Origin of the sequence: Thiothrix lacustris DSM 21227, from assembly GCF_000621325.1 — a bacterium.
Classification (GTDB): domain Bacteria; phylum Pseudomonadota; class Gammaproteobacteria; order Thiotrichales; family Thiotrichaceae; genus Thiothrix; species Thiothrix lacustris.
Genome location: NZ_JHYQ01000017.1, coordinates 1 through 99,775, shown reverse-complemented (window position 1 = coordinate 99,775; position 99,775 = coordinate 1). Strand labels below are relative to the sequence as shown.

The 99,775-nt window shown below is 52.6% G+C and carries 107 protein-coding genes and 1 tRNA gene; 43 read left to right on the top strand and 65 right to left on the bottom strand.

Annotation, left to right across the window (positions count from 1 at the left end; translation table 11 throughout):
- The 6 genes from Q394_RS21915 to Q394_RS0109515 all read left to right on the top strand — a co-directional run.
- Window positions 1-339: RNA-guided endonuclease InsQ/TnpB family protein (locus tag Q394_RS21915; RefSeq protein ID WP_028489090.1), on the top strand; the 339-nt coding region annotated here is incomplete at its 5' end.
- The gene (locus Q394_RS0109535; protein WP_245606767.1) at window positions 275-1,081 is read left to right on the top strand and encodes a class I SAM-dependent methyltransferase; all 807 of its coding nucleotides are present in this window, start codon (window positions 275-277) and stop codon (window positions 1,079-1,081) included. The genes Q394_RS21915 and Q394_RS0109535, both read left to right, overlap by 65 nt.
- Window positions 1,082-1,132: 51 nt before the next feature.
- Window positions 1,133-2,620, top strand: coding sequence for a leucyl aminopeptidase (locus Q394_RS0109530; RefSeq protein ID WP_028489088.1), 1,488 nt, complete (start codon window positions 1,133-1,135; stop codon window positions 2,618-2,620).
- Between the two features lie 8 nt (window positions 2,621-2,628).
- Complete coding sequence (locus tag Q394_RS0109525) at window positions 2,629-3,057, top strand: DNA polymerase III subunit chi (RefSeq protein ID WP_028489087.1); 429 nt, start codon at window positions 2,629-2,631, stop codon at window positions 3,055-3,057.
- A 12-nt stretch (window positions 3,058-3,069) separates the two neighbouring features.
- Window positions 3,070-3,420 carry a hypothetical protein gene (locus Q394_RS0109520; protein ID WP_245606766.1) on the top strand — a complete coding sequence of 117 codons (351 nt, stop codon included), beginning with the start codon at window positions 3,070-3,072 and terminating at the stop codon, window positions 3,418-3,420.
- 48 nt (window positions 3,421-3,468) lie between these two features.
- A complete protein-coding gene (locus Q394_RS0109515) occupies window positions 3,469-6,294 on the top strand; it encodes a valine--tRNA ligase (protein WP_028489085.1) in 2,826 nt (941 codons plus the stop codon).
- 81 nt (window positions 6,295-6,375) lie between these two features.
- Here Q394_RS0109515 and Q394_RS0109510 read toward each other — a convergent pair whose 3' ends face one another.
- The 6 genes from Q394_RS0109510 to Q394_RS19750 form a co-directional block, all read right to left on the bottom strand.
- Window positions 6,376-6,867, bottom strand: a complete 492-nt coding sequence (locus Q394_RS0109510) for a hypothetical protein (protein WP_028489084.1) — start codon at window positions 6,865-6,867, stop codon at window positions 6,376-6,378.
- Window positions 6,868-6,915: 48 nt separating this feature from the next.
- The gene (locus Q394_RS0109505) at window positions 6,916-7,890 is read right to left on the bottom strand and encodes a hypothetical protein (RefSeq protein ID WP_156946804.1); all 975 of its coding nucleotides are present in this window, start codon (window positions 7,888-7,890) and stop codon (window positions 6,916-6,918) included.
- A gap of 25 nt (window positions 7,891-7,915) precedes the next feature.
- Window positions 7,916-8,251, bottom strand: a complete 336-nt coding sequence (locus Q394_RS0109500) for a XisI protein (protein WP_028489082.1) — start codon at window positions 8,249-8,251, stop codon at window positions 7,916-7,918.
- 90 nt (window positions 8,252-8,341) lie between these two features.
- Window positions 8,342-8,992 (bottom strand): two-component system response regulator NarL, encoded by a 651-nt coding sequence (narL, locus tag Q394_RS0109495; protein ID WP_028489081.1) that lies wholly within the window; start codon window positions 8,990-8,992, stop codon window positions 8,342-8,344.
- Complete coding sequence (locus Q394_RS0109490; RefSeq protein ID WP_245606765.1) at window positions 8,982-10,838, bottom strand: type IV pili methyl-accepting chemotaxis transducer N-terminal domain-containing protein; 1,857 nt, start codon at window positions 10,836-10,838, stop codon at window positions 8,982-8,984. The genes narL and Q394_RS0109490 overlap by 11 nt, the downstream gene beginning before the upstream one ends.
- Window positions 10,839-10,874: 36 nt before the next feature.
- Window positions 10,875-11,912: a tellurite resistance/C4-dicarboxylate transporter family protein gene (locus Q394_RS19750; RefSeq protein WP_038141077.1), complete on the bottom strand. Its 1,038-nt coding sequence runs from the start codon at window positions 11,910-11,912 to the stop codon at window positions 10,875-10,877.
- 311 nt (window positions 11,913-12,223) lie between these two features.
- Between Q394_RS19750 and Q394_RS0109480 the strand changes: the two genes are divergently transcribed.
- Genes Q394_RS0109480 through Q394_RS19740 form a run of 8 tightly spaced genes read left to right on the top strand, consistent with a single transcriptional unit; the run spans window position 12,224 to window position 22,882 of the window.
- Window positions 12,224-13,501 carry an MFS transporter gene (locus tag Q394_RS0109480; RefSeq protein WP_028489079.1) on the top strand — a complete coding sequence of 426 codons (1,278 nt, stop codon included), beginning with the start codon at window positions 12,224-12,226 and terminating at the stop codon, window positions 13,499-13,501.
- Between the two features lie 15 nt (window positions 13,502-13,516).
- Window positions 13,517-15,124, top strand: coding sequence for an MFS transporter (locus Q394_RS0109475; RefSeq protein ID WP_028489078.1), 1,608 nt, complete (start codon window positions 13,517-13,519; stop codon window positions 15,122-15,124).
- Window positions 15,125-15,146: 22 nt separating this feature from the next.
- Complete coding sequence (locus Q394_RS0109470; RefSeq protein WP_210222672.1) at window positions 15,147-15,446, top strand: TusE/DsrC/DsvC family sulfur relay protein; 300 nt, start codon at window positions 15,147-15,149, stop codon at window positions 15,444-15,446.
- 5 nt (window positions 15,447-15,451) lie between these two features.
- Window positions 15,452-19,204, top strand: coding sequence for a nitrate reductase subunit alpha (locus Q394_RS0109465; protein WP_028489076.1), 3,753 nt, complete (start codon window positions 15,452-15,454; stop codon window positions 19,202-19,204).
- Window positions 19,201-20,754: a nitrate reductase subunit beta gene (gene narH, locus Q394_RS0109460; RefSeq protein WP_028489075.1), complete on the top strand. Its 1,554-nt coding sequence runs from the start codon at window positions 19,201-19,203 to the stop codon at window positions 20,752-20,754. Before Q394_RS0109465 ends, narH begins: the two co-directional genes overlap by 4 nt.
- Window positions 20,751-21,434: a nitrate reductase molybdenum cofactor assembly chaperone gene (narJ, locus tag Q394_RS19745; protein ID WP_156946802.1), complete on the top strand. Its 684-nt coding sequence runs from the start codon at window positions 20,751-20,753 to the stop codon at window positions 21,432-21,434. Before narH ends, narJ begins: the two co-directional genes overlap by 4 nt.
- A 1-nt stretch (window position 21,435) precedes the next feature.
- Window positions 21,436-22,113, top strand: coding sequence for a respiratory nitrate reductase subunit gamma (narI, locus tag Q394_RS0109450; RefSeq protein ID WP_028489074.1), 678 nt, complete (start codon window positions 21,436-21,438; stop codon window positions 22,111-22,113).
- 10 nt (window positions 22,114-22,123) lie between these two features.
- Window positions 22,124-22,882 carry a peptidylprolyl isomerase gene (locus Q394_RS19740; RefSeq protein ID WP_051543222.1) on the top strand — a complete coding sequence of 253 codons (759 nt, stop codon included), beginning with the start codon at window positions 22,124-22,126 and terminating at the stop codon, window positions 22,880-22,882.
- Window positions 22,883-23,000: 118 nt separating this feature from the next.
- On the opposite strand, the gene Q394_RS19735 is transcribed toward Q394_RS19740, so the two are convergent.
- From Q394_RS19735 to dnaG, 8 genes are all read right to left on the bottom strand, one after another.
- Window positions 23,001-23,267 carry a group I truncated hemoglobin gene (locus tag Q394_RS19735; protein ID WP_051543219.1) on the bottom strand — a complete coding sequence of 89 codons (267 nt, stop codon included), beginning with the start codon at window positions 23,265-23,267 and terminating at the stop codon, window positions 23,001-23,003.
- A 91-nt stretch (window positions 23,268-23,358) separates the two neighbouring features.
- Complete coding sequence (locus Q394_RS0109435) at window positions 23,359-24,072, bottom strand: ABC transporter ATP-binding protein (protein ID WP_028489073.1); 714 nt, start codon at window positions 24,070-24,072, stop codon at window positions 23,359-23,361.
- 2 nt (window positions 24,073-24,074) lie between these two features.
- Window positions 24,075-25,268, bottom strand: coding sequence for an ABC transporter permease (locus Q394_RS0109430; RefSeq protein ID WP_028489072.1), 1,194 nt, complete (start codon window positions 25,266-25,268; stop codon window positions 24,075-24,077).
- Window positions 25,269-25,288: 20 nt separating this feature from the next.
- Entirely contained in the window at window positions 25,289-26,452 is a 1,164-nt protein-coding gene (locus tag Q394_RS0109425; protein WP_028489071.1) for an efflux RND transporter periplasmic adaptor subunit, read from the bottom strand.
- Entirely contained in the window at window positions 26,449-27,069 is a 621-nt protein-coding gene (locus Q394_RS0109420) for a TetR/AcrR family transcriptional regulator (RefSeq protein WP_028489070.1), read from the bottom strand. Before Q394_RS0109420 ends, Q394_RS0109425 begins: the two co-directional genes overlap by 4 nt.
- A 179-nt stretch (window positions 27,070-27,248) precedes the next feature.
- Window positions 27,249-27,325: transfer RNA gene (locus Q394_RS0109415), tRNA-Ile, on the bottom strand.
- Window positions 27,326-27,339: 14 nt separating this feature from the next.
- The gene (gene rpoD / locus Q394_RS0109410) at window positions 27,340-29,202 is read right to left on the bottom strand and encodes an RNA polymerase sigma factor RpoD (protein ID WP_028489069.1); all 1,863 of its coding nucleotides are present in this window, start codon (window positions 29,200-29,202) and stop codon (window positions 27,340-27,342) included.
- Between the two features lie 71 nt (window positions 29,203-29,273).
- Window positions 29,274-31,037: a DNA primase gene (gene dnaG / locus Q394_RS0109405; protein ID WP_028489068.1), complete on the bottom strand. Its 1,764-nt coding sequence runs from the start codon at window positions 31,035-31,037 to the stop codon at window positions 29,274-29,276.
- Window positions 31,038-31,194: 157 nt separating this feature from the next.
- Here dnaG and gltB point away from each other — a divergent pair, with 157 nt between their 5' ends.
- The 3 genes from gltB (at window position 31,195) to Q394_RS0109390 (ending at window position 37,936) form a co-directional block, all read left to right on the top strand.
- Window positions 31,195-35,790, top strand: a complete 4,596-nt coding sequence (gene gltB / locus Q394_RS0109400; RefSeq protein WP_028489067.1) for a glutamate synthase large subunit — start codon at window positions 31,195-31,197, stop codon at window positions 35,788-35,790.
- A 16-nt stretch (window positions 35,791-35,806) separates the two neighbouring features.
- Window positions 35,807-37,297 carry a glutamate synthase subunit beta gene (locus Q394_RS0109395; protein ID WP_028489066.1) on the top strand — a complete coding sequence of 497 codons (1,491 nt, stop codon included), beginning with the start codon at window positions 35,807-35,809 and terminating at the stop codon, window positions 37,295-37,297.
- Window positions 37,298-37,375: 78 nt separating this feature from the next.
- Window positions 37,376-37,936 carry a YqiA/YcfP family alpha/beta fold hydrolase gene (locus Q394_RS0109390; protein WP_028489065.1) on the top strand — a complete coding sequence of 187 codons (561 nt, stop codon included), beginning with the start codon at window positions 37,376-37,378 and terminating at the stop codon, window positions 37,934-37,936.
- Here Q394_RS0109390 and Q394_RS0109385 read toward each other — a convergent pair.
- Window positions 37,933-40,242, bottom strand: a complete 2,310-nt coding sequence (locus tag Q394_RS0109385) for a GumC family protein (protein WP_028489064.1) — start codon at window positions 40,240-40,242, stop codon at window positions 37,933-37,935. The two genes, Q394_RS0109390 and Q394_RS0109385, sit on opposite strands and share 4 nt — an antisense overlap.
- Window positions 40,243-40,497: 255 nt before the next feature.
- Between Q394_RS0109385 and Q394_RS0109380 the strand changes: the two genes are divergently transcribed.
- From Q394_RS0109380 to Q394_RS19730, 3 genes are read left to right on the top strand one after another with little or no spacing between them, the layout of a single operon-like run.
- Window positions 40,498-41,484 carry a GNAT family N-acetyltransferase gene (locus Q394_RS0109380; protein ID WP_084260412.1) on the top strand — a complete coding sequence of 329 codons (987 nt, stop codon included), beginning with the start codon at window positions 40,498-40,500 and terminating at the stop codon, window positions 41,482-41,484.
- A gap of 17 nt (window positions 41,485-41,501) precedes the next feature.
- Window positions 41,502-42,650, top strand: coding sequence for a glycosyltransferase family 4 protein (locus Q394_RS0109375; RefSeq protein WP_028489062.1), 1,149 nt, complete (start codon window positions 41,502-41,504; stop codon window positions 42,648-42,650).
- Window positions 42,647-43,486, top strand: coding sequence for a polysaccharide deacetylase family protein (locus Q394_RS19730; RefSeq protein WP_051543217.1), 840 nt, complete (start codon window positions 42,647-42,649; stop codon window positions 43,484-43,486). Before Q394_RS0109375 ends, Q394_RS19730 begins: the two co-directional genes overlap by 4 nt.
- Here the strand turns inward: Q394_RS19730 and Q394_RS0109365 are convergent.
- From Q394_RS0109365 to alaC, 4 genes are read right to left on the bottom strand one after another with little or no spacing between them, the layout of a single operon-like run.
- Complete coding sequence (locus Q394_RS0109365; protein ID WP_028489061.1) at window positions 43,461-44,153, bottom strand: metal-dependent hydrolase; 693 nt, start codon at window positions 44,151-44,153, stop codon at window positions 43,461-43,463. The two genes, Q394_RS19730 and Q394_RS0109365, sit on opposite strands and share 26 nt — an antisense overlap.
- A 47-nt stretch (window positions 44,154-44,200) precedes the next feature.
- A complete protein-coding gene (thrC, locus tag Q394_RS0109360; protein ID WP_028489060.1) occupies window positions 44,201-45,646 on the bottom strand; it encodes a threonine synthase in 1,446 nt (481 codons plus the stop codon).
- A 4-nt stretch (window positions 45,647-45,650) separates the two neighbouring features.
- Window positions 45,651-46,961 carry a homoserine dehydrogenase gene (locus Q394_RS0109355; protein WP_028489059.1) on the bottom strand — a complete coding sequence of 437 codons (1,311 nt, stop codon included), beginning with the start codon at window positions 46,959-46,961 and terminating at the stop codon, window positions 45,651-45,653.
- 2 nt (window positions 46,962-46,963) lie between these two features.
- The gene (gene alaC / locus Q394_RS0109350) at window positions 46,964-48,157 is read right to left on the bottom strand and encodes an alanine transaminase (RefSeq protein WP_028489058.1); all 1,194 of its coding nucleotides are present in this window, start codon (window positions 48,155-48,157) and stop codon (window positions 46,964-46,966) included.
- Window positions 48,158-48,244: 87 nt separating this feature from the next.
- Between alaC and Q394_RS0109345 the strand changes: the two genes are divergently transcribed.
- Window positions 48,245-48,616, top strand: a complete 372-nt coding sequence (locus Q394_RS0109345) for an Mth938-like domain-containing protein (protein ID WP_028489057.1) — start codon at window positions 48,245-48,247, stop codon at window positions 48,614-48,616.
- Here the strand turns inward: Q394_RS0109345 and rpoS are convergent.
- The 5 genes from rpoS to Q394_RS0109320 form a co-directional block, all read right to left on the bottom strand.
- Complete coding sequence (rpoS, locus tag Q394_RS0109340) at window positions 48,613-49,695, bottom strand: RNA polymerase sigma factor RpoS (RefSeq protein ID WP_245606763.1); 1,083 nt, start codon at window positions 49,693-49,695, stop codon at window positions 48,613-48,615. The two genes, Q394_RS0109345 and rpoS, sit on opposite strands and share 4 nt — an antisense overlap.
- A 268-nt stretch (window positions 49,696-49,963) precedes the next feature.
- Window positions 49,964-50,446: a DUF3106 domain-containing protein gene (locus Q394_RS0109335; protein WP_028489055.1), complete on the bottom strand. Its 483-nt coding sequence runs from the start codon at window positions 50,444-50,446 to the stop codon at window positions 49,964-49,966.
- Window positions 50,427-50,660 carry a hypothetical protein gene (locus tag Q394_RS22605; protein WP_028489054.1) on the bottom strand — a complete coding sequence of 78 codons (234 nt, stop codon included), beginning with the start codon at window positions 50,658-50,660 and terminating at the stop codon, window positions 50,427-50,429. Before Q394_RS22605 ends, Q394_RS0109335 begins: the two co-directional genes overlap by 20 nt.
- Before the next feature lie 24 nt (window positions 50,661-50,684).
- A complete protein-coding gene (locus tag Q394_RS0109325; protein ID WP_028489053.1) occupies window positions 50,685-51,092 on the bottom strand; it encodes a hypothetical protein in 408 nt (135 codons plus the stop codon).
- Entirely contained in the window at window positions 51,092-51,685 is a 594-nt protein-coding gene (locus tag Q394_RS0109320) for an RNA polymerase sigma factor (protein WP_245606762.1), read from the bottom strand. Before Q394_RS0109320 ends, Q394_RS0109325 begins: the two co-directional genes overlap by 1 nt.
- A gap of 162 nt (window positions 51,686-51,847) precedes the next feature.
- On the opposite strand from Q394_RS0109320, the gene ypfJ reads away from it, so the two are divergent.
- Window positions 51,848-52,714: a KPN_02809 family neutral zinc metallopeptidase gene (ypfJ, locus tag Q394_RS0109315; RefSeq protein ID WP_028489051.1), complete on the top strand. Its 867-nt coding sequence runs from the start codon at window positions 51,848-51,850 to the stop codon at window positions 52,712-52,714.
- A gap of 1 nt (window position 52,715) precedes the next feature.
- On the opposite strand, the gene Q394_RS0109310 is transcribed toward ypfJ, so the two are convergent.
- Complete coding sequence (locus tag Q394_RS0109310) at window positions 52,716-53,885, bottom strand: pyridoxal phosphate-dependent aminotransferase (protein WP_028489050.1); 1,170 nt, start codon at window positions 53,883-53,885, stop codon at window positions 52,716-52,718.
- A gap of 36 nt (window positions 53,886-53,921) precedes the next feature.
- On the opposite strand from Q394_RS0109310, the gene Q394_RS22995 reads away from it, so the two are divergent.
- The 5 genes from Q394_RS22995 to Q394_RS0109285 all read left to right on the top strand — a co-directional run bounded on the left by Q394_RS22995 (window position 53,922) and on the right by Q394_RS0109285 (window position 59,741).
- A complete protein-coding gene (locus tag Q394_RS22995; protein WP_028489049.1) occupies window positions 53,922-54,722 on the top strand; it encodes a M23 family metallopeptidase in 801 nt (266 codons plus the stop codon).
- 632 nt (window positions 54,723-55,354) lie between these two features.
- Window positions 55,355-56,221: a 5-bromo-4-chloroindolyl phosphate hydrolysis family protein gene (locus Q394_RS0109300; protein ID WP_028489048.1), complete on the top strand. Its 867-nt coding sequence runs from the start codon at window positions 55,355-55,357 to the stop codon at window positions 56,219-56,221.
- A gap of 29 nt (window positions 56,222-56,250) precedes the next feature.
- Complete coding sequence (locus Q394_RS0109295) at window positions 56,251-57,420, top strand: toxic anion resistance protein (protein WP_028489047.1); 1,170 nt, start codon at window positions 56,251-56,253, stop codon at window positions 57,418-57,420.
- Between the two features lie 3 nt (window positions 57,421-57,423).
- Window positions 57,424-58,518: an SPFH domain-containing protein gene (locus Q394_RS0109290; RefSeq protein ID WP_028489046.1), complete on the top strand. Its 1,095-nt coding sequence runs from the start codon at window positions 57,424-57,426 to the stop codon at window positions 58,516-58,518.
- A gap of 14 nt (window positions 58,519-58,532) precedes the next feature.
- Window positions 58,533-59,741 (top strand): TFIIB-type zinc ribbon-containing protein, encoded by a 1,209-nt coding sequence (locus tag Q394_RS0109285; protein WP_028489045.1) that lies wholly within the window; start codon window positions 58,533-58,535, stop codon window positions 59,739-59,741.
- Window positions 59,742-59,753: 12 nt separating this feature from the next.
- On the opposite strand, the gene Q394_RS21435 is transcribed toward Q394_RS0109285, so the two are convergent.
- Window positions 59,754-60,362, bottom strand: a complete 609-nt coding sequence (locus Q394_RS21435) for a hypothetical protein (protein WP_051543212.1) — start codon at window positions 60,360-60,362, stop codon at window positions 59,754-59,756.
- A 202-nt stretch (window positions 60,363-60,564) separates the two neighbouring features.
- On the opposite strand from Q394_RS21435, the gene Q394_RS0109275 reads away from it, so the two are divergent.
- The 6 genes from Q394_RS0109275 (at window position 60,565) to Q394_RS0109250 (ending at window position 65,183) form a co-directional block, all read left to right on the top strand.
- The gene (locus Q394_RS0109275) at window positions 60,565-60,936 is read left to right on the top strand and encodes a TusE/DsrC/DsvC family sulfur relay protein (RefSeq protein ID WP_028489044.1); all 372 of its coding nucleotides are present in this window, start codon (window positions 60,565-60,567) and stop codon (window positions 60,934-60,936) included.
- Window positions 60,937-61,066: 130 nt separating this feature from the next.
- On the top strand, window positions 61,067-61,684 hold the full coding sequence (locus Q394_RS19720; RefSeq protein WP_051543208.1) for a C40 family peptidase: 618 nt from the start codon (window positions 61,067-61,069) through the stop codon (window positions 61,682-61,684).
- A 131-nt stretch (window positions 61,685-61,815) separates the two neighbouring features.
- A complete protein-coding gene (gene lysM / locus Q394_RS0109265; RefSeq protein WP_028489043.1) occupies window positions 61,816-62,259 on the top strand; it encodes a peptidoglycan-binding protein LysM in 444 nt (147 codons plus the stop codon).
- 18 nt (window positions 62,260-62,277) lie between these two features.
- Window positions 62,278-62,748: a YidB family protein gene (locus Q394_RS0109260; RefSeq protein ID WP_028489042.1), complete on the top strand. Its 471-nt coding sequence runs from the start codon at window positions 62,278-62,280 to the stop codon at window positions 62,746-62,748.
- Window positions 62,749-62,889: 141 nt separating this feature from the next.
- Window positions 62,890-63,822: a MerR family transcriptional regulator gene (locus tag Q394_RS21430; protein ID WP_051543205.1), complete on the top strand. Its 933-nt coding sequence runs from the start codon at window positions 62,890-62,892 to the stop codon at window positions 63,820-63,822.
- Complete coding sequence (locus Q394_RS0109250; RefSeq protein ID WP_028489041.1) at window positions 63,819-65,183, top strand: cryptochrome/photolyase family protein; 1,365 nt, start codon at window positions 63,819-63,821, stop codon at window positions 65,181-65,183. The genes Q394_RS21430 and Q394_RS0109250 overlap by 4 nt, the downstream gene beginning before the upstream one ends.
- Window positions 65,184-65,239: 56 nt before the next feature.
- Here the strand turns inward: Q394_RS0109250 and Q394_RS0109245 are convergent, their stop codons facing one another.
- The 5 genes from Q394_RS0109245 to trpD are packed head-to-tail and all read right to left on the bottom strand — an operon-like array spanning window position 65,240 to window position 72,201.
- Entirely contained in the window at window positions 65,240-68,749 is a 3,510-nt protein-coding gene (locus Q394_RS0109245) for a pyruvate carboxylase (RefSeq protein WP_245606761.1), read from the bottom strand.
- Between the two features lie 40 nt (window positions 68,750-68,789).
- Complete coding sequence (locus tag Q394_RS0109240) at window positions 68,790-69,584, bottom strand: thymidylate synthase (protein WP_028489039.1); 795 nt, start codon at window positions 69,582-69,584, stop codon at window positions 68,790-68,792.
- Entirely contained in the window at window positions 69,581-70,366 is a 786-nt protein-coding gene (lgt, locus tag Q394_RS0109235; protein ID WP_028489038.1) for a prolipoprotein diacylglyceryl transferase, read from the bottom strand. Before lgt ends, Q394_RS0109240 begins: the two co-directional genes overlap by 4 nt.
- Window positions 70,367-70,384: 18 nt before the next feature.
- Window positions 70,385-71,179, bottom strand: a complete 795-nt coding sequence (gene trpC / locus Q394_RS0109230; RefSeq protein WP_028489037.1) for an indole-3-glycerol phosphate synthase TrpC — start codon at window positions 71,177-71,179, stop codon at window positions 70,385-70,387.
- Complete coding sequence (gene trpD, locus Q394_RS0109225) at window positions 71,179-72,201, bottom strand: anthranilate phosphoribosyltransferase (protein ID WP_028489036.1); 1,023 nt, start codon at window positions 72,199-72,201, stop codon at window positions 71,179-71,181. The genes trpC and trpD overlap by 1 nt, the downstream gene beginning before the upstream one ends.
- Window positions 72,202-72,295: 94 nt before the next feature.
- Here trpD and Q394_RS0109220 point away from each other — a divergent pair, with 94 nt between their 5' ends.
- Window positions 72,296-72,484, top strand: coding sequence for a YgaP family membrane protein (locus tag Q394_RS0109220; RefSeq protein ID WP_028489035.1), 189 nt, complete (start codon window positions 72,296-72,298; stop codon window positions 72,482-72,484).
- 98 nt (window positions 72,485-72,582) lie between these two features.
- Complete coding sequence (locus tag Q394_RS0109215) at window positions 72,583-73,260, top strand: hypothetical protein (protein ID WP_028489034.1); 678 nt, start codon at window positions 72,583-72,585, stop codon at window positions 73,258-73,260.
- 19 nt (window positions 73,261-73,279) lie between these two features.
- Here the strand turns inward: Q394_RS0109215 and Q394_RS0109210 are convergent, their stop codons facing one another.
- The 28 genes from Q394_RS0109210 to Q394_RS0109080 form a co-directional block, all read right to left on the bottom strand.
- The gene (locus tag Q394_RS0109210) at window positions 73,280-74,233 is read right to left on the bottom strand and encodes a helix-turn-helix domain-containing protein (RefSeq protein WP_028489033.1); all 954 of its coding nucleotides are present in this window, start codon (window positions 74,231-74,233) and stop codon (window positions 73,280-73,282) included.
- A gap of 26 nt (window positions 74,234-74,259) precedes the next feature.
- Window positions 74,260-74,988 carry an SDR family oxidoreductase gene (locus Q394_RS0109205; RefSeq protein WP_028489032.1) on the bottom strand — a complete coding sequence of 243 codons (729 nt, stop codon included), beginning with the start codon at window positions 74,986-74,988 and terminating at the stop codon, window positions 74,260-74,262.
- Window positions 74,985-76,382: a D-arabinitol 4-dehydrogenase gene (gene dalD, locus Q394_RS0109200; protein ID WP_028489031.1), complete on the bottom strand. Its 1,398-nt coding sequence runs from the start codon at window positions 76,380-76,382 to the stop codon at window positions 74,985-74,987. Before dalD ends, Q394_RS0109205 begins: the two co-directional genes overlap by 4 nt.
- On the bottom strand, window positions 76,379-77,425 hold the full coding sequence (locus tag Q394_RS0109195) for an ABC transporter ATP-binding protein (protein ID WP_028489030.1): 1,047 nt from the start codon (window positions 77,423-77,425) through the stop codon (window positions 76,379-76,381). Before Q394_RS0109195 ends, dalD begins: the two co-directional genes overlap by 4 nt.
- A 149-nt stretch (window positions 77,426-77,574) precedes the next feature.
- Window positions 77,575-77,886, bottom strand: coding sequence for a hypothetical protein (locus tag Q394_RS0109190; RefSeq protein WP_028489029.1), 312 nt, complete (start codon window positions 77,884-77,886; stop codon window positions 77,575-77,577).
- Window positions 77,886-79,289 carry a phage head morphogenesis protein gene (locus Q394_RS21425; protein ID WP_051543202.1) on the bottom strand — a complete coding sequence of 468 codons (1,404 nt, stop codon included), beginning with the start codon at window positions 79,287-79,289 and terminating at the stop codon, window positions 77,886-77,888. Before Q394_RS21425 ends, Q394_RS0109190 begins: the two co-directional genes overlap by 1 nt.
- Window positions 79,276-80,865 (bottom strand): DUF935 domain-containing protein, encoded by a 1,590-nt coding sequence (locus tag Q394_RS0109180; RefSeq protein ID WP_169735889.1) that lies wholly within the window; start codon window positions 80,863-80,865, stop codon window positions 79,276-79,278. Before Q394_RS0109180 ends, Q394_RS21425 begins: the two co-directional genes overlap by 14 nt.
- Complete coding sequence (locus Q394_RS19705) at window positions 80,862-82,370, bottom strand: hypothetical protein (protein ID WP_084260407.1); 1,509 nt, start codon at window positions 82,368-82,370, stop codon at window positions 80,862-80,864. Before Q394_RS19705 ends, Q394_RS0109180 begins: the two co-directional genes overlap by 4 nt.
- Window positions 82,367-82,909 carry a DUF3486 family protein gene (locus Q394_RS0109170; protein ID WP_028489027.1) on the bottom strand — a complete coding sequence of 181 codons (543 nt, stop codon included), beginning with the start codon at window positions 82,907-82,909 and terminating at the stop codon, window positions 82,367-82,369. Before Q394_RS0109170 ends, Q394_RS19705 begins: the two co-directional genes overlap by 4 nt.
- The gene (locus Q394_RS0109165) at window positions 82,909-83,229 is read right to left on the bottom strand and encodes a hypothetical protein (protein WP_028489026.1); all 321 of its coding nucleotides are present in this window, start codon (window positions 83,227-83,229) and stop codon (window positions 82,909-82,911) included. The genes Q394_RS0109170 and Q394_RS0109165 overlap by 1 nt, the downstream gene beginning before the upstream one ends.
- Window positions 83,226-83,543, bottom strand: a complete 318-nt coding sequence (locus Q394_RS0109160) for a hypothetical protein (RefSeq protein WP_028489025.1) — start codon at window positions 83,541-83,543, stop codon at window positions 83,226-83,228. The genes Q394_RS0109165 and Q394_RS0109160 overlap by 4 nt, the downstream gene beginning before the upstream one ends.
- Window positions 83,527-83,778 carry a TraR/DksA C4-type zinc finger protein gene (locus Q394_RS22395; RefSeq protein ID WP_051543196.1) on the bottom strand — a complete coding sequence of 84 codons (252 nt, stop codon included), beginning with the start codon at window positions 83,776-83,778 and terminating at the stop codon, window positions 83,527-83,529. The genes Q394_RS0109160 and Q394_RS22395 overlap by 17 nt, the downstream gene beginning before the upstream one ends.
- Complete coding sequence (locus Q394_RS22390) at window positions 83,747-83,962, bottom strand: hypothetical protein (RefSeq protein ID WP_156946798.1); 216 nt, start codon at window positions 83,960-83,962, stop codon at window positions 83,747-83,749. Before Q394_RS22390 ends, Q394_RS22395 begins: the two co-directional genes overlap by 32 nt.
- A 19-nt stretch (window positions 83,963-83,981) precedes the next feature.
- Window positions 83,982-84,320, bottom strand: coding sequence for a M15 family metallopeptidase (locus tag Q394_RS0109150; RefSeq protein ID WP_038141024.1), 339 nt, complete (start codon window positions 84,318-84,320; stop codon window positions 83,982-83,984).
- A gap of 9 nt (window positions 84,321-84,329) precedes the next feature.
- Complete coding sequence (locus tag Q394_RS0109145; RefSeq protein ID WP_028489023.1) at window positions 84,330-84,689, bottom strand: hypothetical protein; 360 nt, start codon at window positions 84,687-84,689, stop codon at window positions 84,330-84,332.
- A 93-nt stretch (window positions 84,690-84,782) separates the two neighbouring features.
- The gene (locus Q394_RS0109140) at window positions 84,783-85,151 is read right to left on the bottom strand and encodes a Mor transcription activator family protein (protein WP_028489022.1); all 369 of its coding nucleotides are present in this window, start codon (window positions 85,149-85,151) and stop codon (window positions 84,783-84,785) included.
- A 76-nt stretch (window positions 85,152-85,227) separates the two neighbouring features.
- Window positions 85,228-85,830 carry a KilA-N domain-containing protein gene (locus Q394_RS19695; RefSeq protein WP_051543192.1) on the bottom strand — a complete coding sequence of 201 codons (603 nt, stop codon included), beginning with the start codon at window positions 85,828-85,830 and terminating at the stop codon, window positions 85,228-85,230.
- A complete protein-coding gene (locus Q394_RS0109130) occupies window positions 85,827-86,054 on the bottom strand; it encodes a hypothetical protein (protein ID WP_038141020.1) in 228 nt (75 codons plus the stop codon). Before Q394_RS0109130 ends, Q394_RS19695 begins: the two co-directional genes overlap by 4 nt.
- Before the next feature lie 268 nt (window positions 86,055-86,322).
- The gene (locus tag Q394_RS0109125; protein ID WP_028489020.1) at window positions 86,323-86,931 is read right to left on the bottom strand and encodes a hypothetical protein; all 609 of its coding nucleotides are present in this window, start codon (window positions 86,929-86,931) and stop codon (window positions 86,323-86,325) included.
- On the bottom strand, window positions 86,928-87,347 hold the full coding sequence (locus Q394_RS19685) for a gp16 family protein (RefSeq protein WP_084260405.1): 420 nt from the start codon (window positions 87,345-87,347) through the stop codon (window positions 86,928-86,930). Before Q394_RS19685 ends, Q394_RS0109125 begins: the two co-directional genes overlap by 4 nt.
- Window positions 87,344-87,574, bottom strand: a complete 231-nt coding sequence (locus tag Q394_RS0109115; protein ID WP_028489019.1) for a hypothetical protein — start codon at window positions 87,572-87,574, stop codon at window positions 87,344-87,346. The genes Q394_RS19685 and Q394_RS0109115 overlap by 4 nt, the downstream gene beginning before the upstream one ends.
- Window positions 87,571-88,215 (bottom strand): DUF3164 family protein, encoded by a 645-nt coding sequence (locus Q394_RS0109110; protein ID WP_028489018.1) that lies wholly within the window; start codon window positions 88,213-88,215, stop codon window positions 87,571-87,573. Before Q394_RS0109110 ends, Q394_RS0109115 begins: the two co-directional genes overlap by 4 nt.
- A gap of 2 nt (window positions 88,216-88,217) precedes the next feature.
- A complete protein-coding gene (locus Q394_RS0109105) occupies window positions 88,218-88,502 on the bottom strand; it encodes a hypothetical protein (protein ID WP_028489017.1) in 285 nt (94 codons plus the stop codon).
- A gap of 103 nt (window positions 88,503-88,605) precedes the next feature.
- On the bottom strand, window positions 88,606-88,905 hold the full coding sequence (locus tag Q394_RS0109100; RefSeq protein WP_028489016.1) for a hypothetical protein: 300 nt from the start codon (window positions 88,903-88,905) through the stop codon (window positions 88,606-88,608).
- A 1-nt stretch (window position 88,906) separates the two neighbouring features.
- The gene (locus tag Q394_RS0109095) at window positions 88,907-90,085 is read right to left on the bottom strand and encodes an ExeA family protein (protein ID WP_028489015.1); all 1,179 of its coding nucleotides are present in this window, start codon (window positions 90,083-90,085) and stop codon (window positions 88,907-88,909) included.
- A gap of 1 nt (window position 90,086) precedes the next feature.
- Window positions 90,087-91,871 (bottom strand): DDE-type integrase/transposase/recombinase, encoded by a 1,785-nt coding sequence (locus Q394_RS19680; protein WP_051543187.1) that lies wholly within the window; start codon window positions 91,869-91,871, stop codon window positions 90,087-90,089.
- Window positions 91,852-92,808, bottom strand: a complete 957-nt coding sequence (locus Q394_RS19675) for a DUF3102 domain-containing protein (RefSeq protein ID WP_051543184.1) — start codon at window positions 92,806-92,808, stop codon at window positions 91,852-91,854. The genes Q394_RS19680 and Q394_RS19675 overlap by 20 nt, the downstream gene beginning before the upstream one ends.
- Entirely contained in the window at window positions 92,805-93,077 is a 273-nt protein-coding gene (locus Q394_RS0109080) for a hypothetical protein (RefSeq protein ID WP_028489014.1), read from the bottom strand. Before Q394_RS0109080 ends, Q394_RS19675 begins: the two co-directional genes overlap by 4 nt.
- A gap of 14 nt (window positions 93,078-93,091) precedes the next feature.
- Here Q394_RS0109080 and Q394_RS0109075 point away from each other — a divergent pair, with 14 nt between their 5' ends.
- Window positions 93,092-93,346: a hypothetical protein gene (locus tag Q394_RS0109075; protein WP_028489013.1), complete on the top strand. Its 255-nt coding sequence runs from the start codon at window positions 93,092-93,094 to the stop codon at window positions 93,344-93,346.
- 5 nt (window positions 93,347-93,351) lie between these two features.
- On the opposite strand, the gene Q394_RS22385 is transcribed toward Q394_RS0109075, so the two are convergent.
- The 5 genes from Q394_RS22385 to Q394_RS0109050 all read right to left on the bottom strand — a co-directional run bounded on the left by Q394_RS22385 (window position 93,352) and on the right by Q394_RS0109050 (window position 95,224).
- Window positions 93,352-93,510: a hypothetical protein gene (locus tag Q394_RS22385; protein ID WP_156946795.1), complete on the bottom strand. Its 159-nt coding sequence runs from the start codon at window positions 93,508-93,510 to the stop codon at window positions 93,352-93,354.
- Window positions 93,507-94,133 (bottom strand): LytTR family DNA-binding domain-containing protein, encoded by a 627-nt coding sequence (locus tag Q394_RS0109065; protein WP_028489012.1) that lies wholly within the window; start codon window positions 94,131-94,133, stop codon window positions 93,507-93,509. Before Q394_RS0109065 ends, Q394_RS22385 begins: the two co-directional genes overlap by 4 nt.
- A 10-nt stretch (window positions 94,134-94,143) precedes the next feature.
- The gene (locus tag Q394_RS0109060; protein WP_028489011.1) at window positions 94,144-94,473 is read right to left on the bottom strand and encodes a helix-turn-helix domain-containing protein; all 330 of its coding nucleotides are present in this window, start codon (window positions 94,471-94,473) and stop codon (window positions 94,144-94,146) included.
- Window positions 94,474-94,535: 62 nt separating this feature from the next.
- On the bottom strand, window positions 94,536-94,733 hold the full coding sequence (locus tag Q394_RS19670) for a helix-turn-helix domain-containing protein (RefSeq protein ID WP_038141012.1): 198 nt from the start codon (window positions 94,731-94,733) through the stop codon (window positions 94,536-94,538).
- A 116-nt stretch (window positions 94,734-94,849) separates the two neighbouring features.
- Window positions 94,850-95,224 (bottom strand): hypothetical protein, encoded by a 375-nt coding sequence (locus Q394_RS0109050; RefSeq protein WP_028489010.1) that lies wholly within the window; start codon window positions 95,222-95,224, stop codon window positions 94,850-94,852.
- 126 nt (window positions 95,225-95,350) lie between these two features.
- Between Q394_RS0109050 and Q394_RS22720 the strand changes: the two genes are divergently transcribed.
- From Q394_RS22720 to Q394_RS19660, 7 genes are all read left to right on the top strand, one after another.
- Window positions 95,351-95,761, top strand: coding sequence for a helix-turn-helix domain-containing protein (locus Q394_RS22720; RefSeq protein WP_028489009.1), 411 nt, complete (start codon window positions 95,351-95,353; stop codon window positions 95,759-95,761).
- A 105-nt stretch (window positions 95,762-95,866) separates the two neighbouring features.
- Window positions 95,867-96,040, top strand: a complete 174-nt coding sequence (locus tag Q394_RS22375; RefSeq protein ID WP_156946793.1) for a hypothetical protein — start codon at window positions 95,867-95,869, stop codon at window positions 96,038-96,040.
- Window positions 96,040-96,513 (top strand): hypothetical protein, encoded by a 474-nt coding sequence (locus Q394_RS0109035; RefSeq protein WP_028489008.1) that lies wholly within the window; start codon window positions 96,040-96,042, stop codon window positions 96,511-96,513. Before Q394_RS22375 ends, Q394_RS0109035 begins: the two co-directional genes overlap by 1 nt.
- On the top strand, window positions 96,494-97,033 hold the full coding sequence (locus Q394_RS0109030) for a phage virion morphogenesis protein (RefSeq protein WP_051543181.1): 540 nt from the start codon (window positions 96,494-96,496) through the stop codon (window positions 97,031-97,033). The genes Q394_RS0109035 and Q394_RS0109030 overlap by 20 nt, the downstream gene beginning before the upstream one ends.
- 222 nt (window positions 97,034-97,255) lie before the next feature.
- Window positions 97,256-98,284 (top strand): phage protease, encoded by a 1,029-nt coding sequence (locus tag Q394_RS19665; RefSeq protein WP_051543178.1) that lies wholly within the window; start codon window positions 97,256-97,258, stop codon window positions 98,282-98,284.
- Entirely contained in the window at window positions 98,284-99,186 is a 903-nt protein-coding gene (locus Q394_RS0109020) for a Mu-like prophage major head subunit gpT family protein (protein WP_028489006.1), read from the top strand. The genes Q394_RS19665 and Q394_RS0109020 overlap by 1 nt, the downstream gene beginning before the upstream one ends.
- Window positions 99,187-99,191: 5 nt before the next feature.
- Entirely contained in the window at window positions 99,192-99,569 is a 378-nt protein-coding gene (locus Q394_RS19660; RefSeq protein ID WP_084260401.1) for a gp436 family protein, read from the top strand.
- On the opposite strand, the gene Q394_RS19655 is transcribed toward Q394_RS19660, so the two are convergent.
- The coding region (locus tag Q394_RS19655; RefSeq protein ID WP_038141010.1) for a zinc ribbon domain-containing protein at window positions 99,566-99,775 on the bottom strand (210 nt) is incomplete at its 5' end. The genes Q394_RS19660 and Q394_RS19655 overlap by 4 nt on opposite strands.

Sequence of the window (99,775 nt, the reverse complement as noted above, 5' to 3'; positions counted from 1 at the left end):
TTAATCGTTGTCGGCAACGTCAGCAGCAAGGCGCTCGTCAAAACCAATATGGCTAAGTCTGTATTGGATGCAGGGTGGTCAATGCTGAAAACACAACTTGATGCAAAATCGAAAGCGATGCAAGGCGTGTTTCTCGAAGTCAACGAAGCGTACAGTACCCAAGCCTGTTCGTGTTGCGGAAGTATTTCTGTCAACAGTCCGAAAGGTAGAGCAGGACTTGGAATAAGAGAATGGACATGCCCCGACTGTGGGGAGCTGCACGACAGAGATGTCAATGCAGCCCGGAACATTCTCACGGCAGGACATTGCCGTCTCGCAGGAGGAATCCCCCGGCTTTAGCCGTGGGGAGGATGTCAACGACATGCAAATCCACAATCCAACCACCACTACCCGCTGCAACGAACTCGACCTGATTGCTACCCACTTGCCGCTGGAAAATGCCACCGTGCTGGAACTCGGCTGCGGCAAGGCTCAGATGACACACCGCATCGCCGAACGCTTCCCAAGCGCCCACATCATCGCCACTGAAGTCGACCAGATCCAGCACGCCCACAACCTTACCAGTGAACACCCGACCAGCATCAAATTCAAAGCTGGCGGCGCACAAGCCATCGACGCACCCGACAACAGCATGGACGTAGTATTCATGTTCAAATCGCTGCACCACGTTCCCCGCGAACTGATGGCGCAAGCCATGCAGGAAATTGCCCGTGTCCTCAAGCCCGGCGGGCTGGCGTGGATTTCTGAACCCGTGTATGCAGGCGAATTCAACGAGATACTGCGCCTATTCCATGACGAAAAAGTGGTGCGCGAACTGGCCTTCCAAGCCGTATGCGACGCGGTAAACGCGGGTACGCTGGCACTGGTGGAACAAATTTTCTGTCACACCGAATCACGTTTTGCCGATTTCAACGAATTCGACCAGCGCATTATTCAAGTAACGCACACCAACCACCAACTCGATGACGCGCTCTACCAGACCGTTAAAGCCCGTTTCGAGGCACATATTGGCGCAGAAGGCGCACGTTTTGAGAACCCAGCCCGTTTCGATGTGTTACGTAAGCCTTATTGTGCTTTGTAAAGTGTCGTGTAAAACTGTTTGCAACGGCCAAAACCATCATAAGGATACCGCATGAATTACCATTTTGACTCTTCTGCCAATGCCGCAGAGCTGCACACGGACTGCGTGGTAGTAGGTGTTTACAAAAATGCCAAACTCTCCGCAGCCGCCACACAGATCGACACTGCCAGCCAAGGCGCTATACTAGCTCATCTGGATTTTGGCGATTTCACCGGCGAAAAAGGGCGCACCAGCCTGTTGTACAAACTGCCCGGTGTCACCGCCAAACGGGTGCTGCTGGTCGGCATGGGTGAAAAAGACAAATTAACGCAAGAAACCCTGATAACCCTGACTCAGGCAGCCGTCAACGCATTAAAAACCTCCAAAGCTAGCAATGCAGTAAGCTTTCTCACTGATGAAACGGCTTCAGAATTCATCACTGCCGCTGTACGCCAATCCGTCATCGCCGTTGCCGATGCGCTTTACACCTTCGACATCCATAAAAGTAAGAAAGACGAAACACCACGTCCTGCCTTGGAAAGCTGGACAATTGCGCACACCATAGCAGGCGAGTTCAGCACTGCATTGGCACAAGGTAACGCCATTGCCGAAGGCATATGCGTTAGCCGTGACCTTGCCAACAGCCCCGGCAATGTCTGCACTCCCACATATCTGGCCGATATAGCCCAAGAACTGGCTAACTCCTCCAATAAAGTTGATATCAACGTCCTCGAAGAAGCCGATATGGAAGCGCTCGGCATGGGTTCATTCCTATCCGTTTCCAAGGGCAGTGCCGAAGACGGCAAGATGATCATCCTTCAATACCACGGCGGCACAGCAGGCGAAGCCCCGTTTGTACTGGTCGGCAAAGGCATCACCTTCGACACCGGCGGCATCTCGCTCAAGCCCGGTAACGCGATGGATGAGATGAAATACGACATGTGCGGCGCTGCCAGTGTCATGGGCACACTCACGGCTTGCGTTGCCATGCAATTACCGATGAACGTGATTGGCGTGATTGCCGCTGCGGAAAACATGCCCAGCAGCAATGCCAGCAAACCCGGCGACATCGTCACCACCATGTCCGGCAAGACCATCGAAATCCTCAACACCGATGCCGAAGGCCGCTTGGTATTGTGTGACGCGCTCACCTATGTGGAACGCTTCAACCCTGTCGCGGTAGTGGATATTGCCACCCTCACAGGTGCGTGTATCACCGCGCTGGGGCATCACATCTGCGGCTTATTGAGCAACAATGATGCATTAGCAGACGAAGTACTGACCGCAGGCAAACAAGCTACCGATGAAGCTTGGCGTTTACCGATGGGTGAAAAATACCATGATCAGCTCAAAAGCAACTTTGCGGATATGGCAAACATTGGTGGGCCACCGGGTGGCACCATTACCGCTGCTTGCTTCCTGTCACGCTTTACCGAAAGCTATCCGTGGGCGCATCTGGATATCGCGGGGACAGCTTGGAAAAGCGGTGCTGCCAAAGGTGCTACCGGACGTCCTGTGCCCTTGCTGTGCCAAATCCTGATGAATCGCGCAGGTGTTTAAACCCCGTAATGACCAAGATTGATTTTTACGTCGGAAAAACCAACAGCTTGCAGGCGCGTTTATTACTCGCCTGCAAGGTCATCATGAAAGCACACCAGCAGCAGATGCACACTTACATCCACACCGATACCGCTACAACAAGCGCGAAACTGGATGATTTACTATGGACATTCAACGAGCTGGCTTTCATTCCTCACGCACTTGCCCCTACTACTGAGCAAAACAACCGCATCTTGATTGGTCATGACCACGAACCCATGGAAAACTGTGGGTTACTTATTAATTTATCCAATGAAATACCGTCTTTCTTCTCACGTTTTGAGCGATTAGCCGAGATTCTCGATCAGGATGAACCCGTACTGCACGCTGGTCGCAAACGCTACCAGTTTTACCGTGACCGGGGCTATAATCTGGACTACCATCAACTCAAGATTTAAATAAGTTGGAAAATGATGCGCCAAGATCAAGACTTCGACAAAACCATTCGTATCCCCATCGTCACTGACGTGGTACGTGCCGGTGATCCTGCTGTCGTTGAGCAGGTCAAAAATCCTCAAGGCCGTCAAAAGCGTCGTGAAGTGTTTGAACGTCACCTCAAGGAACGTATCGAAGAGCTGCAAGCGGCCACCAGACAAGATGGTTACTCAGGCTTAGCACGTGCACATGCTATCCGCTCGGAAAACAATCACCAGACCAAATCCTCCTCAGAGCACTCACAGATCGACCCTTCCGTAGAGAAGCACATTGACCAAGCACGCGAAGAACTCGTCCGCGAACTTTCCGGGATGTTGAAGCGCTAAAAACCCGCTATAATGCCGCTCTTTTCCGACTTCAAAAAGTAGCGGCATATGGACAAGACCTACCAACCTCAAGACATCGAACAACGCTGGTATCAGCATTGGGAAAAAAGCGGCTATTTCGCGCCACAAGGCGACGGCAAGCCGTATTGCATCATGATCCCGCCGCCGAATGTCACCGGCACACTGCACATGGGGCACGGTTTCAACCAGATGGTGATCGACACCCTGATCCGCTACCACCGCATGAAGGGCGACAAAACCCTCTACCAACCTGGCACTGACCACGCAGGCATCGCCACGCAAATGGTGGTCGAACGCCAATTACTCGCGCAAGGTGTGACCCGCCACGACTTAGGCCGTGAAAAATTCCTCGAAAAAGTCTGGGAATGGAAAGGCCAATCCGGCGATACCATCTGCAACCAATTGCGCCGTTTGGGGACAACCCCGGACTGGACACGCGAACGCTTCACGATGGACGAAGGCTTGTCGGAAGCGGTACGCGAAGTATTCGTGCGCCTGCATGAAGAAGGTTTGATCTATCGCGGCAAGCGTTTGGTGAACTGGGATACCGTGCTGCACACCGCCGTTTCCGACCTTGAAGTCGTTTCTGAAGAAGAAAACGGCAATATGTGGCACTTCCGCTACCCGCTGGCGGATACTTGGGGGCAACCAACCAACGAATTCCTTACTGTTGCCACTACCCGCCCGGAAACCATGTTGGGCGACTCAGCGGTGGCCGTTAACCCGAACGATGAACGTTACCAGCATTTGATCGGTAAAAATGTGCTGTTACCGCTAGTGAATCGTTTGATCCCTGTGGTCGGCGACGATTACGCTGACCCAGAGAAAGGTACGGGTTGCGTTAAAATCACCCCAGCACACGATTTCAACGATTACCAAGTAGGCAAACGCCATCACTTGCCCTTAATTAATATTTTCACCATTGATGCCTGCATCAACGAGATTGCACCGGAAAAATATCAGGGTCTGGAACGCTTTGCGGCGCGTAAGCAAATCGTCGCGGATATGGATGCGCTCGGCCTGCTGGACAAAATCGAAGACCACAAGCTAATGGTTCCGCGTGGCGACCGTTCTGGCACAGTGATCGAACCTTACCTCACCGACCAGTGGTATGTGGATTTGACCCGCGAAACGCTGGATGACGGACGCCCCGGCGGCAAAACCGCGATTGCGCAACCCGCGATTGACGTGGTAGCAAACGGCGAAGTGCGCTTCATTCCGGGCAACTGGGTGAACACGTACAACCACTGGATGAACAACCTCGACGACTGGTGTATTTCACGCCAGTTGTGGTGGGGACATCGCATCCCGGCGTGGTATGACGACGCGGGCAATATTTACGTGGCGCGAAATGAGGCCGAAGTACGCAGCAAATACACGCTGGCGGCTGACCTCGTGTTGCGTCAGGATGAGGACGTGCTGGATACGTGGTTCTCCTCCGCGCTGTGGCCGTTTTCTACGCTCGGCTGGCCGAATGTGGACGATGCAGCACTAAAAGCCTTCTACCCGACGCAAATGCTGATGACGGGCTTCGACATCATCTTCTTCTGGGTGGCGCGAATGATCATGTTCGGCAAGAAATTCATGGGCGACGTGCCGTTCCGCGACGTGTACATCCACGGGCTGGTGAAGGATGCGGACGGGCAGAAAATGTCCAAATCCAAGGGCAATGTGCTTGACCCACTCGACATTATCGACGGCATCGACCTCGAAGCACTGGTTGCCAAACGCACCAGCGGCATGATGCAGCCGCAACTCGCCGCGAAAATCGACAAAGCCACCCGCAAGCAATTCCCCGACGGCATTACCCCGCACGGCACGGATGCGCTGCGCATGACCTTCGCCTCCTTCGCCACCGCTGGGCGCGACATCCGTTTCGACATGCAACGGCTGGAAGGCTACCGCAATTTCTGCAACAAACTGTGGAACGCGGCGCGTTACGTGCTGATGCAGTGCGAAGAGCAGGATACCGGACTGGATGATGCTTTGCCTGTGGAATTGTCAGCGGCGGATCGCTGGATCATTTCCTTGCTGCAACAGACCGAGGCTGAAGTCGCCGACCACATCGACAACTACCGCTTCGACCTTGCCGCCAAAGCGATGTACGAATTTGCTTGGCACGAATACTGCGACTGGTATCTGGAGCTGACCAAGCCGATTTTGGGCAAAGCCAACGACAACCAGGCAGCGAAACGCGGCACACGCCAAACCTTGGTGCGCGTGCTGGAAGCGGCGTTGCGCCTGATGCACCCGATCATGCCGTTCATTACCGAAGAAATCTGGCAAAGTATCAAGGGCTTGGCGGGTGTTTCTGGCGATTCCATCATGCTGCAACCCTACCCCGTCGCCGACACTGCGCTGATTGATCAGGCAGCGCTGGCGGAAATCGAATGGGTGAAAGCCTTCATCATGGGCATCCGCCGCATCCGCTCCGAAATGGACATCAAGCCGGGGCAAGTGCTGGATGTGCTGCTGCAAAACTGGAGCGACACCGACAAGGCGATGTACGCCACCAGCGAAGCGTTTGCGCGGACGCTGGCCAAAGTCGGCAACGTGACGTGGCTGGAAGCCGGTGCGGATGCGCCGGAATCGGCCACCGCACTGGTGGGCGAGATGCAAATCCTCATCCCGCTGGCGGGGCTGATCGACAAAGACGCGGAAATTGCGCGTCTGAGCAAGGAAATCGAAAAGCTGCAAAAGAACCTCGGCGGGCTGGAAGGTCGGCTAAATAATCCGGCGTTTGCGGACAAAGCGCCAGCAGCCGTGCTGGAACAGACGCGCAAGCAGGCGGATGAACAGCGGGCAGCGTTGGCGCAGTTGCAGGGGCAGTTGGAGAAGATTAAAGCCTTGTGATTGACATCTATCATGGGGTAAACATGCGTGTTTACCCCTGCTTCCACAAGAACAATAAGTATGTAGACTCGGCAAATTTAACTATTTACTATTTTCCGCATCCTGATTCAATCGACGAGCTAAACGTATAGCAGCAGCTTTTTCTCTTCTACGTCTCTCACGTTCACGACGCTTATTTGTTCGCGCAATACTTGCTTGTTCACGCTCAAGACGTAATTTTTCTTTAGCCAAAGCTCGTTCTTGTTCCATTACACGTAATTTTTCTTTAGCCAAAATCAGTTCTTGCTCTCCAATTTCATATGTGCCATTTTTTATTGCCTCTGCTTTAGCAAGTCGTGCAATCTTTCTTTTTTCATTTAAAGCTAATTTTCTTTCTTGCTTTATAATCTCAATCTTTCTTCTTTCTTCTGCTTTTTTCAATCTTATTAGCTCTTTCTCTCCAATTTCATATGTGCCATTTTTTATTGCCTCTGCTTTAGCAAGTCGTGCAATCTTTCTTTTTTCTTTCAAGGCTTCTTTCTTTGCCAATTCTATTGCACGCAAAGCTTCCTGTTCAACCTGAACCTTCTTCAACTCCTCTAATTTCTTTAGACGATCTTTCTCAATAAACCCAATAAATTCTTATCTTGCTTTTACAATTGAATTAAGACTTGGCAGAGCTTTTTTAACCACACTATCTAGAGATAAGTATCGGAACGAACCAGATCGCGAATGATAAATACCTATATCAGTGAATTTAAAACTATCTAACTCTTCATTATAAAGAAGAGCATAACCAATAATTTGTCGCAAATATTCCAGCTTTAATGGTTTTATTGTTGTTTTTACATCTGTTAAAATTAATTTTCCTTTACATTTAAAAATACAATCAAAATCAGCACCACCAACCAATCTAGAATTACGAAGAACCGTATTACCAACAGTTAACTCTGCACCAAAGAAATCACCATTTACATCATTTCTATAACTTAAAAAAATATCAACCAAAGATAAAACGTCTTGTATATATGCTTCTCCACCTAAACTTTCAATATATTGATCAAGAACCAACCCTGTCATTATCTCAACTTGATCTTCAACCGCATGATTATCTTTAAAAAATAAATCTTTATTATCATCAAAGTAGAAAGTGGCAAATAATTTTGGCAGAAAACCCGAGCGCAAAACACCATCCATAACTGACAATGCTGTTGCAGCATATACCACCTTGCAATCAGTAGCCGCTCTACCATCCAAATACTTTTTCCCGATTCGAAATAAACCTCTCAAGTATTGCGAAAGAGAAAGGCTATCCAGATTATCATAATAATCCTCATGCAGATGATCATAACCTCTACGATGCAATATATTACCAGCAATGGTTTTATCAAAATCCAGACTATTATTACAACCCATATAGCGAATCAAATAATCCATTGTTGTTCCGACATAAGCGTAAGACGACACAGATGCTGACACGGGAAGTAATGATGGATTTATAGGCAATGCACTCTGTAATAAAGAGAGACACTCTTTTGCACCATTAATATCCTCAAACTCCGAAAAAAATCTGCGAACGGGACTATTCTTATCTTTGAGTTGACTAGTTAGTGACACAAAACCGCCTTAAACTTTGAGAACTTCATATATTAGCAAACCCCGTGTATTGCCGCACCGAAGGATGTCTAAACCCCAATAAAATATCCGCAGTAGGAATTCCCGCATCCACTAGCTCATTGGCAACTCCATATTCTGTGCCGTCGTACTGCACCCAAATCTTACTATCAATCAACTGGATATGGATAACCGCGCCTTGCAGATAATCATCCCCACGCCAACCCGCTTGCAATAAAACGTAATTGCCGTGTTCATCATCAAAACTCACACTGGATTTGATGACATCATCTGCGGAATCGTATTTGAGGTATTCCAGCAGGATTTTTTTGATGATTTCAGGGTAATTCAATTCGGTAGCCATTGTGTGATGACCTCGCTTTCAGGATCAAATACCAGAACTTTAATAACCTTACCATCTAGTAATATCTGACCAATTTCAACAGAGAAAATATTATTCGCCACTCTCCACATACCACACAGCAGCCTCGACCCGCGAGCGCAGATTGAGTTTGCGTAGCAAATGTTTGACGTGCACTTTGACCGTGCCCTCGGCAATATTCAGCTCCCGTGCCACCAGCTTGTTGCTTTTACCGGTGGCAACCAATTCAAGGATACGCTGCTCCTGATCGGTCAAGCCTGCTTCATGACTGGTTTTGGGGTGAATCGCATCATGGCGCATCGCGTGCGCCAACAGGTTGATCAGACGTTCGGTCAGGGTAATGCGTCCCGCAGCGGCTTCGGCAAGCTTTGCTACCAAATCTTCCGGCTCCATTTCTTTGAGCAAGTAGCCATCTGCCCCAGCGCGTAACGCGGCCACCAAATCGCTGGCTTGGTCTGAAACCGTCAACATCACTACCCGTGCATCACTCCCGGAAGCCTTGATCACTTTCAACACCTCAATACCGCTCATGTCCTTCATATTGAGGTCGAGCAGGATCATATCGGGCGCAAGCTCCAGCGCCATGTCGATGCCTTCTTGACCACACGAAGCCTCACCGACGATAACAAAATCAGGCACCATATTGACCAGATAACGCACGCCCTTGCGGAATAAGGGGTGATCGTCGACGATGAGCAGGCTTTGCGGGGTATCATGCAGCATGGGAAGTCCTTATGGTAAATTCAAGTTGTACACGGGTTCCACCCTCAGCGCGGGGCAAGTATTCCAGCGTACCGTGCAAGGCGCGAGCGCGTTCGGCCATGATTGTCATGCCGTAATGGTGCAGCGTTGCACTTTTCTGGATGCCCACCCCATCATCATCAACCCAAAGCTGGACACGACCGTCAGTTTGGCTTTGCAGCGTTACCCAGGCATGACTGGCGTGGGCGTGCTTGAGAATGTTGGACAAAGCTTCGCGCACGATTTGCAGCAAGTGGATTTCTTCATTAGGGCCAAGGTTGAGATTACCCAAATTCACTGTCAGTTCAATCGGCAAATTACCGCGTTCGGTAAATTCCGTAGTGGTTTGTGCCAGTGCCATGCCCAGATCGTCATCTTCCATACGTAAACGGAACGTAGACAGCAATTCACGCAATTGTTGGTAGGAGCTGCTGAGGCCATCACGAAGTTCTTCCAACGCCGCCGTAATTTCCTCCCCCTCTTCAGGGTGCTTGAGGGCATTACGCAAGCGGCTGACCTGAATTTTCATGTAAGCCAGCGATTGTGCGAGTGAATCGTGCAGTTCACGGGCAATGACGGCGCGTTCTTCCAGCAATGACACGCGGCGGTGCTGTTCGCTACGCTGTTCTGAGGCAATGGTGACACCAATATGGCGCGACAAGGCTTCCAGCAATTGCACTTGCCAACGCTCGGCTGTGGTATTGGCAGGCACATCAATGGCCAACATGCCGTAACGTTTTTCGGCATCGGTCAGTGGCATTCGCAGGATTTGCCGTCCATCGGCAAGGGTATCCATGCGCACGGCTTGCGAGTCATGGCATTCCCCGCAACTGTTGGCGCGTTGACACAGGGGGCTACGGTTATTCAAGGCCGTAGTAGCAACGACTTGCCCGTGGGTATCGTTTTCGCCCTTCAAACAAATCGTGCCATTACCCAGACCGAGTACCGCCTCAGCATCGGTGAGCACATGATGAAAAACGGCATTATCGGGGGCAATGCCGTGCAAACGGGTGATGGAGCGGTATAGCAAATCCAGCGAGCGATTGCTGCGGGTCAGTTCGGCGGTTTTCTGTTCCACCCGTGCTTCGAGATCCTGATAGAGCTTGGAAAGGTCTTCCGCCATCAGGTTGAAGGCTTGCGCGAGTTGCCCGATTTCATCATCGCCCGCCAATTCGGTACGCACAGCAAGGTTGCCTTGGCGAATTTGGTCGGTTAACCCCAACAGCGCCTTGAGTGGAATAACCAGAATGCTGTTGACCAAATAAATCGACAGGATGACAGCAAGGATAGTACCAATAATAGCGACACCCAAAATGACACGCAGCACGAAAATCTTGGCTTCGGTAGCCTCTTCAATCTGCTTAACTAAGTCATTGATGTGCTTAACGAATAATGGAATCTCATCCAATACCACAGCATTTTGAGCCGTGCTAGACTGGAGCACCAAGGCGGGCTTAATGCGTTGCTGCCAATCGATTTCTACCTGACGGTACACTTGTTTGAGCGGTGTTGTGTTATCTTCTGGTAACACAGAGAGAATCGAACCTGCCTCCAAGTCCTGTTCAAAACGTTCGATCGCTTGTTGCAGAGTTTCACGGTATTCGGGCTTATCGGTTTGCAACAAACGCTGGTAGAAGGAGGCCATACGCCAGCTTTGCATCCGCAAACTGCCCGCGACGTTGATGGCTTCACCGTTGCCCTGAGTCGTTTCCGCCACCATCCAGGACGTCGACATGCCCACCACCGCCAAAATCGTAATGGCCGCAATCATGCCTCCTACTCGCAACAGTAGTGAGTTTTGCAATTTGTTCCAGAGAAGACGGTTCAAGCGGATACTCCCTCGCGTGGATATACCCATACTATCTCAACGGTATTGCTTAAACCACGAATACCCCCACCCCAACAGCGTCAAACACCACACCGCGAAGGCCACCCACACCATCAGATACGAAATCCACCCCAGTGGCGGAAACTCGGCTGCCAGCCCCAAGCGGAAGCTCGCTACGGCATACATACCCAGCGGGAACACCATGCTCCACATGGCAGGCTCATAAGCTATGGGATAGCGCCGCACAAAGTGCTTCCAGATGCCAAAAATAATCAACATGGGAATCCACCAAGTAGCCCAAGCCCACATCAGCATGGCCATGCCATCAATAAAGGGGTGTAACGCCAGCAAAAAGGTCAAATGCACATCGCCGTTCAGCAACCCTGTCCCCGCATTTGTCCCCACCGCTGCTGCCCCGGTAATGACCCACAACAGCGGTGAAGTATCCTCCGGCTGGAAGCGCTTGAAAAAGATCCGGTAGCAAAACAAGGTAATGAAAATACCGTAAAAAATTAGCCCCAGCATCCACAACAAATGCACTTCAACCAGCATGTAATCAGCATATTCCCCCAGATCCGGGGCAATGATAAGCCCCAACAACACCAGCGATTGCGTACCAGTAATCGAGGAAAGCCAATCGCCATGCACCACATTCACCGTATGCGGATGCGTCAAAAAAGTCAGCACACTAAAACTCAGGTACAACAAGGCTGACCATGACAAAAAGGCCATCACCCAACACGCCATCGCCAACTGTGGATAGCCATGCTGGTGAAATAATATCCCCACAATATTGGTCGCCACCACCAACGTAAAAAAGGCAAAAACCCGGCGGATATTCAGCAAATCGATTTTCACCGCATGGGGAAAACGCAGCAGCCGCCACGCACTTAACAGCAATAATACCACCCAGAAAATCCCGGTGAGTACCGACATCGCCTCATACAACCACAACTGCCCAATCATCTGAAAGCCAATCGCCAGAATGCCCGTCGCCATGACCAGCGCAAAATACCCCGGTGCTAAGCCTTCCAGCCAACGCAAGGATTGATCACGTGATGCATCATCCAGCATGAATACTTCCCGAAAAAACCAAAACGGCATTGTCGCACGCAACCCGCATCACCCACAGCTTACCTGAATGTATAGGCATACCCCCCACCCGTATTAGCGGGTAAGAAGGTGTACCACCTTTGTACCACCTCACTGGGGTAGCAAATCAATAACGAAAAAATACCCTTTATTAACATAAAGTTAATGAATAACACCACTACCACTAAAGTGGTATTTCAACCCATTTTTCAGCCATTACCCCCACTGAAATCAGGCGTTTATCGGCATAGAATCGACTTGAAACCACTTAAGGTTCCGTCACGAGGTGAGTTATGGCAACGCAACAATACAAGGCATGGTCGGTCGTCATCATGAGCACACTGGCATTTACCGTGTGCTTCATGATCTGGATGATGTTTGCCGTGATCGGCATTCCCATTAAAGCAACCTTGGGTTTGAACGAAACCCAGTTCGGCATTTTGATCGCGACGCCCGTCCTGACTGGCTCATTAGCGCGTCTGCCACTCGGTATGTGGACAGATAAGTTCGGCGGGCGGCTGGTCTTTTTTATCCTGATGCTCTGCACCGTCATTCCCATCTGGCTCATCTCGTATGCAACCCAATTCTGGCAGTTCCTCTTGATCGGTCTGTTTGTGGGGATTGCGGGCGGCTCGTTCACCGTTGGTATTGCCTATTGCGCCCGCTGGTTCCCTAGGGAACGTCAAGGGACGGCAATGGGTATTTTCGGCGCAGGCAATACCGGCGCGGCCATTACTAAACTGCTTGCTCCCATCATTGTTGTCGGCTATGGCTGGACAATGGTTCCAAAAGTCTACGCGGTGCTGATGCTGGTGACGGCCATCCTGTTCTGGTTTTTCACCTTCACGGATACCAGCCATAAGGTTGGAAAATCCGTCAGCGTCAAGGAGCAGCTCGCGGCTCTCAAAGACCCCAGAGTTTGGCGTTACAGCCAATATTATTCGATCGTGTTCGGCGGTTATGTGGCGCTGGCCTTGTGGATGACCAAGTATTACGTCAGCGAATACGGCTTTGATCTGAAAACTGCCGCCTTCCTTGCGGCTGCGTTCAGTATCCCCGGTGGCCTGTTGCGGGCGGTTGGTGGTTACTTCTCTGACAAATTCGGCGCACATACCATGACTTGGTGGGTGTTGTGGGTTTCGCTGGTTTGCCTGTTCTTCCTGTCTTACCCACAGAGTGACATCACCATCCAGACCATTAGTGGCCCGACTACTTTCCATTTTGGCCTGACCCCCACGGTATTCACCATCCTGCTGTTCACACTGGGCGTTTTCTTTGCCATCGGCAAAGCCTCGGTCTTCAAGTACATCTCGGATGATTACCCAGACAATATCGGCGTGGTTTCCGGCGTGGTTGGCCTCGCGGGCGGCATGGGTGGCTTCCTGATGCCAATCATGTTCGGGGCACTGGTTGACCTGACTGGCATTCGCTCTTCCGCATTCATGCTGATGTTCGGGGTGGTATGGGTATCACTGATGTGGATGTATTTCACCGAAGTCAGACCTGTCCATGCCGAGAAAGAACTGACACGTGCACAAAATTCAGATTCACCGCTCACCACAACTGTTTAATGCGAGGAACTTTTTATGACAGACATCAAGAACTGGGACGTGGAAGACACCACGTTCTGGGAAAGCACCGGCAAGAAGATTGCCAACCGTAATTTGTGGATTTCGATCCCCAGCCTGTTGATGGGTTTCGCCGTCTGGCTAATGTGGGGAATTATCACGGTACAAATGTCCAACCTTGGCTTCCCGTTCAAGGATGATGAATTGTTCACCCTGACAGCCATTGCCGGGTTAGCAGGTGCAACCTTGCGGATTCCAGCCTCTTTCTTCATCCGGCTGGCAGGCGGACGTAACACCATCTTCCTGACCACCGCACTGTTGATGATTCCGGCGATTGGCACCGGGATTGCGCTGCAAAGCAAGGAAACCCCACTGCTGACCTTCCAGATTCTGGCACTGTTGTCCGGGATTGGTGGCGGTAACTTCGCTTGTTCCATGTCCAATATCAGCACCTTCTTCCCTAAACGCTTGCAGGGTACTGCACTCGGCTTGAATGCTGGTTTGGGTAACTTCGGTGTGACCACCATGCAAGTGCTGATCCCATTGGCCATGACCATGGGCGTGTTTGGTGCATTGGGTGGCGATTCCATGCCGCTGATCAAAGACTCTGGCTGGATTCTCGGCAAGATTCTGGCAGGTACGGAAACATGGATTCAAAACGCGGGCTTTATCTGGCTGGTGTTCTTGGTTCCGCTGGCTTTCCTCGGCTTCTTTGGCATGAATAACCTGTTGCCGATTTCCCCTAGCATTGGCGGCACGTTGGCTGCTTTCGTCAAAATCCTGTGGCTGTATGGCTTGGCATTCTTCGTTACGGCAGTTGGTTTGTACCTGTACCTGCCAGCACCTACCGGCTTGGGCGTGCTGAACATGTGGATAGCCTTGCCCCTGATCATTGTGGCGATGTTGATGATCATGAAAGTAACCGCCTTTGGTGAAATGAAAGTCGGCATCAACAAGCAATTCGCGATTTTCAGCAACAAGCACACGTGGTCAATGACCGTGCTGTATGTACTGACCTTCGGCTCTTTCATTGGCTTCTCCATGGCGCTGCCCCTGGCTATCAAGGTCATTTTTGGCAATACCCACGTGTTTGATACAGCTACCCAACTGTGGGTACATGCGAAAAACCCGAATGGCCCTTCAGCCCTGACCTATGCATGGATTGGCCCCTTCGTCGGCGCGTTGATTCGCCCGGTCGGTGGCTGGATTTCTGACAAGGTGGGCGGCTCGATTGTGACGCAAATCATTTCCGTGGTCATGGTTGGTGCTTCCGCTTATGCGGGTTACTTGATGATGCAGGCTTACCAATCTGCTACCCCTGAAGTGTTCTTCCAACCATTCCTGTGGACGTTCGTGGTGCTGTTTGCGGCATCGGGTTTGGGCAATGGCTCTACCTTCCGCACCGTTGGGGTGATCTTTGACCGTTTGCAAGCGGGGCCGGTATTGGGTTGGACATCTGCTGTCGCGGCTTACGGTGCGTTCATTGCCCCGGTCGTGATTGGTGCACAAGTGAAAGCGGGTACGCCGGAAAACGCCATGTACGGCTTTGCGATTTTCTACGCGCTGTGCCTGATTCTGAACTGGTGGTTCTACCTGCGTAGTGGCAGCGACATCAAGAACCCTTAAGAACCCTGACAGGAGATAAGTTATGGCTGTTCAACAATACGACGACAACCTGCAAACCAACCCTTACGCGATTTATACCGTGGCGTTGGATGTGGATGGCAAGCAAGTCCTCACCGATCAGGAAGGTTACATCCAGAACATGGATGAGTGGAGCGAAAGTTTCGTGGAAGCCCCGGTGCGTGACATGCTCAAGCATTTCAAAAAAGCCTGGGGCGAAGAGTTCGCCACCAACCATTACTTGCATGAAATTTTCCCCAAAGGCGGCCCACAAAAGCAGGGTAATCGCTTGGCGGGAATCCGTAGAACCAAAGGGGAGCATTGATTGCCATGAGCCACTTTATTGACAGACTGAATTTCTTTAAACGCAGCACCACCCCATTTTCCAATGGGCATGGCGCAAGCACTGACGAAAGTCGTGCCTGGGAAGACGGCTACCGCCAACGCTGGCAGCACGACAAAGTAGTACGTTCCACCCACGGCGTGAACTGCACCGGCTCGTGTAGCTGGAAAATTTACGTGAAAAACGGGCTAGTCACGTGGGAAACCCAACAGACCGATTACCCACGCACCCGCCCTGACCTGCCGAACCATGAGCCGCGTGGCTGCCCGCGTGGGGCGAGTTTTTCGTGGTACATGTACAGTGCCAACCGCCTCAAATACCCGCTGATGCGCAAGCAATTGCTGCAAATGTGGCGTGAAGTCAAAGCCAAAAACCCTGATCCGGTCGAAGCATGGGCATTCATCGTTGAAAACCCGGACATGGCAAAGGCATACAAAACCCGCCGGGGCTTGGGTGGTTTCATCCGCTCTAGCTGGGATGAGGTGAATGAATTAATCGCTGCTGCCAACGTCTACACCGCCAAGCAATACGGCCCTGACCGCGTAATCGGTTTCTCACCGATCCCGGCGATGTCGATGGTGTCGTATGCCGCCGGTAGCCGTTACCTGTCACTGGTTGGCGGCGTGTGCTTGAGCTTCTACGACTGGTATTGCGACTTGCCACCTGCCTCGCCGATGGTATGGGGCGAGCAAACTGACGTACCGGAATCTGCCGACTGGTACAACAGCAGCTACATTATTGCGTGGGGTTCCAACGTTCCGCAAACCCGTACCCCGGATGCGCATTTCTTCACCGAAGTACGTTACAAAGGCACGAAAACCGTCGCAATTACCCCGGACTATGCGGAAGTTGCCAAACACGCCGACCAATGGCTGAACCCGAAACAGGGTACGGATGCGGCGCTGGCCATGGCGTTCGGTCACGTTATCCTCACCGAGTTCCACCGTGACAAGCCCAGCGTGTATTTCACCGATTACGTGCGGCGTTACACCGACTGGCCGAATCTGGTCTTACTGGAAGCGCGTGACGATGGCAGTTACCAAGCCGGGCGCTTTGCGCGTGCCAGTGACTTCGTAGCAGGCTTGGGTGAAGATAAAAATCCTGACTGGAAAACCGTCGCCATTGACGATGCCAGCGGCGAAATCATCTCCCCCAACGGCTCCATCGGCTACCGCTGGGATGGCAGCAGCCAGTGGAACCTGCAACAAAAAGATGGCAAGACCCACGAAGACACCGTGCTGTCCCTGTCCTTGAAAGAGCGCCATGACGCAGTTGTGGAAGTATCATTGCCGTATTTCGGTGGGGTACAAAGCGACTACTTCAAGGGCAATACCCTGAAGGACATCCTCAAGCACAAATTGCCAGCCCGCAAAGTGACGCTGGCAGACGGCAGCGAAGGCGTGCTGGTCTCCGTTTACGACCTGAACATGGCGAACTACGGCGTCAGCAATGGCTTGGGCGACGATGACAGCGCCAAGGACTTTGACGATGCCAATGCACCGTATACCCCGGCATGGCAGGAAGCGATTACCGGCGTACCGCGTGACAAAGTGATCCGCATTGCGCGTGAATTTGCCGATACTGCTGACAAAACCAAGGGTAAGTCGATGATCATCGTCGGCGCGGGCATGAACCACTGGTATCACATGGACATGAACTACCGTGGCCTGATCAATATGCTCGCCATGTGTGGCTGCGTCGGGCAATCCGGTGGTGGCTGGGCGCATTACGTCGGGCAGGAAAAGCTGCGTCCGCAACCGGGCTGGTTGCCTTTGGCCTTCGGTCTGGACTGGAGCCGCCCACCGCGTCAAATGAACGGTACATCCTTCTTCTACAACCACTCCAACCAGTGGCGTTACGAGAAGCTGGAAATCAAGGAAATTCTCTCGCCGCTAGCCGACCCGGCCAAATACCCCGGCAGCCTGATCGACTACAACGTGCGGGCAGAACGCATGGGTTGGTTGCCTTCAGCACCGCAGCTCAACACCAACCCGCTACGCATTGCCAAGGCCGCCAAGGATGCAGGCATGTCCCCGGCGGATTACACCGTAGCCAGCCTCAAATCCGGCAAAATTGCCTTTGCGGCAGAAGACCCGGATTCCCCGCAAAACTTCCCGCGCAACCTGTTTGTGTGGCGTTCCAACTTGCTGGGTTCCTCCGGCAAGGGGCATGAATACCTACTCAAATATTTACTGGGAACCAAGCACGGCGTGCAAGGCAAAGACCTTGGCGAAATGGGCGGCGCAAAACCGCAGGAAGTGAAATGGCGCGAAGAAATGCAGGAAGGCAAGCTCGACTTGCTGGTGACGCTCGACTTCCGTATGTCCACCACCTGTTTGTATTCCGACATCGTACTGCCTACCGCGACATGGTATGAAAAGGACGACCTGAATACTTCCGACATGCACCCCTTCATCCACCCGCTGACCGCCGCCGTAGACCCCGCATGGGAAGCGCGTAGCGACTGGGAAATCTACAAAGGCATTGCCAAGGAATACTCACGGGTCTGCGTTGGGCACCTCGGTGTCGAAACCGACGTGGTAACACTTCCGCTGTTACACGACGCCCCCGCCGAACTGGGGCAAGCGATGGGCGTGAAGGACTGGAAAAACGGCGATTGCGAACTGATTCCCGGCAAAACCGCTCCAAGCCTGATTGCGGTGGAACGCAATTACCCCGAAACCTACGCCCGCTTCACCTCCATTGGCCCCTTGATGGAAAAGCTCGGCAATGCCAACAAGGGCATCAGTTGGAATACTGAATCTGAAATTGACTTGCTCGGCAAGCTCAACCATCAGCAAACCAGTGGAACCAGCGAAGGCCGCCCTTGCCTGAATACCGCGATTGATGCGGCAGAGATGATCCTCACCCTTGCGCCTGAAACCAATGGGCAAGTCGCCGTGAAAGCCTGGGCAGCCTTGTCGAAAATCACCGGCATCGACCATACCCATCTGGCACTGCCCAAGGAAGACGAGAAAATCCGCTTCCGTGACATCGTGGCGCAACCGCGCAAGATCATTTCCAGCCCTACGTGGTCGGGCTTGGAAGACGAGCATGTGTCATACAACGCCGGTTACACCAACGTTCACGAGCTGATTCCGTGGCGTACCTTGACCGGGCGGCAACAGTTCTACCTCGACCATGACTGGATGCGTGATTTCGGTGAAAGCCTGTTGGTGTATCGCCCGCCGATCAACACCAAAACCATCAAGCCAATGCTCAACCAGAAGTCCAACGGCAACCCGGAACTGGCACTGAACTGGATTACCCCGCACCAAAAATGGGGCATCCATTCCACTTACACCGACAACCTGCTGATGCTTACCCTGTCACGCGGCGGCCCCATTGTGTGGATGAGTGAAGACGATGCCAAAACACTGGGCATTGAAGACAACGACTGGATCGACCTGTTCAACGCCAATGGCGCGATTGCAGCACGGGCAGTCGTCAGCCAGCGCGTCATGCCGGGCATGGTGATGATGTACCACGCGCAAGAACGCATTGTGAACGTACCGGGTTCTGCCATTACCGGCACACGCGGCGGCATCCACAACTCCGTCACCCGTGTTTGCCCAAAACCAACCCACATGATTGGCGGCTATGCGCAACAGGCTTACGGCTTCAACTACTACGGCACGGTCGGTTCTAACCGCGATGAATTCGTCATTGTGCGCAAGATGACCAACGTCGATTGGCTGGACGGCGAAGGCAATGACACCATTCAGGAGGCAGTCAAATGAAAATACGTTCCCAAGTCGGCATGGTGCTGAATTTAGACAAATGCATCGGCTGCCACACCTGTTCCATTACCTGCAAAAACGTGTGGACGTCACGCGAAGGCATGGAATACGCGTGGTTCAATAACGTCGAAACCAAACCCGGTGTCGGTTATCCCAAAGAGTGGGAAAATCAGGAAAAGTGGAAAGGCGGCTGGTTACGCCGTGCGGATGGCAAGATTGAGCCACGCATTGGCGGGCGTTTCCGGGTACTGGCGAATATCTTTGCCAACCCGGATTTGCCGGAAATTGACGATTATTACGAGCCGTTCGATTTCGATTACCAACACCTGCACAACGCACCGGATAGCAAACATCAGCCGGTCGCCCGCCCGCGCTCGCTGATTTCCGGGCAGCGCATGGACAAGATCGAGTGGGGGCCCAACTGGGAAGAAATCCTCGGCACGGAATTTTCCAAACGCCGTAAGGATAAAAACTTCGACCAGATTCAGGCGGACATTTACGGTGAATTTGAAAACACCTTCATGTTTACCCTGCCGCGTTTGTGTGAGCATTGCTTGAATCCGGCGTGTGTCGCGTCTTGCCCCAGTGGGGCGATTTACAAGCGTGACGAAGACGGCATTGTATTGATTGACCAAGACAAATGCCGAGGCTGGCGCATGTGCGTCAGCGGCTGCCCTTACAAAAAGATTTACTACAACTGGAAGTCTGGTAAATCCGAGAAGTGCATTTTCTGCTACCCACGCATCGAATCCGGGATGCCGACCGTGTGCTCCGAAACCTGTGTCGGGCGTATCCGTTACCTTGGCGTCTTGCTGTATGACGCGGATCAGATTGAAGCCGCCGCCAGCACCCCGAACGAAAAGGATTTGTACCAAAAGCAGTTGGACGTTTTCCTCGACCCGTTTGACCCGAAAGTGATTGAACAGGCGAAGCAAGACGGTATCCCCGACAATGTGCTGAAAGCCGCGCAAGAATCACCGGTCTACAAACTGGCGATGGATTGGAAACTGGCGCTGCCGTTGCACCCGGAATACCGTACCTTGCCCATGGTGTGGTACGTGCCACCGCTTTCCCCAATCCAATCGGCGGCGGATGCAGGCAAGATCGGCTACGACGGCGTATTGCCGGACGTGGACAGCTTGCGGATTCCGGTACGTTACCTCGCCAACTTGCTGACGGCAGGCGATGAAGAGCCGGTCAAACTGGCACTCAAACGCCTGATGGCGATGCGCCAATACAAGCGCGCGGAAACCGTGGAAGGTATTCACGACATCCGCGCCTTGGAGCAAGTCGGCCTGACGGAAGCGCAAGCCAAGGAAATGTACCGTTACCTCGCCATTGCCAATTACGAAGACCGCTATGTAATTCCGACCAGCCACCGCGAATTGGCGCGTGAAGCCTTCCCGGAAAAAGGGGGTTGTGGTTTCAGCTTTGGGGACGGTTGTGGCAACAGCACTGGCACGAATGAGACCAACCTGTTCGGTGGGCGCAAGCAAACCGTGACTATGGTGAAAAAGATCGAGTTCGTGAAACAGGAGGGTCAATCATGATCAAGAGTCTTGCCGTTATCGCCCGCTTGCTGGATTACCCCAGCGCGGAGCTAGTGGAAGCCCGTAGCGCCCTGATCGACGTGATCCGTGAGGAAACCCGTTTCCCGGCAGCGCTGCGTGGTTCGCTGACAAACTTTGTGCAGCAACTGTGTACCGCTGAGTTGATGGATAGTCAGGAAGACTACGTTGCCCTGTTTGACCGGGGACGCACCCTTTCCCTGCTGTTGTTTGAACACGTCCACGGTGAATCACGGGCGCGGGGGCAGGCCATGGTGGATCTGCTCCAGCAATACCGTGATGCGGGGCTGGAGCTGAGCGCCAAGGAATTGCCGGATTACATTCCGCTGTTCCTCGAATACCTGTCGACCCGCGAGGAAGACGAGGCCGCGCAAGGCTTGGGGGATGTTCACCCCATCCTCGCGCTATTGTCGGCACGTTTGCAGGAACGCGAAAGTGCTTACCACCTGCTGTTTGATGCGCTGTTGGCGATGATCAATATCCAGCCGGATATGGTCGTGTTACGCGAGAAAGCCGCTGCTGAACCGCGTGACGATACTGCCGCTGCGATGGATAAGGTCTGGGAAGAAGAAATGGTCAACTTTGTGGAAGACAAAGGGGCTTCTTGCCGACCTACCCAATCCACCAGCCAAACCCATACGCTGCATTTTCGGGAGAACTGATATGTCATACTTTGATTCACTTTTCTTTGGGCTGTACCCCTATGTCGCGGGTGCGGTGTTTCTGATCGGTAGCTGGTTGCGTTACGACCAAGCGCAATATACGTGGCGGGCAGGTTCCAGCCAGATGTTGCGCAAGAACGGGATGCAACTGGCGAGCAATTTGTTCCATGTGGGCATTTTGGTGATCTTTTTCGGGCATTTGGTCGGCTTGCTGACCCCGCATTGGCTGTATGAACCGTTCATGTCACCGGGTACGAAACAGGTACTGGCGATTCTGGTCGGTGGTATTGCCGGGGCTGCTTGTTGGTATGGTGCATTCCTGCTGTTCATGCGCCGCAAGAATGACGCACGGGTACGTGCTACCGGTTCGACAATGGATCTGGCCGTGATTGGTATCTTGCTGGTGCAAGTTACCTTGGGTCTGTTGACCATCATCCCGACACTGGGGCATCTGGATGGCAGCAATATGTTGCTGTTGGCAGAATGGGCGCAATCCATCGTGTTCTTCAAAGGTGGCGCGGCGGAACATCTGGCGACTGTCGGCTTTATTTTCAAGCTGCATATTTTCCTCGGCCTGACCATCTTCCTGCTGTTCCCGTTCACCCGTCTGGTGCACATCTGGAGCGTGCCGGTGCAATACGTGAGCCGTCAATACCAGATCGTGCGTCAGCGCGGCTAAGGAGTTCATCATGGAAAACATTCAAGTGGGTAAGCACGAAGTAACAGCGGAAGCGATTGCCCGTGAGTTGCAATACCACCCCGCCGAGCAGATGGAAGCAGCGTGGCAGGCGGCCGCCACTAGCTTGGTCATCAAAACCTTGCTGGAACAACGCGCCACCGAACGGGGCATTACCGCTGCAACGGAAGAAGAACGCACTGCCTTGCTGTTGGAACAGGAGCTGATTGTTCCTGAGCCGACAGAAGAGCAATGCCAACATTACTTCCATAGCAACCGGGCGCGTTTCCATACGCCCGTATTGCTGGCGGTCAGCCATATCCTGCTGCCCGCTGCACCGGATGATATGCCGCAACGTGACCAGCAGCGCATTCTGGCAGCGCAATTGTTACGGCAATTGCAAGCTGACCCTGGCAGTTTTGCCGCACTGGCGCAGCAATATTCTGCCTGCCCCTCTTCCGGGCAAGGCGGCAGTCTGGGGCAGTTATCCAAAGGGCAAACCGTGGCAGAATTTGAACGGCAAGTGTGGCTGCTCCCGGTAGGGCTGTGCGCGAACCCGGTGGAAACCCGCTTTGGTTTTCATCTGGTTCGGGTAGACCAGCGCGTCGAAGGTGAGCCATTGGAGTATCAGCACGTTGCGACCCGTATCCGCCAGTATTTGCATGAGCAAGTTACCCGGCGGGCATTAAGCCAGTACCTGCAAGTGTTGGGTGCCGAGATTGGCGTAGAAGGGATTGCCTTTAATGCGGCGGGTTCACCACTGATGCAGTAACGTTTTCAAGACCCTCCGAAACTGGTCGGAAGTAAGCCACTGACCAGGGGTTGTGGGCGGTAGCAATACCGCCCGTTTTAACGGGCGTTACGGGGTGATGGCAATGGGCAGGCTGGACTCAACGGCAGAGCACGTCGGTACGGGTACTTTCCACAATGGCACCAGCCTCGGCCTGGTGGGCGGCACGCATGTCTTTACCCGCATAGCCACCTTCTGCACCCAAGGCGAAGCCGATGAAATCCTTCTGGTGCTGGCGCTGTTTTTCCATATTGATATTGGCGAAGAAGTGTTTTACACGGTCATCTTCCAACATGTAAACGTAAAAACGGTCTACCGCCGCGTCAACAGCGGCTTTGCCACCAATGCGTTTGAATACGTCTCTCATCTGGGGCTTTTCTTGTTACAAAAAAATGGAATGTGCATCTTAAACTAACGGATAGTGCACGGCATTGAAGTTGATCAAATTGATAAGGTATTTATCCTACGCTTTCTTCATATGTCTTGCCGTCGCGGATGTGGTAAATCCGCTTGAACAGGGGGATGATTTTTTCGTCGTGTGTCACCACGATAATAGCGGTCTGGTGCTGTTGCGCCATCGCGTTAAGAATACCCATTACCCCCAAGGCACGTTCGCTGTCCAGCGGTGCGGTGGGTTCGTCGGCAAGAATAATCGGCGGGTTATTCGCCAAAGCACGCGCAATCGACACGCGCTGCTGTTCACCGCCGGAAAGCTGCGACGGGTTGGCTTTGGCACGATGCCCCATGTCCAGGGCTTCCAGCAATTCCAGCGCCCGGCGGCGGGCTTCGCGATTAGATTTGCCCGCTAGCATCGGCAACAGCGCCACATTGTCGGTCACGTCCAGAAACGGGATCAGGTACGGGGCTTGGAATACAAAGCCAATCCGGTCACGGCGCAAGGTGCGTAAATCGTTGACCTTCCATACCCCATCGAAGATGGCTTCCCCGCCCAGAAACATCTGCCCCGCCGTCGGGTCAATCACTGCGCCCAAACTTTTCAGCAAGGTGCTTTTGCCTGAACCGCTGGGGCCGACCAGACCGACCACTTCGCCGGGGGCAATGCGCATGTCCACGCCTTTGAGCGCATCCACTGCGGTGTCGCCGCTGCCGTAACGCTTGCACAGGCCGCGCAGTTCAATCGCCGGGATATCGTTAGAACGGGTATCGCTCATGATCAGCCTCCTATCGCTTCGGCGGGGTCTACTTTCAAAGCCGCACGGATTGCCATCACGCTGGCCAGCGTACACACCAGCACAATCACCAACAGCCCCAGCACCGCATCCAGCGGCAGCAACAATACATACTTGGGGAAGACAGGTGCCCACAAGGTCGCCACGGTCTTGCCGATAATGAATCCAACCAACCCTAGCCCGATGGATTCCTGCAAAATCATCCACGCAATCGTGCTATTGCGCGTACCGATCAGCTTGAGGACGGCAATTTCACGGATTTTCCCCAGCGTCATGGTGTAGATGATGAAGGACACAATCGCGGTACTGACAAGGGTGAGAATGACCAGAAATAAACCAATCTGTTTGGCGGAGGTAGCAATCAGCTTTTGGACAGCAATCTCCTCCATGTTGGCGTAGGTGTAGGCTTGCAAGTGTTTCCAGCGCTGGATGTCGGCAGCCACTTGCGCCGCATCCCAGCCGGGGCGTACCCGCACCAGTACCGCATTGACGTTGTGGCTGGTGATCTGGCTGGCTTGCACTGCTTCCAGCAAGCCCGGCACGCTGGGGCGGTTGAAAGCGGGGTTCGCAGCGGTACGTTCGCGCCCGCTGACAATCGCATCGTTATCTTTCTGGAATTGTGCCGCCTGTGCATCAGCCAGCGGGATGAACACCATCGGGTCGCCCCCCGTCGATACGGTGCGCTGGCTCAAGCCGACAATGGTGTAATCGTTGCGGCGGATGCGGATTTTTTCGCCCAGCTTAAAACCCGCTTTCACGTCAGCCACCGCTTCGTAATGGGAACGGGTTACGTGGCGACCGGCTACCAGTGAAGGTGGCGCACCCGGTTGCCCCGGTTCAAAGCCGACCACCATCACACGAGTGTCTTTGCCCTGGTGCTGCACTTGCATGGTGAAATAGGTGACGTTGGCGGCCTGTTCCACGCCGGGCATTCCCAGCACACCCCGGTATATATCATCGGGTAGGCTGGAGGATTCGGCATAGGGGCCTTGGGTGTCTTTTTGAACTACCCACACATCGGCATGGCTGTTGCGCAATAACACTTGTGCATCATCCACCATGCCGCGATAAATGCCCGCCATCGACAAGGTGACGCCGATCAGCAAACCCAAGCCAACCCCGGTGAACACGTATTTTGACCACGAATGCGCAATATCGCGGGCGGCGAGGCTGATCATGGCTTGACCCCTGCCAGTTGCTACACCACCTTGATTTTGCTGGTAGCGCTGAGGGTTTTGCTGGTGTACACCACGATGTTTTCATCCGCCTGTAAGCCGCCGAGAATTTCCACCTGACCATCGAGTGACTGGATGCCGGTTTGCACGGGGGTGAACTGCAAGGTGTTGTCGCCATTGAGTTTCCACACCCCGGTTTGCCCGTCATGTTGCTGGAGGGCGGCATTGGGGATGACCAGTGCATCAGACTTTTGCCCGGTTTGCAGGGTGACTTCTGCCAGTTCGCCGGACGATAAAGCCGCTGGAACCGGGGTGAAAGCAATGCCGACAATGCGTTCTTCGGTGATGCTGTCGCTGACGGGTTCGATCCGCGTCAGCTTGCCTGCGAGTGCTTGCTGTGGGGCGGAACGTAGGGTAATGCTGGCGGCCTGCCCTGCTTGCAAACCGAGCGCTTGGCTTTGGTCAATGCGGGCTTTTACCCAGTAGCTTTGCGGGTCGGCAAGGGTGAGGACAGGCTGGCCTGCCACCAGCGTTGTGCCTGCTTCGGCATCACGGGTGGTGATCATGCCCGCCACCGGGGCGGTTAGTACGAGGTTGGCTTGTTGTTGGCGTAAGACTTGCTGTTCGGCTTGCAGGCGTTGCTGTTCCTTATTGGCAACCTCAAGCGCGGCTTTGCTGGCTTCGACAGCGGCCGTCGTAACCGCAAGGTCTTGCTGGCGGGTATCGCTGCTGCTTTGGCTGACCAAGGCTTTGGCAGCGAGTTCGCGCTGGCGTTGAGCTTCACGCTGGGCAAGACTCAGGCGGGCGGCGGCTTCCTTGGTTTGCGCGGTGGCACTGGCAATGCTGGCGGTGGCACGTTCGGCGGCCAAACCGGCGGCCTGAATGCGGGCATCAAGGTCAACACCCTCCATAATCGCCAGCGTTTGTCCGGCTTTTACGCTGTCGCCGACATCGACCAACACTTGCTTGACGCGCCCGGCAGTCGTGGGGCCGATGCGGTAGCTGTAACGCGCTTCGACCGTGCCAATGCCGAAGACACTGGCAGCAATCGCTTGACGGGTCACAGGGGCAACGGTCACTTGCGTCGGAGCCATCGGCCCTTGTTGGGTCACAACCCAGCCAAAGCCCCCCAGAATGACCAAAACAATCAGCGGTAATATAATCTTTTTGAGTAGCGGGCTTTTCATGCGTTTGGCTCCTCGCGGATAGCACGACAATACAAGTTCCAGACACCGGGGATCAGCGGCTGGATCGCTGCGCAAGAGCCGATCAGCATCGCCTGCATCACTAATCCCTGAATCGAACCGATAAACAACGTGGCAGCGCTGCGTTCATCCAGTGTCGGTAATACCAGCCCCTGCGCTTTGGCTTGTTGCAGTACCCGGATCAGGATACCGCTGTAAACTTGCAGCATCCCCGCCACTTGCTGCTTGACCGGGGAGTCGGCGGGTTGCTGCAATTCGTGGAAAATAAAACGCGGCACGCCGGGATTTTCCTGCACAAATTGCAAATGGGCGCGGAAGATATTGCTGAGGTTTTCCAGCGGGTCAGACGAAGATTTGGCGGCGGTTTGAACCAACGGTAATAAGGTTGCTTCCAGCCATTCCGCCACATTCAGCCAAATCGCCTGTTTGTTGGGGAAGTGGCGGAAGACTGCGCCTTGGCTCAAACCGACTTCATGGGCAATGTGAGTGGTGGTGATGCTGGCTGGCTCTTGGCGTGCCGCCAGCGCCAACACCGCTTGCACCATTTCGGCTTGGCGAGCTTCAGTGGATTGGCGTAGAGAAACGGTGGCAGCTTTCATAGCAGGATATTCCATTGGTTTATGTTAGTAAGCAATTACTAATATAGTACGACGAGCCAATACGTAATACAAGCCTCAAAAGCCCACCACGAGCGGACTTTTTTCATGATTCATTTCAAGAAAGCCAGACACAAAAAAGGCTCACATTGCTGTAAGCCTTTGATGTTTTAATGGATATTTGGTGGGCCCACTAGGACTCGAACCTAGGACCAAGGGATTATGAGTCCCCTGCTCTAACCAACTGAGCTATAGGCCCGGAAAACGTTACGGTTAGTTCGTCGGCAAGACGCCCGGTTCGTATTCAAGGAAGCTGCGTAGCATATCCGAACGGCTCGGATGACGCAACTTGCGCAAGGCTTTCGCTTCAATTTGACGGATACGCTCACGGGTTACGTCGAACTGCTTGCCTACTTCTTCCAGCGTATGGTCGGTATTCATGTCGATACCGAAACGCATCCGCAGAACTTTGGCTTCACGCGACGTCAGGCTGGAAAGCACTTCACGGGTGATTTCCGACAAGCTAGACGTGGTAGCAGATTCAATCGGCGACAGAATATTACCGTCTTCGATAAAATCACCCAGATGCGAATCTTCATCGTCACCAATCGGGGTTTCCATCGAAATCGGTTCCTTAGCGATTTTCAGGACTTTGCGGATTTTGTCTTCCGGCATATCCATCGCTTCGGCCAATTCTTCTGGGGTCGCCTCACGGCCTTTTTCCTGCAACAGCTTGCGCGAAATGCGGTTGAGCTTGTTGATGGTTTCGATCATGTGCACCGGAATACGGATGGTACGTGCCTGATCCGCAATCGAACGGGTAATCGCCTGACGAATCCACCAGGTCGCGTAAGTCGAGAATTTATAACCACGACGATATTCAAACTTGTCGACCGCTTTCATCAGGCCAATATTGCCTTCCTGAATCAGGTCGAGGAATTGCAGGCCACGGTTAGTGTATTTCTTCGCAATGGAGATAACCAAACGCAAGTTGGCTTCGACCATCTCTTTTTTGGCACGGCGGGCTTTGGCTTCGCCGACTGACATGCTGCGGTTGATGTCTTTGATTTGCGAGATAGACAAGTTGCATTCGCGCTCAATATCCAGCAATTCTTTTTGGGCTTCCTGCGTTTTTGGCAAGAATGTCAGCAAACGGCTGTTATCCCCACGCTTGGTAGAACAGTAATTACTCAACCATTCCAGATCGGTGGAACTGTTCGGGAAACTGTCGATGAAATCCTGACGCGCCATGCCGCCTTTTTGCACGCACAACTTCATAATGTGACGTTCGTTCTGGCGAATACGGTCAACGATTTCATTCAGTTGTACGGTCAACTGCTCAATGATCGGCTGAGCCAGACGGAATTCCATGAATTTGGTCGCGACGGCATCACGGGTAGCGGTGTAAGCTAATGAATCATTACCCAAGCTCGCGGCTTTCGATGCTTCATACAGTTCACGCAATTCGGCGAACTTGATCCGAGCTTCTTCAGGATCTGGTCCTGTATCAATCGGATCGTCAACGTCATCGTCTTCCTCTTCGACCTCGTTCTCATCCTCTTCTTCCAACGGAGTCGTGTCTTCCACAACCGCGACCGGGAAAGCACTCAAGTCTTCATCTGGATTAACGAAACCGTTGATGATGTCAGTTAGACGCATCTCTTCCGAGTCAATGAGCGCAGCTTTATCCAGCAACAGTTCAGTCGATGCGGGGTATTGAGCCAATGCTCGCAAAATTTCGTTCAAACCTTCTTCAATACGAATAGCGATTTGAATTTCACCCTCACGGGTCAGCAATTCCACTGTACCCATTTCACGCATGTACATACGCACGGGGTCAGTGGTACGCCCGAAATCACCGTCAACATTCGCCAATGCTGCTGCGGCTTCTTCAGCAGCTTCATCATCTGCTTGAGGTGCATCATCATTCAGCAATAAGGAATCCGCATCCGGGGCATGTTCAAACACCGTAATGCCCATATCGTTGATCATCGCAACGATATCTTCAATCTGCTCGGGGTCAACGATAGTATCTGGCAGATGGTCGTTGACCTCAGCATAGGTGAGGTAGCCCTGCTCCTTACCTTTGGCAATTAACTCTTTCAAGCTTGACTGCTGCTGCTCTTCTTGACTCATGCCCTAAAACTCTCTGGAAAAAAGGTCGGTAAGTATATCACATTTTTATAAAATGCAACCACGGTGGGTTATCATGCCCCCGGACTTTTATAGTCCTGGAGCAGTAGATAAGCCAAATCACTACGCTCTTGCTCAGTCAACACTTGAGTTTGACCACGGTGTAATAGTATCTCTAACTGTTTTTGGCGAGACTGCCGTCTGATTTGTTGCAGACAGTCGGCAAACTCAAGCCGTATCACAGCTTCATCATCCGTTTCAGGTCGCCAGTTGGATAAACGCCGCACAACACCCTCATGTTCTGTCTGGCGAAATCGCTCCAGCAAACCTGCCAGATGTATATGGGGATTCTCCTCGATATTTTCAATGATAGCGGCCAGTAAACCCGTACCCGGCAAATCATAACCGAGAATTTGCTCAGCACTATCAGCCACTTCTACCAATATCGGATTGTGTAACAACAGCGCAATGGCATGACGTATTGGTGTACGGCGTACATCCTGATCACCCTGTCGCGCTTGATTATAGGTCGAGATTATACCGTCCGCTGAATTTTTTTTCAGATGACGCTGTACCACTTCCAAGGGCGTGTCAGTGAGTGTAGACAATTCTCCAAGAATTTGCTCCCGGAACAAAATAACCGGCATCGTACTAAGTAATTTCAAGCCATCATTTAGCAGACGCGCCTTACCCTCTTTGGTGCTGATATTGAAACGCTCTTTCAAACCAGCCAATAAATAGCCGCTCAAAGTCAGAGCAGTGGCTACTTGCCCCTCAAAAGCCTCTTTCCCAATACTGCGCACTTGTGTATCTGGATCTTCGCCCTGAGGCAGAAACAGAAAGCGAATTTCCTTGTCATCACGTAATTCTGGCAACGCATTTTCCAACGCACGCCAAGCGGCATCGCGCCCTGCCCTGTCCCCATCGAAACAGAACACCACTTCTGGCACCAAACGTAACAACTGGCGAATATGCTCAGGTGTCGTCGCAGTCCCTAACGTTGCCACCGCGTAAGTGATGCCATACTGCGCTAGGGCGATCACATCCATATAACCTTCCACCACCAGCAAACGCTCTAGCTTGCGGGTATCGTTACGCGCCTCAAACAAGCCGTAAAGTTCAGCGCCTTTGTGGAATACATCCGTTTCGGGGGAATTCAAATATTTGGGCGTACCCTCACCAATAATCCGCCCACCAAACCCGATAACCCGCCCACGCCGGTCACGGATAGGAAACATAATGCGTTCACGAAAACGGTCATACACCCGCCCGGCATCATTGCGAATAGACATGCCACTCGCTACCAGCTTATCTTCACCGTACTGGCGCAGTTCACGCCCCAGATTACTGTTGGCTGGGGCGTAGCCCAAACCAAAACGGGCAGAAATCTTTCCACTCAAACCACGCTGCTGTAAATACCCAATGGCATCAGGGTTTTGTTTCAATTGTGACTGGAACCAGACAGCAGCATCCTCCAGCAAAGTATACAGATTGGGATCTTTACGTTTACGTTTTGGTGCATCTTCTGCACCTTCACGGGGCACGGGTACTCCAATAGTGCGAGCTAATGCCTCAATTGCCTCTGGATACTCTAAATGTTCGTACTCCATCAAAAAAGAAATAGCAGAACCGTGTACCCCACAGCCAAAACAATGGTAGAACTGTTTCGTCGGACTGACCGTAAACGAAGGAGTTTTTTCATTATGGAAAGGACAACAAGCCATGTACTCGCGCCCTGCCTTTTTCAGCGGAACGCGCGAACCCACGACATCAATGATGTCGACACGGGCAAGAAGCTGGTCAATAAACTCTCGAGGGATGCGGCCTGCTGTACTCATAAAGTAGGAATGCTAGTGTTCTGTTATCCTGGCAAGGTAGTATACGCCATTTCATGATGAAGCCTTCTGTTCATATCAGCAAAAACGCGCTAATGTGTCTAGCTCTAAACGGACATTTTAGTCCATAATACTCACCCTTTTATCGCCTGAGATTACGATGAGATACACTGAACTTCCCCCATCGCAAGGGCTTTACGACCCTGACTTTGAACACGATGCATGTGGCATGGGCTTTGTGGCTCACCTGAAAGGTGTTAAGTCGCATCAAATTGTCCAACAGGCGTTAAAAGTACTGACCCACATGGAACACCGAGGCGCTTGTGGCTGCGAAGAAAATACTGGCGATGGCGCTGGCATTTTAATTCAGCTTCCACACACCTTTCTTGCAGCCGAGTGCAAATCACTCAACATCAAGTTGCCAGAACCCGGCCACTACGCTGCTGGCATGGTTTTCCTGCCACAGGATGCCGATGCACGCGCAGACGTTGCCACTCTCTTCGCTCGCATTGTCGAAGAAGAAGGCCAAACCCTGCTAGGCTGGCGTGATGTACCGACGAATCCAACGCCGATTGGTAAAACTGCACTGAAGGCCATGCCCTTCATCCGTATGGCATTTATCGCCAAAGCTGATGACATTGCTACAGGCATTGAGTTCGAACGCAAACTATATGTCATCCGCAAGCGTACCGAAAACCTGATTAGCAACCAGGATGTCACCGGCCATATTTATTTCCCCAGCCTGTCTTCACGCACGCTGGTCTACAAAGGAATGCTCACCACCGAACAGGTTGGGCAGTTCTACCGTGACTTATCCAACCCGCGCATGGAAACTGCTATTGCGATGGTTCACTCGCGGTTTTCCACCAACACCTTCCCCAGCTGGGAACGTGCGCATCCCAACCGTTACTTGATCCACAATGGTGAAATCAACACCATGCGTGGCAATGTCAACTGGATGAACGCACGTCAAGGTGTCATCAAAACCGAAGTCTTTAACACCGGCCTCGACAATATCTTCCCTGTTATCAATCCCAACGGCAGTGACTCAGCGATGTTTGATAACACGCTGGAATTCATGTACCTATCAGGCTACTCCCTGCCCCATGCCATGATGATGATGGTTCCCGAACCGTGGTCAAACCATGAAAGCATGAGTCCTGAAAAGAAAGCCTTCTACCAATACCATAGCTGCCTGATGGAGCCGTGGGATGGTCCTGCGGCGATGGGCTTCACCGATGGCACGATTGTCGGCGCAACGCTTGACCGTAACGGCTTACGGCCTTCACGCTATTATGTAACCAACGATGACATGATCATCTTGGCCTCCGAAGTTGGCGTGTTAGATGACCTTGACCAAAGTACCATCGTGTCCAAGCAACGCCTGCAACCAGGACGCATGTTGCTGGTGGATACCGCCCAAGGACGCATCATCGCTGACGAAGAAATCAAGCTGGAAATGGCAGCCGCTAAGCCATATCAAGATTGGCTGGCCAGCAACCTGATTGAACTCAGCGATCTCCCAGAAGCACCCCACAGAGCCTTGCCAGAACACGAAACGCTGGTACAACGCCAGAAAATGTTCGGCTACACCTATGAAGACGTGCGTAAAGTGCTCGTGCCAATGGCACTGACCGGCATTGATCCGCTGGGTGCAATGGGTATCGACTCACCGATTGCAGTGCTATCGAATCAGGCACAACCGCTGTTCAACTATTTCAAGCAGTTGTTCGCGCAAGTCACCAACCCGCCGATTGACTCAATCCGTGAAGAAATCGTCACCTCGTCTTACACCACCTTGGGTTCTGAGGGCGATGTTACCGCACCGACAGCGGCCAGTTGCCAACAAATCCAACTGCAAACCCCGATTCTGGGCAATGCTGAACTGGACAAGCTGACCCATATTCAGCGCGAAGGCTTCAAGTGCATCACCCTGCCGATTACGTTCCGTGCTGCCGATGGCGAAGCGGGACTGAATGCGGCAATGGAACACTTGTTTGCAATGGCCGATCATGAAATCGACAATGGTGCAAACCTGATCGTGCTGTCCGACCGGCTGGCGGATTCTGACAATGCACCGATTCCATCATTACTGGCAGTTGCGGGCTTACACCATCACCTGATACGTGATGGCAAACGTACTCGTGTCAGCTTGATCCTCGAATCCGGCGAACCGCGTGAAGTACATCACTTTGCGGTCTTGTTGGGTTACGGTGCACAAGCCATCAACCCGTATCTGGCGTTTGAATCACTGGATGACTTAGGCCGTGAAGGTCTGTTACCCAACCTCAAGTACGATTACGCAGTACAGAAATACATCAAGGCTGTTACCAAAGGCGTGGTCAAGGTTATGTCGAAAATCGGCATTTCCACCATTCAATCTTACCGTGGTGCGCAAATCTTTGAAGCGCTCGGCATTAATAGCACTGTCATTGATAAGTATTTCACCGCGACAGCTTCCCGTATCGGCGGCATAGATCTCGGTGTCATTGCTAAGGAAACGCTTATCCGTCACCAAATGGCGTATGACCACCACGATGCTGAACAACGCTCATTAAAAGCGGGCAACGTGTTCCAATGGCGCAATGAAGAAGAAGAGCACCAGTACAACCCATCCACCATTTACACCTTGCAAAAGGCCGTGCGGATGGGTGACTACAAGCTGTATAAAGAGTACAGCAAGCTGATGCACGAAGATGCTGAGGTTAAGTTCAACCTGCGTAACCTGCTCGACTTCAACTACGCTGACCAAGCCATTCCGTTAAGTGAAGTCGAACCCGCCAACGCTATCGTCAAACGCTTCAAGTCTGGCGCAATGTCGTTCGGCTCGATCAGTCAAGAAGCACACGAGGCATTGGCCATCGCCATGAACCGCTTAGGCGGACGTTCCAACTCTGGCGAAGGTGGCGAAGATCCGGCACGTTTTACCCCGGATGCTAACGGCGATTCCCGCAACAGTGCTATCAAACAAGTCGCTTCTGGGCGTTTCGGCGTGACCAGTTATTACCTGAACAATGCGCAAGAAATCCAGATCAAACTGGCACAAGGCGCAAAACCGGGGGAAGGCGGTCAGTTACCGGGCAAAAAAGTTTACCCTTGGGTAGCACGAGTGCGTGGCACAACACCGGGCGTTGGCCTGATTTCACCACCGCCGCACCATGACATTTACTCAATCGAAGACTTGTCACAGCTCATCCATGACCTGAAAAACGCCAACAAACGGGCGCGGATCAACGTCAAACTGGTTTCCGAAGTCGGCGTCGGCACGATTGCTGCCGGGGTTGCCAAGGGCAAGGCTGATGTCATCCTGATTTCGGGTTATGACGGCGGCACGGGCGCTTCCCCGAAAACCAGCGTACAACACGCCGGTTTACCGTGGGAACTGGGTCTGGCAGAAACACACCAAACCTTGTTGCTCAACAACCTGCGTAGCCGCGTGCGTCTGGAAACCGATGGCAAGCTGATGACTGGCCGTGACGTAGCCATTGCTGCCTTGCTGGGTGCGGAAGAATACGGTTTCGCAACACTGCCACTGGTCGCGCTGGGTTGTGTCATGATGCGCGTTTGCCATCTGGACACCTGCCCGGTAGGCATTGCCACCCAGAACCCGGAACTGCGCAAGAAATACGCTGGCGACCCACAATACGTGGTCAATCTGCTGATGTTCATTGCCGAAGAGTTGCGTGAATACATGGCGAAACTCGGCTTCCGTACCATTGATGAAATGGTAGGTCGTGTCGACAAATTGCGTCAGGATCCGGCACAAGGCCACTGGAAAGCCAGCATGGTCGACATGAGCAAAATCCTGTTCACACCTAAATTGGAAGAGTGCGACGGCGTATTCTGCACCCGCGAACAGGATCACGGCATTGCTAACTCACTGGATGAGCAACATATCCTCAAGGCTTGCCAGCCTGCCATCGACAACGGTACACCTGTTACCGCCGAATTTGCGATCAAGAACATTGACCGCGTAGCAGGCACGATTACTGGCTCGGAAGTTACCCGCAAATACGGCGCAGCAGGCTTGCCGGAAGACACCATCCGCCTGAAATTCAACGGTTCGGCGGGTCAAAGTTTCGGTGGATTTGTCCCTAAAGGCATGACACTGGAGCTGGAAGGTGATTCCAACGACTACATCGGCAAAGGTTTGTCGGGTGGTAAGATCATCGTTTACCCACGTAAAGATGCGCAATTCGCCGCTGAGGATAATATCCTGATCGGTAACGTCGCGTTCTTCGGGGCGAGTGACGGTGAAGCCTATATCCGTGGTGTCGCGGGCGAACGTTTCTGTGTGCGTAACTCCGGTGTGCGCGTCGTTGTCGAAGGCACTGGCGACCACGGCTGCGAATACATGACCGGCGGGCGCGTGGTCGTGCTCGGCAAGGTTGGGCGTAACTTCGGCGCGGGCATGTCCGGCGGCGTGGCTTACGTTTACGACCCGACAGGCATCCTCGCGATCAGCGGCAATACCGAAATGGTCGCCTACAGCCCGTTGAGCGATGCGGCAGAAATGGCAGAAGTCAAAGCCATGATCGAAAAGCATTTGCTGCATACCGGCAGTACTCGCGCCAGCATGATTCTGGCCGATTGGGACAAGCTGGCGGGCAGTTTCGTGCGCGTCATGCCCAATGACTACCAACGGATGCTGGAAGCGATCCGTTCCTTCGAGGAACAGGGGCTTTCCGGTGAAGAAGCGCTGATGGCAGCCTTTACAGCAAACAATAGTGATGCGTCGCGCGTCAGCGGCAACTAAGGAGAACGAGTAAGTCATGGGAAAACCTACAGGATTCCTCGAATACCAACGCGAGTTGCCAGCCGACCGCGCCCCGATGGAACGCATCAAGGACTGGCGTGAATTTCACCTGCATTTCGAGCGCGAAGTCGAAAGCCGTGAACAAGGCGCACGTTGCATGGAATGCGGCATCCCCTTCTGCCAAACCGGGAAAATCTTACCCGGTGGCGCAAGTGGTTGCCCGGTACACAACCTGATCCCCGAATGGAACGACATGATCTTCCGGGGCTTGTGGAAGGAAGCCTACGAACGCCTGCGCATGACCAACAACTTCCCGGAATTCACCGGGCGGGTGTGTCCAGCGCCGTGCGAAGGCTCTTGCACCCTCGGCATCAGCGAACCACCTGTCACCATCAAGCTGAACGAAGTCAGCATTATTGACAAGGCGTTTGAAGAAGGCTGGGTCAAGCCAGAGCCACCCACTGAACGCACCGGCAAAAAAGTTGCCGTGGTCGGCTCCGGCCCTGCGGGCATGGCGTGTGCCGACCAGTTGAACAAAGCAGGCCACGAAGTCACTGTGTACGAACGCGCTGACCGTATCGGTGGCTTGCTGATGTACGGCATCCCCAATATGAAGCTGGACAAGCAAGAAGTGGTGCAACGCCGCGTCGACCTGATGGCAGCCGAAGGCGTGAACTTCGTGACCGGCGTGGAAGTGGGCAAAGACATTGCCGCTGACACCTTGCGCAACGATTTTGATGCCGTGGTGCTGTGTGCAGGCGCAACCCAGCCACGTGACCTGCCGGTTGAAGGGCGTAACCTCAAGGGCGTGCATTACGCGATGGAGTTCCTCACTGCCAATACCAAGAGCCTGCTGGACTCCAATCTGGAAAATGGCAACTACATTTCGGCTAAAGGCTTGGATGTTATCGTGATTGGTGGTGGCGATACTGGCACTGACTGCGTGGGCACTTCCGTGCGCCACGGCTGCAAGTCCGTCAATCAACTGGAAATCATGCCGCGTGCGCCGGATGCGCGGGCGGCGGATAACCCTTGGCCAGAATGGCCACGTGTCCACAAAATCGACTACGGTCAGGAAGAAGCAGCGGCGGTGTTCGGGCGTGACCCGCGTGATTACCTCATTTCCACCAAGAAACTGGTGGGTGATGAGAATGGTCATGTGACAGCCATCCATACCGTTGGGGTACGCTGGGAACAAGGTTCAGGCGGACGCATGAACTTGGTCGAAGTTGAAGGCACGGAAGAAGTGTTGCCTGCCCAACTGGTGTTGCTGGCCATGGGCTTTACTGGGCCTGAAAAAACCCTGATTGATGCGCTGACGCTAGCAACTGACCCGCGTGGCAATGTGCAAGCCGACTATGGCAAGTACACCACCAACCTGCCGGGCGTATTTGCCGCTGGGGATATGCGTCGTGGTCAAAGCCTGATCGTTTGGGCGATTAACGAAGGCCGCGAAGCCGCCCGTGAATGTGACCGCTTTTTGATGGGCAAGACTTACTTGCCGTAATACGCCTCAAACTCCCCCCGTTCCCTGAGCGAAATCGAAGGGAACGGGAGAGAGCACTTAATTCTACAAAGCCATATTATGTTTCTGTATATCCACGGCTTCAATTCCTCTTCACAAGCTGGCAAAGCGCAAGAACTCAAGCGCTGGCTGGAAGCACGCCATCGTGGACACGAATGGATTGCCCCCGACCTGCCTGATCGTCCGGCACAAGCCATTGCCCTGCTCTCGGAACTGATCGAACGTGCGGAAACCCCACCCAAATTGATTGGTAGTTCCCTCGGTGGTTTCTATGCGACCCATCTGGTTGCCCAATACAAACTGAAAGCAGCACTGATCAACCCCGCCGTGCATCCGGGGCTGTTGTTACGGCCAGTGGTGGGGACTGTGCAAAAAAACTGGCATGATGAAAGCCAGACCTATACCTTCACCCAGGATCATCTGGATGAATTAATCGCGCTGGATCAACTTTCCCCCCAGCACCCGCAAAACATGCTGCTCATGCTGGAAAATGGTGACAAGACATTGGACTGGCGGGACGCTACCGGCTATTACCGTGATGCCCACCAACTGATCTTTCAGGGTGGCAACCACGGTTTTACCCGCTTCAGAGATATAATCGACCTGATCGATCGCTTTTAAAGCGCTGGCGAAAGATTCAAACCTTTACGCTTACCCTTTCCCTTTGCCTTAGCATCAGACTTACTGGGCATACATGTCTGGTAGCGGTCACGATAACGGTAATCGATGGTTTCTTCCTGCGACTTGACCATTAGGAAACCCACTACATTCTGTCTTACCCGGCGCAGTTGCTCGATTGCGGTCACTAAACGCTTGCGGTTAATACGATCTTCATCCGCCACAATCACTGTGGCTTCTGCCATAGAAGAGAGGTAAATAGCGTCTGCGAACCCAGCAGTCGGTGGCCCATCAATAATAATGCTATCAAAGTGCTTGGTCGCGAGGTTAAGCAATTGCGCCATCGCAGGGCTAGACACCATCCGCACCGGATCCGATGAAAGCAAAGTGCCCGCTGTAATCAAGTACAAGCCTTTGGCCTCGCGAGAAGGATGCGTAACACTGGCAATATCGACTTCACCACTAAGAAAGTTACTTAAGCCGCGTGCATTGGGCAAACCCAATTTGGTATGCACGGATGGGCGACGTAAATCAGCATCTATGAGCAATACCTTCAAACCTTGTTGTGACTGACTGACGGCGATATTCACTGCAGAAGTAGACTTCCCCTCCGCCGGATTAACGCTGGTAATCAAGGTAACACGCGGCGCAAGCCCACCGGGTAACACAAAACGTAAGTTGGCTGTCATCACTCGATAAGATTCAGCCAGTAACGAACCAGCATCACGCACGGTTGCCAACGCCAAGTTACTCTCGGATAAGTGGCGCACATGCGGAATAGTCCCCAACACAGGCAAACCACTCAGCGCCTGTAACTCCGTCATCGAACTAATGCTTTGGCTCAGGGTTTCACGTAACAATGCAGCACCAACGCCCAACATCAAGCCTACCAAACCACCAAGAATCAGATTAAGTGCTTTTTTGGGACGGAAAATATTATCGTCAGGAGCAGCTGCATCCACCACGCGAATATTGCTACTGGTGACATTCGAAGCGACACTCACCTCCTTCATGCGCTGTAACAAACCATCATAAAGGTTACGGCTAGTTTCTACTTCACGCTTGAGCGCATTATATTCAATACTGCTATCGCGTAACGCAACCAACTCACCCTTATAAGCCTCTACCTGCACCCGCAAGTCATCTTCCAGCTTTTTTGCGGACAAATAGTCGGCACGTTTAGCCGAACTATCATCAGCTTGTAAAGATTGCGTAATACGTGCCGTTTCACTATTCAACTGGCGACGTAACTCGTCAATATGCTCCCTCAAACTCACCATTTCAGGAAAGGCGGGCTTGAATGATTTGAGCTTTTCCCGATATTCAGCTTCTAATCCGCTCAGATTTTGCTTAATGCCTTCTAGCACGGGATTATTGATAACTTCACGAGCATTACCACGCTTACGCCCTTGAATCATCTGGCTTTCTGCTTGAATGCGAGCACGTTCGGCTTCACCTAAGGCTGAGTACAACTCATCCAATTTACGTTCCTGACCGGACTGACTGTTATTCACCTCCAAAATGCCGTTTTGTTTGGCGTATTCAATCAGCTTAGCTTCTTGTAAGGTCAAACGTTGCCGGGCTTTCTCCATCTCTTGTTCGAGAAATTCTTTTGCGTAAGTATCTGTTTCACTTTGAGAACTGATATTATCCTTGATAAAGGCGTTAATCAAAGCATTCACAATATCCGCAGACAACACAGGATCAGGGCTTTCGTAATAGACTTTAACCAAATGCGTTTTTTCGATAGGCTCAACATACAGTTTCTGTGAAAAAGCAGAAACATAATCGATGGTTATTGGCTCAACAGCCTGCTCTGATTTCACGGGTAGCAGGAAGGAGAACAGTCCCTTGATAATCACCTTGAACGATGTTAATAAGCTAAAGGGTTCAGGGCGTTCGAACAAACGATTTTTTAAATCCAGATCCGTAATAACCTGTGTCGCCAATTTACGGCTTTTTAACTGCTCGTATTGAGTTCGGAAAAAAGGATCTTGCTCCCCCATATCAGGAGCAGCGCTAGTAAGCGTACCAAAATTAACAACCTGAACACCTTCCTTTTCAATCTGAATGATTGCCGCTGCACGGTAAGTGGGTGGAGTCGTCCAAGTGATATAGGCGGTCAGAAGTAGAATAGAAAGTGCCGTCAACAGCAGTGTCCATTTCTGCCGTATTAAGCGTTTCCAGATATCTTCAAGTGTTAGGGCGTGAGTACTCACCCCGTTCACAGGCACCGCGAGATACGGAACTGTTGCACTGGTCGGTGAATGTGAATGAATGGCACTACTTTTATTATTAACGGTTAACATGCTTCTCTCGTAGAGATAATTGTTAGTATGTCACTCATTCTCCAACAGCCACCGCAAGACCGCAAAGCTTAGCCTGTATTCGCGGGTGTTTTCTAGATAAGCGGCTTTATGATGCATTTCTTGCCATTGTTTTACCCTGATCAAAATCAGTATTGCCGCCTAACTTATAAATTTCCCCGTTAATCTGCCCATACTAGCGTGTCTTTTCCCAACGTCATACAAATAGGCCATCATAAAAACAAAGTCCCAGTTAACATGAGCATAATCATTACAACAGAGCATTCGGTCACGCAGACACCTGCTGCGGACGATATATTCTCCAATCCAGCATTTAGAGCCATATTGGCACGTGAATTCCATCTGGAAGCTGTGCATGTGAACATGCAAACCCTCACTATTCCCGCCTTTCGTCGCAACCATTGGTTAGGCAAACAAACGCTGGTTTTAGGTGCTGGCTTTGACAAAACAGGCTTGATACCCGAACTTGTCGACCATGATTATGCTCAGGTCATTGAACAACTGGCGCATGAGTTAACAACAACTCGCGTACAATCGTTGGAAGTACGCACCACACAGCACATACCCTGCCTAATCGATCAATCTGACAAAGTTGAGCTGAATGTCGATATCCAACCCTCTGTAGATGCTATCTGGAACAAACTATCAACTAACACTCGAAAAAATATCCGCCGCCCTTTGAAACAAGGCTTCACTTCCACGATTGGCTTGAATGCAACCTTGCTGGACGAGTTTTACCAGCTTTACCGCATGAGCCTGCATGATATTGGTAGCCTACTCCATCCTAAACAGTTCTTTACTGACCTGATGATGCAATGCCCAGCCCACATGGAGATCTTTGTTGGGTATATGGATGGCATTCCCGTGGTATCGTCGGTGAGCTTTGTTAGTCAGGATGAAGTCTACGGCGCATGGTCAGGCATCCATACCGATTATAAAAAGCACAATGTTTTCCTCGCCATGCTCTGGCAAATGATCGAGTATTGTGGTGCCAGTGGGCGTAAAACCTACAATCTAGGGCGCTCTTCAGAAGGCAGCAATCCACACCAATTCAAACTAAAACTCGCCAATCGCAGTCACAAAATTTACTACTACCAAATGAATATTGCTGCATTACCCCGCAGCCACTCAAGCGTGCAGGACGCCGCCTCTTGGTTAATACGTAACACCCCCGAAGTGGTGATGAATGGCCTTTCTCGCGCCCTAATCCACAAATTTTACTGAATAATGAAAACAGCCCCATGAAAGATAATCGCTTAAAAATTCTGGAAGTTTGCACCGTCAGTAGCTCAGCCTACGCACTGGTATTCCACCGTGCGCACGCGCTTAACCAGCGCCATGCTGGGAAAATGCGGGTGGATGTATTATGCAGCGCAGGCTCAGAAGTCGCCCTCATGCAAGAACAAGGCATGAACGTAGTAGTCGAAACCATGCACCGCAGCCTGAACCCATTACAACTGGCACGCTCTGCTTGGAATTTGCGCCGCGCCATTAAACACGGTGGCTACGATGCCGTACACCTGCACTTTGGCATACCTGGCTTGGTTGGACGCTTCTTAGCATTTTTCGACTCGAAAACCGTATGGATTTACCAAAGCCACGGCTACAGTATTGCAGAAAATACCGGCTCATTGGCACGCAAAGCCTATATCTTGATCGAAAAAGTGCTGAAGAAAACCGTGCGCTATTCGCTGTTCCAGTTGCGTGAAGACATGGAACTGGCGCGAGAACACCAGTTACTGAATGAATCGCAAATGGTGTTTCTGGGCAACGGAGTCAACCTGAACAGGTTCGTACCCGACTTTACCCCTCGCCAAACACCCACCACGTTTGGCATGGTCGCACGCTTTGAACCCATTAAAAACCATGCTTTACTGCTGAATGCCGTTGAATTACTGACGAAAAAAACCCACGATTTCAAAGTTAAGCTGATTGGGCAGGGCTATTTGCAAGCCGAGGTCATCGCAGCCATCCAACAAAAAGGGCTGGCTGATGTGGTAGAAATCGTCGAATACAGCAACGACATGCCCGCGTTTTACCAAAGCATTGATGTCGGGTTACTCACCTCATTTGCCGAAGGCATCCCCCGTGCCCTGATCGAACCGATGGCATCCGGCAAACCCGTCATTTGTACCGATGTCAAAGGCAGCCGCGAAGCGATTATCGATCAGAAAACAGGTTTCAAAACACCCATTGATTCCCCGCAAGCACTCGCGGAACACATGCACTGGTTCATCAAAAACCCGGAGCAACGCCAGCAAATGGGCAAGGCCGCCCACGAACATGCTAAACAGCAGTTTTCAGAGGAACGCATCCTCGACATTCTGGGTGATCTATATCTATCTTGTACCAACAGCACCCCTATTGAAACTGGAGAGGCCACCGCATGATTTTCACGGCTGATATTGAAGACTGGCAACAATCAGTTTATGACTTCGACCGGGAGGTTTCCAGCCGGGTGGTGCGCAACACCAGCCGTTTGCTGGATATTCTGGACAGCCATAACATCACCGGCACATTCTTTGTCCAAGGTATGGTTGCCGAAAAATTCCCGCGCCTGATCAAAGCCATTGCCAGCGCTGGGCATGAACTGGCCTGCCATTCCCATAGCCACCGCATGATTTACAACCTGACCGAAGCGCAATTTCGCGCCGAAATGCAACGTTCAGTTGGCTTGCTGGAAGACATCAGCGGGGAAAAAGTCATCGGCTTCCGCGCCCCGACGTTCTCGGTACGGGATGATATTCTTGACTGGTACTGTGACGCGCTGCGGGAACGGGGGATTATTTACGACTCGTCCATCATGCTGGCGACCGTGCGCAGTTGCTATGGGTTTACCGATGACAGTATTTTGCAACGCATCGCCGAACGTGGGCTGGATTGTTATCCAATGAGCGTCAGCCGGGTATTTGGCAAAAACCTGCCGGTCATGGGTGGGGGCTATTTCCGCATTTATCCTTACTGGCTCTCACGCTGGCTAGCTCGCGATCTGAATCACACCACCAGCATCTTTTACATGCACCCTTACGAGCTGGATACCCACGAATACCGGGAGGTTTCGCAACAAGTCACCATTCCACTCAAGATGGCGGTTCACCAATTTGCTCGCCGTGGCAGTATCAAACCCAAGCTGGACAAACTATTACAAGACTACTCTTTCCATTCCTTCCGTGAACACTACTATCCCAATCAAATAGAAGCTAAGGCAGGAAACGTGAGCCAATAATCCGGTAGGTATCAGCGCTCAACAACGTATCCCAAAAAGCGCGGGAATCAGGCACTATCGCCCACGCAAGAATCGTAGCGACGACCAATAGGGTGGATTTTTCACGTTTTTTCCAATCAAGAATTTTGAAAGCTGTTCCAAAAGAGCGCTTGATTCTAGTATTCATGAAATCAACGCTATACAGCTCATCCAGCAGCAAATGCAGTATAAACCCCAAAAACACAAACAACCCAAACAGCCAAGCCATAAAGGGTATTTTCTCCATCACATGGTAAGCAAACGCGGTGGTTAGCAACATAAACAACACGGCTGCCACTAATGAATGGATAGAACCACGGTGATGGGTATATTGATGAAATACCGTCCAGATTGGGAAACGAATCATGCCAAACGTTATCAAACCAACGCCCCATAACTCCACAATCGACAAATCATTTTTCTTGGAAAACACCACCATGAAAGCGGCGATAATGCCGAATAATGAAAACATGATGCGGCTAGGGTAAGCATGTTGCAGGTCAATATCCGGTAAAATACCCCCAATTGTGCCAAGCAACGCCAACATCAACGCCTCTTGTGGGTCGGCTAAGCCAACCTGCAAGCAAAGAACAGATAGCAAGCCAGCCCCTGCTGCTGCCACTGTAATATGAGTACTAAAATTTGCCATTGTATTTATTATGTCAGGGCGTATTGAATACGCCCTTTTTTGTTATTTCACGCGGTTTTTTCGACCAAGAAGCGTTTGATAGCCTCCGCATCGGCATCCATCACCACAAAACGCTGTGGCAGGCTTTCCAGATCTTGCATACTTGCAGGCCGCACCGGGTCACACCCCAAGGCTTCGCGGATAGAATCCTCGAACTTGGCAGGTAAAGCCGTTTCCAGCACCAACATCGGCACATCCGCCTCACGCTGTTCCAGCGCCACTTTCAGACCATCGGCAGTATGCGTGTCGATCATCACCCCATAGGTTTCCCATGTGTGACGGATAGTCTCCATGCGATGGGCATGAGAGCTTGCCCCTGACTGGAAACCAAACTCAGGTACTTTGGCAAACGCAGACTGCTCGCTGAGCGTAGTCGAAGCGAGATCAAATGCCCCGCCCTTGTCGACTTCCGTCCACAAGCCACGCACTTTGTCACCATCACGCCCGACCAGATCGAACACGAAACGCTCAAAGTTGGAGGCTTTGGAAATATCCATCGACGGGCTGCTGGTGTGGTAAGTATTCGCCGAACCACGCGGGCGATAAACCCCGGTACGGAAAAACTCATCCAGCACATCGTTTTCATTGGTGGCAACCAGCAAATGCTTGATCGGCAAGCCCATCATCCGCGCAATATGCCCGGCACACACATTACCGAAATTACCGGAAGGCACTGCAAAACTCACTTGCTGGCTATTGTCGTCAGTCGCCGCAAAGTAGCCTTTGAAGTAGTACACAATTTGCGCAGCAACCCGCCCCCAGTTGATCGAATTGACCGCCCCAATTTTATTGGCTGCCTTAAACGCATGGTCATTGGAAACCGCTTTCACGATGTCCTGACAATCATCAAACACACCATTGACGGCGATATTGAAAATATTCGCGTCTTGCAGACTGAACATTTGCGCGGTCTGGAAACGGCTCATCTTGCCGTTTGGTGACAACATGAACACATTCACGTTGTGCTTACCACGCATCGCATACTCAGCCGAAGAGCCGGTATCACCTGAGGTTGCCCCCAGAATATTGATATCCTGCCCCGCCTTATCCAGCACGTACTCGAACAGGTTGCCAAGCAACTGCATGGCCATGTCCTTGAAGGCAATGGTCGGGCCATTCGACAGGCACAGCAGGTGTAGATTCGGTTCCAGCGTATGCAGCGGGGTAATGTCTTCCGCGTTTTCACCTTCACGCACATTGCAGTAAACGTCTGCCGTGTAGGTTTTGTCGATAATGGCTTTCAGGTCATCTGCCGGAATGTCGGTCGCAAAGCGCGACAACACTTCAAATGCCAGTTCGCGGTAATTCATGCCGCGCATTCGGTTCAAATCATCAGCACTGAAATGCGGGTACGTTTCCGGCAAATACAGCCCGCCATCCGGCGCGAGGCCGCCTAGCAGGATTTCACTGAAAGATTGCGCAGGCGATTGCCCGCGAGTTGACAGGTATTTCATAGTCTCAGCCCAAAGTCTCTACGCGGATACGGGTAACGCTGCTACAGATAGCCTCCAGCGCTTCAATCGCCGCAATCGCTTCGTTCATATTGCCTTCGCGTACCCGCTGGGTCAGCATGATGATGTCCACCTTGTCCACGCCGCTGCTTGGTTCTTTCTGGATGAAGGCTTCGATACTGATGTGGCGATCACCCAGAATTCGGGTCACATCCGCCAACACACCGGGGCGATCCAGCGCACACATACGCAGGTAGAACGCCGTTTCCACTTCTTCAATCGGCAGGATAACCGTATCGGCAAGCTGACCAGACTGGAAGGCCAGATGCGGCACACGGTTTTCCGGGTCAGCCGTCAGCGCACGGGTCACGTCGACCAGATCGGCAATCACGGCGGAAGCGGTGGGTTCAGCGCCTGCACCTGCGCCGTAATACAGCGTTGGACCGACTGCATCACCTTGCACCAATACCGCATTCATTACCCCGTCCACATTCGCAATCAGACGGCGGTGTGGAATCAGGGTCGGGTGTACGCGCTGTTCGATGCCTTTAGGTGTACGCCGTGCAATCCCCAAATGCTTGATGCGATAACCCAGCTCAGTGGCATAGGTCACGTCTTCAGCAGTGATTTTGGTGATGCCTTCGGTATAGGTTTGCTTGAATTGCAGCGGAATACCAAACGCGATGGAAGACAAAATGGTCAGTTTATGGCCTGCATCAATGCCTTCCACGTCGAAAGTCGGGTCAGCTTCGGCATAGCCCAGCGCTTGTGCTTCAGCCAATACATCGGCAAACGCCCGGCCTTTGTCGCGCATTTCAGTCAGGATGAAGTTACCCGTGCCGTTGATGATACCCGCCAGCCATTCAATACGGTTGGCAGCCAAGCCTTCACGCACGGCCTTGATCACCGGAATACCACCCGCAACGGCAGCTTCAAACGCCACCACAACGCCCTGCTCTTGCGCCGCCGCGAAAATCTCATTGCCGTGCAGCGCAATCAGTGCCTTATTAGCCGTGACGACGTGCTTGCCGTTACGGATAGCCTGCAACACCAAGTCGCGTGCCACGGTATAGCCGCCAATCAGTTCAACTACGATCTGAATATCCGGGTCGTTAACCACCTCGAAGGCGTCTTGCGTCAGGCGCACACTGCCCAAACCCAGCTCTTCAGCACGGCTGAGGTCAAGGTTGGCGGCATAATCAATCACAATGCCGCGACCGGCACGGCGGGCGATTTCTTCCGCGTTACGCTTCAATACAATGGCAGTACCGCCACCGACAGTCCCCAGCCCCAGCAGGCCAACCTTGACGGGATCCATGCTCACTCCTTTAAACCTTGATCTTTACGAAACATTTGTTTGATATTGCGAATAGCCTGACGGGTACGGTGTTCGTTTTCGATCAGGCTGAAACGCACATGGTCGTCACCGTATTCACCGAAACCAATCCCCGGCGATACGGCAACTTGTGCCTCTTTTAACAATTTTTTAGCGAATTCCAGCGAACCCATCGCCGCATAGTGTTCAGGGATTTTAGCCCAGACGAACATGCTGGCCTTGGGGCGTTCAACGGCCCAACCGGCTGCATTCAAACCATCGCATAACACATTGCGGCGGCTTTCATACATCGCGCTGATTTCCTTGACGCAATCTTGTGGCCCTTCCAGCGCAGCAATCGCAGCAATCTGGATCGGCGCAAACATACCGTAGTCGAGATACGATTTGATACGCTCCAGCGCTTTCACCAATACCGGGTTGCCGCACATGAAACCTACGCGCCAACCGGGCATATTGTAGGTTTTGGACAGGGAATAGAATTCCACAGCAATGTCTTTCGCACCCGGCACTTGCAGAATCGACGGCGCTTCATAGCCATCGAAACAGATTTCACCGTAAGCAATGTCGTGGATAACCCAGACATCATGCTCTTTGGCAACCTTGATCACGCGCTCGAAGAACTCCAAATCCACGCACTGCCCGGTCGGGTTGGCGGGGAAATTGATGATCAGCATCTTGGGTTTTGGCCAAGAATTCTTGATTGCTGCCTCCAGCTCCTCAAAGAAATCTTTGCCTTCCACCAAGGGCACATGGCGAATATCCGCGTCTGCAATAATGCTGCCATAGGGATGGATTGGGTACGCCGGGTTGGGAACCAGCACGGTATCGCCTCGGCTCAAGGTCGCCAGCGCCAAATGCGCCAGTCCCTCTTTCGAGCCGATGGTGACAATGGCTTCGGTTTCCGGGTCAATGTCCACGTCAAATTTGCGTTTGTACCAATTGCTGATAGCCTTGCGTAAACGCGGAATGCCACGCGACATCGAATAACGATGCGTGTCACCGCGTTGCGCCGCTTCTACCAATTTGTCTACAATGTGTTTAGGGGTCGGCTGGTCAGGGTTGCCCATCCCAAAGTCGATAATATCTTCGCCCTTGGCACGTGCTTCCCGCTTGAGAGCGTCCGTGATTTTGAACACGTAGGTTGGAAGCCGGTTTATTCTTTGAAAATCGTCCTGCACGGTTCTGAATGTCCTGATTGCTAATGCCAGCCACATTACAATTCACCATGCAGACTGTCAATTACAGAAAAGGCTATGGGAGCGGAAATGAAGTTTAGTGAAGACATGGGCGGAGCCAGTTACCGCATCACTGGTTATGACAAAGACTGGGTTCGTGTCAATCAGGACAAGCTGACCAACAGCTTCCTGATTGGGCCGCAAGCCCTGATTAGCGACTGGCAACCCCAGTCCATCCAGGCATTACAACCCGAACATTTGCAAGCCTTATTCGACATTGAGGCAGAGGTTATTTTGATTGGCACGGGGGGAAATCAGCATTTCCCCACACCAGAAATATGGAAGGCGTTGGTGCAACACGGTGTTGGTTTTGAAGTAATGACCACCGCTGCGGCCTGCCGAACTTATAATGTATTGTTGTCTGAGGCAAGGCGCGTAGCGGCGGCATTTTTTCTGGATTAGTGAATGCCTAGCAAATTCTCACAAGATAAGCCCTTGTTCTCAAGGATACGACGCAAACGTTTAAGTGCATCCATTTGAATCTGACGTACACGTTCACGAGTCAGGCCGAGTGCCTCGCCTACCTGTTCTAAGGTGGCGCGTTCATGGCCATGCAATCCGAAACGGCGAATAATCACTTCTTTTTGCTTAAACTCCAATTGACCTAACCAGTTGTCGACTGATTGGGTAATATCTTCTTCTTCCAACTTACTATCGGGCTCATCACTGGTTTCTGCACTCACAAAATCCACTAGCGGGCTATCGCTATCTTTTCCCACAGTCACATCCAGTGAGGTAATGCGTTCATTGAAATCCAGCAGCTTGCGTAACACTTCAACTGGCTTATCAAGCGCTTCCGCTACTTCTGGCAACGAAGGCTCATAACCCAACTTCTGAGTCATCTCCCGCATCTTGCGCATGTACGCATTCAGCTCTTTGTTGACGTGTATGGGAAGACGAATAGTACGTGTTTGATTCATCAAGGCACGTTCAATATTTTGACGAATCCACCACGTCGCATAAGTGGAGAAACGAAAACCACGTTCTGGGTCAAACTTTTCTACCGCATGGATCAAACCTAAATTACCCTCTTCAATCAAGTCAGGCAAAGGTAATCCCCTATTCATATAGCGACGGGCAATTTTCACCACCAGACGTAAATTACAGGTAATCATTTTCTTACGACCGAACTCATCACCTTTACGCGCAAGACGACCATATAGAACTTCTTCTTCTGGTGTTAATAAGGACGAAAATTCAATTTCCCGCAAATACATTTGAGTAGCATCAACTTCACCAGAAGAAACCACTACCGTAGCAATTTCAGGAGAGTTTGACGCTTCATCAGCATCAGATAAATCATCGCTGAGACTACCTTCATCAAGATCATCTTCCAGCTCAGCAGCATCTAATATATCAACATCCAAGGCATCAGCTGACATGGAAGGCATAACTTTCTGGCCAGATGTATGGGTCTGTGATCTTGGCATTCCAGAGGCTCCTTTTATAAAGGTGTTCACACCTTCAAATACTTTCTGCATAAACAAAAAATCCTTATACCGCAAACAGTATAAGTATTTCCACCCCATCGGGATAAACACTCGAAAAATTATTATGGTCACACATTAGCACAAATCTACATCAACTAAAAGACCTTAACGTAAACTTAACAAGCAGCTCAAGATCTTGTTTCCCATGAAAATAATGCAAAAATAAAACGCAGTGAATAAAACTTAACCTTAACGAATCCTGAATGTCTTGATAAAAATACAAAACAATTAACCATCATTGATTTATTTTTCAGAATACCTAACGCCCACCGTATTTTTCTTGTAACACTTTCATATAGGCTTTACGCTCAACATCACTCATGTTTTTCCATTCTTCACGTAATTTTTTACGCTCCGTTTCTGGTAATTTCTTAACCCACCCATGCCATTGCTTAATGCGCACTTTCTGTTCGACCGACATTGCACGATAACGTTTCAATTGCTTGGTAAGATTTTTTTGTTGTGGCTCAGAAAGTTTGCTCCAATCATTGAAACGTTGCTTGATCCTCACCCGTTCTGCGGCAGGTTTTGCCGCCCAACGCCGTAAACTTCCTTGGGTTTTCTCTGGCAAAGACTCCCATTCACCTTGAAAAGCCTTCAATACAGACTGCTCAGTATTGCTCAACGCTTCCCACTTGACCGATCCTGCCATTACATTCCCACTCGCCAACAGTAGCGTCAGGGCTACCAATAACACCACCAGAAAACCGATAAAATGACTGTTATTGCTGCTGTTGTTCATCACCGCTCTCAACTGTGTTATTTGCCAACTGGTACTCCTTCTCCGTACCGGCAAATTCAATGAAGGCTTCAGCTTTTTCCCAGTCGCTGCCGACCTCATCCCACCATGTGAGCATGGTTGCAATATCATCAGCCGTGTCGGCAGCCGTCACAGGCGCTACCCCACTTAACGACATCCAAAATACAATATTCAACAGGATTCCTTTCCCTTTCATCACCATCTCCTTGATAATTAATCGCTAACCATATTCAGCATCCAGCCATTCATACATATCCAGATTTTCCAGCAAATCCATCTCTTCACCGGACATCAGCACATCCATAGCGCTAACATCCAAATTTGCTGCTGACGCATCCATCAGGGCATCACTAGCCAATGCCAATCCCCCTGAACGTGTCTCAGCCATATCTGGCAACACCCAAAGGGTTGCTGCCAATGTGACAGCCGTTGCAATCGCAAATCCCCGCGAAAGCGATGAAAAGCCAAAACCAGCAGACGGCTGGTCAAGCTGATCCAATGCCTGCAAGCGTAAGCGCGTCAATTTAGCTTGCGTTTGCCAGCCCAGGTTGATAACAGAATGATCCATCCCCTGCTTGACGACCCCTACCACTAAACGCTCAGTCATCTCTTGTGTCATATTTGTCATTAATGATCTCCCAGTTTTTCCCGCAAACTGTGGATAGCCCTTGAGTAATGTGTTTTTACACTCCCTGCGGAGCACTTCATGATGTTGGCCGTTTCTGCAATGTCGTACCCCTCCCACGCACGCAACAACAGAGCCTGCTGCTGACGTAATGGCAACTGCCCGACCGCCTCTTGCATCAGAACGCTCATTTCATCTTGCAGCAATTGGCGCTCTGGCTCCAAAAACTGGGTTTGGGCGACCTGATCTTCCGGTGCAGAATCCTCCTCCTCATTTGTCGAAAAAAACACCCGCCAACGGTTACGCACTTTCTGGCGACGATGCCAGTCGTTAATCCTGCTGTGCAGGATGGTGTGAAACAATGCACCCCATTCACCATGAGGACTTCCAGCGTATTTTTGCACCAGTTTGAACATCGCATCCTGCACAATATCCATTGCCTCATCTTCATCATGAGTTGCCAGACGTGCAACCACGAACGCACGCCGACTCACTTCCCGCAGGAAAGTGTCCAAGCGTGTCGTGTTATCCAAACCATCATCCTTGTGCGAATCTCTCTCCAACCGCTCGTTATGACCGGTTATCAATGCCGCCATTCTCATCATATTCCTTTGAGTGCCCCTCTTTCCCCTGCCAATAGCCGGAGACTCCCGTGTATTAACGCTGTAGTCATTTATAAGTTGACAGATACAACGCAATTGGCTTTAGTTCAGTAAAAGGCGAAATAATTCCTGCAAATATTTTTATGGAGAATCAAAATGCGTTGGAGAACAGGACGGCAAAGCAGCAACGTGGAAGACCGGCGGGGTGGAAGTAGCGGTGGTGGTGGTGGTAAAATGAAAATTGGCCTACTCGGCACCGTCGCCGCCGTTCTGATTGGCTGGTACATGGGTTTTAACCCGATTCAGGTGCTGGGGTTGGTCGGTGGGGCAAATACCATCCTCGGTGGGTTTGGTGGGGGCAGTACCCAAACCGTATCTACGGGGACACCCCAAGACGAAGCGGGGCAATTTGCTTCCTCGGTACTGGCTTCGACCGAAGATGTCTGGAACCCAGTATTCCGCCAGCTTGGTGGGCGCTACGTAGAGCCGAAACTGGTGCTGTTTGAAGACGGCACGGATTCCGTTTGCGGCTATTCCAGCTCAGCCACTGGCCCGTTTTACTGCCCCGGCGACCAGAAGGTTTACATCGACCTCGGCTTTTTTCGCGAACTCCAGAATCTGGGGGCATCCGGTGATTTTGCCCAAGCGTATGTTCTGGGGCATGAAATCGGTCATCACGTCCAAAACCTGATGGGCACGACCGACAAAGTTACCAACCTGCAAGCACGCGCCAGCAAAAGCGATAGCAATGGCTTGTCGGTAGCACTGGAGCTGCAAGCAGACTGTTACGCTGGCGTGTGGGCACACCATGCCCACAAACAATTCAATGTACTGGAAGAAGGTGATATTGAAGAAGCTATCAATGCCGCAGGTGCTATTGGCGATGACCGCTTGCAACGCATGTCCGGGCGACGTATCAACCCCGATTCCTTTACGCACGGCTCATCCACACAACGTATGGAATGGTTTCAGCGTGGCCTGAAATCGGGCGACCTGAAAAACTGCAATTCATTCAGCAGTTAACTCAACGCGGCAGGCAGTGGGCAAGACGTTCTACTGCCTGCTCCAGTCGCGCCACGCCCGTGGTATAGGCAAAGCGTACATGCGTGTTTGCCTGATGGCTGCCAAAGTCGATTCCCGGCGTGAATACCACGCCTGTTTGATCCAGCATATCCCGACACAAACGCTGCGCATCCTCACCGAAACGTTCTGAACCTGCATACAGGTAAAAAGCCCCTTGCGGCTCAGTACGCACCGCAAAGCCCAGTTCCCGCAAGGCAGGCAGCAAAAAATCCCGCCGCTGCTGCAATTCCTGGCGTTGTGCTTCCATGATAGCCAAGGCTTCTGGTGTAAACGCTGCCAATGCCGCGTATTGCGCCGGGGTGGATGCCGCCAGAAAGATGTTTTGTGCCAAACGATCCAGTGTTTCCACTGCCCATTCCGGGGCAACTACCCAGCCCAAGCGCCAACCTGTCATGCCGAAATATTTGGAAAAGCTGTTGATGACCCACAAGTTATCAGGGTCTACCGACAGCGCTGTGGTATCAGGAATGCCATACGTCAGCCCCTGATAAATTTCATCCACAATCAATTCCCCGCCACGTTGCCGAACGGCGGCATGAATGTCTGCCAATTGCGGCAAGGTCAAGACTGTCCCGGTGGGATTCGCAGGTGTTGCCAACAAAACAGCCTTAGTGGCTGTATTCCAATGTTCCTGAACGTGTGCACGGTTCAGTTGATAGTCAGTCGCTGCATCCACCGGAATAGCCGTTGCCTTGCCTTCAAACAGGCGTACAAAGTGACGGTTACAGGGATAGCCGGGGTCGGTCATCAGCACTTCATCACCCGGATTCAACAGCGCCCCCAACACCAGTTGCAACGCGCCCGATGCGCCCGGCGTAATCAGGATGCGCTCAGGTGAAATGTTCACCCCAAAACGGCTGGCATAGTAAGCAGCAATTGCCTCACGTAGCGGCGGCAAACCCCGTGCTGCGGTGTATTTGGTTTGCCCTGACTGCAAAGCACGGATACCGGCCTCCACAATAGGTGCTGGGGTTGGAAAATCCGGCTCCCCTACCTCCATGTGAATAATGTCTTGCCCAGCGGCTTCACGCTGACGCGCTTCAGCCAGCAAAGCCATCACATGGAAAGGTTGGATGTCCCGCATTCGTTTCGCGGCTATGCTATGCTTCATGATCTATTTCGTACCAACTTGATCGAGTCAATAAAAATGAAAAAATGGTTACTATTAAGCATGGCATTTTATTCTGCCAACCTGCTGGCTTTCCCACACGCCAACCCTGTACCGGGCGGCATTGCCATCATTCCAGTCGCGCCACTCTCAGACAAAACGCCTATTGTACAGTATGCAGGCAACCGGGTAACGGTCGTGCCACTGGATTCTGAATGGGTCGCGGTCATCGGTATTCCCCTTGATGCAGACACAGGTACTCAGCAACTGGACACTTCAACAGGATCTATCCCTTTCCAGATACAAGCTAAGCAATACAAAACCCAGCGCATTACCATCAAAGACAAAAACAAGGTCGACCCGGATGATGAATCCAGCCAACGCATCATTCAGGAACAAGCCGCCCAAAAACAAATCAAAACGCACTTCACCGAGGGTGACGCACAACTGGATTTCATTAAACCCGTGCCAGGACGTGACACCGGGCGTTTTGGCTTGAAACGCTTTATTAACAATCAACCCCGTAGTCCACACAGTGGCATGGACATCGCCGCCGCCAGTGGAACCTCCGTCAAAGCCACTGCTGCTGGGCGAGTGTTACACACCGATGATTTCTTTTTTAGCGGCAACACGGTCTATCTTGACCACGGCGACGGCGTGATCAGCATGTACGCACACTTGAGCAAAATAAATGTAGCAGCCGGTGACACGGTGCAACAAGGGGATATTATCGGACAGGTCGGCAGCACTGGGCGAGCAACAGGCCCACACTTGCACTGGTCTGTGTATTTGAATGGTGAGGCAGTCGACCCGGCTTTATTTTTATCGATTAAAAAATAAGCCAAGAATTCAGGTTCGATTCAGTGATTCACCCTTAGTATAGTCACAACTTCAGCAGGAATCGCGAACTTGGGGTTTGTGGTAACGATTCTGTCGTCAGATGTATCTGAAATAAAAAAATAAGCTTGTTCCGCCGTTCTGACACTCAATGGCATAAGAGATTCGGGATGACGGCACGCTGAAGTTAACTTTCTCAAACTAACCTTTACAACCGGCCATTTATTGGGGAGCTGGTTGAATGGTAAAGTACGAGAACCGAATGCAATCGTGCAAACAGGGGGTTTGCTTGCATTCACTACCGGAGCCATCAGCTTCGGCGTTCTTAGATTACCTTTACAAAAAGCGAGCATAAAACGGCTCGCTTTTTTTTCGTTCTGACACAAACTTATTTGCCATTATACAGCTTCTGTTCATAAATAAAATCTTTTTCTAAGCATCATGCTTGAATAGAATGGGCTATCACCTCATATACACGCTACACTTAGCACTGATTATAAAAAGGAGGACAAAGCGCAATGGCTTATGCATTACAAAAGACAGTTGGTTTTATTCTTTTGGTGGTGACGGTTGGCGGTGTCAGCGTGCTATCTATTTTTCACCTATTTCCCCCTCTCTTCTAAGCTGGAGACACCATGACAACAACGGTCAAGTCGGCTGCCAAACGCTACGAACCCACTATCCATAACGTCCGTTACGGCATAAAGGGTATCCTGCTTTACTTACTTCCCCTGCCCTCCCTGATTACCGCCATCGGTTCATTGATGCGAGGTGATGTCATGGATACCTTGGTCACAGGCGGAATATTTGCAGCCTTCATGGTCGGGGCGAGCGTCGCCCGGCGAGGCTTCCGCTTACAAGGCGAATATGAACGGCGCAAAATTGCCCGCGCACCTTCCACGCCCTTTAAAACCGTAGCAGCGCTGATCATTAGTATAGCCACGGGTGCGTTAGATTGGTGGATCTCCAATTTTGCCATGAGTGGAATCCTTTCCTCCATTCTGGTTGGGGCAGCAACTTTCCTCGGATTTGCCCTCTACTACGGGTTAGACCCACGTAAGGACAAGGCAGGCAACATCTCCATCGGCGTCACCATCGAAGAAGTGCTCGACGCACTGGATGCCGCCAACATCAAAATCGACGCGATTGAACGCGCCCGCCGCCAAATCCCTAACCCGGAATTCAACGCCCGCCTGCAACGCATCACCAGCAAGGCGCGTGAAGTCCTCGACAGCATCGAAGATGACCCGACTCGCCTATCCCGCGCCCGCAAATTCCTCAAAGTCTATCTGGATGGCACTCAGCGTGTCACCGAAGGCTATGCACGCACTCATCAGGGAGAAAAGGCAGTTGCTCTGGAAACCAATTTCAGCCGTGTGCTGGATTCGATAGAACAGACATTTGCAGAACAGCAAACCAAATTGCTCGAAGACAACCATTTCGATCTGGACGTACAAATAGAAGTGCTGGAAACCCAACTCAAGCGCGAAGGCGTCCTCTGATACCCCCAATACCCAAGGAGAAGATCACCATGAATGAAACAGAAACGACAACAGCCGTTCAAACCGCTCCAGCAGTGATCCCCGGCACTGAACTTGCCACCCTGCCGGAAGTCACGACGGAACTGGTTGCCTACGAACAAGCTGATGATGCCAACAAAAACAAACTCGAAAGCATCATTGCTGAAATCGACATGAACGACCGCAGCAGCATCATGTTCTTTGGCACCAAAACCCAAGAACAGATGACCACCATTTCCGAAAAAATGCTCAATGGTGTCAAAAACAAGGACATTGGTTCCGCAGGCACATCCCTGACCAATATGGTCGTTGCCATTAAAGGCTTCGATATTGACTCTCTGAACCCCAATGACGAGCCAAGCTGGTGGGAAAAACTTATCGGCAAAGCCAAACCCGTGGTCGAATTCCTCAACCAGTACGAAGAAGTTCGCAAGCAAATTGACACCATCAGCGACGAAATGGAAGGTCACAAGACCCAGTTGCTGACCGATGTGGTGACCCTCGACAAACTCTACGAAGCCAATCTAGATTTCTTCCACAATTTGGAAGCCTACATTGCTGCGGGTGAAGAAAAACTGCGCCGTCTAGAAACCACTGACATCCCCGCACTGGTTGCCAAAGCCGAAGCCAATACGGAAGACATGATCCTCGCACAAAATCTGCGCGATCTGCGTAGCTCCCGCGATGACCTCGAACGCCGCGTTTACGACCTGCGCCTCACCCGTCAGGTAGCCATGCAAAGCCTGCCCAGCATCCGTCTGGTTCAGGAAAACGACAAAACCCTGATCAACAAGATCAACTCCACCCTGATCAACACCGTGCCCTTGTGGAAAAACCAGTTGGCACAAGCCGTCACCATTTTCCGCATGAGCGACGCCGCAGAAGTGGTGAAAAAGGCTTCCGACCTCACCAACGAATTGCTGGAAAAGAACGCCGAAACCCTGCGCATGGGCAATGCTGAAACCCGCAAGCAAATGGAACGCGGCGTATTCGACATCGAATCCGTGAAGAAAGCCAACCAGACCCTGATCGAAACCATCAACGACTCGCTGCGCATTGCCGACGAAGGCAAAGCCATGCGTGCCAAGGCCGAGGAAGAAATCAAGGTCATGGAAAGTGACCTGCGTCACGCCCTGACAGCAGCCAAAGCCAAGGCCGACAGCCCACGCCAAGGAGTATAAATCATGGGATTATGGGACAAACTGATGGGTGAATTCGTTGATGTCATCGACTGGACCGATGACAGCAGCGACACCATGGTCTACCGCTTCGAGCGCCACGGCAATGAAATCAAGTTCGGGGCAAAACTCACCGTGCGTGAATCGCAGGTAGCGATTTTCGTCAACGAAGGCGAGGTTGCCGACATCCTCACCCCCGGCATGTATGTGCTGGAAACCCAAAACCTGCCGCTGCTTTCCACCCTGCAACACTGGGATCACGGCTTTAACAGCCCGTTCAAAGCGGAAGTTTACTTCTTCAACACCAAGCAGTTCACCAACCTGAAATGGGGCACGCGCAACCCAGTCATGATCCGTGACAGCGAATTCGGTGGGGTACGGGTACGGGCATTTGGTACGTATGGGGTGCGGATTGACGATGCCCGCAAATTCATGCAAGAAATCATGGGGACAGATGGGCATTTCACCGTCGATGAAATCAGCGATCAGTTGCGTAATATGATCGTGACCCGCTTCAGCAGCGTGGTTGCCAGTGCCAATATTCCGATATTGGACATGGCCGCCAACTACGAACAACTGGGACAGTTCGTCACCCAGAAAATTGCTCCTGAATACGCCGCTTATGGCCTGAAATTAACCAATATTCTGGTGGAAAACATCTCCCTCCCTACCGAAGTGGAGGACGCCCTCGACAAGCGTACCAGCATGGGCATGATCGGCAATCTCGACAAATACCTGCAATACCAGACCGCACAAGGTATTGGCAACGGTAGCTCTAACAGCGCACTGGATATGGGAATGGGCTTTGCAGTGGCCAACAAAATGGCAGAAGCACTGAACAAACCCGCAGCAGCCACCCCGCCACCGCTCCCTGATAGCGGCTGGCATGTCGCCATTGGGCAGGAATCCAGAGGCCCCTTGGGATTGCAACAATTGCAGCAAATGGTGCAAAACGGGCAATTGACGGCGACCACACTGGTCTGGCAAGCAGGCATGGCGAACTGGCAAACTGCCGGGGAAACCAGCTCACTCAGTGGCTTGTTTGCAGAGCAAGCACCGCCACCGATTCCACCGTCAGCACCTCCTCACCGTACAGAATAACAACGCAGGCTTAAATGGCGGATAACAACAACACTAAGCAGCAGCACTTTCCTTGCGAAGAGTGCGGCGCCGATCTGGTTTACCAACCGGGGACAGACGCGCTCGCGTGCACGTATTGCGGGCATCAAAATGCTATTCGCCAAAGCTATCAGGAGATTCGCGAGTACAGCTTTGAGCAGGCATTACGCGCTATCCAGCAGGGAAAATTGCGTCCACTGGATAATAATCAGGTCATCAAGTGCCCCAATTGCGCCGCCATTTTTGAGCTAAAGCAAAACAATCATGCGGGTGACTGCCCATTTTGTGGCACACCTGTTGTCACCGGGACGGAGCAGGCTCGCCTGTTCCAGCCTAAATCCTTGTTACCCTTCCTGATAACCGACAAAGCTGCACATGCAGCCTTCGACAAGTGGATTAGTGGCTTGTGGTTTGCCCCTTCTGCCTTGAAGGACAAAGCCAAACGTGACGACAAGTTGCTAGGTATTTACATCCCTTACTGGACGTATGATAGCCATACCGACAGCTATTACCGGGGTGAACGTGGCGTGATTTATTACGAACGCCAAATGGTCACCGTCATTGTCAACGGGCAACCCCGCCAGCAAGTGCAAAATGTACCGCGTATCCGCTGGACGCCGGTCAGTGGGCGGGTAAGGCTGTTTTTTGATGATGTATTGGTGGGCGCAACCCGTACCCTGCCCCGCGCTATTCTTGACCGGCTCGAACCGTGGGATTTACCCAACCTCGTGCCTTACAACGAGAGTTACCTGAGCGGCTTTCAAAGCGAAATTTATCAGGTTGATCTGGATGAAGGCTTTGAGCAAGCACGCGGCATCATGGATAACCGGATCTATAACGCTATTCTGAGCGACATTGGCGGTGATCAACAACGGGTCACCAGTCTGGAAACCCAACATGCGGCCACCACCTTCAAACACGTCTTGCTACCGGTATGGTCTGCTGCCTTCCGTTATAACGGCGAAACCTATCGCTTTGTGATCAACGGGCGTAACGGTAAGACTCAAGGGGAACGGCCTTACAGCGTGGTCAAAATCGTGTTTGCCGCGTTACTAGGCATTAGTTTGCTGGGCGGTCTGGGGTATTACATGGAAAAGGCAGGGCTATTTGAGCAGGTGATTCAACAGGGCGGAAATTACCAGCAGTACCAGCCGCGCCAACGGCTACCCGACCCTTATCGCTCGAATCCGGGTTATTACCGTTAGGCAACGCCTTGCTTAAACTCCGTACAGTTGCTTCATCAGACGCAGTTGTTCTAGCATTGCCCACGGCGTATCCAGAAACAGGATAACATCCCGATGCGCTGTCTGTTGCTGGATTTCTTCAAACACTTCACGCAAGGCGGGTGGGGAAAATGCTTGTGTTGCTTGTAACAAGCCAAGTTGCGCCTCTGCACCACTTGGCATTTCCGCCAGCCATTGCCCCGGATGCCGCACATGCACGGGGAAACGTTCTGACCAATCCAGCGGCAATAAGGGCAGTGCTTCTGCCTCCACCAACAGCCCCAATACCTGATTATCCAAATACATGTCAACGGCAGTCTTTACTTGTTGCCAGTGCTGCGCCTGCAATAAGCCAGTGGTAATTTCCAGATAGAAGCCAAAATCCTGCCCTGTTTCTGCTGCCCAGAGCGCTGCTTTCGCCAATGATGTTTCCCAATCACTAGCGGGTAGCAAAATCCTGATGAATTCGTTGGCGTAATAGGAAATGTGCCAGTCTGGGGGCAAATCATCTGGGTAAAGCATTGCTTGCCAGTTGGCAGGCGACCAGCCGTAAGCCGCCAGTGTCAGGCTGCTGAATGTAGGTTGGGAAGTGCTCATAGGCATTGGATACTCCACACAGTTAAGCAGACACGAGGATACCTCGTCGTCATCAACATTTCTTGCAAATCATTCTTAAGCTGAACCGATAACTTGACTTAAGCAGTCGGAAATATTACTTTAGGTATATACAGAGACTTTAAATAACACCACTAGAGATACAAAAAGGTTTACGATCGCCATAAAAAACCAGCAGGAGGATTACACCATGATGTTTAGCGATGTTTCTTTGGACGAAATGTTCCCACGTGCCCATCCCGTTATGCGAGCTCCACTTCCCCACTTAAAAGTTGACCGTGTTTACGATTTGATCAGTAAAAATGCGGCCGAACGCGGTATTACCCTGACGGATGCCCACATGGATGTCGTCAATTTTGTACTGGACTTCTACGAGCACTGCGACGACTGCCAAAATGCCCGCGCCCTTGCCGACATGATGCAGGAAGAATTTCTGCGACAGGGTGGGCGTAAATATTTGTACCAACTGTTCCCGGATGGCCCCTTGAGCACCATTCACGACTTGGCTGACTTGCCTAAATTGGGCAATGAATCCGATAAAAGTTTCGGCACCAACTGGTAAAAAATCCTGATCCCTGTAAAAACCCGACCAAGCGTCATGTTTGGCCGGGTTCTGTTTGTGTGCATTCAGTTTTGAACTTATAGAATAAGCTTTGGTTCTAAATGCATAACAAAAAATAGGGCAGATGATCATGGGCAAAATTAAAGCATCGCTATTGATGGGTACAGTAGCGGCATTCTTGGGTGGCTGTGCGCCTGTCGCTTACTACCCACAAACAGCACAATACCCTTATTGGAACCATACCGTTCCGGGGGCTTACCAAGGGGAACCAAGACCGTATTTCGCTAGCTATAATACCCAGGGAATGTCGCAACCCGCCTATTCCCAACAATACCAACCCTTCTCCCAACAAACTGAACCAGCCGATGCACCGGCAAGACGCGCCTTACTCACACATGCACATCAAGCGCTAGGAGTACGTTACACCTACGGCGGCGAAACACCCCGCGAAGGCTTTGATTGCAGTGGCTTGACGCAGTACGTCTACAAAAATGCCCAAGGCATAAGCCTACCCCGCACCGCACTCGAACAAAGCAAGGCCAGCCGCACCATCAGCTTTGAAGAAATGCGACCCGGCGACCTAATCTTCTTCCGCACCAGTGGCAGCATAATCAATCATGTAGGCATCTACATCGGGCGCGGCGATTTCATTAACGCAGCATCTGGCGGTGGCAAAGTCACCATTGACAGCCTCAGCAAAACTTACTGGCAGCAGCGCTTGGTTAAATTTGGTGCATTCCTCACCTAAACCTATTCTTCTGTATGAACCTTCACATCGCATTTTTCGACTGACTATCAGGTCAATGGTTAATTTTGACTGAATAGCGTCTATACTACGCTTGGAGATCAATCCACACGTAAACCATAGGAGAAAATAAGATGGGACTGTTTGATTTTGCCCGTAATATTGGCAAGAAAATTTTTGGCAAGGAAGAAGAAGCCCCCGCTGCCTTGACACAACACATCAATGAAGACAACCCCGGAGTCAATGGCCTGCAAGTTGAAGTCAAGGATGGCGTTGCCACGTTGACTGGTCAAGCACAGTCTGCTGAGGCGCTGGAAAAAGCCGTCCTGATGGCAGGCAACGCTATGGGTATTCAGGAAGTCAAAGCTGATGGCATGACCATTACTGATGGCAGCCAAGTTGGTGGAGACGATGAATTTTATGTTATCGTCAAAGGCGACACCTTGTGGAAAATTGCCGAAGATGCTTATGGCAACGGTGCCAAGTACACCAAGATTGTGGAAGTAAACCGTGAAGTCATCAAAGATGCTGACAAAATCTTCCCAGGCCAGAAAATCCGCATTCCTAAAAATATCTAACTAAAGGTACATTCATACATGGATATGATGCAAATTGCTGTACAGTTGTTCAAAAGCCAACTGGATAAAGATGGTGACGGCCAACTGGAAATGACTGAAATCGCTTCAGCCATGATGGGTCTGATGGGTGGTGGTCAAAATCAGGCACAAGCGGGTGGCTTAGGCGGCTTGGCCTCCATGATCTCCGGTATGCAAGGTGGTGGTGACTCTGGTCTGGCATCACTGGCAGCATCCTGGTTAGGCAATGGCGCTAATGCCCAGCCTAGCGGTAGCCAAGTGACTCAAATGTTCGGTCAGGACAAAATCGCTGCTTTCGCCCAGCAACTGGGCATTAGCCCTGATCAAGCCGTTAGCGGTCTGCAAGCGGCTGTCCCTGAAGTCGTCGACAAAGCATCCCCAAGCGGTTCACTGGATATGAATAGCCTGCTGGATTCAGTTGGTGGCGTATCTGGCGCTATTGGTCTGGCAAGCAAGCTGTTCGGTCGTTAATTCGGCTTACCAGTTCTCGCTAAAAAAGCCGCCCTAACAAGGCGGCTTTTTTGATGCCCATAATTTTCATGGGAATACTGTTCCAGCTTCAGATAATCACCTATAGTTAGATGATTACTGTACAAGGCCGTTACAAAACCTATGAATTTTAACACTGCCCCTGAAGGGAACGACAATACTGCACTTTTTCCGATTGGCACTGTTTCTGAACAGACGGGTGTTAACACCGTTACCTTGCGGGCATGGGAACGCCGTTACGGCTTACTGAAACCACGCCGCACCCCCAAAGGCCACCGCCTTTACAGCCAGCAGGACGTTGAACGGGTAAAGCAAGTGCTGGTGCTGCTTGATCAAGGCATTCCTGTTAGCCGTGTCCGGGATGTCATCGACAGCAATAACCACTTAACCCTGTTGCACCCAGCAAAAACGGCGCAAACCGATGACCCTTGGCGACATTACTGCACCCTGTTCCAACGCTGGATCCATAAACTCGATGCCCGCTCACTCGAACAAGTGTTTAACGAAGCCGTGTCTTTGTATTCGCTGGAACTGGTCGCCAAAAAATTATTGCTGCCACTCCACCAACAGCTTTGGCAACAACAGGGCGTACTGCCCTCCACCCATGCGGATTACGCGTTCTTGCACGAATTCCTGTGTGCCAAATTGGGTTCACGCTATTTGCAACACAATGGCCGCGCCACAGGCAAACACATCCTGCTGGCTAATACCTGTGGCCATGAGGCGCAGCTAGAGTCGCTGTTACTCGCCAATGTGCTCAGCCAACACGGTTATCAGGTCAGCTTGCTGGGGACAAAAACCCAACTGAATCACCTGCCCCTGATAATCGGGCGGGTAACATTTGATGCTTTACTGCTCCCCCAACACGGCAGCATTACCAGCGCTTTGCACGCCTTGGTAAACATGACCAATATCCGTGTTTTCCTGTCAGGCACTCAAGAAGAACAGACGCCTGAAACGCAGGAACACGCCTTGATTCAAAGGCTACCGACTGACTTAAGCGAGGTTTGCCGTTTCATGGATCAAACCCTGCTCATACCGGGTAAGGCTCCATGACAACCGCCATCGTTTGGCTGCGGCAAGACCTGCGCCTTGCTGATAACCCAGCCTTGTACCATGCCTGCCGTACATGCGACCACATTATCCCGCTCTTCATTGACGACCCGTTACCCACTTCTGTCAGCCAATTGGGAGCAGCCAGTCGCGCATGGTTACACCACAGTTTGCAAGACCTGGATACACGCTTGCAAGCCATAGGAAACCGCCTGACCTTACAACAAGGCTCAGCGCTGCCGATCTTACAAAAACTGATCGCCGCCACCGGCGCAACCCATGTGTATTGGAACCGGGTATACGACCCGCAAAGCCTCGCCCGCGACAAGCACATCAAGGAAGCTCTCAAGCCAAGTTGTGCTGTCCACAGCTTCAACGCCAGCCTGCTCAATGAACCGTGGGAAGTGCTCAAAGCCGACAGCACACCCTACAAAGTCTTCACACCTTTCTGGAAAGCCATGTTGAAACACGGCATCCAGCATTTGCCCCTACCCCTGCCGGAACGCATTCCCCCCCCCCCCTTGCAACCAGAAAGCCTGCCGCTGGAAACACTGGGTTTGCTGCCGCATATCCGTTGGGACACCGGCATGATGGCTCACTCGCAAGTCGGTGAAGAAGCTGCCATGCAAAAGCTGCACGATTTCTTGCCAACACATGGCGGTGCTTACAAGGAAGCGCGTAATTTCCCCGCTCAACCCGGCACTGCCCGGCTTTCCCCGCACCTGCATTTCGGTGAAATCAGCCCCCGCCAAGCGGTTTACCATACCGAACGGCATTTGGCAGAACAGCCCAGCGCGGAAAATGGTTTACGCCATTTTATGCAGGAAATTGGCTGGCGAGAGTTTGCGTATTACCTGCTGTACCACTTTCCGCACACCGTCGAACGGGCGCTAGATGCGCGTTTCGACCACTTTCCGTGGGCAGACAATTACACCGACGTATTGGAACGCTGGCAACGCGGGCAAACCGGCTTTCCCATCATTGATGCAGGGATGCGCGAACTCTGGCAAACCGGCTGGATGCATAATCGGGTACGCATGATCGTGGCATCGTTGCTCACCAAAAACTTGTTGGTGCCGTGGCAGGTGGGGGAACAGTGGTTCCGGGATACGCTGGTGGATGCTGATCTTGCCAGCAATGTACTCGGGTGGCAGTGGGTAGCCGGTTGCGGCGCGGATGCCGCACCGTATTTCCGCATTTTCAACCCGACCTTGCAAGAGCAGACGTTCGATCCTGACGGTGAATACATCCGGCGGTGGATACCGGAATTGCAGACGCGGGATTACCCTTTGCCGATCGTGGACTTAAAAGCTAGCCGCGAACGGGCGTTAACGAAGTTTTCGCAAATAAAAATGACGGGATAATGCAGAAATCCTGTGCCCTCCCCCTTACGGCGGGAGGGTCAGGAAAACAGATCCGCTTACTCGAATTCGATGACCAAATCGCCTTGCTCAACCAATTCCCCGGCTGGCAAGTGAACCTTCTTGACCTTACCCGCTGCTGGCGCGGTAATGGTGGTTTCCATCTTCATCGCTTCGATCACGAATAGTGGGGTATTCTCCTCAACTTCATCCCCAGCCTTGACCATAACGGTGGATAGCTTGCCTTGCAAGGATGTGCCGATTTCATTCGGGTCAACCGCTTTACGGTTCGTGGCACGGGTCGGTTTAACCGACAAGTCACGGATTTGTACCGCACGGATTTGCCCGTTGAAGTCGAAAGTGACACCACACATACCGCTTTCATCCGTTGGTGAACGGTATAGCAGGCGAATAATCAGCACCTTGCCACGCCCCAGTTCAACCAGCACTTCCTCGTTCAGTTTGAGGCCGTAGAAGAACAATGAAGTCGGCAAATGGCTGACTTCGCCGTATTCCTGCTGGTGCTTGTAGAACTCGCGGAATACCGCCGGGTACATCTTGAACGATAGGAAGTCGAGGAACGTCTGTTCCGGGTCGAACTCTTGCTTAAAGGCTTCAAACTCAGCATCCATATCCACTGGCTTGAGGTGATCATTGGGACGGCCTGTGTACGGCTTTTCACCCTTGAGAATGATGTCGCTCAAGTCTTTGGGGAAACCGCCGGGCACTTGCCCCAAGCCGCCTTTGAACAGGTCGATCACAGAATCAGGGAACGCTAATGACTTACCACGCTCCATCACATCCTGCTCGGTCAGGCCGTTGGAGGTCATGTAAATCGCCATGTCGCCCACAACTTTGGAAGACGGGGTAACTTTCACAATGTCGCCGAACATGCGGTTGACGATGGCGTAGTTTTCCTTCACTTCCTCGAACTTGTGCTCCAGACCCAACGCAATCGCTTGCGGACGCAGGTTGGAATATTGCCCGCCGGGGATTTCGTGGTTGTACACTTCCGCCGTGCCCGCCTTGAGGCCAGACTCGAACGGGTAGTACATTTCGCGCACGTCTTCCCAATAGTTGGCGTAATCGTTCAAAGACTTGAGGTCGAACGGTTGTTCACGCGGCTGGCCTTCCATCGCGGCAATCAGCGAGTTCAGGTTAACCTGTGAAGTCAGGCCGGACATGGAACTCATGCAGCCGTCAACCACATCCACCCCGCCTTCGATGGCTTTCAGCAAAGTGGCTGACTGGATGGAAGAGGTGTCATGGGTATGCAAATGGATAGGGATGTTGACCGCTGCTTTCAACGCCGGGATCAGGGTTTCCGCTGCATACGGCTTGAGCAGACCCGCCATATCCTTCAGTGCCAGCATGTGCGCACCGGCATCTTCCAATTGCCGCGCCAGATCGAGGTAGTATTGCAGGTTGAACTTATTGCTGGGGTCTGTGTTTAACACATTACCGGTGTAGCAAATCGTGCCTTCCGCGATACCGCCAGTGCGTTCACGCACCACCTGAATGGATTTGCGCATCCCTTCGATCCAGTTCAGGGAGTCGAAGATGCGGAACACGTCGATACCATTTTCCCACGACTTTTCGATGAAGGCTTCCACCACATTGTCAGGGTAGGCAGTGTAACCAACGGCGTTGGAGCCACGGAACAGCATCTGGAACAGGATGTTGGGAACGGCTTCGCGCAGTTGCTTCAAACGATCCCACGGGCATTCGTGCAGGAAGCGCATCGCTACGTCAAAAGTCGCCCCACCCCACAGTTCCAGTGAAAACAGTTGCGGGTGGTTTTTGGCCAAACCTTCCGCAATTTTCATCATATCATCGGTACGCACGCGGGTTGCCAGCAAGGACTGGTGCGCATCACGCAGCGTGGTATCGGTGTAGAAAATGTTTGGCTGTTCCTTCACCCATTGGCAGAATTTTTCTGCACCCATTTCATCCAGCAAGTTTTTGCTACCTTTGGGGTATGCGCCTACCTTGTCGAATTCCGGGATGATCGGCTTGCGGAAATGCTTGTTCGGATCGACATACTTCACATCCGGGTTGCCGTTGACCGTCACGTTACCAATGAACTTCAGGGTTTTGGTGCCACGATCAAAACGTAACGCCGTATGGAACAGCTCCGGGTGGTTGTCGATGAAGGTAACAGTACACTTGCCCGTGGTAAATACCGGATGTTGCAGCACGTTTTCGAGGAAGCCGATATTGGTTTTCACCCCACGGATACGGAATTCCTGTAAGGCACGCAAGTTACGGTTGGAAGCTCCTTCCAATGAACGCCCCCACGTAGTGACTTTAACCAGCATGGAGTCGAAGAACGGCGATACTTTCGCACCAGGGTAAGCCGCACCCGCATCCAACCGCACTCCGAAGCCGCCGCTGCTGCGGTAGGCAATGATAGTGCCGTAGTCAGGCTTGAAACCGTTTTCCGGGTCTTCGGTGGTGATGCGGCATTGCACGGCGTAACCGTTGCATTCAACCGATTCCTGCGAAGGGATACCGATTTCTGGGTCATCGAGTTTAGCGCCACCAGCGATCAAAATCTGGCTGCGCACAATGTCGATGCCGGTGATTTCTTCGGTAATGGTGTGCTCGACCTGTACGCGCGGGTTCACTTCGATAAAGTAAATGCGCTCATCCTTGTCGACCAAGAACTCCACTGTGCCTGCACAGGAGTAATCAACGTGGCGAGTAATCGCAAGGGCATATTTGTACAGGTTTTCGCGAGTTTCGTCCTTCAAGCCAGTGCTAGGGGCAACTTCCACCACTTTCTGGAAGCGGCGTTGTACCGAGCAGTCGCGTTCATACAAGTGAACGATATTGCCATGAGTGTCACCCAAAATCTGGATTTCAATGTGCTTGGGTGAGTCGATGTATTTTTCGAGGAAAACGGTAGCATCGCCGAAGGCTTTTAGGGCTTCATTGCGGGCGTCGTTATACGCACCTTCCAGTTGTGAAGGTTCACGCAATACGCGCATCCCACGACCACCGCCACCGGAGGCTGCTTTCATCATCAGCGGGTAGCCGATGCGGTCAGCTTCACGTTTGGCAATTTCCAGCGTATCCAGCGGTTCGCGGCTGTCCTCGATGACAGGTAAGCCAGAGGCAATCGCGATTTCCTTGGCAGCCACTTTGTCGCCCAGTTTTTGCATTGCTTCTGGGGTGGGGCCGATGAAAATGATGCCCTCTTCACGGCAACGACGCGCAAAGGTAACGTTTTCGGAGAGAAAGCCGTAGCCGGGGTGAATCGCGTCTACGTGGTTGCGTTTTGCCACCTTGATGATGGCTTCGATGTCGAGGTAAGGCTTGAGCGGCTCGTCATCCTTGCCAATCTGGTAGGCTTCGTCAGCCTTGTAGCGATGTGGTGAAAAACGGTCTTCGTAAGTATAGACGGAAACAGTACGCAACTTGAGTTCAGACGCTGCCCGCAAGATGCGGATGGCAATTTCGCCACGATTGGCGACCAGAAGTTTGTTGATTGGCCGGGTCATTGGACTACCTTCGATAATGGTGGAACGGGTTGCCGTTAACTGTGGGCTAGGTGTGGAAGCCCACACTATTATTATGCTGATAGTGTGCGTGAGTGACCGCCGCTAGTCAAACCGCTATTGGCGCTTTAATCAGCGGATGGTACTCATAACCCTGTAATTCAAAGTCATCGTAGGTAAATGCAAACAAATCGGTGACGGCGGGGTTCAATTTCATCTGCGGCAAGGGGTAAGGTTCACGGCTGAGTTGCCGTTCCACCTGTTCGAGATGGTTGGAATACAGGTGCGCATCACCGAGCGTGTGAATAAATTCACCCGGTTGCAAACCGGTTACCTGCGCCATCATCAAGGTCAATAGTGCGTAGGAAGCAATATTGAACGGCACACCAAGGAAAATATCCGCACTGCGCTGGTACAACTGGCAGGATAATTTGCCTTCCGCCACGTAAAACTGAAAAAAGGCATGGCATGGCGGCAAGGCCATGTTATCGACATCTGCCACATTCCACGCGCTGACGATAATGCGGCGCGAGTCGGGGTTGTGTTTCAATTGTTCAATAACCTGAACCATCTGGTCGATGTGCCGCCCATCGGGTGTCGGCCAGTTACGCCATTGGTAGCCGTAAACCGGGCCGAGGTTGCCCTCGGCATCTGCCCATTCATCCCAGATGCTGACGCCGTTTTCCTTCAGGTAACGGATATTGGTGTCACCTTTGAGGAACCACAGCAACTCGTGGATGATCGAGCGCAAATGCAGCTTCTTGGTAGTGACCACCGGGAAACCTTCACTCAAGTCAAAACGCATCTGGTAGCCGAACACGGAAACCGTTCCCGTACCGGTGCGGTCATCCTTACGAACCCCGTGGTCACGCACATGGCGCATTAAATCCAGATATTGCTTCACCGCTTGCCTGCCTTGTAAGCAACGCCCATGAACAATAAGCCCAACAGTATCATCGGCACGCTCAAGACTTGCCCTTGCGTGACCCAGCCCCAAGCGACGTAACCGAGTTGTGAATCCGGCTCGCGCACAAATTCCACCATCACCCGTGCAATCCCATAGCCGACCAGGAAAAGGCCAGAAATCGCAGCCACCGGCGGCGAACGTTTCCTAAACCAGTTCAGCAGCAGGAACAGCACCAACCCTTCGAGGAATGCCTGATAAAGCTGTGACGGGTGACGAGCAATATTATCCACCTGCGGAAATACCATACCCCACGGCACATCCGTGGCTCTACCCCACAATTCACCATTGATGAAATTGCCGATACGCCCTGCGCCCAAGCCAATTGGTACTAGCGGAACAACAAAATCACTGACTTGAAAGAAATTCAAATTCCAACGCCGTGCTAACAAGAATATTGCCAGAATCACGCCCAACAAACCGCCGTGGAAACTCATGCCACCATCCCACACCTGAAACAGCGATATGGGGTCAGACAGGAAGCCTTTCAGGTTGTAAAACAACATGTAGCCAATGCGCCCACCCGCCACTACGCCGATAGCGCCCCAGAACATCATGTCATCCACCCGGTCGGGATTCATGACACTTCTGGGTTCTTTAGCACGCATTTTCCCGATAATCAGGAAGCCGAGAAAACCGATGACATACATCAGCCCGTACCAATGAATTTTCAACGGGCCAAGCGATAAGGCAATCGGGTCAAATTGAGGATGAACCAGCATGAATCAGGTACTCTCTTGCTAGAAAAACAGTTTATTGAGTTCAGAACCGGGGTCTTCAGCCCGCATGAAGGCTTCCCCGACCAGAAAAGCGTGGACGCCGTGGTCTCGCATTAGTTTGACATCGGCTTGCGTATGAATGCTGCTTTCAGTCACCAGTAACACCTCTTCTGGCACATCAGGTAAGAGGTCGATAGTGGTTTGCAGCGAAGTTTCGAAGGTGCGCAGGTTGCGGTTATTGATGCCGATCAGTGGGGCATTGAGACGCAAGGCACGCTCAAGTTCATCCTTGTCATGCACTTCTATCAGTGCATCCATGCCCAGTTCCCTTGCTAGCGCGTACAGATCCTTCATCTGTGCGTCAGCCAATGCCGCCACGATCAGCAGGATGCAGTCTGCACCAATAGCACGCGCCTCGAACACCTGATACGGATCAACGATGAAATCTTTACGAATAACGGGCAACTGGCAAGCTGCCCGCGCCGTTTGCAAGTAGCTTTCATGCCCCTGAAAGTAAGGTGCATCGGTCAGCACCGACAAACAAGCCGCACCACCCCGCTCGTAACTGGCCGCAATCGCAGGCGGGTCGAAATCAGCGCGGATCAGCCCCTTGCTGGGGGATGCCTTTTTGATTTCAGCAATCACCGCAGAATCACCTGCTGCAATCCGCTGACGCATGGATTGGATGAAACCGCGTACCGGCGAGGCACTCGCAGCCTCTTCCGCCAACTGTGCCAAGGGGCGCACAGCAGAACGCGCCGCGATTTCTTCCTGCTTAGTGTGCAGGATTTTTTGCAAAATATCAGGTGTACTCATCAGGCATTAACACCATTGCTTAGGTCAATCAGTTGTTGCAGACGCGCAGCGGCTACCCCGGAATCAATCGCTTGCTGGGCTTTGGCAACCCCACCCGCATGGCTGTCTGCCAAACCCGCCACGTAAATGGCCGCCCCCGCATTTAAGCACACAATGTCACGTGCCGTGCCGGGTTCGCCCGCCAAGACCCGTTGGATCAAATTCAGGCTTTCGGCGGCGGTTTCCACCCGGATACTGTCGAGGCTGGACTGGCGTACACCCACATCTTCGGGCTGGAGGGTGTATTCCGTAATCACCCCGTCTTTCAGCTCAGCGACGAAGGTTAGTCCGGCGGTGCTGATTTCATCCAAACCATCGGCTGCGTGAACCACCATCACATGCTCGCTACCTAAAGCTTTTAGCACTTCAGCCATCGGGCGCACCCATTGCTGGTCAAATACGCCCAGTACCTGATTCGGTGCGTTCGCCGGATTGGTCAGCGGCCCCAACAAGTTGAAAAGGGTACGAACGCCTAATTCACGGCGTGGACCAATCGCGTGTTTCATCGCGCTATGGTGTAGCTGGGCGAATAGAAAGCCTACACCCAATTGCTCAATGCAGTGCGCCACTTGTGCCGGGGCAAGATTTAGGTTCACGCCAGCAGCCTCCAGCACATCGGCACTGCCAGACTTGCTGGAAACCGAGCGGTTGCCGTGCTTGGCTACCCTTGCGCCCGCCGCTGCCGTTACAAAGGCACTGGCGGTGGAAATATTGAACGTACCGGAGGAATCCCCCCCCGTCCCACAGGTATCCACCAAATGCTCAGGGCTGACGTCCACGCGGGTAGACAATTCCCGCATGACGCTTGCCGCTGCACTGATTTCGGTGACGGTTTCACCGCGCATCCGCAAGCCAATCAGAAACCCGCCAATTTGCGCGGGAGTTGCCTGACCTGTCATGATGGTACGCATCGCAGCCGTCATTTCTTCGGTAGAAAATGAGCCGTTTTCGGTGATTTTGCGAATAAATTTTTGCAATTCCATGTAATCCGCTTGATTCTTGCTAAGATAAGATGATGAATGGACGAATGCTAACATGGATTTGGTCTGTTGTGTTCACTACTAAAAGAGGTGTCTTATGGAAAAGAATGTTGGCAGTATGGATAGAAATATCCGTTTCGGTGCAGGCGCTGTCCTGCTGATTTGGGGTTTGGTTTTCAAGGGTGGTATCCTGCTGACCTTGATCGGGATTGTACTACTCGCTACTGGCTACTTGAACTTCTGCCCGGCCTATAAGCTGATTGGCATGAATACCGACAAGAAGTAAGCAGCAAACAAGCTGATTTCTACTGACTTGGCTGGCGTCATTTGCCGCGAGCCAAGCAGTATGCGATATTGCCCGCCATTCATTTGGAAGGATACCGCATGATCATCAAACCCAGTGAGCACCCCGGCTCACACGAGCGTCATTTACTGCGCAAAGCCAGCAACCCACTGTTTCCCTTCGCCCCCACGCTGGACGATGACAACCTCATCGACGCACAACGGCTGGATCACGAAGCCTTGCAAACCTTCAACCGCGACTTCCACGAATTGCTGGAAGAAACTACCTCGCTCGCTGGCAATGTCGAGAGCGACGTAATCCTGCAACTCAAAGACCGCATGGATCGCGCTTACGAAAGTGCCTCCAGCCTCGGTCATGATGTCAGCAAGACCAAAGCTGCCATCCGCAAGCTGCTGAGTTTCATGATGGCGAGTGTACGGCGTGGTGCGGGTACAGACATGCAGGCGCATCAGGAACTGGATCAGGAGGAAAGTGCCCGCGAAGCACATTTTGCCCTGTTGGATGCGCCATTGGTGGCAGATTTGTTGAATCCAAACTCACCTATTCACCCCGATGAACTGGTTCCCACCCTGTTGTCAGCGGACAAGGACGAGCTGCAAGTAGCCCTGCAAATGTTTGACGAAGTGCAATTACTGGCGATTTTGAACCAAGGTGCTGCCTTGCTGGAACAATTGCAAAATGAAGGCGTGAATGTCAGCCTCCCGCAGGAAAAGCTGGCGTTTATTCAGGGCTATGCGGAATTTGCGGGCGGACTATAAGTCCATCACTCCCATCCCATCAGCGGGTCGATGCCACACCCGCTGCATGGCCATATCGTATCAGCCCCTCCCGTCGGAATTCGCTCGGTGTCATCCCTTTCACTTCCATAAAGCGCCGGTTAAAATTGGCTATATTGTTAAAACCAACATTATAGCCAATGGTACTGACATACTGATCCGTCTCCATCAGCAACTGGCAAGCACGACTCACTCGCAGATGGTTAATGAAGTCAGTAAAGGTATTGCCTGTAGCACGGCGAAAATAACGGGAAAAACGGCTAGCCGTCATGTCAAAACGCTGAGCAATTTCCTCCATCGTGAAGGATGTGGCGTAATGCTGGGTAATATAATCTACCACTTCGCTAATCTGGTGCAGGGAAGCATCATCATCGAAACTCTGTAGCTTCACACTGGACAACAGCCGGTAATCATCATGCTGCGACAACTCGCCCAACAGTTGCAAAAACTCACTGAAGCGCTGCAAGCCAGCGGTTTCTTGAATACGGGTAAGACACGCACTAGCCCGTTCACTCAAGCCAATGAACTCGATGCCATGCCGGGCACGCTCCAACAATGGAAAAATTTCACGAACCTCGGGAATCAGTTCCCCTGCCTTGCGCAGTGGCTCGTCTGAGAATTGCAGCACCCGGTCACGCACCGGCACGCCTTCTTCGGGTACATCCGTGGAAATCCAGTTATGTGGTAAGCGCGGGCCAGTCAACACCAAATTTCCCGGTTCAAAACGACCGATATAATCACCGACGAATACTTTACCTTGCGTACTGACGATCAGGTGCAGCTCGTATTCCTCGTGATAATGCCAACGAATCAGCGGATTAGGCGCACCATGCTCCAGATAGCGCACATAACCCAGCAAGCTTTCCGGCTCGTACCCCAAACCGGGGCTACGCTGGAACTCACGCTCCAGCTCTGGCATACCGCTTTTAGACAATGGGGGGCTGGGTGATCCCATGACAAGCTCCTATTCATTCTGACAGGTTACAAATCAAAATTGGTCGGCAGCATCACCACATCTCGAATAGTGACACCGCGTGGTCGGGTGAGCATAAACAGGATCACATCCGCGACCTCACTTGCTTCAATCAGGCTACCCGATTCCTTGGCTTCCTGAAGTTTTTCCGCTGGCCAGTCGGCAAGCAACGCCGTGATAACCGGCCCAGGTGACACCGCACCCATCCGAATACCGTGCTTGAATACCTGTCGTCGGGTGGTTTGCACAAAACAGTCAATCGCCCATTTCGACGAGGCGTACACAGGTTCCCACGGTGTCGGGAAATGCGCCGCCAAGGAACTGGTGACAATAATATCACCCGTTCCACGCGCTATCATGTGTGGCAATACATCACGGACATTTTTCATCACCACATTGATATTCAGATTGAGCATCCGGTCAATCGCATCTGGTTCAGCATCAACCAGATCACCGCCGACATACATACCCGCATTGGCATGAAAGATATCGAGTTGACCGGCTTTTTCCAGGATTTGCGGAACCATTTGCGCACAACGTTGCGGATCCAGCAGGTCGATAACCAAGGGAATTACCGCATCCCCCTGCTGTTCAGCAATCGCCATGACCGCAGCCTCGTCACGGTCAATCAGCACCACACGAGCCCCTGCTGCCAACATGGCCTCAAGGCTCGCCAAGCCAATACCGGATGCGCCGCCTGTAATAGCGGCTACCTTACCCGCCAACGCTTTGCTCATCTTTTTTTCTCAATGAACTGCTGCACACGCTCGTAAGCACCACGCATCTCAGCCAGTAAGCGCTCATCCCCGGCGATATCATCGAACAACAAACGCTCAGCAACATACGCCTTGACCGGATCATCCGAGGTGCAAATGGTGCGGGCACTTTCCGCCGTCATGCTCTGATCGTGATATTCATAAGGAATTTCACCGCGTTGCTGCCGCTGCAAAAAGGCCAAAAACAGCGCCGGTAACATGCTGACGCTCGCCGCACTACGCCCGGCAGCCAGACAATCACGGATAGTTGGCAAAATCATCGAAGGGATTTTGGCGTAAGTATCCATCACCACCCGTGGATTCGCATCCTGAATATTCGGATTCGCGAAACGTTCCAGCACCACATCACGGTACTTCGCCAGATCCAGCGGGCAGGGATGTTCCGGTGTATCCAGACAAGGAATCGCGTCATTGGTCACATAATCATACGCCAATTGCACCACATCCGGGTCAGTACAATCTTCATGGATGAAATAGTAACCCCGCAAAGTCCCCGCCCAAGCCACGCAACTATGCGTCGCGTTCAGTAAACGAATCTTGGCTTCCTCATAAGGGGTGACATCTTCAACCATTTCCACCCCGGCCTTTTCCCATTCAGGGCGACCGGCGATGAAATCATCCTCAAGCACCCACTGGATAAAGGATTCACCCATCAACGCCGCCGGGTCATCACGCCCTGTCGCCGCCAAGACGCGCTCGCGCACATCCGGGGTTGGGCGTGGGGTAATGCGGTCGACCATGCCATTCGGTGCACGGGTATTTGCCCGTACCCACGCCAACAACTCGGTTTTGCCCTGACGTTCCAGAAACTGCTGGAAACCGGCATAAAAACGGGTGCCATTACTGCGCAAATTATCGCAGTTCATCAGGGTAACAGCGCCAGCATCCTGCTGCCGCCGCGCCTCCAACAGCAAAGCCATTGCTCCATACAGGGTGCTGCACGTTTTCCCCGATAAATCACTGCGCAAGTCAGCAAAGGTCTCATCCAGATCGTTATTCGCATCCAGATAATAACCCGCTTCAGTCACGGTAAAGGAAATGATGCGGGTATTCGGGTCAACCGCTACTGCCGTCAAGCCTTCCAGTTGCGGATCGTAGTCAACAATTTGCTTGATACACTCAATGTACTGATAAACGTGTTCACCGGCTGGGGAAACCGTTTCCAGCGTATAAGCACCGTGTTGCGACTTAAGGGCAGCCACGGTGTCGAGCATATCGGGGCGAATATTCCCCCCGATAATTTGCCAACGGGTATCGCCCTGTTCATGCAGGTTTTGCATGTAAACGGCCTGATGGGCACGGTGGAACGAACCCAAGCCAATGTGTAACTGGGTTAAAGTTGACGCTTGGCTCATGCAGCCGCTCCTTGTGTCATATGGGTTAATCTCATTCCTTTGGTGTCGAAGTAATGGATATGCTTGCTATCATCCCACTTCAGCCCTACTCGATCGCCCACATGAACAGTAGTACGACCATACAAACGTACAATCAATGGCTCTTCCAGTTGAACCTTGTCGGGGCGAACGTGTACCAAGGTTTCGTTACCCAATGCTTCGACCAGCACCACTTTACCCGCTAGCAGGCCATCCTCTGGGCTAACCATTTGCAAGTGTTCGGGGCGAATCCCCACTTCCGCCACCTGTGCAGGAAACTGACCGAACAAGCTAGCCGGAGCCACGTTCATTTGTGGCATACCGATGAAACGAGCCACGAAACGGTTGATCGGCTGGTCATACAATTCCAATGGCGTGCCCACCTGCTCAATGATGCCATCACGCAGTACGACCACGCGGTCTGCCAGTGTCATGGCTTCAACCTGATCATGGGTAACGTAAACCGTGGTTGCACCCAATTCGCGGTGTAAGGAAGCAATTTCTACCCGTGTATTACCACGCAAGGCAGCATCCAGATTGGAAAGCGGCTCATCAAACAGGAATACTTTAGGAGAACGTACAATGGAACGACCAATCGCCACCCGCTGACGCTGACCGCCAGAAAGCGCCTTGGGCGTGCGTTGCAGATACGCCGTAAGGTTTAGTTTGTCAGCAGCCATCTTCACTTTTTCCTGAATGATGGCGGGGTCAACCTTGGCCAAGCGCAGCGCAAACGACATGTTTTCTTCCACCGTCATGTGCGGATACAAGGCGTAAGACTGGAACACCATCGCCAGATCACGCTGTGACGGCGGCACTTCTGTAATATCGCGCCCATCCAGAATCAACTGTCCGCCATTGATCACTTCCAACCCCGCAATCATGCGCAACAGGGTGGATTTACCGCAACCAGAAGGGCCAACAAACACAATAAACTCGCCTGACTGAATCTCCAGACTGACTTGCTTGATCGCGTGTAATTTACCGTAGTACTTATCTACGTTTTTTAACTCTAAAAATGCCATATCCTCTTGAGGGAGAGGGTTATATTTAGATAGGATTAAGCGTTATAAATGGGATTTGATGGGATGAAGCGGGAAGATGTGGGATGATTCTCTATATTGAAATTATAATAAACAACACTCCTCTAGAAGCCAAGGATGATAGGCTGCCCCTAATCCCAACCCCATGCGAACCCAGCAGTTTTACGAAAATACTTGAGAAGTTCGCGGCTATCAGGAAGGTCTGGAGTGGCCTCCTCCGCGCCAACACTAACCGCTCCAGCCTTTTCAGCAATGATCTTTGGAAGGTCTCGCACTGAAAGCGCATCCAGCGAGACAGATAGTTGGCTCTCTCGGTTCTCGGTACGGACATCACCATTGTAAAAGTTGCGCATATTCCACAGGGTCGCGCCATCTGAATTCGCTACGGCGAAAGATATAATCTTGCCAGTCTTGTCCGTAATCGCTCTGTATGTATATTGCATCAACGCTTCCTTATAGCTGCTTCCAGCTCTGGCGGGATGTTGCCAGGCCACTGGTAGCCGAGTTCAGCTAGTTCGATTTCCATTTTTTCAAGCCCAGTACCTTGCAGGTTGCCGTAAATCGCTCTTGCAACCACGCCAAGATCATCGGTCTTAAACCCTAGTGGCGCTAGTTTATCACGGGCATATTCCAGTTCCGCAAGTAAAGCCGCCATGTGGTAAGGGATGTATTTGGCGGGGTTGCCCAGCGCAACGGCATTATCAAATTCCTGCTCGATAGCGGCAACAGCGCCAGGACTAAAGACGCTTCGCCCCCCTTTTTCGATCTGCCTAACCTCTTCCATCTCATGCTTGAGGGCTGCCGATCCAGCAATGCCGCCTTGCCTGATTTCCCCGAGAATGCCGGGGCGCAACTGTAGAATGTATAGATTCGTCTTGAGCAGATGAAACATATCCTTCAGCAAATCAGGGTCAACGCCTTTGAACTTGCTGATACGGGTCTCGCCAATGGCTTGCGTGATCTTGCTGACATACTCGAATGCTTCGCGGGGCGTAATCCCTGATAAAGAGTCCAGTTTTGCAGTGGCATATTCAGCCTGTGATTCCGCCCATGCCTTGCCAGGGTTGTAGCTCCACCCCGCATCAGGAAACATCACGATCTCTTGCCCGTTATCATCATATCTGCCCGTCTTGATGCCGGTAACATCGGCATAGCGCTGGCTTCCATCTGGGTTTCTCCCGGCTGGTACTGTGCGGGTTTCAAGCTTGTCGGCGCTGTCTTCAATCTGCAAGCCTTTGCGCTCGGCAGATTTCTTTGACATTGGGCTGATACGACACCGGCAGTTCCAGCCGTTTGGCGGGTAAAGAGTGCTCCAGATTGGGTCATCATGCCGCCACACTCGCCCATTTAAGGAGCTGTGCGCTGGGCGAGTGCGCGAATCCATCACTGCTACATACTGCCAGTAAGGGGTTGCCCATGCGCCTTCTTCCATTGCCCGGTAGCGCCCTGCCATGTAGGCTGTTTGCAGGTTTTGCTGGTAGATCAGCTTGAGTCGTGCCGGTGAACCGTATTGAACGGGGACGCTAGAACCCGGATACGTCTCTAGTATTTCGCCCGTACTCTTATCAATGGCCTTGCCCCACCACCCCTTGGCTTGCAATATCGGGGTTAGACGCTTCATGAATTCATGCTCAGTGATGCCGTCATGTAGTGCATCTCGCAGCCCTGCGTGAATGTCTGCCAGCACATCCATCTTGCCGACATGCGCCACAGTAAATGACGTTACCTGTGCATCCTGCCATAGCTCATTCCAGCTCTTGGTGAGTTTTAAGCCCTTGGATTCAAAGTAGCGGATGGCCTCTTCTGGCCTGAGGTTTAGGGCGAAGGTGACATCAGGCTTTGCCATTGCCAATATCCTGCTGGGCTTCCCATCGCCCCATCAAATCAGCGATGAACGATGCCTTGGTTAGTGCATCGCTTAGCTTGCTGCTATCCATTTCCGGGTATCCCATCATTAATGTAGTGAGGATGGTTTCGGCAGGGTCGCCAGCCCGCACACCCTCTAGAGCCTTATCAATCAGGGGCTGAATAAGCGCTTGCGCTTGAGACCGTAAGGCGTCATCTGTTGGTGTTGATGAATCAATATCGCCTTGTACGCTGTCTTGCCCATCGCTGCCCTTGAGTGCCGCCGTGGCCTCAGAGTTGCAGCATGAGCATCCGCTATGATGAGTCGCTTTCGCCGCCGCAGTTGAACCCGCCGTTGGCTGAGTAATTTGCAGTATCGGCTCATCACCATTCGGCGCAGGAATCTTGAATTTATTCCTTACCCATTCCAGTGGAATAGGCATTGCTTCCGCCAGCTTCACCAGTGCGTAGATGCTACGTTCATTGTCTTCTGGCTCGGTATCATCAAAAATGAACTGAGGAACACGGGTCAGTGTGGTATTGAATAGGCATAGCGGCTTAATCAGATTACTAGAAAGTGTTTTCCCGATCTGCCTCAGGTCTGATTTGCGGATCTCTTTTCTGGCATCATCATGAACGGATGCAGTGGCATAATTGCCATTCTTGCCGCTATCGCTAGTCAGTGTCCCCCCTAAAATAGCCTTGCTGATGCCGCCTTCAGCCCACCCAACCATTGCCATATAGGGATCAGCTTGGCCTTCCGCTGCTCGCTGGAATTCGATTGCCATATTGGCGGGTAGGATACCGGCTGCACTGTGCCCGATAGCTGTGACGGCACGCAATAGAGTGCTGCGTTCTTCGGCTGTCGCTCCACTTGGGTAGCGCCCTAGTCGCAGCGGCAGACCGTAAATCTCCAAGAACTCGGCAAAATCACGCGATGAAAACGCCCGGAACAGGAAAGGCCACACCGTTACTCGTGCCAGTGCCGTGTTGGTCAGGTATCCAGAGCGTGCTTTATGGGTGTGTGTTATCCATGAGTAGTCCTGTAGCGCCACGCCCTTGCCTTCTTGCGTGCGCAGCATTAAGGTATCGCGGTCTTCGGGCATTGCCGTAAACCAATTTGCCGGACGGTGCTGGATGGTGGCTGGCAGCCATGCCTTATCCGCGTATTCCCATTGTATTTCAGCGCACGCGTAGCCTTTATGAATGGCATCGGTCATGTCCCAGATAATATCTGGCATCGGCATGTTTTTCAGTTGCTCGGTTAGCTGCTCCAGTGCTTTTTGCTCTGATTTATCCGCATTACGCAAACTCAATGACCAGTCGGCAGTCAAGCAACCGCGTCGCCGCTTCATTAATTCCGCGTACAAATGTGTATCGCGCTCTTCCATATCATCGGCTAAATCAGCCAGAGCGCGTAGATTCCCCTGCTCTGCCTCCAGAAGCAGTGTCATCGCCTTGGCGGGTGTTAGGTTTTTCCCGGGGTGATCAGCAAACTCCTTGGGTAGGTAGCTTAGCGCTGCCGTTTGATCGCCCTTGGGAGGTGGTTGCTTTTTATTGCCCAGTAATCGGCTCATCCATTCCATACAACACCTCTTTGCTCATCCCATGAGCTGCCTGTGGCAGCCTCAAAATCCCCGATTTCCAACCCATTATCACGGGCGGCTGAATACGCCATCACGCCAGCAACCGCGCTATCGCCGTGCCGGAATTGCCCATCACTGCCTTTGTCGCGCTTGTCATCCATGCCTGGAACACCGCTCTTGAGTATTACCCGTCGATGGTCGGCAATAATGTCTTCGGACATTGGCACGGTAATGGTTTTGTCTTCGTAGGCGGCTTTATAGGGCGGGAAGTGCAGGCCATACCACCCTGCTGTCAGCATCACCGCTTCAATGCGAGCCGCACCGTAACGCTGCACGGCTGCTTCCGCGTGGCTTTGCCCATTGCCGCGTGCATCAAACTTGCCTTTATGAAACAGGGGTAGCTTGTCGATGACGTGAAACAGAATCAGGCGTTGCACATCAAACGGAATGCGCCGCAACTCAAGGGTGAATGCCGTACCCCAGTTGCCCGCACCGTTGTCTTGCAATACCCAGATAACACTCAGGTCACCATCGCGCCCAAAGTCTTGCCCCAGTGCCGAGCGCTTGCCGGGTAGGTTGTCCAGCACTGGATTCAGCACGTCAGCAATCCAAATCTTTGCCTGATCTAATCGTGCGGGGTCTGTGACCCATTCAATAGGCTTGCTGTAGCGGATAATGGGGATTTCAGGGCGTTGGCATTGCTCCACAATCAGGCGGCTGAAGTATGCGCCGCTGCCTGATTTGGGGATGGCATCCAGTTCTTCAGCAGCAGCGTCGCCGTAAAAGTCATAAACCTCATCCATCCACGCGGCTTCAGCTTCAGCCGTCCATGCAATACCAAGGCGTAAGCACACGCGACGATATAGACCCTGGCTAACTGCCTCGCGGAAGGTAATGCCCTGCACGCTGCCCTTGCGCTTGCCGCCGCGAATCTCTTTCACTAGCTCGTTGAAGGGGTTGCCTTCGCCGTTGTGCGTTGAGATGACGCGCACACGCCCACCCCAGATTAGTAGCGCCAACGCTGCTTTGAGTAGTTCGTCTAACTTATCGTGGAAGGCAGCTTCGTCGATGACCACCACGCCTTGTTTGCCGCGCAAGTTAGCAGGGCGACTGGAAAGCGCCACGATCCGAAAGCCGGAATCGGGAAAGCGAATGGTGTAAGTCTTGATGTGTTTGTCATCTTCATCCTCACCCCAGATACCCTCTTCGATTTGTCCGGCGGCGTAATTGAAGACTTTTGCCCAACCAGCACAGGCGTCGATGTATTCAATCGCCATGTCTTGGTTATAGCCGATGTAATAGACGTTCATGCCGCCCGCCTTTCTGGCGCTAGCGGCAATCAGTGTGTCATCCGCAGCCTCCGCCCATGTCAGGCCAGTGCGCCGTGATTTGACAGATACTTTCAATGAGGACTTGTCAGCTATCCATCGCTGTTGATAGGGGAGTAGGACGCTATCTGGAACTGGCGTGGTGGCACGTGGCAAAGAGGGAGTCATTCTGCCATCCCCAGAACTACTCGGCGTATTTCCTCGCCAAGCTCGGCACTTAGTCCGCCTTTTTTACCGATGGCATCAATTTTTTCAGCGGCGACTTGCGCCTTAGCTAGCACCTCGCCTTGCCATTTCTTGTTGGCAATGCTGGCGCGACTGACTTCGGAGATAGAGCGGGCGGCATTACTCAATAGCTTCATGCGCTCAGCAGGATCATCCTCGATATCGGCTTCTTGCAGATTCAATAGTGTTTCAAATAACTCAGATTGAACCAGTGAAATGACGCTGCCAGACAGGTGGTTTTCAGTGTCATCCACATTCGCCGCCAGCATTTTCGCCGCTTCCGTACTGGCCCTGATAGCGGATAAGCGCCGCTCCAGCTTTTGCCCGTACCGGTGCACGCTGGAGCGACTGACCGTGCAGCCCCGCTCTTGGAGTTCAGCCGCAAATGCCTCGTATCCCCGAAAGTTGGTTGCCAGTAGGGCGTTGTCCAGCCATGCCTTTACTTCCGGCGGCAATGTATCAATGGCGCTGGTGCGAGCCATCAGGAAGACCCCGCCCAATACTTTTCAGGTCGCGCAATGCCAGGGCGGCAATCCACGGTGTATTCGGCAATGTCCACTCCGGCACTGGTGAGTGATGCCAGCCAGAAACCAGCGGGGTTGCGCTCAATGTCCGTCAGGTGCCGCTCTTCCAGATAGCCGAGTTCGCGGCGCACTTCCACATCAGTGGTGTCGCTGTACACGCCCCGCGCGGTCGATTGCAACATGCTCTCGTGTGCACGCACCGGGCGCGAGTGGTTCAATGCCAGGATCAACAGCCAGCGCAGGGATTCGCGGCGAATCTTGGCGTGGTCAATATTCATGATCTCTCCTTAGCGGCTGCCCGCAATTGAGTGACTTCGAGCTTGTTGTAAAGGGCGTCCAGCTTGGCTTCGATGACGGTTTGCCCGCGCACATAGTCTTCACGGCGCACGTATTGCAATGGCAGGTCAGCCCGCAATTCCATTAGCTCCCGTTCCAGCCGTTTCCAGCCGTCGCTTTCCGCTTTGTTTTGTTCTTCAATGCGTTTTAGGCGGGTCTCGATGCCCGCCAGTAGTAGCTTGATGCCAGTGCCTAGCATCCCGGCGAATGCCAGTAGCAAGGTGATGATTTGGGGTAGCTCAATGTTGACGGTCATGCGGCGTCCTTGGGTTGGCATGGTGTTTATTGTGGTGCTCAAGCGCTGTTTGGCAGTCGATACAGCGCACCGCATTGACGGCGGCAACCCGTTTGGCTGGAATCATGACGCCGCACGACAGACAGTAGCGCCCCATTTCGTCTTCATCTGGCTCTTCGGTTCTATCCAGTGCTTTCGCCAGTGCTTGGGCGCGGTATAGCTCTTCAGTTTGTTGTGCTCTGTCCAAATCGTCCACGAATTATCCTTATACTGGGGTTGGCGCGGCATTCGTGCGCCACATTATTAATGGTTGCCGCGCCGTTGTCGGTGCAGCTAGTGGCAATCGCCCACTGCGAGAGCTTCGCGCCCGACCAAAAAGCGCCAATGATCGTGATCAATGCCAGCACGAATTCACCTAGGTTGCGCTCTGCTTTGGTCATTGGGTGCGAAGCCTGTGGGTCATTTGCCTTCGCCCCACGAGTAGTGATTGCCGTCTTCAAAGCGCCCGCCCCATGTGCCGCCTTGGCTTTCCCACCATTCACCCAACGGCTTATGGGCTTCAGTGCCTTGCAAGAATCCGCCGTCTTTGAATAGATTCAAATCAATGGCAAGGCGTAGCTTGTGGTAGCTGCGGCTTGCGCCATAGCCAACCTTGAAGCCGTATTCACCGTGCAGTCGCGGGTCGCGGAACGTGTCACCTAGCGTTACTTCATAGCCCATTTCATAGGCTTTAAGAATCAGCTTACCCGTCATTAAGGCGAATTCGGACTGGCGTTCGCGCAGTGTTGGTGCTGGCATAATGCCTCCTTAAAAAATGTCTTGCCCGGTGGCTTTGCGGTCATTGTTTTCCATACCAAGGTATTTATCGGCAGGCAGGTCAGGCTCTGGCAGTGGGTCGGGCAATGGCACTTCGGGCAAGCTGAATACAGCAGTCTTGCGGGTGATGATGGCTTCCAGCCCGTTACCGATGGTGGTGGTTAGGTTTTCAGTGCCAGCACGCAGGAAGATGACTTGCAAGCTCAATACCAGTAGCGTGCCACCCAATTCCCAGTTGCCTGTGTACATGAGGAAAGCGGCAAGCAGCAAGCCAATTGCGCCCATAATGTAGGTGCGCAAACCGCCCATTGGAATGGCGTTTAGCGCAAAGGTGAAGAACGTTTTGAACATGATGACTCCATAACGATGTGTCAGATAAGTAGTTACGCTGACAGTATGGAGGTGGGCTTATGACGCGAAAAAAGAACGGGGGTAATTAACCCGTTAGAATAGCGAAGGCTGGATTTTATTGATGTGCAAGGTGCGCTGGGCGCGTTGGATTTCCCAGATTTGCTTCATGGATAAGTTGTAGCGTTGCGCCAAAACCGCCACGTCGGTTTTGCCTGCAAGGCGGTAGATTTCGCGGTCACGCAAAGCTCGCTTGAGTTCATCGCCCTTGGGCAGGTAATACTGACAGCCGCCGAAATTGTTGGCGTGGTCATGGACAATGGTTAGTGATACTTGCGCTGCCCGCTCATCATCCATGCCAATCCGTAGCAGCGTAGCGTGTACGCCGTCGAGCATTTGCACCAGTGTTTCAGGCCACTTGGAGCGTGCGGTGCTGCTGTCGGGGGTGGTGAGTAGGTTATCCATAAGCGAACAATAGCCGAACATGGCAGGCATTTCAAGGCAGGCAAAAAGAAGCCCGCACAGGGCGGGCTTCGGTGGGTCAATAGTGGAAGTCAAGTCGCAGTGGGTATTGGCTTTCACCCCACCCGTCTTGCAGTTTTCGGGCAACGCGGGCGGCTTGTCCGATCTGATACATTTCCAGTTTGCGCGGGTTGATGATGCCAACCTTGACCATTGAACGGATTGCCCGCGCTACGGTGCTGGCGGATTTCTTTACGGCTTTGGCAATCATCTTGTATGGGTAGCCCTCAAGCGCATACTGCTTGATTGCACGCCAATGCGGGTAGCGATTGAACCAGTAGTTTTCATGCTGGGTTTCCATCCGGCTGATTTCATCAAGCTGACCTCTCATTACTGCGTCATAGGTGCGAATGACTCTAATATGGAATTCAGGGCTGATCCACATGGCGTAGTAGTAGACAAGCTCTTTGACGACGAATGTGCCGAGATTTTGCGTTGTGCTAAAAGCCGGAATTCCGGCTTTTCCAAGCTCCGCAATCAGGTCTTTTGTCTGTTTATTTGATAGCCAATAGTTCGGGCGGTGGCGCTTTTCCTCTCCTGATGCCTTGTGCAGGTCATTTAGGCAGTAACGCCCTTCCGCGTCTTGCTGGATAGTGATGTTGGCAACGATTAAATCTTTCATGCTTTCGGTCTCCAGAATAGGTTGTTGGTGACTTGCTCCATGCGGTCGGTGATGATGCCGCAAACCACAGAAAGGGTTTCCTGTCGTATCTCGACAAACTCGGCTTGATTGCTGGAAAGGTAATGGATGAGTTCAACTAGATGATACGCCTCGTACAGGGCGGTGTGCTGATCGTCGTTGAGGGTGGCGGGTGCGTTAAAGTCGTCTTCGGGTGAGGTATTCATAGCAAGCTCCATTGGTATCAGGTTGCGTTTCCGTCACTCCCGACCAAGAGGGTGAGCGGAACTGAATGGGGTTGGTCGACCGGCCCAATGGATACCGGCAGGACTTGCGTCCTCCCCATCCAGCCCGCCCATAGAAAAGGGCTTGCATAGATGGCACGCACAAAAAAACCGCTTAAAGCGCGGTTGTGCGCCAATGGTATCCGGGCGACCAAACCCGGTTGCGGATTTTGCCGCAACGGATTTAGCATAGACCCGGATATAAAACATGTCAATTACTCCTTAGTTGCTCGATGGATGCGGTTAGTTTGGTGATCTGGCTTTGCCAGTACTCGTGACCTTCCTCGTCGGGTTTGTAGACGGTGATGGTACGTTTGGCGTGGTCGAGTTCGCCGATCAGTGCGCGGTACTCTTCCGCGCGTTTGCTGGCAGGGCTGGTAACGCCAGCAGATGGTGCTTCCAGATGATCCAGCCAGCGCCGCTCAGTTAACCAGCCTTGCGCCATCTTGCGCACTTGCCCCGGCTGCATTGGCTTGGCAGCTTCGGCTTTAGCGGCGCTGATGATCTGGCGGTATTCATCGTCCTTGCATTCGCCCAGTTGCAACCAGCGCATTGCCGCACCATTGCGCCCTTGCTTGTGGTTGAATGCCCCCCAGAACTGATCAAACAGCTTGCGTTGGCGCTCGCTCATTTGCTGGCAATAGTCGGCTTCTGGTGAGCGCGGCTTGCTCTCGCCTTGCTTATCGCCATAGCCTGCTTCCGTGAGCTTTTTCCAGAGTGATGCCGCCCACTGGATTGCCCGTCCTGCATCCGGCTTTTCGTGGTGGCAAGCCACAAACAGCGCGGCAGTGCTGCGCACGAACTTCTGCTTGTCGCTCATAGCGCCTCCTTCACAGGGCGTTTTGCCCATGACTTTAGGGCTTCGATTAGGCGTTTGGCTTCGGCGGGTTCTAGCCAGTCGGGGCTTGCCTTGCCGGTTTCGGCTTTGACCCAGCTTTCCATCGCTGCATTGGTCTTGTTGGCGACGTGACCGGCTTGATACAGGTCTTTCCATAGCATAATCAGCTTGCGGCTATGGGGTTGGCTGTATTGCTTGCCTTGCGCTTTGCGGGGTTTGCTGGGCTTGAAACCCAGTTGTACCATTGCTGCTAGCACCTTGAGTTGCTCGGTAACGCTCAGTTTGGCGGCGCTGTTCTTGCCAGTGAGACGGGTTAGCAAGGCGCGGTAAGCGTCGTCTTCCATGCCCAGTTGCTTTTGGGCGATTTTGATCTTGGCGATATTGTTCGCGCTCATCATGATCTCCTTATAGTGCGTACTATTAAGTAGTAGATGCCTGCTATCAGCACTGCCGCTGCCAGAAAAGGCAACGTCAAGCCGATCATGAGCCAGTCGAAGCGGGTGATACCCCGCTCCGGCGTGGTGCTAGCGTCATCTGCCAATGCGTCACGCCCCAAAATTTCTTTGAGCCGTTCGGGATCATTGGCAAATTGCCGCCGCAGGATTTCGAGTTGGTGCGCTGTCACGCCACCACCCCAGCAAGGTCAAGGTTGATCAACTTGTATTTGTCGGTCATACCGATGCGCTCATACAGGCGGATGTAGGTCGTCACGCCGTTGGTGTTGAGGCAGTCCCTGAGTGCCTGCATAGCGGTCTGCCAGTCTTCATCGTCTATTTCCAGACGCATCAAATCGACCACGGCACTGGTGCGTAACTCGCCCTTGGTGTTGGGCTTGAATGCCCGCATCACCAATGCTTTGAGTTCTGAGCGTGCGCCGTCAGACCATTTGATGATGCACTTCTCTACCAGTGCCTTGGCGGCTTCCAGCTCTTCCGTGAAAGTGATGATCTTGCTTTGCACGCGCTCCAGACGGTAGCGCCCATCGTAAGTGTGCAGTTGGATATTGCCCTGCTTGCCGCCAATGCTTACGCCGTACTTCTCGGCACTCATGCTGATCAGGTCGGCAATGTCATTCAGGGCGCGGGTTTTGAATGCCAGCAAGTCAGCGCTGATGGCCTTGGCATCCATTGCCAATTCCATCACCACTGAATCGCGCAAGATGTCGGATTCACGCACGTTTTCAGTAGGGGTCAAGTCGCCATTGGCTTTACGCATATAGCCTTCTGGCACGTCTGGCATAGAGCTGCGGGTGGTATCGGTTGTCATAATCAGCCTCCGAATAAGGATTTGAAGAATGAGGTAGGTTGCGACTCGGTATCAGGGTCGATACGGTCAGCGTGCGTATGGGTGTAAGTGGCAAGGTGGTGATTCCACTCATCCACACCTTTGCCTACAAAGCCCTCGCCACGTACCGCGCTGGCGGTGTGGCAATCGCCATCCGCATTCAGCGCAGTGACGGCAACGGCTTTTAGCCCGGCGCTGGCGGCATCGCGTGCCAGCTCTTTTACGTATTCGTCTTCGGTCTGAGTGTTCCAGAAATCAAACATACCCATGAGGGTGCTCCTGTGTTGGTTGCAAAGTGCCGGGGATATTGATTGCGCCTCGTGGGGTTGCAGCCCCACTCCGTTTGCACGGAACCCGGCGTTGGCGCGTCGATTATTCGTAGCGGCGAGCCACCTCACTAAACAGGCACGCGGTGCTGTGTTGCAGGGTCTCGTCAGTGATCTGATCCAGCAAGTTGCGCATGAACACCACTGCTCGCGCCTTGGCGCTGACTTGGCGCATTGTCGGGATGCGCCGCAACAACAAGCTGATATTCAAGACGCGGATAGCGTCGTAATTCACCGACGCTTGCGCACAAAGCCGGATGGCATCATTGATTAAGCGCAAGTCTTCCGCGTCTTTGGGGCCTTCGTATTTGGATGGCTCGATAGCCATTGAGCGTGCTTGTGGCATCTCATACCTCCTTCACGGTGTCGGCATCAATCACCGGCACGCCAATGCTGGCTGCCAGATTCATGCACGCGGTTAAGAAGTTGTTGATAGCGAGCGGATACAGCAAGCTGACCTTGCCGCGCTTGCCTGCGTTGACCGTCATGCGTTGGCGCATCGCTTCAATGCCGCTGGCATCAATCACGGTGCTGACATCTGTACCGGTGCGCTTGAACTTGAAATTCAGGTAGTTTTCAAGATCGGCATCCAGTGCTTGCAGCTCCACCAGTTCGATACGCTGAGTGACTTCACGCACTTCGGGGTTGGTTTCGGAGAGCTTCAGGCGCAATTCGGGCTGACCGATCAGCACAATCCCGAGCAGCTTGCGGAAACCGTCTTCCAGTTCACGGAAACGTTTCAAGTGTTTCAGGGTTGGTAGCGGCAAGCCGTGCGCCTCTTCGATGATCAGCAGATGCTTATTACCAGCGCGGCTGCTATCGCGTAGCAAGCGGTGCAGTTGGGCGTAACGCGCTTCCGGTGACATGCGCGGCTTTTCCATTGGCGCAATCGTGGTGATAATGGCTTCGGCGATAGACCCAGCTTTCAGGGTTTTGCCCTTGCGGTCGTTGTCTTCCATGCCTAGGATGTACGGTTCAATCACAATCACCTGCTCATTCTCGCGCTGGATGCGCTCCAGCAGGTCACGGCGTAAGGTGGATTTGCCCGCCCCGCTTTCGCCCACTACCGCCATGAATCCGCCAAAGCGGGCGGCGCTCCATAGCGATTCCCGTACATAGCGGCTATCGGCAGTGGTGAATACGTCGTCTGAATCCTGCATGGCTTCTTCGGTGAACGGGTCGCGGAATAGCGAAAAATGTTTGCGTGCCGCTGGTGTTAGGGTCTGCTTTCTTAGTAACATGTTGATCTCCAGTGTTGCTTCTGTGTTGGTTGCGATGGTGGAATCGCCCTCGGTGGCTTGCAGGTTGCCGGGGGCAACTTCTTCAAACAGGGCGGGGTGTGCCGGTACGGTTTGCGTATCCAGATACTGGCTAATCTCCCGCTCCAGCTCTTCTCTCTCCTTCCTGATAGGCCAGTTACCATGATTGAGTAACTGGCACATCGCTGCTTTGCTGATACCCACCTCGCGTGCCAATGCTGCTTGTGGCACGCGGTGTTGTTCCAGATGTGGCTTCAGGGCTAGCATGTCAGCCTCCTACCACGCGCAACGCGGGTTTGGTGGTGACGGGCTTGCGGTCAGTGCGCCCCATGAAGTACAGCTTCAGGTCTTCGATGTGTTCTTGTGGCACATCACCGGCTGGGTACATAGCTTTCAATTCGGCAAAGCATTCGGGTAGCCACACCGGGCCAATCGTGCTGCGAATGCTTTTGGCGGCTTCGACCAGTGACAGCGGGCGCAAGCGGATATCAGGCGCAACCACGGTGCTGGCTTGTCCGCGTTTTTCCATCCAGTCCGGCAGGTTGGGTTCGGCATCAACCAGTGGCTTGTAAGGGTCGATTTCCCCATTGAAGGGGATCGCTTTTGCTTTGCGTCTGCCCGTGGCTTGCGCCTCGGTGTTTTTGCCGTAAGCGACTTCCTCAATGGTTTTGTTGGCAATCTCGATGGCGGTATCGGCATGGCGCTTGTATTCCTCGCCAATCTCAGCCGCGCGTTCATCCCACCCGAATTCATTGGTGGTAACGGCTTCGGCATTCATGGTGTAGGGCTTGCCGTCCTTGTCGATCAGGTGTACGCGCATCACGCCGGGCAACCACGGGTTTTCAGATACTTCGATCTCACGGTTCACGTACACGTCAGGGATGTGTGAAACGGCGTACTTCGTGGCATTCCAGCTAACATGTAGGTACTGGTTGACCTTGCGGGTCTTGATGCCGCTATTGATCAGTTCGCGGCACGTTTCACCATCAGGCGCTTTGCGCAATTGCTGCTGGTTGATGCGACTCCATGCAGCGTAACGGGTCATGCCGTGCCGGGAATGGGTGGCGGTGGCGTTGAAGTTGCGCATCCAGCGGTGGGCGTGATCATTCAGTTCTTCCAGTGTTGCCACTTTAATGAAGCGCAAGCCACCCTCGAAGTTGCGCTCAATGATGTTGTGCATCCCTTCCACCTGCCCCTTGGCGCGTGGATTGCCGGGTTCATTCACCAAGGGGCGCACATCCAGCAATCGGCACAAGCTCATTAGCAGGGCGCTGGTGTTGGCGCTGCCGGGGTCAAGCATCAGCATGTCAGGTACGCCGTGGAATGGGTCATTGCGCCCGCGCCACTGCATGGCATTGATGAAGACATCCAGCAGGTTCTTACTGCTTTCGCCGCCGTAAACGTATTCCAAGTACACCGTGCCGCTGGCGTGGTCGGTGATGGCGTAACGGGTCACGCGGTCGCTTTCGATCTTCTTGAAGTTGCCCGGCTTGTTCTTGTTGAACTCAGCGGCGGGCATGGCTTGCAGCGCCTTGTCGCGTGGCAGGTAGTACAGCACGCAAACCGATGCATCCAATTGCCAGCACTGGTTAGGGTGGCTGGACTTCAAGCCGCGCACTGGGGAATCCTGCCCAAGTTGTTCTGGGTGCAGGGTGTTGGCGCGTAAAGCGCGTTCGATGGCGCTATCGCTGTATTGGCGTATTTCGCCAGTGTTCTTGTCCATATACTCCGCCTTGATTTTGCCGTTGGCGCGTAATTCCTTTACGGCTTGGGCAACGTTGCGCAAGCGCCGTCCTGTCTGGCGCTCACTGGTTTTCATGTAGGCTGATATAATGTAAAGCTCTGCTTTCTCCATGCCGGTTGTGCCAATATCACTGCGTTGCTTGCGGGTGTTGCGACCACCCGCTACTTGATTCAGCCAGTTGTGCAGGGTCTTGGTGGTGATGCTAAGGTGAGTGGCGGCATCCGCGTAAATCGTCTGTTTCTGCCCGTGCTTGGCGTTACGGGCAGCAATGGCGACTTGCACGAGGTATTCAGTGTGTGCTTTGTCCATTACCAACCCCTTCAATTGTTGCCCAGTCAAAGCCTTCCATTGCTGTATCCGCTGCTTGCTGGGCGGCTTCGGTTTCCCAGAATGCGCCTTGCTCGCCAATGGGTTCGCCGTAGAGGCTGAATTCATTGCGTAGGTCGCTGATGGCGTATTCCAGTTGGGACAGATAACCCAGCATGGTGGGGGTGTGGTCGATGCCAGTTTTTTCGCGGTGGACATCCAGTGCTTGCAACATGCTGCGCAACTTGGCGCGGATGCCGACTAGCTCCACTTCGTTAACCACTGTCGTCGCTTGCTTGCGTAGGTCTTCGGCTTCGCGGTCAGGATCAGGCATTGTCGCCTGCTCCACCCCGCGCTTCTCGGTCAGCTTGCGACTCAGGTTATCCAGCTTGCCTTCCATTTCATCCAGCTTCTGGTTCTTCGCTTGAAGCTGCTTGTCCTTTGTGCCGCTGAGTTCCTTGGCTTCGCGCAGGGCAATGCGTAGTTCACGCACGCTCATTTTGTCCACGTCGTCGAGCTTGATACCTGCAACAGTGCCGCCTTCGGTGAGTTCTTTAAGGTCATCATTGTCGAGAATCATCATCTCAAAGACCTTTGAGCGGCTCTTGACGGCGCTAAGCAAATGTTCAGACGTTTGAACATTTGAAAGCTTCGTTGCCACCTTCATGACGTTGTGAGCCGTTCCAACGCTCAAGCCTAGTGTTTCAAGTGCAGCGCGGAAATTGCCATGTCCTTCCATTTCCTTGAGCATGATCAGGCGTTTGCCTAATTCGATGGCGGACTTGGCGCTGGCTTCGATAAAGAATGCGCATTCGTTTAATACGCGGTCGTAGTTGTAAGGCAGGTTGTCGCCGTAGGTGGCGACGACTTGCTGCATTTGCTGTTGGGCTTGCTGGGTGGCAACCAAGTCGATGGTTTTGAGGTCGGTGGGGTCAATCATGGTGCTTCTCCTTGTTTGTTAAGGTCATGCACGCATGTGTCGTCATCCAGGTCGACGTCATCCGCTGATTCTGGCGTTTGCAAGACGTGCATGAGCGCAGTGATGTCGGCTACCGCCAGTTCCATTTCTATGTCAAATGTGCGTTTGCCTTCGCCGAAGTCTTCCAGTAATGTTTTCAGTCGGTCGTGACGCGCATCCAGTTGTCCTTTGATAAAGGGCAGGTTGAAAAGAAATAAGCGTTCCGCGTGTTCTTGTTGTGCTGTTTTCATAAAGAGGTTCTCCGGTGACTGTTCTAAGAAAAAGTGAAGTAAAACCCTATATTGATGAGTTGAATGAGTTTCATACCAAGCTGGTGGAGGCGCTGATGCAGCCGCCGAGCGAGGACAACTGGAAAGTGCATTCATACAGTGCGCCCGACTTTCAGCGTGATTTCTACAACGTAGATTTGGATGCCATTGCCCGACTCATGAAGCATTACGAAATCACTGCAAAATTTACTTCTCAGCTTAAAAAGAAAGCCGCGAAGCCGTTGGGCTAGGAAGATCATGGCGTATTGATCCTGTAATCTGCTTTCACGATAAGGATGTCTTGTTTGGGCTTTGCCAGTGCCACTGGCTTGCCGCCCGCCTTGTCTATCTGTGTCAGGTACTCGCTGATAAAGACTGGCTTGCGCTTGGCTTTTGGGGGGGTAGTGTGTTTCATTTCGCACCCGCCACAAACTGGCTTGTGCCATCGCTGAAATGCAGCCAGCAACCCGTGGAGCTGCATTGCTTGTGAATGATGACGGGCGGCTTGGGTGACACACGCACAAACTCGGTGGGCGGTGGCAGCTTTGGCTTGTCGGCGGCATTGCCGTCAGGGGCGGCTGTCAGTAAGCCAATCGCCAGCAAGACAGCAGCGGTTGCACCCATGCCATTACGCCATGCCCACTTGGTGGTTTTCGCCATGCGGCGTGAAGAGGGAATGGTTGCTTGGCTGTAGGTGGTTAACGTGCCGCCCTTGCCGACCGCTTCCGGGGCGCGGTAAGTTTTGACGTGATTCATGTTGGCAATCCATGCGCGGTGACTGCGCAGGAACTGGGTTGCGCCATGCGCTTCAAGCCATTGCTCAATGCCATTGATTGAGAGGTAGCGCCCCTTATCGGAGCTGGTAGTGGTAATGCCGTTTTTGTCGATCAAGCCCATAACGAACGTGTCCGCGCCGTCAGTGAGGCGCACCAGTGTGTATTTGTCTTCCGCGTAAAACGCTTCCACGCTATCCAGTGGGTGGCGCTCTTCAACTCTTCCTAGACCGGCTTGGCGGGTGAGTATGAGTAACTTATTCATGATGATCCCCTTATTGATGTGCGCCAGCGATGACGCGGGCGTTGTATTCGTTGATGCGGCCTTGCATACGACTGATGTGGTCAGCATGTGCTTGTGCCATTTGCAGAAACTTAATGGAGTGCGCCCAGCGTCCGGTCTCCAATTGGGTGACAAACCCGGCTGCTGCCAGTGTGTTGAGGGAGAGGCTAACGCCACTGCTGAAGTAGCCGGTGGCCTCGGTGATTTGCTTGTTGGTCAAGCCGGTGAGGCTGTGACCTTTCAGCACGTCCAGTACCCGCAATGCCCGTTCGGCTGAGCTTTGGGTGCGTTTGGCGTTGGGTTGTTCGGCTTTGGTTCGCATTTGTAAAAATACCTATGCTATAGTTGCGATATAAATTTAAGGCTTATAAACTCAAGTGGGCGTTACGCCGCTTGGCTTACAAAGCTTTCAATGGCCTCAGCGATGGTGCGGCTCTTGCCCTTTGTGCCCAGCTCGTAACCGTTGAGTAAGCGGTAAACGCCATACGGATTAAACCCGTGGTCACGCGCCCACTGGGTGATGGGTGTGCCCTGCTCGGCAAGCCGCTGACGGAAAGATTGAAACAATGGTTGTGTTTGCATGGAATGCTCCTTGGTAAAAGGTGGGGCTTGGGTTGCAGCCCTTGCCCCGGTTGCGTTGGTTGCTTGAGAAAAGAGGTTTTTAAAAGTGAAAGATAAAGAATCTGCTGCTGATAAGATCAAGCGTCTCCAGCGCACCGTTGAGGATGGTCTGATTCAGGCGGATGCTCTCCAGCATATTGCACTGGGTGAGCATGTTCTGAAGGTGCTTGAGGGCGGTACTGATCTATCAATTGATACGCTGCTTCACTCACTAGGGCAGACGGCCACGGACGATCCACAGACAATAATTCAGCGACAGGCGCAAGCAGTGATTGGCTTGCTTCGCCAGCGGCTTGCTTAATTTCCAGTTTGTCACAGGCAATGTGGATAGCGGTGATGTATGCCGACTCATCCAGCTTGTAGGTGGATTGCAGGCGGCTAAACATTTGCTGGAACGACAGCTCCTGAATAGCCATCTCGCTGATAAGTAGTTCCATTAGGTGGTTGCTCATGACTGGCTCCTTAGATACGCGCCCCGTTTAAAGGGGATTAAGACTTTCGTTCAGTGTTTGTTGTGTTGCTGGTGTTTATTATGGTAACTGTTTCGTTACCTGTCAAGATAAAAAGGAGAATAAAAAGTGACTTTTGGCGATAGATTGCGTGAAGAGCGCGAGCGACTAGGCGCGACTCAGCCAGTGCTTGCTGAAATGGCTGGAACAACCAAGAAGAGCCAGATTGACTATGAAAAGAATTCCGCACAGCCAAAGTCTGGATACTTGGCAGCGATTGCTCAGGCTGGCGCGGATGTGCAGTACATTCTGACGGGGGTTCGCAGTGCCAGCACGTTGGCGGCAGATGAGCGGTTGTTGCTGGAGCGGTATCGGGCGGCAGCACCAGCGGGGAAGGATGCGATACTGGGCGCTGCGATAGGGCGGGAGCAGGCGGCGCGGGTGGTTATCCACGGCGAGGTTGGGCAGAGCTTTGGTGATGCGGCAACCATTGGTGATGTGAGTTTCACTATGGGCGGGAAGAAGAAGCCGAAGGGGTAGGTAAATACCGCGACGTAGCGGCATTTGAAATGCGCCGATATCGACGTATTTGAAATTAACAGACGTCTGGTAATTTGAGTAACAATAAAAACAAAAGGGGCTTAGATGAGCAAGGTAGAAATACAAGGGGATGTAGGGCAGGTATTCGCAGGCGACATAGGGCAAGTGCACATTCACTACCCGCCAGCCGTGCGCGGCTGGGGGCTGGTGATACTGCTAGGGCTAGAATTTTTCGCTGCCACTGGGTGGCTGATACTGATTTTCAAGGGGGTGGTGTGATGGCAGATGATCTTGCAACGGCTTGGGTAGCGGCTGGGTCAGCATTTGTTGGTGTAGTGCTTTCTCAAGCCGCCGAGTTGCTAAAAGCATATCTCGATAAAAAACATCAAAGGCAAGACCTATATCGTCAAAAGTTTGAGTCTCTTGTTCTGGAGATAGATGGTTGCTCTGAGGTTCTGACTCGTTTGGTAGTGGAAGACCAAGCATTGCCCTCCGAATTGGTAGCCAAAACCGCGCTTGCCGCCGCCGATAAAGCACGTCGTGCCAGGACGCTGGCTTGCCTGTATTTCCCCGGCCTTGTGGCTGATTGCGATCGGTTTCTTCAGTCATGTCTTGTCCTGGTAAATGATTTTTCGACGCAAAAGGTAGACAAGGCATTTGAGGCGGCATTCCTCGCCCATGCCCGTGATTTCAATTCTGACCGCAGTGCCATGGAAAAGGCAATTATTGAGAATGCTGGTCGCCATATCTGAAGGCGCGGTCGCTAGTGCTATAGTTGGTGTATTAAAGCAGCGAGCATCCATCATGACCGTCATCCGTATCGAAATCAACGACACCGCCTTTCGCGCCACCTTGCAGCGCATCCACGCCCGGCTAAGCAACCCCCGCCCCTTGATGGCCGGCATTGCCAACCTGATGCTGGAAGCCGTTGAAGATAACTTTGAGCAAGAGCGCAACCCCGAAACGGGAGCCAAATGGCCGTCACTCAGCCAAAGCACCCAAGACGCTCGCCAGAAAAAAGGCTCATGGCCCGGCAAGATATTGCAAGTGTCCGGTAGCTTGGCAAGCTCCGTTAGCCAGTCATACGGCGACGACTTCGCAGCCGTCGGCACAAACAAAGTGTATGCCCCGATCCACCAGTTCGGCGGCAAAGCGGGGCGCAAACACGCCGCCACCATCCCCGCCCGCCCATTCTTGGGCTTAAGCCAACAAGCCAGGCAAGATATTATCGAAGCTGTAGAAGGCTACGTAACGCAATCATTCAACCCCTAGGGCTACAAGGTTACGTGTTGGGGCGTGTCACGCGCCCTGATAGCGTTTATAAACGTTCATAGAACCACTGCCATGCCGCACGTCTGGCAATATCCGCTAATCCGGCGTAGCATCCCCGTTTGATCATCTTGCCACCGCTGGCAAAATGGTAGCTTCCTACCCGCCTATACTCATTACCCGCGTTATTTTCTGATCACCCAAGCCACCGCCTACACTGGCGGCATGAAACAGCAATCACCCCATAACACCCCGTCAACATCCGTCACCCGCTGCGAGGGAGTCTACCTTGCAGCGTTGCGGCTGGATGATAACGGCGAACCCTTGCCGATGGTGCAACTGCTACCGCTGGGCAGGTTTCGGGCGCGTGATGGCAGACCCAACACCGACCACCCCAATCTGACCGACTGGCTGTTCGATGGCGACATCAATGCCCGTGTGGTGAATCGCTTTGCTGCTGACAATATGCCGCTGCTGATCGACTACGAACACCAAACCATGCTGGCAGAAGACAACGGCAAGCCTGCCCCCGCTGCTGGCTGGGGTAGTAATATGCAGGTGTTGGCAGACGGCTTGTACGTTGAAGTGCAATGGACGGAATCCGCCAAGGCAATGATCAAAGCACAAGAGTACCGCTTCATTTCTCCGGTATTCACTTACGACGAAATCAGCGGGCAAGTGCTGAAAGTCCTGCACGCCGCCCTTACCAATTACCCCGCGCTCACCGGCTTACGTCCGGTCACGGCGCGACACACAACACCCACTCAGGAAACTGACATGCCACTGAAACCCGAAACCCTAACACTCCTGGGTGTTGAGGCTGGCGCATCTGCGGATGACATCCACGCCGCCATCGCCACCCTGAAAGCCAAGCCAGCCGTCACCACGCCAGACCCCGCGCAATACGTGCCACTGACGCAATTTGAAGCCCTCAAAGGCGAGCTGGCGACCTTGAAAGCCCACCAGCAACAAACCGAAGTCGATGACCTGATCGAAGTCGGCAAGTCATCCGGCAAGCTGCTGGCAGCGCAAGAACAATGGGCGCGTGAACTGGGCAATAGCAATGTCGCCGCATTGCGCTCTTATCTGGATAGCACGCCAGCGATTGCCGCGCTCAAAGGCAACCAAACCAACGGCAAGCCACCGGCAGACGGCGGTGCATCCGTCGCAGCCCTTACCAGTGATGAGCTGCTGGTTGCCAAACAACTGGGTATTAGCCCGGCTGACTTCGCCAAATCCAAGGAGGCCAACTAATGGCAGCATTAACCGCCGCGCTGTTGCAGGCGCTCAACACCGGCTTCAAGCGCGAATTCCAAAACGGCTTAAGTATGGTCACGCCCACCTGGGATAAGATCGCCACCCGTGTGCCATCCTCCACTAAATCCAACACCTACGGTTGGCTCGGTCAAATGCCGCGCTTTTCAGAATGGGTCGGCACGCGCTCGTTGAAAAGCATTGCCGCCAGCGGTTATGCCATCACCAATAAAGACTACGAAGCCTCGGTGGAAGTGAAGCGCACGGACATTGAAGATGACGAAATCGGCATTTATTCCCCGCTGTTCCAAGAACTGGGGCGCGGTGCATCGGTCTTCCCTGATGAATTGCTGTTCGCGCTGCTGGCGGCGGGTCACACCACCGCGTGCTACGACACCAAAAACTTCTTCGCCGCCGATCATCCGGTCTACCCCAATACCGATGGTACGGGTACGGCAGTCGCTACCAGCAACCTGACCGCAGGTGCTGGCACAGCATGGTATTTGCTGGATACCTCCCGCGCCGTCAAACCGTTGATCTTCCAGGACCGCAAAGCGGCTAACTTGGTCGCCATGACCAACCCGGATGATGAAGCGGTGTTCATGAGCAATACCTACCGCTACGGTGCTGACTTGCGCTGCAACGTCGGGTTTGGCTTCTGGCACATGGCGCATAAATCCCAAGCGGCATTGGATGCGGCGGGCTTGAGTGCTGCTATCGCTAAGATGCAATCACTGAAAGGGGACGGTGGTCGCCCACTGGCAATCAACCCCACTTTATTGGTTGTGCCGCCATCCTTGCGTCAAGCTGCACTGGATACGGTCAAGGCGGAACGCAACGCAGCGGGTGCAACCAACACCAATATGAATGCGGTTGAAGTCCTCGTATCCCCGTACCTGTGAGGTGAATGATGTACTGCACGCAGACGGACATTGAAGAACGCTTCGGGTTGATGGAGTTGGTGCAACTGACCGACCGCACCCGTAGCGGTCTGGTGGATGCTACGGCGGTGGCGCGTGCCATCACCGATGCTGCCGCTGAGATAGACGGCTATCTGGCGGGGCGCTACAGCCTACCATTTGAAGCCAGCCCGTCTGTATTGGCGCGTCTGGCGTGCGACATTGCGATTTACAATTTATTTGCCGCGCGGCGCAATGGCGGTGTGTTCGAAGATGTGCGCAACCGTTACCGCGATGCTGTGCGCCTACTGGAAAATATTGCGAACGGCAAGGTGACACTGGGGACAACCGTTATTTCAAACCTACCCAAATATACCTATAGCTAGCTAAAAGTAGTCATGGTGTTGAATCCCTGCTTCACGGGGGCTGGTTTCGCTTTCGGCTTACACCGAGAGCCAGCGCCTTCCCCTCCACAGGCAGACACCGTGTAACTCACGGCGTATTCTTGCAAATTCTTGGCGGCGTTTACGTCACGGTCATGGACTGCACCGCAAACAGGGCAAGTCCATTGACGTATCGACAGCGGCAGATT

What these genes read in the sequence shown, in the direction of transcription:
- Q394_RS0109110 (WP_028489018.1), bottom strand. Translation starts at nt 88,215, where the DNA reads ATGACAACCGATACCACCCGCAGCTCTATGCCAGACGTGCCAGAAGGC.
- Q394_RS0109215 (WP_028489034.1), top strand. Translation starts at nt 72,583, where the DNA reads ATGATCATCAAACCCAGTGAGCACCCCGGCTCACACGAGCGTCATTTA.
- Q394_RS19675 (WP_051543184.1), bottom strand. Translation starts at nt 92,808, where the DNA reads ATGATTGACCCCACCGACCTCAAAACCATCGACTTGGTTGCCACCCAG.
- Q394_RS21425 (WP_051543202.1), bottom strand. Translation starts at nt 79,289, where the DNA reads ATGGCAAAGCCTGATGTCACCTTCGCCCTAAACCTCAGGCCAGAAGAG.
- Q394_RS0109525 (WP_028489087.1), top strand. Translation starts at nt 2,629, where the DNA reads ATGACCAAGATTGATTTTTACGTCGGAAAAACCAACAGCTTGCAGGCG.
- Q394_RS0109320 (WP_245606762.1), bottom strand. Translation starts at nt 51,685, where the DNA reads ATGGCGGCATTGATAACCGGTCATAACGAGCGGTTGGAGAGAGATTCG.
- Q394_RS19660 (WP_084260401.1), top strand. Translation starts at nt 99,192, where the DNA reads ATGATGTACTGCACGCAGACGGACATTGAAGAACGCTTCGGGTTGATG.
- Q394_RS0109300 (WP_028489048.1), top strand. Translation starts at nt 55,355, where the DNA reads ATGACAACAACGGTCAAGTCGGCTGCCAAACGCTACGAACCCACTATC.
- Q394_RS0109465 (WP_028489076.1), top strand. Translation starts at nt 15,452, where the DNA reads ATGAGCCACTTTATTGACAGACTGAATTTCTTTAAACGCAGCACCACC.
- Q394_RS0109165 (WP_028489026.1), bottom strand. Translation starts at nt 83,229, where the DNA reads ATGAATATTGACCACGCCAAGATTCGCCGCGAATCCCTGCGCTGGCTG.
- narJ (WP_156946802.1), top strand. Translation starts at nt 20,751, where the DNA reads ATGATCAAGAGTCTTGCCGTTATCGCCCGCTTGCTGGATTACCCCAGC.
- Q394_RS19680 (WP_051543187.1), bottom strand. Translation starts at nt 91,871, where the DNA reads ATGGACAAAGCACACACTGAATACCTCGTGCAAGTCGCCATTGCTGCC.
- Q394_RS0109530 (WP_028489088.1), top strand. Translation starts at nt 1,133, where the DNA reads ATGAATTACCATTTTGACTCTTCTGCCAATGCCGCAGAGCTGCACACG.
- Q394_RS21430 (WP_051543205.1), top strand. Translation starts at nt 62,890, where the DNA reads ATGAATTTTAACACTGCCCCTGAAGGGAACGACAATACTGCACTTTTT.
- Q394_RS19685 (WP_084260405.1), bottom strand. Translation starts at nt 87,347, where the DNA reads ATGATGAGCGCGAACAATATCGCCAAGATCAAAATCGCCCAAAAGCAA.
- Q394_RS22385 (WP_156946795.1), bottom strand. Translation starts at nt 93,510, where the DNA reads ATGAAACACACTACCCCCCCAAAAGCCAAGCGCAAGCCAGTCTTTATC.
- Q394_RS0109020 (WP_028489006.1), top strand. Translation starts at nt 98,284, where the DNA reads ATGGCAGCATTAACCGCCGCGCTGTTGCAGGCGCTCAACACCGGCTTC.
- Q394_RS0109295 (WP_028489047.1), top strand. Translation starts at nt 56,251, where the DNA reads ATGAATGAAACAGAAACGACAACAGCCGTTCAAACCGCTCCAGCAGTG.
- Q394_RS19705 (WP_084260407.1), bottom strand. Translation starts at nt 82,370, where the DNA reads ATGACTCCCTCTTTGCCACGTGCCACCACGCCAGTTCCAGATAGCGTC.
- Q394_RS0109095 (WP_028489015.1), bottom strand. Translation starts at nt 90,085, where the DNA reads ATGCTAGCCCTGAAGCCACATCTGGAACAACACCGCGTGCCACAAGCA.
- Q394_RS0109125 (WP_028489020.1), bottom strand. Translation starts at nt 86,931, where the DNA reads ATGAGCGACAAGCAGAAGTTCGTGCGCAGCACTGCCGCGCTGTTTGTG.
- lysM (WP_028489043.1), top strand. Translation starts at nt 61,816, where the DNA reads ATGGGACTGTTTGATTTTGCCCGTAATATTGGCAAGAAAATTTTTGGC.
- Q394_RS0109290 (WP_028489046.1), top strand. Translation starts at nt 57,424, where the DNA reads ATGGGATTATGGGACAAACTGATGGGTGAATTCGTTGATGTCATCGAC.
- narI (WP_028489074.1), top strand. Translation starts at nt 21,436, where the DNA reads ATGTCATACTTTGATTCACTTTTCTTTGGGCTGTACCCCTATGTCGCG.
- Q394_RS21435 (WP_051543212.1), bottom strand. Translation starts at nt 60,362, where the DNA reads ATGCCTATGAGCACTTCCCAACCTACATTCAGCAGCCTGACACTGGCG.
- Q394_RS0109475 (WP_028489078.1), top strand. Translation starts at nt 13,517, where the DNA reads ATGACAGACATCAAGAACTGGGACGTGGAAGACACCACGTTCTGGGAA.
- ypfJ (WP_028489051.1), top strand. Translation starts at nt 51,848, where the DNA reads ATGCGTTGGAGAACAGGACGGCAAAGCAGCAACGTGGAAGACCGGCGG.
- Q394_RS0109030 (WP_051543181.1), top strand. Translation starts at nt 96,494, where the DNA reads ATGCTGGTCGCCATATCTGAAGGCGCGGTCGCTAGTGCTATAGTTGGT.
- Q394_RS19670 (WP_038141012.1), bottom strand. Translation starts at nt 94,733, where the DNA reads ATGCAAACACAACCATTGTTTCAATCTTTCCGTCAGCGGCTTGCCGAG.
- Q394_RS22375 (WP_156946793.1), top strand. Translation starts at nt 95,867, where the DNA reads ATGAGCAAGGTAGAAATACAAGGGGATGTAGGGCAGGTATTCGCAGGC.
- dalD (WP_028489031.1), bottom strand. Translation starts at nt 76,382, where the DNA reads ATGAGCCAAGCGTCAACTTTAACCCAGTTACACATTGGCTTGGGTTCG.
- Q394_RS0109220 (WP_028489035.1), top strand. Translation starts at nt 72,296, where the DNA reads ATGGAAAAGAATGTTGGCAGTATGGATAGAAATATCCGTTTCGGTGCA.
- Q394_RS0109390 (WP_028489065.1), top strand. Translation starts at nt 37,376, where the DNA reads ATGTTTCTGTATATCCACGGCTTCAATTCCTCTTCACAAGCTGGCAAA.
- Q394_RS22605 (WP_028489054.1), bottom strand. Translation starts at nt 50,660, where the DNA reads ATGAAAGGGAAAGGAATCCTGTTGAATATTGTATTTTGGATGTCGTTA.
- Q394_RS19735 (WP_051543219.1), bottom strand. Translation starts at nt 23,267, where the DNA reads ATGAGAGACGTATTCAAACGCATTGGTGGCAAAGCCGCTGTTGACGCG.
- Q394_RS0109285 (WP_028489045.1), top strand. Translation starts at nt 58,533, where the DNA reads ATGGCGGATAACAACAACACTAAGCAGCAGCACTTTCCTTGCGAAGAG.
- Q394_RS0109130 (WP_038141020.1), bottom strand. Translation starts at nt 86,054, where the DNA reads ATGAATACCTCACCCGAAGACGACTTTAACGCACCCGCCACCCTCAAC.
- narH (WP_028489075.1), top strand. Translation starts at nt 19,201, where the DNA reads ATGAAAATACGTTCCCAAGTCGGCATGGTGCTGAATTTAGACAAATGC.
- Q394_RS19720 (WP_051543208.1), top strand. Translation starts at nt 61,067, where the DNA reads ATGGGCAAAATTAAAGCATCGCTATTGATGGGTACAGTAGCGGCATTC.
- Q394_RS0109310 (WP_028489050.1), bottom strand. Translation starts at nt 53,885, where the DNA reads ATGAAGCATAGCATAGCCGCGAAACGAATGCGGGACATCCAACCTTTC.
- Q394_RS0109065 (WP_028489012.1), bottom strand. Translation starts at nt 94,133, where the DNA reads ATGAATAAGTTACTCATACTCACCCGCCAAGCCGGTCTAGGAAGAGTT.
- Q394_RS0109035 (WP_028489008.1), top strand. Translation starts at nt 96,040, where the DNA reads ATGGCAGATGATCTTGCAACGGCTTGGGTAGCGGCTGGGTCAGCATTT.
- Q394_RS0109100 (WP_028489016.1), bottom strand. Translation starts at nt 88,905, where the DNA reads ATGCCACAAGCACGCTCAATGGCTATCGAGCCATCCAAATACGAAGGC.
- Q394_RS0109205 (WP_028489032.1), bottom strand. Translation starts at nt 74,988, where the DNA reads ATGAGCAAAGCGTTGGCGGGTAAGGTAGCCGCTATTACAGGCGGCGCA.
- Q394_RS0109515 (WP_028489085.1), top strand. Translation starts at nt 3,469, where the DNA reads ATGGACAAGACCTACCAACCTCAAGACATCGAACAACGCTGGTATCAG.
- Q394_RS19730 (WP_051543217.1), top strand. Translation starts at nt 42,647, where the DNA reads ATGATTTTCACGGCTGATATTGAAGACTGGCAACAATCAGTTTATGAC.
- Q394_RS0109180 (WP_169735889.1), bottom strand. Translation starts at nt 80,865, where the DNA reads ATGAGCCGATTACTGGGCAATAAAAAGCAACCACCTCCCAAGGGCGAT.
- Q394_RS0109325 (WP_028489053.1), bottom strand. Translation starts at nt 51,092, where the DNA reads ATGACAAATATGACACAAGAGATGACTGAGCGTTTAGTGGTAGGGGTC.
- dnaG (WP_028489068.1), bottom strand. Translation starts at nt 31,037, where the DNA reads ATGAGTACAGCAGGCCGCATCCCTCGAGAGTTTATTGACCAGCTTCTT.
- Q394_RS0109480 (WP_028489079.1), top strand. Translation starts at nt 12,224, where the DNA reads ATGGCAACGCAACAATACAAGGCATGGTCGGTCGTCATCATGAGCACA.
- Q394_RS0109365 (WP_028489061.1), bottom strand. Translation starts at nt 44,153, where the DNA reads ATGGCAAATTTTAGTACTCATATTACAGTGGCAGCAGCAGGGGCTGGC.
- Q394_RS0109190 (WP_028489029.1), bottom strand. Translation starts at nt 77,886, where the DNA reads ATGCAATATACATACAGAGCGATTACGGACAAGACTGGCAAGATTATA.
- Q394_RS0109425 (WP_028489071.1), bottom strand. Translation starts at nt 26,452, where the DNA reads ATGAAAAGCCCGCTACTCAAAAAGATTATATTACCGCTGATTGTTTTG.
- rpoD (WP_028489069.1), bottom strand. Translation starts at nt 29,202, where the DNA reads ATGAGTCAAGAAGAGCAGCAGCAGTCAAGCTTGAAAGAGTTAATTGCC.
- Q394_RS19750 (WP_038141077.1), bottom strand. Translation starts at nt 11,912, where the DNA reads ATGCTGGATGATGCATCACGTGATCAATCCTTGCGTTGGCTGGAAGGC.
- Q394_RS0109170 (WP_028489027.1), bottom strand. Translation starts at nt 82,909, where the DNA reads ATGGCTCGCACCAGCGCCATTGATACATTGCCGCCGGAAGTAAAGGCA.
- Q394_RS0109395 (WP_028489066.1), top strand. Translation starts at nt 35,807, where the DNA reads ATGGGAAAACCTACAGGATTCCTCGAATACCAACGCGAGTTGCCAGCC.
- Q394_RS19695 (WP_051543192.1), bottom strand. Translation starts at nt 85,830, where the DNA reads ATGAAAGATTTAATCGTTGCCAACATCACTATCCAGCAAGACGCGGAA.
- Q394_RS0109195 (WP_028489030.1), bottom strand. Translation starts at nt 77,425, where the DNA reads ATGGCATTTTTAGAGTTAAAAAACGTAGATAAGTACTACGGTAAATTA.
- Q394_RS19665 (WP_051543178.1), top strand. Translation starts at nt 97,256, where the DNA reads ATGAAACAGCAATCACCCCATAACACCCCGTCAACATCCGTCACCCGC.
- Q394_RS0109380 (WP_084260412.1), top strand. Translation starts at nt 40,498, where the DNA reads ATGAGCATAATCATTACAACAGAGCATTCGGTCACGCAGACACCTGCT.
- Q394_RS0109140 (WP_028489022.1), bottom strand. Translation starts at nt 85,151, where the DNA reads ATGGATAACCTACTCACCACCCCCGACAGCAGCACCGCACGCTCCAAG.
- Q394_RS0109385 (WP_028489064.1), bottom strand. Translation starts at nt 40,242, where the DNA reads ATGTTAACCGTTAATAATAAAAGTAGTGCCATTCATTCACATTCACCG.
- Q394_RS0109500 (WP_028489082.1), bottom strand. Translation starts at nt 8,251, where the DNA reads ATGGCTACCGAATTGAATTACCCTGAAATCATCAAAAAAATCCTGCTG.
- Q394_RS19740 (WP_051543222.1), top strand. Translation starts at nt 22,124, where the DNA reads ATGGAAAACATTCAAGTGGGTAAGCACGAAGTAACAGCGGAAGCGATT.
- Q394_RS0109050 (WP_028489010.1), bottom strand. Translation starts at nt 95,224, where the DNA reads ATGAGCAACCACCTAATGGAACTACTTATCAGCGAGATGGCTATTCAG.
- Q394_RS0109250 (WP_028489041.1), top strand. Translation starts at nt 63,819, where the DNA reads ATGACAACCGCCATCGTTTGGCTGCGGCAAGACCTGCGCCTTGCTGAT.
- Q394_RS0109105 (WP_028489017.1), bottom strand. Translation starts at nt 88,502, where the DNA reads ATGGGTATGTTTGATTTCTGGAACACTCAGACCGAAGACGAATACGTA.
- Q394_RS0109150 (WP_038141024.1), bottom strand. Translation starts at nt 84,320, where the DNA reads ATGCCAGCACCAACACTGCGCGAACGCCAGTCCGAATTCGCCTTAATG.
- Q394_RS0109375 (WP_028489062.1), top strand. Translation starts at nt 41,502, where the DNA reads ATGAAAGATAATCGCTTAAAAATTCTGGAAGTTTGCACCGTCAGTAGC.
- Q394_RS0109275 (WP_028489044.1), top strand. Translation starts at nt 60,565, where the DNA reads ATGATGTTTAGCGATGTTTCTTTGGACGAAATGTTCCCACGTGCCCAT.
- Q394_RS22390 (WP_156946798.1), bottom strand. Translation starts at nt 83,962, where the DNA reads ATGACCAAAGCAGAGCGCAACCTAGGTGAATTCGTGCTGGCATTGATC.
- trpC (WP_028489037.1), bottom strand. Translation starts at nt 71,179, where the DNA reads ATGAGTACACCTGATATTTTGCAAAAAATCCTGCACACTAAGCAGGAA.
- Q394_RS0109210 (WP_028489033.1), bottom strand. Translation starts at nt 74,233, where the DNA reads ATGGGATCACCCAGCCCCCCATTGTCTAAAAGCGGTATGCCAGAGCTG.
- Q394_RS0109060 (WP_028489011.1), bottom strand. Translation starts at nt 94,473, where the DNA reads ATGCGAACCAAAGCCGAACAACCCAACGCCAAACGCACCCAAAGCTCA.
- gltB (WP_028489067.1), top strand. Translation starts at nt 31,195, where the DNA reads ATGAGATACACTGAACTTCCCCCATCGCAAGGGCTTTACGACCCTGAC.
- rpoS (WP_245606763.1), bottom strand. Translation starts at nt 49,695, where the DNA reads ATGCAGAAAGTATTTGAAGGTGTGAACACCTTTATAAAAGGAGCCTCT.
- Q394_RS0109160 (WP_028489025.1), bottom strand. Translation starts at nt 83,543, where the DNA reads ATGACCGTCAACATTGAGCTACCCCAAATCATCACCTTGCTACTGGCA.
- lgt (WP_028489038.1), bottom strand. Translation starts at nt 70,366, where the DNA reads ATGCTGGTTCATCCTCAATTTGACCCGATTGCCTTATCGCTTGGCCCG.
- Q394_RS0109435 (WP_028489073.1), bottom strand. Translation starts at nt 24,072, where the DNA reads ATGAGCGATACCCGTTCTAACGATATCCCGGCGATTGAACTGCGCGGC.
- Q394_RS0109520 (WP_245606766.1), top strand. Translation starts at nt 3,070, where the DNA reads ATGATGCGCCAAGATCAAGACTTCGACAAAACCATTCGTATCCCCATC.
- Q394_RS0109430 (WP_028489072.1), bottom strand. Translation starts at nt 25,268, where the DNA reads ATGATCAGCCTCGCCGCCCGCGATATTGCGCATTCGTGGTCAAAATAC.
- Q394_RS0109355 (WP_028489059.1), bottom strand. Translation starts at nt 46,961, where the DNA reads ATGGATCCCGTCAAGGTTGGCCTGCTGGGGCTGGGGACTGTCGGTGGC.
- trpD (WP_028489036.1), bottom strand. Translation starts at nt 72,201, where the DNA reads ATGGAATTGCAAAAATTTATTCGCAAAATCACCGAAAACGGCTCATTT.
- narL (WP_028489081.1), bottom strand. Translation starts at nt 8,992, where the DNA reads ATGCTGCATGATACCCCGCAAAGCCTGCTCATCGTCGACGATCACCCC.
- Q394_RS0109535 (WP_245606767.1), top strand. Translation starts at nt 275, where the DNA reads ATGCAGCCCGGAACATTCTCACGGCAGGACATTGCCGTCTCGCAGGAG.
- Q394_RS22995 (WP_028489049.1), top strand. Translation starts at nt 53,922, where the DNA reads ATGAAAAAATGGTTACTATTAAGCATGGCATTTTATTCTGCCAACCTG.
- Q394_RS0109080 (WP_028489014.1), bottom strand. Translation starts at nt 93,077, where the DNA reads ATGAAAACAGCACAACAAGAACACGCGGAACGCTTATTTCTTTTCAAC.
- Q394_RS0109260 (WP_028489042.1), top strand. Translation starts at nt 62,278, where the DNA reads ATGGATATGATGCAAATTGCTGTACAGTTGTTCAAAAGCCAACTGGAT.
- Q394_RS0109470 (WP_210222672.1), top strand. Translation starts at nt 15,147, where the DNA reads ATGGCTGTTCAACAATACGACGACAACCTGCAAACCAACCCTTACGCG.
- thrC (WP_028489060.1), bottom strand. Translation starts at nt 45,646, where the DNA reads ATGAAATACCTGTCAACTCGCGGGCAATCGCCTGCGCAATCTTTCAGT.
- Q394_RS0109335 (WP_028489055.1), bottom strand. Translation starts at nt 50,446, where the DNA reads ATGAACAACAGCAGCAATAACAGTCATTTTATCGGTTTTCTGGTGGTG.
- Q394_RS0109420 (WP_028489070.1), bottom strand. Translation starts at nt 27,069, where the DNA reads ATGAAAGCTGCCACCGTTTCTCTACGCCAATCCACTGAAGCTCGCCAA.
- Q394_RS0109145 (WP_028489023.1), bottom strand. Translation starts at nt 84,689, where the DNA reads ATGTTCAAAACGTTCTTCACCTTTGCGCTAAACGCCATTCCAATGGGC.
- Q394_RS0109345 (WP_028489057.1), top strand. Translation starts at nt 48,245, where the DNA reads ATGAAGTTTAGTGAAGACATGGGCGGAGCCAGTTACCGCATCACTGGT.